This window comes from Paenibacillus silvestris, assembly GCF_009882985.1.
GTDB classification, from domain to species: domain Bacteria; phylum Bacillota; class Bacilli; order Paenibacillales; family NBRC-103111; genus Paenibacillus_E; species Paenibacillus_E silvestris.
Map to the genome: position 1 here is coordinate 5792 of NZ_WTUZ01000007.1, position 89784 is coordinate 95575.

Annotated in this window: 81 protein-coding genes and 4 pseudogenes; 24 read left to right on the top strand and 61 right to left on the bottom strand. The window is 44.3% G+C overall.

Going from position 1 to position 89784, the window contains the following annotated elements:
• A pseudogene (locus GQF01_RS02540) lies at window positions 1-204 on the bottom strand (cupin domain-containing protein); the annotation flags it as partial.
• 298 nt (window positions 205-502) lie between these two features.
• Between GQF01_RS02540 and GQF01_RS02545 the strand changes: the two are divergent.
• Both GQF01_RS02545 and GQF01_RS02550 read left to right on the top strand, forming a co-directional pair.
• Window positions 503-613 carry a YjcZ family sporulation protein gene (locus GQF01_RS02545; RefSeq protein ID WP_161405328.1) on the top strand — a complete coding sequence of 37 codons (111 nt, stop codon included), beginning with the start codon at window positions 503-505 and terminating at the stop codon, window positions 611-613.
• 217 nt (window positions 614-830) lie between these two features.
• A complete protein-coding gene (locus tag GQF01_RS02550; protein WP_127455728.1) occupies window positions 831-941 on the top strand; it encodes a YjcZ family sporulation protein in 111 nt (36 codons plus the stop codon).
• 77 nt (window positions 942-1018) lie between these two features.
• Here the strand turns inward: GQF01_RS02550 and GQF01_RS02555 are convergent, their stop codons facing one another.
• Window positions 1019-2647, bottom strand: coding sequence for a bacteriocin maturation protein (locus tag GQF01_RS02555; RefSeq protein WP_202556022.1), 1629 nt, complete (start codon window positions 2645-2647; stop codon window positions 1019-1021).
• Window positions 2648-2852: 205 nt separating this feature from the next.
• On the opposite strand from GQF01_RS02555, the gene GQF01_RS02560 reads away from it, so the two are divergent.
• The gene (locus GQF01_RS02560; protein ID WP_161405329.1) at window positions 2853-4751 is read left to right on the top strand and encodes a TOMM precursor leader peptide-binding protein; all 1899 of its coding nucleotides are present in this window, start codon (window positions 2853-2855) and stop codon (window positions 4749-4751) included.
• Window positions 4752-4866: 115 nt separating this feature from the next.
• Here GQF01_RS02560 and GQF01_RS02565 read toward each other — a convergent pair whose 3' ends face one another.
• Window positions 4867-4977 (bottom strand): YjcZ family sporulation protein, encoded by a 111-nt coding sequence (locus GQF01_RS02565; protein WP_127455728.1) that lies wholly within the window; start codon window positions 4975-4977, stop codon window positions 4867-4869.
• Window positions 4978-5449: 472 nt separating this feature from the next.
• On the opposite strand from GQF01_RS02565, the gene GQF01_RS02570 reads away from it, so the two are divergent.
• Window positions 5450-6085: a DUF1796 family putative cysteine peptidase gene (locus GQF01_RS02570; protein WP_161405330.1), complete on the top strand. Its 636-nt coding sequence runs from the start codon at window positions 5450-5452 to the stop codon at window positions 6083-6085.
• A gap of 153 nt (window positions 6086-6238) precedes the next feature.
• On the opposite strand, the gene GQF01_RS02575 is transcribed toward GQF01_RS02570, so the two are convergent.
• From GQF01_RS02575 to GQF01_RS02590, 4 genes are read right to left on the bottom strand one after another with little or no spacing between them, the layout of a single operon-like run.
• The gene (locus GQF01_RS02575; RefSeq protein WP_161405331.1) at window positions 6239-7387 is read right to left on the bottom strand and encodes a glycerate kinase; all 1149 of its coding nucleotides are present in this window, start codon (window positions 7385-7387) and stop codon (window positions 6239-6241) included.
• 33 nt (window positions 7388-7420) lie between these two features.
• Window positions 7421-8569 carry an NAD(P)-binding domain-containing protein gene (locus GQF01_RS02580; RefSeq protein WP_235958855.1) on the bottom strand — a complete coding sequence of 383 codons (1149 nt, stop codon included), beginning with the start codon at window positions 8567-8569 and terminating at the stop codon, window positions 7421-7423.
• 12 nt (window positions 8570-8581) lie between these two features.
• Window positions 8582-9634: a Gfo/Idh/MocA family protein gene (locus GQF01_RS02585; RefSeq protein WP_161405332.1), complete on the bottom strand. Its 1053-nt coding sequence runs from the start codon at window positions 9632-9634 to the stop codon at window positions 8582-8584.
• Between the two features lie 6 nt (window positions 9635-9640).
• Window positions 9641-10378, bottom strand: coding sequence for a ThuA domain-containing protein (locus GQF01_RS02590; protein ID WP_161405333.1), 738 nt, complete (start codon window positions 10376-10378; stop codon window positions 9641-9643).
• A 276-nt stretch (window positions 10379-10654) separates the two neighbouring features.
• Here GQF01_RS02590 and GQF01_RS02595 point away from each other — a divergent pair, with 276 nt between their 5' ends.
• The 3 genes from GQF01_RS02595 to GQF01_RS02605 all read left to right on the top strand — a co-directional run bounded on the left by GQF01_RS02595 (window position 10655) and on the right by GQF01_RS02605 (window position 15653).
• Window positions 10655-11446, top strand: a complete 792-nt coding sequence (locus tag GQF01_RS02595) for an AraC family transcriptional regulator (protein WP_161405334.1) — start codon at window positions 10655-10657, stop codon at window positions 11444-11446.
• Window positions 11447-11662: 216 nt separating this feature from the next.
• A complete protein-coding gene (locus GQF01_RS02600; RefSeq protein ID WP_161405335.1) occupies window positions 11663-13201 on the top strand; it encodes a type 2 periplasmic-binding domain-containing protein in 1539 nt (512 codons plus the stop codon).
• Window positions 13202-13538: 337 nt separating this feature from the next.
• Window positions 13539-15653: a helix-turn-helix domain-containing protein gene (locus tag GQF01_RS02605; protein WP_235958858.1), complete on the top strand. Its 2115-nt coding sequence runs from the start codon at window positions 13539-13541 to the stop codon at window positions 15651-15653.
• A gap of 77 nt (window positions 15654-15730) precedes the next feature.
• On the opposite strand, the gene GQF01_RS02610 is transcribed toward GQF01_RS02605, so the two are convergent.
• The 3 genes from GQF01_RS02610 to GQF01_RS02620 are packed head-to-tail and all read right to left on the bottom strand — an operon-like array spanning window position 15731 to window position 19635.
• On the bottom strand, window positions 15731-17755 hold the full coding sequence (locus tag GQF01_RS02610) for an alpha-amylase family protein (RefSeq protein WP_161405337.1): 2025 nt from the start codon (window positions 17753-17755) through the stop codon (window positions 15731-15733).
• Window positions 17756-17785: 30 nt separating this feature from the next.
• Window positions 17786-18661 carry a carbohydrate ABC transporter permease gene (locus GQF01_RS02615; RefSeq protein ID WP_161405338.1) on the bottom strand — a complete coding sequence of 292 codons (876 nt, stop codon included), beginning with the start codon at window positions 18659-18661 and terminating at the stop codon, window positions 17786-17788.
• A gap of 20 nt (window positions 18662-18681) precedes the next feature.
• Window positions 18682-19635: an ABC transporter permease gene (locus GQF01_RS02620; protein ID WP_235958861.1), complete on the bottom strand. Its 954-nt coding sequence runs from the start codon at window positions 19633-19635 to the stop codon at window positions 18682-18684.
• Window positions 19636-20212: 577 nt separating this feature from the next.
• On the opposite strand from GQF01_RS02620, the gene GQF01_RS02625 reads away from it, so the two are divergent.
• The 8 genes from GQF01_RS02625 (at window position 20213) to GQF01_RS02660 (ending at window position 27921) form a co-directional block, all read left to right on the top strand.
• Complete coding sequence (locus GQF01_RS02625; protein WP_161405339.1) at window positions 20213-20920, top strand: GntR family transcriptional regulator; 708 nt, start codon at window positions 20213-20215, stop codon at window positions 20918-20920.
• A 44-nt stretch (window positions 20921-20964) separates the two neighbouring features.
• On the top strand, window positions 20965-22437 hold the full coding sequence (locus GQF01_RS02630) for an ABC transporter substrate-binding protein (RefSeq protein WP_161405340.1): 1473 nt from the start codon (window positions 20965-20967) through the stop codon (window positions 22435-22437).
• A 106-nt stretch (window positions 22438-22543) separates the two neighbouring features.
• Complete coding sequence (locus GQF01_RS02635) at window positions 22544-23398, top strand: carbohydrate ABC transporter permease (protein WP_235958863.1); 855 nt, start codon at window positions 22544-22546, stop codon at window positions 23396-23398.
• 27 nt (window positions 23399-23425) lie between these two features.
• A complete protein-coding gene (locus tag GQF01_RS02640) occupies window positions 23426-24331 on the top strand; it encodes a carbohydrate ABC transporter permease (protein WP_161405342.1) in 906 nt (301 codons plus the stop codon).
• A gap of 13 nt (window positions 24332-24344) precedes the next feature.
• Window positions 24345-25511, top strand: a complete 1167-nt coding sequence (locus tag GQF01_RS02645; protein ID WP_161405343.1) for an ABC transporter ATP-binding protein — start codon at window positions 24345-24347, stop codon at window positions 25509-25511.
• Window positions 25483-26370, top strand: a complete 888-nt coding sequence (locus GQF01_RS02650; protein WP_161405344.1) for an HAD family hydrolase — start codon at window positions 25483-25485, stop codon at window positions 26368-26370. Before GQF01_RS02645 ends, GQF01_RS02650 begins: the two co-directional genes overlap by 29 nt.
• Before the next feature lie 22 nt (window positions 26371-26392).
• Window positions 26393-27088: a hypothetical protein gene (locus GQF01_RS02655; RefSeq protein ID WP_161405345.1), complete on the top strand. Its 696-nt coding sequence runs from the start codon at window positions 26393-26395 to the stop codon at window positions 27086-27088.
• 68 nt (window positions 27089-27156) lie between these two features.
• Window positions 27157-27921, top strand: coding sequence for a sugar phosphate isomerase/epimerase family protein (locus tag GQF01_RS02660; RefSeq protein ID WP_161405346.1), 765 nt, complete (start codon window positions 27157-27159; stop codon window positions 27919-27921).
• 112 nt (window positions 27922-28033) lie between these two features.
• On the opposite strand, the gene GQF01_RS02665 is transcribed toward GQF01_RS02660, so the two are convergent.
• From GQF01_RS02665 to GQF01_RS02690, 6 genes and pseudogenes are all read right to left on the bottom strand, one after another.
• A complete protein-coding gene (locus GQF01_RS02665; RefSeq protein WP_407945388.1) occupies window positions 28034-28288 on the bottom strand; it encodes a hypothetical protein in 255 nt (84 codons plus the stop codon).
• 496 nt (window positions 28289-28784) lie between these two features.
• Window positions 28785-28913: pseudogene (locus GQF01_RS02670) on the bottom strand (cyclase family protein); the annotation flags it as partial.
• A 167-nt stretch (window positions 28914-29080) separates the two neighbouring features.
• A complete protein-coding gene (locus tag GQF01_RS02675) occupies window positions 29081-30541 on the bottom strand; it encodes an MDR family MFS transporter (protein ID WP_235958865.1) in 1461 nt (486 codons plus the stop codon).
• Between the two features lie 53 nt (window positions 30542-30594).
• The gene (locus GQF01_RS02680; RefSeq protein ID WP_161405348.1) at window positions 30595-31083 is read right to left on the bottom strand and encodes a DUF1572 family protein; all 489 of its coding nucleotides are present in this window, start codon (window positions 31081-31083) and stop codon (window positions 30595-30597) included.
• Window positions 31084-31096: 13 nt separating this feature from the next.
• Window positions 31097-32098: an aldo/keto reductase gene (locus tag GQF01_RS02685; RefSeq protein WP_161405349.1), complete on the bottom strand. Its 1002-nt coding sequence runs from the start codon at window positions 32096-32098 to the stop codon at window positions 31097-31099.
• Window positions 32099-32178: 80 nt separating this feature from the next.
• The gene (locus tag GQF01_RS02690) at window positions 32179-33156 is read right to left on the bottom strand and encodes an oxidoreductase (RefSeq protein ID WP_161405350.1); all 978 of its coding nucleotides are present in this window, start codon (window positions 33154-33156) and stop codon (window positions 32179-32181) included.
• Between the two features lie 185 nt (window positions 33157-33341).
• Between GQF01_RS02690 and GQF01_RS02695 the strand changes: the two genes are divergently transcribed.
• Window positions 33342-34247 carry an AraC family transcriptional regulator gene (locus tag GQF01_RS02695; RefSeq protein WP_161405351.1) on the top strand — a complete coding sequence of 302 codons (906 nt, stop codon included), beginning with the start codon at window positions 33342-33344 and terminating at the stop codon, window positions 34245-34247.
• Window positions 34248-35353: 1106 nt separating this feature from the next.
• Here GQF01_RS02695 and GQF01_RS02700 read toward each other — a convergent pair.
• Complete coding sequence (locus tag GQF01_RS02700; RefSeq protein WP_161405352.1) at window positions 35354-35704, bottom strand: VOC family protein; 351 nt, start codon at window positions 35702-35704, stop codon at window positions 35354-35356.
• Window positions 35705-36390: 686 nt separating this feature from the next.
• Here GQF01_RS02700 and GQF01_RS02705 point away from each other — a divergent pair.
• From GQF01_RS02705 to GQF01_RS02715, 3 genes are all read left to right on the top strand, one after another.
• On the top strand, window positions 36391-36714 hold the full coding sequence (locus tag GQF01_RS02705; protein ID WP_161405353.1) for an NIPSNAP family protein: 324 nt from the start codon (window positions 36391-36393) through the stop codon (window positions 36712-36714).
• Window positions 36715-36994: 280 nt separating this feature from the next.
• Window positions 36995-37633, top strand: coding sequence for a nitroreductase family protein (locus GQF01_RS02710; RefSeq protein WP_161405354.1), 639 nt, complete (start codon window positions 36995-36997; stop codon window positions 37631-37633).
• Window positions 37634-37764: 131 nt separating this feature from the next.
• Complete coding sequence (locus GQF01_RS02715) at window positions 37765-38109, top strand: cupin domain-containing protein (protein WP_161405355.1); 345 nt, start codon at window positions 37765-37767, stop codon at window positions 38107-38109.
• A gap of 203 nt (window positions 38110-38312) precedes the next feature.
• On the opposite strand, the gene GQF01_RS02720 is transcribed toward GQF01_RS02715, so the two are convergent.
• From GQF01_RS02720 to GQF01_RS02770, 12 genes are all read right to left on the bottom strand, one after another.
• On the bottom strand, window positions 38313-38684 hold the full coding sequence (locus GQF01_RS02720; protein ID WP_161405356.1) for a hypothetical protein: 372 nt from the start codon (window positions 38682-38684) through the stop codon (window positions 38313-38315).
• Window positions 38685-38857: 173 nt separating this feature from the next.
• The gene (locus GQF01_RS02725) at window positions 38858-39289 is read right to left on the bottom strand and encodes a hypothetical protein (RefSeq protein ID WP_161405357.1); all 432 of its coding nucleotides are present in this window, start codon (window positions 39287-39289) and stop codon (window positions 38858-38860) included.
• A 129-nt stretch (window positions 39290-39418) separates the two neighbouring features.
• Window positions 39419-40207, bottom strand: a complete 789-nt coding sequence (locus GQF01_RS02730) for an alpha/beta hydrolase family protein (RefSeq protein WP_161405358.1) — start codon at window positions 40205-40207, stop codon at window positions 39419-39421.
• A 98-nt stretch (window positions 40208-40305) separates the two neighbouring features.
• A complete protein-coding gene (locus tag GQF01_RS02735) occupies window positions 40306-40752 on the bottom strand; it encodes a GNAT family N-acetyltransferase (RefSeq protein WP_161405359.1) in 447 nt (148 codons plus the stop codon).
• Between the two features lie 341 nt (window positions 40753-41093).
• A complete protein-coding gene (locus GQF01_RS02740) occupies window positions 41094-41819 on the bottom strand; it encodes a LutC/YkgG family protein (protein ID WP_161405360.1) in 726 nt (241 codons plus the stop codon).
• Window positions 41812-43329 carry a LutB/LldF family L-lactate oxidation iron-sulfur protein gene (locus GQF01_RS02745; protein WP_161405361.1) on the bottom strand — a complete coding sequence of 506 codons (1518 nt, stop codon included), beginning with the start codon at window positions 43327-43329 and terminating at the stop codon, window positions 41812-41814. The genes GQF01_RS02740 and GQF01_RS02745 overlap by 8 nt, the downstream gene beginning before the upstream one ends.
• Complete coding sequence (locus GQF01_RS02750) at window positions 43326-44054, bottom strand: (Fe-S)-binding protein (protein WP_161405362.1); 729 nt, start codon at window positions 44052-44054, stop codon at window positions 43326-43328. The genes GQF01_RS02745 and GQF01_RS02750 overlap by 4 nt, the downstream gene beginning before the upstream one ends.
• Window positions 44055-44151: 97 nt before the next feature.
• Entirely contained in the window at window positions 44152-45066 is a 915-nt protein-coding gene (locus tag GQF01_RS02755) for a fumarylacetoacetate hydrolase family protein (RefSeq protein ID WP_161405363.1), read from the bottom strand.
• A 30-nt stretch (window positions 45067-45096) separates the two neighbouring features.
• A complete protein-coding gene (locus GQF01_RS02760; RefSeq protein WP_161405364.1) occupies window positions 45097-45870 on the bottom strand; it encodes an SDR family NAD(P)-dependent oxidoreductase in 774 nt (257 codons plus the stop codon).
• A 15-nt stretch (window positions 45871-45885) separates the two neighbouring features.
• Window positions 45886-45990: an amidohydrolase gene (locus GQF01_RS36190; protein WP_235958867.1), complete on the bottom strand. Its 105-nt coding sequence runs from the start codon at window positions 45988-45990 to the stop codon at window positions 45886-45888.
• A complete protein-coding gene (locus GQF01_RS02765) occupies window positions 45983-46948 on the bottom strand; it encodes an aldo/keto reductase (RefSeq protein WP_161405365.1) in 966 nt (321 codons plus the stop codon). Before GQF01_RS02765 ends, GQF01_RS36190 begins: the two co-directional genes overlap by 8 nt.
• 32 nt (window positions 46949-46980) lie before the next feature.
• Window positions 46981-49680, bottom strand: coding sequence for a UxaA family hydrolase (locus tag GQF01_RS02770; protein ID WP_161405366.1), 2700 nt, complete (start codon window positions 49678-49680; stop codon window positions 46981-46983).
• A gap of 195 nt (window positions 49681-49875) precedes the next feature.
• Here GQF01_RS02770 and GQF01_RS02775 point away from each other — a divergent pair, with 195 nt between their 5' ends.
• Window positions 49876-50766, top strand: a complete 891-nt coding sequence (locus tag GQF01_RS02775; protein WP_161405367.1) for an AraC family transcriptional regulator — start codon at window positions 49876-49878, stop codon at window positions 50764-50766.
• An 84-nt stretch (window positions 50767-50850) separates the two neighbouring features.
• On the opposite strand, the gene GQF01_RS02780 is transcribed toward GQF01_RS02775, so the two are convergent.
• The 7 genes from GQF01_RS02780 to GQF01_RS02810 all read right to left on the bottom strand — a co-directional run bounded on the left by GQF01_RS02780 (window position 50851) and on the right by GQF01_RS02810 (window position 58538).
• The gene (locus GQF01_RS02780) at window positions 50851-51912 is read right to left on the bottom strand and encodes a Gfo/Idh/MocA family protein (RefSeq protein WP_161405368.1); all 1062 of its coding nucleotides are present in this window, start codon (window positions 51910-51912) and stop codon (window positions 50851-50853) included.
• A complete protein-coding gene (locus GQF01_RS02785) occupies window positions 51909-52736 on the bottom strand; it encodes a sugar phosphate isomerase/epimerase family protein (protein WP_161405369.1) in 828 nt (275 codons plus the stop codon). Before GQF01_RS02785 ends, GQF01_RS02780 begins: the two co-directional genes overlap by 4 nt.
• 100 nt (window positions 52737-52836) lie before the next feature.
• On the bottom strand, window positions 52837-53616 hold the full coding sequence (locus tag GQF01_RS02790) for a phytanoyl-CoA dioxygenase family protein (RefSeq protein ID WP_161405370.1): 780 nt from the start codon (window positions 53614-53616) through the stop codon (window positions 52837-52839).
• 38 nt (window positions 53617-53654) lie between these two features.
• Window positions 53655-54536, bottom strand: coding sequence for a carbohydrate ABC transporter permease (locus GQF01_RS02795; protein ID WP_161405371.1), 882 nt, complete (start codon window positions 54534-54536; stop codon window positions 53655-53657).
• A 12-nt stretch (window positions 54537-54548) separates the two neighbouring features.
• On the bottom strand, window positions 54549-55517 hold the full coding sequence (locus GQF01_RS02800; RefSeq protein ID WP_161405455.1) for an ABC transporter permease: 969 nt from the start codon (window positions 55515-55517) through the stop codon (window positions 54549-54551).
• Between the two features lie 133 nt (window positions 55518-55650).
• Complete coding sequence (locus GQF01_RS02805) at window positions 55651-57327, bottom strand: type 2 periplasmic-binding domain-containing protein (RefSeq protein ID WP_161405372.1); 1677 nt, start codon at window positions 57325-57327, stop codon at window positions 55651-55653.
• Between the two features lie 38 nt (window positions 57328-57365).
• The gene (locus GQF01_RS02810; protein WP_235958882.1) at window positions 57366-58538 is read right to left on the bottom strand and encodes a Gfo/Idh/MocA family protein; all 1173 of its coding nucleotides are present in this window, start codon (window positions 58536-58538) and stop codon (window positions 57366-57368) included.
• Window positions 58539-58956: 418 nt separating this feature from the next.
• On the opposite strand from GQF01_RS02810, the gene GQF01_RS02815 reads away from it, so the two are divergent.
• Together GQF01_RS02815 and GQF01_RS02820 are read left to right on the top strand one after the other, a co-directional pair.
• Window positions 58957-59805 (top strand): AraC family transcriptional regulator, encoded by an 849-nt coding sequence (locus GQF01_RS02815; RefSeq protein WP_161405374.1) that lies wholly within the window; start codon window positions 58957-58959, stop codon window positions 59803-59805.
• A 30-nt stretch (window positions 59806-59835) separates the two neighbouring features.
• Window positions 59836-60927 (top strand): DUF3626 domain-containing protein, encoded by a 1092-nt coding sequence (locus tag GQF01_RS02820; protein ID WP_161405375.1) that lies wholly within the window; start codon window positions 59836-59838, stop codon window positions 60925-60927.
• 481 nt (window positions 60928-61408) lie between these two features.
• Here GQF01_RS02820 and GQF01_RS02825 read toward each other — a convergent pair whose 3' ends face one another.
• From GQF01_RS02825 to GQF01_RS02840, 5 genes and pseudogenes are all read right to left on the bottom strand, one after another.
• Window positions 61409-62074 carry a CAP domain-containing protein gene (locus tag GQF01_RS02825; protein WP_235958873.1) on the bottom strand — a complete coding sequence of 222 codons (666 nt, stop codon included), beginning with the start codon at window positions 62072-62074 and terminating at the stop codon, window positions 61409-61411.
• A gap of 588 nt (window positions 62075-62662) precedes the next feature.
• A complete protein-coding gene (locus GQF01_RS02830) occupies window positions 62663-63745 on the bottom strand; it encodes an MraY family glycosyltransferase (protein WP_161405376.1) in 1083 nt (360 codons plus the stop codon).
• Window positions 63746-64133: 388 nt separating this feature from the next.
• Window positions 64134-64550: a hypothetical protein gene (locus GQF01_RS02835; protein WP_202556024.1), complete on the bottom strand. Its 417-nt coding sequence runs from the start codon at window positions 64548-64550 to the stop codon at window positions 64134-64136.
• Window positions 64551-64744: 194 nt separating this feature from the next.
• Window positions 64745-64858: pseudogene (locus GQF01_RS36195) on the bottom strand (GNAT family N-acetyltransferase); the annotation flags it as partial.
• 330 nt (window positions 64859-65188) lie between these two features.
• Window positions 65189-66181, bottom strand: a complete 993-nt coding sequence (locus GQF01_RS02840) for an aldo/keto reductase (protein WP_161405377.1) — start codon at window positions 66179-66181, stop codon at window positions 65189-65191.
• Between the two features lie 167 nt (window positions 66182-66348).
• Here GQF01_RS02840 and GQF01_RS02845 point away from each other — a divergent pair, with 167 nt between their 5' ends.
• Entirely contained in the window at window positions 66349-68190 is a 1842-nt protein-coding gene (locus tag GQF01_RS02845; RefSeq protein ID WP_161405378.1) for an ABC transporter substrate-binding protein, read from the top strand.
• A 130-nt stretch (window positions 68191-68320) separates the two neighbouring features.
• Here GQF01_RS02845 and GQF01_RS02850 read toward each other — a convergent pair whose 3' ends face one another.
• The 15 genes from GQF01_RS02850 to GQF01_RS02920 all read right to left on the bottom strand — a co-directional run bounded on the left by GQF01_RS02850 (window position 68321) and on the right by GQF01_RS02920 (window position 83026).
• Window positions 68321-68785, bottom strand: coding sequence for a phage tail protein (locus GQF01_RS02850; RefSeq protein WP_161405379.1), 465 nt, complete (start codon window positions 68783-68785; stop codon window positions 68321-68323).
• 41 nt (window positions 68786-68826) lie between these two features.
• Window positions 68827-69249 (bottom strand): DoxX family protein, encoded by a 423-nt coding sequence (locus GQF01_RS02855; RefSeq protein WP_161405380.1) that lies wholly within the window; start codon window positions 69247-69249, stop codon window positions 68827-68829.
• Between the two features lie 137 nt (window positions 69250-69386).
• A complete protein-coding gene (locus tag GQF01_RS02860) occupies window positions 69387-70847 on the bottom strand; it encodes a serine hydrolase domain-containing protein (protein WP_161405381.1) in 1461 nt (486 codons plus the stop codon).
• A gap of 57 nt (window positions 70848-70904) precedes the next feature.
• The gene (locus GQF01_RS02865; protein ID WP_161405382.1) at window positions 70905-72011 is read right to left on the bottom strand and encodes a HAMP domain-containing sensor histidine kinase; all 1107 of its coding nucleotides are present in this window, start codon (window positions 72009-72011) and stop codon (window positions 70905-70907) included.
• A complete protein-coding gene (locus GQF01_RS02870) occupies window positions 71999-72670 on the bottom strand; it encodes a response regulator transcription factor (RefSeq protein WP_161405383.1) in 672 nt (223 codons plus the stop codon). The genes GQF01_RS02865 and GQF01_RS02870 overlap by 13 nt, the downstream gene beginning before the upstream one ends.
• Window positions 72671-73125: 455 nt before the next feature.
• Window positions 73126-73728: a hypothetical protein gene (locus GQF01_RS02875; protein WP_161405384.1), complete on the bottom strand. Its 603-nt coding sequence runs from the start codon at window positions 73726-73728 to the stop codon at window positions 73126-73128.
• 229 nt (window positions 73729-73957) lie between these two features.
• Window positions 73958-74503, bottom strand: coding sequence for a GNAT family N-acetyltransferase (locus GQF01_RS02880; RefSeq protein WP_161405385.1), 546 nt, complete (start codon window positions 74501-74503; stop codon window positions 73958-73960).
• 190 nt (window positions 74504-74693) lie between these two features.
• Entirely contained in the window at window positions 74694-75233 is a 540-nt protein-coding gene (locus GQF01_RS02885; protein WP_161405386.1) for a hypothetical protein, read from the bottom strand.
• 202 nt (window positions 75234-75435) lie between these two features.
• Window positions 75436-76089: an anthrone oxygenase family protein gene (locus tag GQF01_RS02890; RefSeq protein WP_235958875.1), complete on the bottom strand. Its 654-nt coding sequence runs from the start codon at window positions 76087-76089 to the stop codon at window positions 75436-75438.
• Window positions 76090-77245: 1156 nt separating this feature from the next.
• The gene (locus GQF01_RS02895; protein WP_161405387.1) at window positions 77246-77755 is read right to left on the bottom strand and encodes a DinB family protein; all 510 of its coding nucleotides are present in this window, start codon (window positions 77753-77755) and stop codon (window positions 77246-77248) included.
• Window positions 77756-78061: 306 nt separating this feature from the next.
• Window positions 78062-78895, bottom strand: coding sequence for a DNA/RNA non-specific endonuclease (locus GQF01_RS02900; RefSeq protein WP_161405388.1), 834 nt, complete (start codon window positions 78893-78895; stop codon window positions 78062-78064).
• A gap of 720 nt (window positions 78896-79615) precedes the next feature.
• A complete protein-coding gene (locus GQF01_RS02905; RefSeq protein WP_161405389.1) occupies window positions 79616-80038 on the bottom strand; it encodes a hypothetical protein in 423 nt (140 codons plus the stop codon).
• Window positions 80039-80179: 141 nt separating this feature from the next.
• Window positions 80180-80812 (bottom strand): SMI1/KNR4 family protein, encoded by a 633-nt coding sequence (locus GQF01_RS02910; RefSeq protein ID WP_161405390.1) that lies wholly within the window; start codon window positions 80810-80812, stop codon window positions 80180-80182.
• 108 nt (window positions 80813-80920) lie between these two features.
• On the bottom strand, window positions 80921-81310 hold the full coding sequence (locus GQF01_RS02915) for a hypothetical protein (protein ID WP_161405391.1): 390 nt from the start codon (window positions 81308-81310) through the stop codon (window positions 80921-80923).
• An 801-nt stretch (window positions 81311-82111) separates the two neighbouring features.
• Window positions 82112-83026: an AraC family transcriptional regulator gene (locus GQF01_RS02920; protein ID WP_161405392.1), complete on the bottom strand. Its 915-nt coding sequence runs from the start codon at window positions 83024-83026 to the stop codon at window positions 82112-82114.
• Window positions 83027-83221: 195 nt separating this feature from the next.
• Between GQF01_RS02920 and GQF01_RS02925 the strand changes: the two genes are divergently transcribed.
• The gene (locus GQF01_RS02925) at window positions 83222-84235 is read left to right on the top strand and encodes an aldo/keto reductase (RefSeq protein ID WP_161405393.1); all 1014 of its coding nucleotides are present in this window, start codon (window positions 83222-83224) and stop codon (window positions 84233-84235) included.
• A gap of 569 nt (window positions 84236-84804) precedes the next feature.
• Here GQF01_RS02925 and GQF01_RS02930 read toward each other — a convergent pair.
• The 5 genes and pseudogenes from GQF01_RS02930 to GQF01_RS36205 form a co-directional block, all read right to left on the bottom strand.
• Window positions 84805-85896 carry a GerAB/ArcD/ProY family transporter gene (locus GQF01_RS02930; RefSeq protein WP_161405394.1) on the bottom strand — a complete coding sequence of 364 codons (1092 nt, stop codon included), beginning with the start codon at window positions 85894-85896 and terminating at the stop codon, window positions 84805-84807.
• Between the two features lie 250 nt (window positions 85897-86146).
• The gene (locus GQF01_RS02935) at window positions 86147-87328 is read right to left on the bottom strand and encodes a Ger(x)C family spore germination protein (RefSeq protein WP_161405395.1); all 1182 of its coding nucleotides are present in this window, start codon (window positions 87326-87328) and stop codon (window positions 86147-86149) included.
• A gap of 24 nt (window positions 87329-87352) precedes the next feature.
• Window positions 87353-88825: a spore germination protein gene (locus GQF01_RS02940; RefSeq protein WP_161405396.1), complete on the bottom strand. Its 1473-nt coding sequence runs from the start codon at window positions 88823-88825 to the stop codon at window positions 87353-87355.
• 647 nt (window positions 88826-89472) lie between these two features.
• Complete coding sequence (locus GQF01_RS02945) at window positions 89473-89613, bottom strand: hypothetical protein (protein WP_161405397.1); 141 nt, start codon at window positions 89611-89613, stop codon at window positions 89473-89475.
• Window positions 89603-89784 (bottom strand): annotated as a pseudogene (locus GQF01_RS36205) (tRNA-dihydrouridine synthase); the annotation flags it as partial. The pseudogene GQF01_RS36205 and the gene GQF01_RS02945, both read right to left, overlap by 11 nt.

The following is an 89784-nucleotide window of genomic DNA, read 5'->3' on the forward strand; positions in this document are numbered from 1 at the left end:
TAGAACGTAAAAAGATTCATCTTCTTTTTCATGCAAATGCAGTGGAGGTCCATCATCTTTCTTGACGGCACAATGCACGACGCAAAACTCTCCGTTCGTATCGTCCCCGCTTACCAATATTGAATTGACGTCACTAAGAAATAGGAATGTATTCTCTTTGTTATTATTTCTGTACATCACATCTGCTTTGCTTTGATTACTCATCTTTTACAGGCTCCTTCTTGGTGATAATTCTTGATGAATCATACTTACTGACCGGCCGGTAAGTTTAGTATAGTTGCTTCCTAAATCCATTTCAATAACTCTGACACGAATCATATAAAATCTTAATAATTATAATAGCCGTAGCGCCCACCAACCGAAATAGCGACCGAAGTAAAGCCTTATTAAAAAATCCCCAGTTATTTTAACAAGAAATTTGGGGCATACGTCCAATCAATTGCAATCCAATGGACATAATTTATACCGTAGTGACAAATTACCTTGGAGGGAATGAGTACACATGGGAGCAGTAGGTTGTGGTGCAAGTTGTGCAGGTTACGGTTCAAGCGCAGCAGCAATTTTGGTTCTTTTTATTCTTTTGGTAATCATCACATCAGCTTTTGTATGGTAATTTCTTAACCAACACTAAGAACAACAAGAAAAAACGGCCGTTATAACATGCGTGCCGTTTTTTTCTTGTTGGAACCAACCTGAATGAACCAATTGTATTCTTTATTATGAATGCGAACTATTCCAATACGCAATCTAGGGCATACGTCCAATCAATCGCTATTTAACGAACATATCTTATACCGTAGTGACAAATCACCAGAAGGGAATGAGTATACATGGGCGCAGTAGGTTATGGTGGTAGTTGTGCAGGTTATGGTAACAACGCAGCAGCTATTTTGGTTCTCTTTATTCTTTTGGTAATCATCACATCAGCATTTGTATGGTAATTNTAGTCCAAACACAATAAACAACATGAAAAAAACGGCCGCGAAATAAAATTCGGGGCCGTTTTTTTCCGTTATTCCTACAGATAGCGCTCATCCGGGGATTCCCCCTCTCGCAACAAAACGCCAAACACACCGGCCATTTCCTCTTTCAAAAACGGTTCTACTCCTAGATCCAAGACCAAGAGCCGCTTACGGTTGATTTCCAAAATCCGTAAAGCCGACTTCATAACTTCCGTTTGTAAAGTCTCATCACAGGAAGGGATTTCAATAATGAAAGGTAACTGTTCGGCTAGTTGGACAGACGATACCTCCCATACTTTCGTTGTGAAGCAAGCCTGTTGGTTTTGTGCCTCCATCAAAGTTTGCTGCAAGGCCCCCCGCAATGCCAAGGTCACATTCAAACCTACACAGCCATACCAACGATCACTTGCACCAACCCACACTACAGGGAATCCGAATACTTCTTCTCCTAAACCAACCATTGGCGTTCCCTTCATCATCGTCAAAGCCTGCAAATAAAACTCGCAGTGTTTATCTTCTATTGCAGACAACTGTACTCGAAAGACAGCTGGTAATTGATCTGCCTGTCGCTTGCCCAGTACCTCGGTCAAACTCCTTTGTAGCCCTCGGCCAATGCCTTCGGCAACAGTTTCTCCCGCTCCAACACCAATAAATTCTTGCTCACCTATCCTCATGCACTCTGGTTCCTGAGACGATAGAAGCTTCGAAACAAGCAGACCGGCCATTCGAGACACATAGGCTTCAATCCCGGTCAGCCCCGCTTCCCGCCTCGCCTCTTCATGCGTCAAATCGGCACAAATAATGTCTGTCAGAAGCCTAGCAGGCCCTTCCGATAGCGGATCGGCTGCCTGAACACGACATTGAGAGAGCGGCAGCTGCTTTAAGTCCCCCTCCTCCCACAGATGAAAAACCCCTGATTCCGCAGATGTCAATCGACTAAAAGAAACAAGTAATCCGTTCTCAATTTTGTCTGATCTCCGATCGAGCTGTAGATCGAAATCATCCATCCACTCAGCTGCGGTACGTCCAGTGACAAGTGGATGAGGCATGAACGAATGCCATTTCCCTTCCAATGTCTCCAGATTAAGCAGGAAGAATTGATTACTTTGTTCCCCATCACTCGGTCCCGTCATCTTGTTTAATAATTGAGACACGATCACATTCGCTAACATCGCTCCAGCTGTAGAAGAAAAGGTGTGCAGTTGAGGGTCCTTATCTATCGCAGATTCGTGAATACTGCGAAATGCTGACTCCCAGCATCCCGCACAGTCGGGATGGACAAGCGGACCCGCCAGCCCCACCTGCTGCAGACACACTGCGGGAAGATACACCTTCCTCTCCTCCCTGCAAATCGTGTGAAGAATTCGCAGCTGCTCGATATCACCTTCCTGAGACACAAACAAAATGGAATCAAATGGTCTCACTGCCTGTCGCCAACTGCTATCCCCTTCCTTATGCAAGGTAACTTCTTCAATGGTTACCTCAGGGTCTGTTTTACGGGCATCTGCCACCAGTTTTAACATCCGTTGCCGATCAGTCGGCTCTGAACCAGCGATTAGCACATGAATCTTGGGCATTCCGGATATAAGGAGCGCAGAAATGAGTGAAATCAAAAACGGACCAGCGCCAACCGCCAATACTTTGGCGTGACGATAGGATTTTGGATTATGGTTGGAATTTGTCATTTTATTCCTCCTTCGTCATTCCCGATCTTTCCCAACCCTTCACAAGTAATTTTATGTACAGCTATTTGTCCTCATGTTTTATACCGAGCAAAGAAACATTGTATGCACATTGTCCACTACGCGCATATATTTGTCTTCTCACAGATATAATGAAATCATCTTAAAGAAACGAGCGAGCACATGGCTGTGAGATGAGGTGAACGGCATGAATGCTATCCTATCAGCTGTCGGAGAAGGTGTATTGGCCGACTACGTATGCGGAGAACTATTGGACCGCTATGAGGTCGTTCGACAGACAGATTTCACTTCTGAAATACCGAAAGCAGCGAATTTGGTAGTGGTCCTGCACGATGACTGGCCTTCCTCAGGATACTTCGAGACTGAAGAGGTTCTACAGCAGGCTGGCATCCCTTGGTTGCGAGGCTTTTTTTTCATGGATGAGGGCATAGTTGGTCCGCTCGTTCGTCCGGGTACGCCAGGATGCTCCCAGTGTGCGGATAACCGACGTTTCACGGCGTCGCCTGGAGACCTGCAACACGTACAATCTTCGCCTTTAGGAATTTGGCATACAGCTCACTTGCTCATTGCAGAAATAGAGCGAGTGCTGCAAGGCAGCCGAACCCATACGGAGGAGCATATGTATATCGTTAATCTGAATTCTCTGAACAGCTCCCTCCATTTCATTCTGCCTGACCCGCTCTGTGAGGTGTGCGGCAGCTTGCCCGACGATTCATCAGCGGCGTCCAACATTTCGTTCAAGCCCAGACCGAAGATAAGCCCCGAGAGTTTCCGCTGCCGTCCAATAGACGACCTGAAACCACATTTGGCCAAGGATTATATGGATTCCCGGACAGGCGTTTTTAATGCCAAGGGGCTAGACCTTGTGTCGCCATTTGCCGGGGTGGGGGTCAATCTCCCGTCATTTCTATTGGGAGATGAGGTAACGGGAGGTCGCAGCTTTTCTTATGCGGAAAGCGAATTAACCGCGATCTTGGAAGGATTGGAGCGACACTGCGGTATAACCCCCCGAGGCAAACGAACTGTAATCTACGACAGCCTCAACCGTGTTGCGGATCAAGCGCTTGAGCCCTCCAAGGTTGGGTTATATTCGAAGAAACAGTATGCTCAGCCTGATTTCACGTTCGAACCGTTTGATCCCGACCTTCCGATCGATTGGGTATGGGGCTATTCACTAGTGCAGGAGAGCCCGCTCCTTGTTCCGGAAAGTCTCGCTTATTACAGCTCAGGATTCGGCAGCGGATTTGTCCAGGAAGGCTCCAACGGGTGCGCGTTAGGCGGAAGCTTGGAGGAAGCCATCTTACATGGGATGTTGGAAGTGACGGAACGCGACTCATTCCTGATGACCTGGTACGCGCAGTTACCAATCCCTAGGCTTGACCCCAATTCCGCTAATGACCAGGAACTGCTGCTCATGCTCCAAAGGCTGCGCGCAGTAGCTGGATATGATGTACATTTGTTTAACATGACGATGGAGAATGGGATTCCAAGTATTTGGGCACTCGCCAAAAGCGTCAGCCCCGGGAAGCTGAATCTTATCTGTGCGGCAGGAGCTCATTTGGATCCCGTACGGGCCGCGAAAAGCGCCATTCACGAATTGGCCGGCAGATTGATCTACCTGCAGGAGAGATTTGATGCGGGGCTGGAACATTTGAAGCAAATGCTCGACGATCCGTATCTCGTCTTGCAAATGGAAGATCACGCCCTGCTGTACGGTTTGCCGCAAGCAGAGGAACGACTGCAATTTTTGCTGGAGGGACAGCGTCCACTTAGAAGGTTTGACGAAGAGTTCAAGCGTAAGGCGAGTCATACGGATCTAACTGATGATCTGAAGGACACGATTGAGGTGTTTCGCCGCTTGAACCTCGATGTGATCGTGGTGGATCAGTCGTCACAGGAAACGCTGCGTAACGGGCTGCATTGCGTAAAAGTTCTGATTCCGGGAATGCTCCCGATGACGTTCGGACATCATATGCAACGCTTGACTGGGCTAAAGAGAGTACTTCAGGTGCCGGTGGAGCTTGGGTATGCGAAAAAGCCGTTGAAGATTGGGCAGCTCAATCCGCATCCGCATCCATTTCTATAGGATTTGCGGTTGATCATTTTTCATAATAAAATCATGATCAACGAGAAAAAACGGCCCATCATCGCATCTGTTTCGCGATTGGACCGTTTTTGTTTTTCTCAGTTAGATTGAGAAATTACCATACAAATGCTGATGTGATGATTACCAAAAGAATAAAGAGAACCAAAATAGCTGCTGCGTTGTTACCATAACCTGCACAACTACCACCATAACCTACTGCGCCCATGTATACTCATTNCTCTGGTGATTTGTCACTACGGTATAAAATATGTTGGTTAGGTAGTGATTGATTGGACGTATGTACCCTATTTCTTATTGAATAGCCGGTATTTATAATAAACATTTCGGACAATGAAATCGAACAGAACTGAGCACCCAGAAAAAATAGCTGCAAATTCCAGCTATGTGCCCACGCATTATTTTTTAACTTGAATCTTATATAGTAACCACCACAGCAACTCATCTTAGATTTGACCTTCATTTACCATAAAGGCCACCCTTAGATTAAGATAAGGGTGGCCTTTTTAGTGCCTAGTGCGTAAGCATTCACTTCACCATGTATGGATAAGACCAGTCAGTACCCAACTCACCCATCACCCACATTTGCCGTATATTTGCCCAAGCACAATTTGAATTTTTGCATATTTTAATTCTACTCGTCATTGTGGAGATCGTTTGTTGAAACGGGAGTGAAAATTATGAAATGGCGCGATTCCCTAGGTGGTTATAAGGCCTACGTGAGTCTGGGGTCCACATGTCAAACAGCCTATCAGCTTAGAAGACTGGGCTTACGAAAACATGCGGGTCCCTTAGATTGGTTTGTTTCCGATTCAATCGGGGGAGTGGTTCGTTTAATAGATCAACGTTTCAAAGGATTTATGGAACCTAACCAGCTTGAACTTATCGGTACAACCTATGAGTGTTTTGTTGTAAGAGATAACGCAACTGACATTATATCTTTCCATGATTTTCCCCTCTATCTTACTGCTGATCGATGGCGGGATGCTTATCCCGAGTTTAAACAAAAGCTCAATCGACGCGTAGATCGGTTTATGAGAACCATTCAAAGTCAACCCATTCTTTTTATTAGAACCAATTCTAATAGAAAGGAAGCGCAGGAGCTGCACGCAGCATTAAAAAGGCTTATGCCCGGAAAGTTCCACCTTCTGATCGTGAATAACCACCAGGAAGATCGCAAAGACGTGATTTACGAGGATTGGCGGCTAGGTGGCATTAGCTCGGTGCTCCTACCGAAAGGAGAAGACTGGCGAGGACTTAACCAAGCTTGGGATACGTGTATGAACGGCTTCAAATTGAAAGCTTCGACCCGTTAAAGCCATGTTTTCATTACAAAAATCACTATTTGATTGCAGCAGGTACTTCTTCAATTGTGATTTTTCCCATTAGAAAAAAGACTTGATTGCTCAAGCCTTTTAGAAATTCTTGTAGATCCCAATATATGATTGATGGATGCTTAGTCGTTTTATCTAAACCAGGTAAGAAGATACCTTAATTGATAGTGTTCGTATGATCTGCTCACTCGCTTGCTCTAACAACTCAGGTGCTTGCTTCATAGCTTCTTCTAATGGCATAGGACCGTTCATAATGCTATGAACACTATGAATACCAACATCGTACAACAGTTCGATCCCTTTGCCTACCGAACCAGCGAAGGCAATCGTAGGAACATTGAATTTGTGTGCCTCTTGAGCAATGCCCATCGGTGTCTTGCCAGATACCGTTTGGTTGTCAATCCGGCCTTCTCCTGTTATGACAAGATCTGCGTCTATTAGATGCTGACGCAATGAGGAATACTCGATAACAACATCAATCCCGCGTTGCAGCTTAGCAGGAAAGAAAGCAAGGAATGATCCACCAAGACCGCCTGCAGCACCAGCACCGGGCTTATCATGCAGATGCATGCCTGTATGTGCTTCGATAAGATCAGCCCAATGTGTCATATTTCGCTCAAGTTGATTCATCATTACAGGGGTAGCACCTTTTTGAGGACCAAAAACATGAACAGCGCCTTCGGGTCCGATCAAAGGATTCTGCACATCCGAAGCGATCAGAAATCGAGACTCGGCAATTCGTGGATCCCATCCACGATTATCGATGGTCACAATCTTGTCCAACGCCCCTCCTCCCCATGAAACATCTTCCCCATCTCCGTCTAGTAATCGCATACCCAACGCTTGCAGCATCCCTGCACCACCATCAAGCGTAGCACTCCCGCCAATTGCCAAAATGAATTCGCGATATCCGGCATCAAGTGCTTTGGAGATTAATTCACCCGTTCCATAAGTTGTTGTTAGTAGTGGATTTCTTTGATCTTCCGATAATAAACAGATACCTGATGCACAAGCCATCTCGATTACAGCGACCGAGCCTGACTTAATCGCACCGTAGTTGGCTTCTATCAGATTTCCTAATGGCCCAGTTACTATTGCCGAATTATACACGCCTCCGATACCTTCTATCAGGCAATCAATTGTCCCTTCTCCTCCATCGGCTACCGGAATGAGTACAGTTTGAACATTGGGCATATATCTCCTAAAGCCCTTGTCAATAGCTAGTGCTGCAGCGGCTGCACTCATGCTTCCTTTGAAGGAATCTGGCGCAATAATGATCTTCATTGTCTTCCCTACTTTCCAAATGAAAAAGGCCATCTATTCAGCAAGCACGATATCCCATTCATGAATCTCATAATTGCGGGCTCCCTCAATAATATAAGGATCCTCTTTCACCCATGCCTCGACTTCATCTAGGCTATTTCCTTTGTAGATAACCAATCCGCCAGCTCCATCTGTAAATCGTCCGTTTGCCAGCAGCTTGCCTTCTTCTCGCCGATTCGCTAGAAATTGTAAATGTTGTTCTCGAAACTTCACGCTTTTATCCGCATCTTTCATCGGTAGAAAAACGGCAAAATGCAGGAGCTCTTTATTCTCGTCCCGCTGAAGTTGAAAGCCCAGCATAGCGGACATATCCTGCCCTGCGAAACCGTTTCGGATCGCGCCTTTCAGCAAGCTTCTTACACGGTTGCCGACAGATAGATCTACACCGCTTTGCTTGGCCATTTCAATTGCGAGGTCAAGATCTTTTCCAAGAAGCTTAATTGCAAAACCAGGCTTGTAGTCTTCCTTAGCGATGTGATTACTATAGTGACGTTCAAGCATGCGGCTTCCTGCAAAGCTCGAACCTAAAATCTGCACAAGTTTCTCTTCTCCAACAGATGATTTCCTTCCAAGCGCCAAACCTTCACTAACCGCTTGCGTATGAATACCAACCATCAGTTGATTAATAAGTTTCACGACCGAGCCGCTTCCGCTGCTGCCAACGTAATCAACTTGCTTGCCGATTGCTTGAAGCACGGGGAGCGCTCGTTCAAAATCGTTTCTATCACCGCCGACCATAATGCTCAGTGTACCCGCTGCGGCACCTGTCGTACCACCGCTAACCGGCGCGTCGAGAAATGGAATGCCGCGCCCTGAAGCAGCTACGTATATTTTACGATTTAACTCCGGACTAACTGTACTGTTGTCAATCAGCATGAGACCCTCACGCCCATTGTTAATCAAACCGTTATCATCCAGATACACCTGTTCTATATCAGCAGGTAGCGGTAGACATGTCATAATCAAGTCCATGTGTGAGGCAAGATCCGCGATAGTGTGACCCGTATGTCCCCCTAATGCTTCAAGCTGCTCTTCAGCCGCTTTGCTTCTGTTTATCCCGTATACCTCATAGCCTGCTTGAATTAAATTTCGAGCCATTGGCAAACCCATATTGCCGAGACCAATAAATCCGATTTTCTTCAAAATAGTACCTCCTCATCTAATAACCGTATCTATGGATATGGGGATCTTCTCTCCCCGTTTGGCGCTCTCAATTGCAGCAAAAACCATAGCCATGCTCACCAAATTATCGGAACAATCCGTTTCTGCTTTTCGGCCTTCATGAAGCGATGCCATCATCTCATCGAAACAAGCGTCATGCCCTTCTTTTCCAGTCCAGATCTCGGAAGATCCAACTGTTTCAAACTCCTGCATGCGTGAATCAGCAGTCTCTTCTCCCCGCAACACGTTGCAATATGGATCATTGTCGCCATCCCATATGAGTGTGCCTTTAGAACCTACAACCCGCCAACTTGCCTGCCAAGATGTTGGTGCGCCATGTGCACACCATGATCCGTTGTATGAAAACACCGATCCATCCGACATCTCGAAGATACAGATTGCCGAAGCGTTTCCCTTATACCAAGAATACGGGGGATTGAACTCATGGCAATACACGGATATGGGATCAGCCTGAAGCAAATACCTTGCCTGATCGAACGTATGAATAGCCATATCCAATAATAAAGGATTATTCATGACATCACGAAATCCGCCGAAGTGCGGTCCCAAGAAGAAATCCGCTGTTGTTTGTCCGGGCTTTCCAATTCGATCTTGATCGATCATTCCTCGTGCTTCCCTGATCTGTTTGGAAAAGCGGCGATTCTGCATAACGGAATATGTCTTGCCATGCCGTCGTACAAAACCCTCCATCTCGATGGCATCTGCCATCGAAACGGCCATTGGCTTTTCGCCGATCACGTCGCAACCTAATTCTACCGCTTTCATTACAATTTGCTTATGAACCTCGGGAATCGTCACATCGAAGACTAAGTTCGAATCCGTTTGGCGTATGGCGTATTCCAAATCTTCGCTGCATAAGCAGTCAATCCCAAATTCCCTTGCCATTGCTTCAGCAGCCGATCTATTAATATCAACCAATGCGACGATTTCTATATCCGCACGAGACATCGCATACTTCACCCAGCGCTTAGCCATATTCCCACAACCGACTTGTGTAAGCCTATATGTTTTACTCACAGCAGACATGATGGACTATACCTCCTGCTGCGACTTAAGCTTTTCTAACGGCTTGCGGTTGCCGAAGCTAGGTGCCGGTCTTGTCGTCGGCGCTGCCCAATGCACAGTATTTCGAATAACAGCTCGGATTTGATCATTGTAATAGGTCGGATACGTTTCGTGCCCAGGTCGGAAGTAGAATATCTTTCCTTGCCCGCGCTGATACGTGCAGCCACTTCGGAACACTTCTCCGCCTTCGAACCAACTGACGAATATAAGCTCATCTGGCGTTGGGATTTCGAAGCTTTCGCCGTACATTTCCTCTTGTTCCAGTTCAATATATTCCCCAATGCCTTCTACAATTGGATGGCCAGGTGCCACGACCCACAGTCTTTCCTTCTCGTCGGCTTCTCGCCATTTCAGGTTGCAAGTTGTGCCCATCAGCTTTTTGAATATTTTAGAGAAATGCCCCGAGTGCAGAACAATCAGTCCCATCCCCGCTAATACGCGTTTATACACGCGCTCTACAATTTCGTCCATAACCTCGCGATGTGCTTTATGTCCCCACCAAATAAGTACGTCTGTTTCATTTAGCCTTTCTTCCGATAGTCCATGCTCTACTTCTTCCAAAGTCGCGTAACCAATCTCCAGTTCACTACCTAAACCTTCCCCAATAGCATGATGGATTCCCTTCGGATAGATTGCTTTCACTTTCTCGTTTATCTGCTCATGTCGGTATTCATTCCAGATCAAAACACGTTTTTTTTCGTTCATACGAATTCGCCTCCTAAATTTTCAATGTGCTAATATACCTCCGATTATAGACACCTCCACTAAACAAAAGATACGATCAAACCTGACCTCTTCTTCTCCAAAAATGACATCCGTGATATACTGATTCCGTAATTGCCTACAAAAGCGAGGTGCTCCTCATTGAAAATCTCTAGCCATGTACACGTGTCTCCCGTCAAAGAGGAAATTGTCGACTACTTCAACCCTTCTCTATACTTGAAAATATGGGAGATAGATCTTAAGCCCCTAAAACCCGATATGGAGATCACTGGAACCTGGCATTTCCATAAAGAAGTCGAGTTTCTGATCGTTACTGAAGGAAATATGGGTGTTCAAACAAAAGATGAGTATTACTCGCTTCAAAGCGGAGACACTGTCCTTCTAGGTTCCTCCGAGTTGCACAGAACGCATAGAACGAGCTTGTCTCCTTTAAAATTCATTGTTTTCCAAGTCGATATATTTCGGTATTTCGACCAAAGCGACCTTCCTTACCTGCATGGCTTCTCTGAAACAACTCGTGCGCTAAGTGAGCTTAATTATTTGCTACGTGAATCTCCAAAAGTGCGCCAGGAGACATTCTCTCTTATTCAATCCATATACGATGAATCTCAGCAAAGAGAGCGTGGTTACGAGTTGTTCATAGGCGCCGCCATTAAGCGTCTACTTTGGCTTCTCGTTCGTCACGATACCCGTGGTCTTCTTCAGAATAACGATTCCTACGATATTCAACGACTCCGACCTGTCTTCGACTATGTCGAGCGCAACCTGCATCATAAAATTACGATTGAAGATGCATGTACGCTCCTTAACTTCAGTTACCATTACTTTATCCGATATTTCCGTTCCGTCATGGGATGTTCATTCATAGAGTTTATTAACCATAAACGCATTAAAAACGTCGAGAGACTTCTTCTTACCCAAAATTTAAGTATTACTGAGATTGCCTATGCATCCGGTATACCAAGCACAGCGCAGTTCTACAAACTGTTCAATCGTTACAACAAATGTTCGCCTAAAGAATTCATAAAGAACATGAGTGGCAAGAGATAATTGGAACTATCTGCTTCGGACTTTTCTTACACTTTTCCAAGTTCCCAAGCCTTAAATCCCACATTCCACCGCATTCGCAAGGACAATTATTTTCTCAGAAGATCTATACAAGTAATGTCTCTATTCTGCCCTTTGAATGGAAATTATGATGAAGTTGAAGCTATGGCGCTCATCATCACGCTGCGCTTTAACACTATTTCGGGGAGGATACGAAAGATGAACGTAGTAAAACGATTACCGGTTTTAATCATGATTCTCACAACAATTACATGCATGACGGCATGCTCATCTAACGTGGGGAACACGCAAAGCAACTCGAAGGGTACTGAAAACGCTGTCAATTCAACAAAGGAGCCTCTCTCCATTCAAATGTTCGCGGGACTATATAATGAAGTCCCTGAAATGACTGATGCTTTTTGGACGGAATGGCAAAAGAGAACCAATACGAAGTTGAATATGGAATGGGTACCTTCTGGGGACTTGGACACGAAATTGGATCTCTTGCTTGCATCGGCACAATTGCCGGAGGTGCTGTCAGTTCCAGACTTCAAAAGGCCTTCATTGATCGGCGCAATTAAGAGCGGGGCTTTCTGGGATCTTACGCCTCTGCTTGGCGATTTTAGCAAATATCCCAATTTGAAAAACAATGTCAGCTTGAATGCATTCAAGTATAGAACGGTTAACGGAAAAATTTATTCTCTGCCTGGATCACGCTCTGCGATTGACCCAGGAATCAAGATTCGCCAAGACTGGCTCAAGAAGCTCAATATTCCCGTACCTACAACGCTTGACGAATACGCAGATGCACTAGTCAAAATCTCACAGGGCGATCCTGACGGAAACGGTCGCGCTGATACGCTCGGATTAATTGGCGGAGGCGTTATCATTAGCGATGGCGACGCTTCATTTGCTTCCGGCTTTGGAGCCATGAATCCAACCTACAACAACGAAGGAGGACTTATTTACACAAACCTAAATCCTCAATATACAGATACAATCGCCTATTTCAGAAAACTCTATCAGTCTGGTGCGCTATCTAAAGAGTTTGCTGTAACGAAACGTACCCAAGCGCAAGACCTATTCACAACTGGACGCGCTGCTTCCTATACAAGAAGTATCTGGTGGGATAAGGAATGGGAGGATTTGATTAAGAAGAACGGCCAACCGGAAGCAAAGATTCTCAATTTGACATTAAAAGGTCCGAAGGCTTATGCCGTTAACTTGACGATCGGCGGCACCGGAAGCTTCCTAATCTCCAAGAAAGTTCCAGAAGCCAAAGTCATACAACTGCTTGACTATTTCGAGAAAACGGCCTCTAATGAAATGACCGATTTAGCTTATTATGGAATTGAAGGCGTTCATCACACCGTAATAGACGGACAAAAGGTCCTCAATGAGAAAGGTGTTAAAGAAGTAAACACCACAAGCAAAAACGCTGGCGTACTTGCCACCATGAAATGGGGAAAAGTCATCAGCGCATCGGGAGATAAAGCTTATAATGATGCCAAAATAGCTGAAGTAAAAAACTTTGACGAAATCGGCAGCGTGGATCCGTTCAACTATCTCAATTCAGACACATGGAATGAACTATGGGCTAAGCGCCAAGATGAGTGGAAATCCATGGTTACCAAAGCAATCGTTGGTCAAATTACGATGGAAGAATACCAAAAATATGTAGACACTATTAACAACTTGCCAGAGGCTAAAAAAGCATATGCGGAATTCGCGACCCAATATAAAGCGATAAAACCGTGATTTATATCCGTACGCATTGATATACAGGAAGGAAGGTAATCAGAACTCATTCTGATTACCTTCCTTGTCTATTTATTTCTAGCTCTTGTAGATCCACGGAGAGAGAGGGAATGCCATCATGAATTGGCTAAGAAAAATTCAACACCTATTTCAATACGCAATACCTCGAACTAATTACTTTAAACGCCTCGTATGGTTGGGGTGTATTTCCGTATCTCTGCCTCTTATCATACTCGGTTCCGCCTATTATCAAATTTCCGTTGAGAAGCTTAAGCATCAATTTCAAGAAGATAGCCTTACTTCTCTTACTCAATTAAAAGATAGAACGGAAAGCGCAATGACAAGCGTAGAATATCAATCTTTACAGTTGCTTAACAACCCTTCTCTTCGTTCCGCGCTTGGACAGCCCACATTCTCTGAACAGTTTGTTACGCAGTTGGAGCTCCTCGACTATATGCAGGTTCAGAAAAATGCAAGTCCTCTGATCCAGGACATCGTATTCTACAGCAGCATGTCCGATACAGTACTTACTAATTTCTATGGAAAGTCTACGCTTGAAAATTCACCACAGCAGAGTAGCATCCAAGCTGCTATGAGTTTGACTAAAAGCGAGGGATGGACTTATTTTCCTGGCTATCGCCAAAACGGATATATCTCCTATGTTCGTCAACTTCCTGTCATGAGAACTGGCCCTTTGCAAGGCTTGCTTATCTTTCAGGTCAAAGCCAGCGAAATTGAAAAACTTATCTTTCAATCCGTCACTGACAAGCTATCAGAATCTCTTATCGTAATCGATTCGGACAATACTATACTGCTCCATTCAACCGATTCATCCTTACTAGGAAAATCGACGAATGAATTGCCTCTGTACAAGAGCATTTTGACTTACGATGGCAAAAATCAATCCTTTATCACAACAAACGAATCCGGTGAGAAATTTCTAACCGCAATCAACAAATCTTCGTTGGGAAGAACCTATATCTCGCTCTGGCCGGAACAAGAACTAACAAAACAATTAAATTGGTTACGCCTGCTTATTGTGAGCTCCGTCATTATTATTCTCATATTTGGTATTATCCTTACGATCGCCTCTTCAAAGTTCGCTTACAGTCCAATCGATCAACTGATTCGGTATGGAGGACAGTTGCGAAACGGTGCTCTAGGGCGTGTCTCAGGTTCTGGAAATGAGTTGGATTATATCCGTTCAAGTTTGGCCTATTTAAATGAGCAGGCCAGTTCTCTCCAAAACTATGTTCAGAAAATCCAACCAGCCTTACGCGATCAATTTATGATGAAACTTCTGCTTTCAAGTAATGTCGTAAAGCTCGCTGAAGTCGAAGATGGTTGCCAGTCGTTTCAACTGCCTATGAGTGGTCGTTTTGCCGTGCTCATTGTGAGACCGGAAAACTTGTTTAAGGAAAAGCGTTTTTTTCCCAATGAGGGGCCTGTTATTGCATTTGCTGTGAAAAACGTCATGCATGAGTTGATTGATCATGAACACATATCTGAAGGATTCGTTCTAGGCGAGGATGGAAGGGAATCCATTGCCGTCATACATTTCAAGGATTCAGCCAATGAGACAGATAGGAATCAGGCTCTTCTTGCTTATGCAACAAAAATTCGCGAAATTCTTCGAACGCATCTTTCCTTCGATGTTTCAATTGGAATTGGTGGTTTGCGTTCAGAAATCGCTCTTATTTCCGAATCCTACAAAGAGGCATCACGCGCTTTGCAACAACGGTTATTCGATGATAACCGGACCATTTTTCTATTTGAAAGTAAAACAGCTACAGCAGAGAGATTATCCCTATTTAATTACCCCAAGGATATTGAATTATCAATTACAGAGTACCTTCTTCAAGGCGATCATCTGATGGCGAAACAATCGCTACAGCTTTTTTACGAACGAATACGTATCTCCGATTCTTATAATACAGCCATCTACTGCTACCATATACTTCTGTCCTCCATCATTCAATCGCTTGAAGAAATGGGCTATGGCGTGCTCGACAATCTTGGGGATAATCTATTCGTACAGCTTAAGGCTAGACAAACCTACAGCGAGGTTCAGGAATGGTTCATCGAAGTTCTCTTCCCCATTCATAAACAAATTGCCGAACAAAGCCGTACGAATTCAACGCGCAAAGCCGTACAACTTGTCTGTCAACACATTGAAGCCAACCAAGGCATGCCTTCTCTAATTGAATGCGCAGAACTCGTCCAAATTAGTCCTTCCTATTTAAGTCGATTATTCAAGCAAGAAGCTGGAATGACCTTTATTGAGTATTTAATGAAATACAAAGTCGAACGAGCAAAAAAATTACTGGAAGAGACTAACTATAGCATAACTGAGATTGCTGAAATCATTGGCTACTCTGAAAGGAATCTGAATCGGGCGTTTCAACGACATGTCATGATGTCCCCCAACCAATATCGTTTATCATTAAGGTAGGAGATCCATGTTGGCAAAAAAAGCCCACACATTTTAGGATGCAGGCTTTTCTAATGTTGCTATATCAAATTGTACCACTATTGAAATTCAATTAGCAGGCATTCCCAAATATCCAGCTTTGGCAGTCTAAGGACTAGATGATTCCCCTTTACATCATACGCAATGGATTCGCCGGATATCAACGGCCGTACATCGGCTATTTTCCGGCCTCTAAGCGCTATCTTTATTTCAATGTTATGAAGTGGAATGTTCGTTGCGAGCGGCCTTCTTCCGACTCCGTTAACCAGATGGACAAGCCACTGGCCGCTTTTCTCGAACATCGACATCTGCAAGCCATGATATTTGGTAACCTCGACCATTTTATCCTCGCCAAGTGCTATGTTAATTATATTGGATACTAATTCATAATGCTCACCCAACTTATACTCATTAATGAGGGCACTCAATGAAAAGGTGAGATATACAGAACCTCCGAGCCCCGATACATGATGAATGCAAAGTGGAATATCGGTATGGCTGACTGGTAATGATGCTCTTTCGGGCGGAGCACCGACGCTTTCTAACGGAGAGAACGGCGGAACCAACGTTGCCAGCACGCTCGATTTCGCGTTTGTCGGCCTAGTATAATGAACCTTTCCACGATGCGGAATTAGCTCCGTATCCTCCATTCCAATCTGAAGCGGATTGTTAGCTCCTTCAAAACGTAGATATGCGGCCGTTAGGTATTCGCTGACAGATGAACCACCTACTATTCCTAACAATTTCCGCAACTCCAGCTGATCCGAGATTTCTCCCTCGCTAATTAGATGTCCACCTTCTTCTACAAACTTTCTCAGGACAGCAGTGAAATCATCGGTTACGTTCATACCTTCAGGCAAAATAAGTGCCTTATATCGCGTCAGCCGTTCCGAAGTAGCCTGTTCTTGCAATAACACGTCAAACGGTATTTGACAGTTGATCAATCCATCTGCCCAACCCTCTGCTGCTGCATCAGCTGTCCACATTAACCCTACCTGCGCTAACGTTTGCGCCTTATCCATATACATCTCTACTTTACTGACATTTCGATTAAATTCGGCTACCGTTTCAATAATTCGTTTATCCGTGATCGTATCGGGAATGCCAGTCAGAGAATGCCATATGCTTCCTCCATGAGAAGTAATTTGAGCCAACCAGAAGCGATATTCCGCCGGCGGTAAGCCCGTATGCCTCCACTCCATGCCAGGGCTTGAGTGAACGATTCCAAGCGGCGGAGGGTTGTCTGGAATCGAACGTCCAAGCTTTATGCTAAGCGCAGGCTTCCAGAACTCCGGAATACGATGATGCCCTTCTGACAAAATATCTTGCGGTTCCGTACATAATATATCCGTAGTTTCCATACGAGCATACAGATTATCTTTGTACAGATTATAATATAGAATCATGGGTACTTCTGGAGATTTTCTCTTAATAAACTTGTACATTTTGTCCATATTATCTCGTATACAGGAAGATGACCAATCTACAGCAAATAAGTTTCGGTCAAGTGGAATTTCAACCCCATAGCGATTACGATATTTATCCTTGCACACTTCGCAGTAACAAGGCACATAATGCGGCGCATTAAAAAATATGCCATCTACATCGTAATTACTTAGCACTTCTTCGAGCACAGGTATCGCCACGTCTTCATTTCGATAGCCGCTATTTAAACACGTACTCATAAGTAGTGACCAATTGCCAGGGCGCTCAGCGCCAATAATTTCCGGCAATCCTGTAGGTTGTCTTACAAACCAATGTGGCTTCCTAAGGTAAACAACATCATCTGTCTTGCTGAAATCCACTCTTGCTATGAAGCGAATATCTTGTTCATGACAAGCCTCAATAACTTCCTTCAGTAGATCAGAGTCCTGAGGAAGGTACTCATTTACTTTATGCCCGTCTATCTTAGATGGATACCACGCATAGATGCCGCCGACATTAAATACGAGCGCCGTAGCACCCATTTCTTTCATTTGCGACGCCAATTTACGAGGATTAATTAAGTGGGTATCCCTAATCTGCAAGTTGGTCTGTATAATACGTTGAGGCTTATCTAACCAATTTATATAATTTCCTACCATTTTCATCTCTCCTTCATATAAATTCTTGAGTTAGCCTTTAACCGAACCAAGCATTACTCCTTTAGCAAAGTGCTTCTGGAGAAACGGATAGACAACAAGAATAGGTAACATGGCTAGCACGATAGAAGCCATCCGTATCGTTTCTTGTGGAATGGATTTCTCATCTCCGCTAGCTCCTGCCATTCCCGCATTATCTGAGTCGATGACCAACGACTTTACCAACACCTGCAGCGTCCACTTTTTCGAGTCCGATAAGTAAATGACAGCGTTGAAATACGTGTTCCAATGAGATACCGCAAAAAATAAAGTGAATGTAGCAATTGCAGGCATGGATAACGGGATTACGATGCGCAAGAAAACACCAATATCTGAACAACCATCAATTTTGGCTGCATCCTCAAGCTCAGAAGGCATGGATTCAAGAAAACTCTTAATAATAATCAAGCTCCATGCACTTGTTAAGACGGGCCAAATCAGTGCCCAATATGAATTTAACAACCCAAGTTGCTTGACTAATAAATAACTCGGAACGATGCCCGCATTAAATACAAGCGTGAAAATAATAAATCCCATCATCGCGTTACGGCCTGGCATTGCCTTTTTTGTTAATGCGTATGCCATCGAGAACGATACGATCAAATTTAATGCCGTACCTACAACCGTGATGAACGTTGTGCTCTTCAGAGCATTGATGAAACTACCCGTAGATAGGATATAGGAGTACGCCGACAGCGACCATTTTTGTGGAAATAAATTAAATTGCAACGGGATATACACATCCGGGTCCGTAAAGGATACGCTGAATACATAGAGAAACGGAGCCAGACAAATTAATGAAATTAGGCTTAGTAGACCATAGTTAATCCAATCAAATATGGATATTTTTTTACGTGTAGCTACACTCATTTTTCTTCCACCCCTTTTCATTAATAAATTCCTTCATGACCTAACTTTCTGACTATATAATTAGAGGTCATGACCAGAATGAAACCGACAACACCCTTGAACATGCCGATCGTAATACCCGCGCTGATCTGACCTCTCAAAATCCCTTGTGTATACGCATACGTATCGAATACTTGAGCCACTTGCATAACAAGGGGATTCATCATTAGCAGCATTTGCTCGAAACCGACGTCAGTTATTTGACCTATTCGCAAGATTAATAGAATAATGATTGTCGAACGAATGGCAGGTAAAGTGATATGCCAAATTTGGCGAAATCGATTAGCTCCATCCACAACAGCAGCCTCATATCTTTGTGGGTCGACCCCAGCCATCGCTGCAAGAAAAATGATTGTACTCCAACCTACCTCCTTCCACATGGTCTGAGCAGTGATTAATCCCCAAAAGTACTTCGGCTCTGATAAAAAAGAGATGGTTTCAAAGCCCGCAGCGCTGATCAGCTTATTCACAAGCCCCACATCCGTCGATAGCACGAAGAAGGTCATACTCGAAACAACAACCCAAGACAAAAAATGGGGCAAATATACAATAGATTGATTGAATCGCTTGAATACCTCATGACGAACTTCATTTAACATCAGCGAGAGTAAGATAGGTAATGGAAACATAAAAATGATACCGAACACATTAATGGCTAATGTATTTCGCAGCATGATGTAGAAATTTTGATCCGCAAACAAATCACTAAAATGTTTAAAACCTACCCATTCGCTACCTGTAAAACCTAAATAGGGACTGTAGTTTTTAAATGCGAGTAAAAGCCCAAATAATGGAACAAATTTGAATACAATAAAAAACACGATGCCGGGCAGAGCAAGCAAATATATCAATTTATGTTGTATCATTCGCTTGCTCAATTGCTTCCAATATCCATTAGACGTAAAAACTTGATCGGCTCTTTCGATCTTCAACATAGGTCGCACCTCTCCTTCATGACTGTTAACCAGATTATGCTTATTATTGTACGGCCACGGGAATGAGCAAAATAGGGACATAAATTGAAAATGACCAATACGGAGTATCGGTCCAATTGAGATGAAAGTTATGTCTGCTTCTTAATAGCCTTATAGCGTACGGGCCACCATATTTCCTGTACGATTCACAACTTAGCCTTGCAAGTAGAAAGAAATGTCTATCCAACAAGCCACTCCTCCCTCCTTCCTTTCTTCCCTAACGTCACAATAATCAAAGCTCCTTGTTCGAACGAAAGTCATCATTTTCCCCTCACATGATCCGCCATCCAATAAATTGTTCTAGACAAATTACGTTCCATAATTGCCCAATACGATCAACAAAATCGCTAATCCCCTGTGAAAATAGGCTTTTTCTCCAAGATTTCTCGAAATTCATCTAGACCAATTTACGGAAGCTTAACCTGCCGTTAGCATTCTTTGCGTGCTGGTTTATTCCTTACTAACATTCGGACCTTATGCTGAATACAGGTTGATCATCCTTGGTTGTGGCCACGGCAAAGGAGCGAATGTAGCTGTTATGGTAAATCGATATTCAGATATTTGCACCATTCTCATCAATGAAATTGATCAGGGGCTCTTCCTTGAAGGAGAGAGGCTGCCGACGGAGAGAGAACTGTGCGGTCGCTTCGAAGTCAGCCGGGAAACGATCCGCAGGTCGCTGAAACACTTGATCGAGCTCGGCCGAATCCATGGCATACAGGGCTCGGGCTACTATGTACGTCGTCAAGGTCAGCATATGAAAAGCACCATTAACCGCTTCTCCAGCATTACCGAGCTTATACGCAATGCCAATCTCACTGAAGGTGATTTGGAAGTTCAGATTTTCAAACGAAAGCCCAACGCGCAGGAAATTCAACTGCTCGATCTCAGCAGCCAGGATGTTGTCTTCGTCATCGACCGGATTCGAACGGCCAACCGCGAGCCGGTGGTTTACTCCAAGAACATCCTGCCCCAAAGCATTGTAGGGGCCGATTTTCCGGAGAAGTTCGAGCCTGGCTCCCTCACGAAATGCCTCAGTCAGAAATACGGCATTACGATCGCGGAAGCGCTGATGGAAATTTGCGCAGTGACGGACGAGGACATGCTTCCGTACCGACTGAAGATGAGCAACTCCCCCTTGCTCAAGTTCATTCAAGTTCATTATGACCCCAAGGGGGCGCCGGTCTTTCTCTCGTACGACTTTATGCGCAACGATATGATCCGCTTTTTTGTCCGTCGCACCTAATTCGATTTTCGTCCAAAATCCATTTTGTCTAAGGAGAATGCTACTTGAAAACCAAGCCTACGTTTCAATGGAAGTACACTGCCGCCGGTATTGCCGCACTGACACTGCTCCTTTCCGGTTGTGCTCAAGCTGCTCAGAATACAGCGAGCAACAATGCAGTCACGCAGGTAGACGCCAACCAGAATCCTAATGCGGCAACGGACATCGATACGGGCGGCACGAAGGTTAATGTCGTTTCGGCAGCAGGCGATGTAGAAGTCGTTCCAATCGAGGTCATGACGCCTGACTCCTCCGCTCCTGCCCGGGCAAACAACTTCGTTAAGGCTGCCGATAAGCTCAACGCTCAGCTTGAGAAGGAAAACGCCAAGCAGCGGGTGAAGGTCAACGCCATTGTGAAGCCGCTGGCGGACGAGGACTTTAAGCAGAACTTTATCTTCGCCTCCAAATCCGGCAATGCCTCCGATATCTATGCTACGACCTTCTCCAACATCGGGTGGATGGCAGACGGCGATTACCTGCTGAATCTGAACGGCATCGAGAAGGATCCGGTCTTCCAAAACCAAATCCCCGGCTACTGGGATGCGGTGACGTGGAATAAGAACATCTGGGGCGTCATTCAGGATACAGAAGCCCGCCCGGTCTATTACTGGAAGCCTGCGCTGAAGAAGCTTGGCTGGACGGACGAGCAGATCACATCTCTCCCGGGCAAAGTCGAGAAGGGCGAATTCACGATCGACGATATGGGCAAGATCGCCAAGGATGCCGTCGATAAGAAGATCGTACAGAACGGTTTCGTACCGACCACCGGTCAAAGCGACTTGGCCCTCCTTTTCTACAGCCACGGTGTGGAAATGTACGACAAGGATAAGGCCGAATACGTGTTCGATAAAGCACATATCACAGATACACTAAAATGGTTAAAAGGACTGCTCGACGACAAGGTTTTAACGGCATCCGCACTCGGGGCGCCGAAGGACGATAACCTGAAGGCGATGATCAACGGCGAGACGATGTTCATGACCGCCGGTGTCTGGGATGAAGCAAAGTGGAGAACGCGAGGCATGGAGAAGACGCAAGGGAACGTTTCGACAGACTACATCATGCAGAATGTCGGCGTCATGCTGATGCCTCCTACCGAGAAAGGCGGCAAGCCCGTCACCGTATCCGGTCCATGGACGTACGTCGTCAGTAAGCAAACGAAGCATTCGGAGCTGGCAAAACGCCTGCTGACCTATGTCAGCGCACCTGAGCTGCAGAAGGAGCATGACGTACAAAGCTCGCATCTTCCATTTACGAAGGAAGGCCAGGAGCTGATCAAGGACGACCCATGGCTGAGTGCTAACAGCTACTTAATTAACTACTCCAAATTTATCCCGAATGACCCCGATCAGCCTAAGTTTGGAAAAATTTATACAGATGCCATTAAGAACATCTCCGGCGGCAAAAGCCCTGAAGAAACAGTGTCGTTAATGGAAGAACAAATGAAACTCAATCTCGACAAATTTACGGTAAAGTGACGTGGACCGCATGAACGTGATGCATAACGATACCCAACCGCCATTCCCCCAGCAGAAAGCTGGGGGTATACGGGGCAAGCTGAGAGAACATGGAGCCTCGGGCTTGATGCTAAGCCCTTTCTTATTTAATCAATTCGTCCTGTTTGCCTTTACTGCCATCATTGTCATCCTGATCGCCTTTACCTCTATGGACGCCGCGCTGCATTGGGATTTCAGCGGATTGAAGAATTTCCGCAAGGCCTTGATCGACCCCAAGGTCGGGCTCATCGTGGCCAATACGGTCCTGTTCGTCGTATCGACGCTGGTGATTCAGATCGTCTGGGGCTTCGTCATTGCGGTGACGACGACCCACTATATTCGCAATCAAACGGTTGGCTCCGTGTTCAGAACGATCTGGCTGCTCCCCCGCGTATCGCCGGGCGTAGTCGAGGCGCTCCTCTGGACCTGGATTTTGAGCCCGAGTAAATATGGCGTACTGAATACGCTCATGCATGCGTGGTACGGCGCAGAGCCTGTAGCCTGGCTCGATAAATATCCGCTTCTGATCAACATTCTACTGTCCGGGGTCATGGGATCCACGCTGTCCATGATCGTCTTCTCCTCCGCGCTGCAGGCCGTAGACAAATCTTATTTCTACGTTGCCCGCGTGGATGGCGCGACCGAATGGAGCATGCTGTGGAAGCTGATCATCCCGTTCCTTCGGTGGCCGTTGACCTTTCTGGCCGTATGGCAAGGACTTGGTCTGCTGACCAGCTATGAATCCATCCTGCTGCTGACTGACGGCGGACCGGACTACCAGTCGGAAACCTGGGCACTGTATGCGTTCCACACGGCATTCTTCACGCTGGATTTCGGCTATGGCTCGGCCATCTCGCTGTTTATTCTGCCGATCATCGTCATTGCTATGGTGGTGTCGTACCGGTTGTTCGGCTTCCGCAAACTAATGGGAGGCGCCCGTTGACGGGCGACGAAGGGAGGCTTGTGCATCATGCTTAGTAAAACAGTTGAAGCCGATACGCTGCCGGTTCGTCCGGTTCGATCAGCGAGCTTTACGCCGCCGGCGCGCATCGGCCGCCTCAAGGGATTGCCCAATCTAATATCGATCGTACTCTTGACCCTTATAACCTTGCCGCTGCTGTTTATTTATGTCTGGCTCATTCTGATCTCTTTCGGCGACGAGATGGTCAACGGCATCCTGCCGCATGGCTTCACCTTCCAGAATTGGAGCTTCCTCTGGTCAGAGCTTAAGATCAACGGCATGGTCTACCCTAGCATCTGGGGCATATTCGCCAATACGCTTATCATTGCCGTCGGCTCCTCCGTGCTGGAGGTATCCGCAGGTTTAATGGCGGGCTATGTCATATCCCGCAGCAATTTTCCAGGAAAGAACGGGCTTCTTCACTCTACGATGCTCACCCATGCTTTCCCTGCCGTGACATCTCTCATCGCATCCTTCTACATCCTCAACGAGCTGGGGCTCATTAATACGCTCGGCGGCATCATTCTGCTGAAGGGCTTTGCCGGTCTCGGCATGTCGACTTGGATTATCAAGGGCTTCTTCGACGAGGTGCCCAAAGAGCTCGAATGGGCCTCCAGTGTGGACGGCAGCAGCCGGATTAAAACATTCATTGCGGTCTATCTGCCGCTGGTCTGGCCGGGCATCGTGGCGGTCTCACTATTCGCTTTCCTGAGCGGCTGGAGCGAGTATATCATGGTTTCGGTTTTCCTCTTCGACGACAATATCAATACACTCTCGCTTATCGTCCGGAGCTTGTTCTCTGAGACGTCCACGGAAAGCTTTGGCGTCGTGATGGCGGTGGGCAGCTTCTATATGCTGCCATGTCTAATTCTGTACTTCTTCTCCCAGCGCGCGCTGATGAGAATGAAAATGTAAAGGAGGCTTCTTCATGCGCATTGAACTGCAGCATGTGTCCAAACGCTACGATGCGGAAGCGCCATCCGTCCAAGATTTGAGCCTATCGGTTCAGGACGGCGAGCTGATGACGATTCTCGGCCCGAGCGGCTGCGGCAAATCAACCACGCTGCTTATGATCGCAGGCATCTTCCCGCCTTCGCAGGGAGATATCCTGTTCGACGGGCACCGCGTAAACAACGTGCTGCCGAAAGATCGGCGAATTGGCATGGTGTTCCAGAATTCCGCGCTCTATCCGAATTTGAATGTTTCCAAAAATATTCAGTTTCCTCTGAAAAATATGGGTGTTGGCCGCAAGGAGCGGATTCAGCGCTCTGAAGAAGCGGCGCGAATGGTGCAGATGAGCGAATATTTGCGCCGCAAGCCAAGCCAGCTTTCCGGCGGACAGCGCCAGCGCGTGGCCATTGCCCGTGCGGTCGTGAAACAACCGGGGCTGCTCCTGCTCGACGAGCCGCTATCCAGCCTGGACGCTAACCTGCGCGGAAATATGCGCGAGGAAATCAGACGGCTGCAGAAGGAGTTGGGCATTACGACCATCATGGTGACCCATGATCAAGAAGAAGCGCTCTCCATGTCCGACAAGATCGCCGTGATGAACGCCGGCCAATTGCAGCAGATCGGAACACCACTTCAGCTGTACAATGCACCGGCCAATTGGTTCGTCGCCAATTTCCTCGGCATGCCTGCGATGAATGACTTGGCGTGTACTTGGCGCACCGATGGCTGTCTGCTCGTAACAGAGACCGGTCAGGCGATTCCCGTGAACGGCGGCTCCGGCTTGAGCGCTCTGCGCCAGGATCAACCGATGCGGCTTGCCTTCCGCCCTCACCAGGTTTCATTGATTACGTCCGCCGACCAGTATCGGGACACGGATGTAAGAGGCCGAGTTGCTTCGGTTGAATTTACCGGAAGAGAGCGGCTCGTTCATATCCGAGTCGGCCATACGGCCATCAAGGTATATGCCGATATGACTGAAGCGCTCGACGAACAACAAGAAATCGCCCTTCGGCTGAACGTCGATTATTATCTGTTCGACCGGGAAACAGGCGAGAACCTCCGGCTTCCAGTCGTGAGCAGTCAACCGAAAATAAGTGAAATAGGAGATATGTCCTTTGTTAAACAAGCAGCCTATTCCCTCTAATCAGTCAAACATCCCGATCCGCTGGATCGTCTCCGATCTGGACGGAACGCTGCTGAATTCCGAACAACAAATCCCTCCCGAGCTCGTTCGGCGCATCGCTCGTTTCACGGAATCAGGCGGACGCTTCACGTTTGCAACGGGACGAACCTTAAGCGCGGCTCAGCCGTTCATCACGCTCCTTCAAATTACTTCGCCCGTCATCTTGTTTAACGGCGCCCGCATCTACGATCCGGTCATGGGAGCGTATCTGACCGAGCATTACCTCGATTCTGTCTCGGTCCGCCATGTGATGCGCATGTATAAGGAGGCTGAAAAAGCACAGCAGCTTGATCTGCTGCTATTTCATGAAGAAGGCATCTTCAGTTTCAGCGCGGTGCTTTCGGAGCAAGTGAAGAAGCAAATGCACAAGGACGGCGTCGTGATCGAGACGGCTTCACCGCAGTGGATGGACGGCTTCGCCGGCAAAGTAACCAAGCTCATGCTGATTGGACCCGAAGCGGACCTCATTCGTTTTCAGCAAGCCGCCGCTGCGATTCCACTGAACACCGTGCGGTCTGAAAGCCAGCTGCTAGAGGTGCTGCCTCATGGAATCAACAAGAGCACCGCGTTATCGGCGATGATCCGGCTGCTTGGTGCAGAAGATGACGACTTCGCCGTCGTCGGCGATAACTTGAACGATCTGGAGATGATCGGCTCGGTGCGCAACGGCTTCGCCGTCGCGAATGCCAATCCGGTCGTCAAAGCCGCCGCCGCTCATGTGCTTGCCCGCAGCAACGAGAAATCGGCGCTGCTCGATGTAATCGATTTTGTAGAGTCCACATGGCCGCTGGGACACGGATGGTCAAGCACGGAATCCTAACATACAAGGAGATGCGACAACGATGATTAATAAAGCTGATGCTACGATTTTGTCCGACTATATGCTGCCACCGGGGACGATTTTCCCCAGCTCTGCCCCGCGCTACCCCAATATCTGGGTGCTGGTCCACGAGTCGCTAGCCCCTAACTACCGGGCCGCGATTACACTTGTGATGCAGGAGCTTGAAGCATGCACCGACATGTACAACGACTTCGGCTATGCGCATTCAGCCGAGGGCTGCGACGCCTTCGCCCGCAGACGCGGCCTTCAGCCGGTGCGCCTCGGTCCGAACGGTTCCAGAAGCCACGACCATTGCGTGCATCTGCGGTTTTATTACGCCCCGCTTCACGCCGGCAATCCGGTCGAAACCGCAGAGGGCCGCTATTTCCAAGTGGCCGCCAGCGTGCATTACGAGGTCGATCGCCCTAAGCAGTTCCATCCGTATATCGACGAATGCCCGTATTGCGGATGCACAGGTGAATATGAAGCCTACATGGGCGGCAGCATCCGGGATAAGAACGAGAAGGTTCACGATCCACTTGGCGTAGAACTGATTCTGCATGGCACGATCCGAGGCGAATCTATCATCGCTTTTGACGGGCTGAACAGCCTGACTGACAAGTATGACGTCCGCATGAACGAATTCGTACCGGGTCCGGATCGGAACGACATTACGACGGCCAAGGTTGGCGTTGTTTTTCTAAAACCGCAGCGATAATCGTTCTGCCTGCCCGATCAAGCGAAGTCCTCTTTTCAACCAAAACAAGCTTAGGAGTGTTTGCCCTTATGAAAAAAAACCAAATCGCTGCGCAGCTCTACACCGTGCGCAGCTTTACGAAAACCGCCGAGGATCTGGATGCAGCGCTGCAGAAGATCAAAGCGATCGGTTATGATGCGGTCCAAGTGTCGGGCATAGGTCCTATCGCACCAGAGGCTGTGCTGGAGATGTGCCAGCGACGTGGGCTGACGATTTGCGCGACGCATGTTCCGTTTGAGTGGCTATTGCAGGATTTGGATAACGTAATTAAGGTTCACAAGGCCTGGAATTGTCGTTATGTCGGCATCGGGTCGATGCCTCCGGCTTATCGTACCGGCTTAAGCGGTTATCAAGAGATGGCCCGGACGCTGTCCGAGATCGGCGCAAAGCTGTCGGAGGCAGGTCTAGGGCTGATCTATCATAATCATAAGTTTGAATTCGAAAAAATAGCGGGCAAAACCGGTCTCGAATGGCTGCTCGAAGAATCGGATGCCGCGCATGTCGGCTTTGAACTTGATATGTACTGGGTTCAAGCTGGCGGCGCCAATCCAGTGAACTGGGTTCTCAAGGTCGACGGACGGATGAAGGTCGTTCATTTGAAGGATATGGCGATCGTAAATGACACGCAGACTTTTGCCGAGATCGGCGAGGGAAATATGGACTGGCCGGCTGTTCTTGATGCCTGCCGCGCTACTGGCGTTGAGTGGTACGTGGTGGAGCAGGATGTCTGTCCGGGGGATCCGTTCGAAAGTCTAGCGCTCAGCTATCATACACTCAGTGGCTGGGCTGAATAATTCATAAACATGAAGAGTCGATGGCATCATGCCTTCGCCTTTTATTTTTATATTCATGGCAATACCTGACACCATTATGTTGGATAATAGTACCGTCTCTAATGGTTAACCATTAGCGAGCAGTGTGCAGCCGGTATAGGATTGCAGCCTGTTTTAAATTTAATAACCCCATATCAACTGATGTTTCTATGTAACCCACAATCTGATCAAACACAAAGACATTGAGTGTCTGATTAACTACTTCATTTCCATACTCCATATCTCCTAGGACATAAGGAACAAACCCTTCGACATCTTTGGACTTAACCTCTTGTAAATCAATGATTGTTGGAGTGTAATATAACGTCTTTCTCCAGTAATTTTCCATTTAATAATCCGATTCATTTTTAATTGCAACAGCATCTGGAGCAATGCTTCCAAGTAAAAATGGCGTTCTATCTTCTATCGACAGACGCATTGCAATTCTATTTGCAATAATTAAATGCATTATCCTTGAACCCACACTATCGCCACCATTATTCAATGAATAAACTATATTGCCGCTATTTTCCTAACAGTGGCACTACCGAATCTAGCTGCGTTAAACTCTCGTTAAAATGCAAATAGGGAGCAGCTGTGGCAAGCAGTCTAGCAGAATTCCTGTGTTATCGTATTAAACAATTGAAAATAATTGCTGAATGTTACTTATCACTTCCGTATACACGCCATACAGCTCTACTTTCGTTTAGTTTTTTTAAGTTCCCTATCTTGAAATAAAGTAAAAAAACAATTCGGATCAAATCCCGAATTGCTTTTTTACTCTAGAGTTATTTATGCTATCAGTTCTACTATCATGCGATCTATGATTATTCTATTCATTAAACCTACTCTTGGATGAATGCAACAGGTCTTGACCAGCCGGCACTACCTTTTTCCACCTTGATAGGAAAACAACATACTTTGAAACCGAATGGTTTTGGAATTTGATCCAAATTGGCGAGTTTCTCGATTTGGGCGAGCGCCCCCTTAAGGTCTTCCTCCGTGCTCTCATACCCCGGGGGCTTCTCCCTGAAGTTCAGCAATACCCGCGAATCCGCGGACTGATAGCTACACTTAAGTCGATAAGTTTCATCAAGTATTACCTCTTTTCTCATAAATGTAGCGTAGATCTCTCGCCTACTTAATCTGTTTTCGACTCTATCTTTGGCAACATTAGCGTTCCAATCAGAGTTATAACAGCGAGCACAAACACGCCCCAATAAACCTGATGAAGGGAGATCGTCAAACCGCGTTGAACAATGTGCAGCTGTTCTGCCGGGAGTGGATGCGAGCCGGATGAATTCAAAACCTGATTAATGGAATTCATGGATATGACATCGCCTAACGGATTTTCATTGCTTGATATAAACCGTTTGAACCTCAAGTTCAGGACGCCTCCAAGCAATGCTGCTCCTACCGAGCTTCCCAGCAGCCGCATGAACATATTTGACGCGGTCGCGACGCCGCGCATTTGCCACGGAACACTGTTTTGAATCGAGATCAAAAAGGCGGAGTTAGAGAATCCCATTCCAATTCCGATAATAAACGATCCGGCGCCTGCCCACATTGGACCTTTTGAGGGATCCAGCGTGACAAAAAACAGCGAGCCGATGAAAATGGCGATGCCGCCTATCACGGCTGTGGGTCTGATTCCGATTTTAATGATCGTAAACCCTGCCAGCCACGCTGCGATTGGCCACCCTACCGTCATTACGGTAAGCGTAAAACCGGCAATAAACGCGGAGCCGCCCATGACGCCTTGAATATATGTGGGAAGAAAGCTCGACAGTCCGATAACGATAGCACCCGATGTAAGTGTCGCCGTATTGCCTATGGCAATAAATCGGTTTCTCCATATGTGCAGCGGCATCATCGGTTCAGAAGCTCGTCCTTCTTGTTTCAAAAACAATGCGGCCCCCAATACAAATGCTAGAAGCAAAGCAAGAATTTGAGGTGATGTCCATCTCCAGGCACCCCCACCTTGAATCAATACGACCATAAGGGATGTAATGGATACAAAAAACAACCCCGAGCCGGCATAATCGATGGAACGCTTTTTTTTCTCTACGCCTTCGTGTAAAAAGAAAATGGCACCTGCAGCCGCCAATAACCCGAGAGGCACGTTCATCCAAAATATCCAAGACCAGTGCGAATAATGAACAATAATACCTCCGACAAGCGGTCCGATAACGGAAGAAATACCGAATACGCTGGAAAAATAACCTTGCACTTTAGCACGTTCTTCTACCGTATACATATCCCCGATAATCGTCATGGCAATGGGTTGGACAGCACCTGCTCCGAAGCCTTGAATTACCCGAAATATCACAAGCATGAACATGGATGTCGAAAATCCACATAATATGGAACCGGAGAGAAAAATGACGATACCGATCATAAAGATGGGTTTTCGCCCGAACAAGTCAGAAAGCTTGCCATATATCGGCGTCGTTACGGCCTGCATTAACGTGAATGCCGAAAATACCCAACTGTACAACGAAAACCCGCCTAATTCCCCAACGATGCTGGGCATCGCGGTTGATATGATCGTCATTTCGATTGCCGACATAAACATCGCAAGCACGAGTGCTGCCAAAACCATAGGGCGGTGAGTTTTTCTAACAATAGCTTTCCTTTTAACGATGACCGACTGACTCATAATTTTGGTTTCTGCTTCGGTACGATCGTCGTGACGTAATCTTCATCCTTTAGCATCTTGGCGATGTAGAAGATCTGTCCCGTATGCTCCGAAATGTGCGTAGCGGTTTGTATGAATATCTCTAAATTCGTCAGATCGCGATTATCCGGGATTTTAGTGTCCGAAAATCGTTTTTCCGACATTGCCATCAACGTATCTTTGACCTCGTGAAGCGAAATCAGAATCATCTCGATTAGCTCGTCCTTGGTTTTAAATTGCTCCCCGAACTCTTCATCGCGATTTCTGAAATAAGGTTTTTCGTTCATGCCTTTGCCAATACGTTCGTTTATGTTCCCGCTCATGTGAACTATCAAATTAGCTATGCTGTTGCTCGATTCGTTAGGACGCCAATTTACTTGCTGATTATCTAGTTGATTCAGTACCAATTCGATTCTCTTTTCGATCGAATCGAACCTAATTTTCAATATGCCTTCCAGCTCGTTCATGCTTGTTTTCACCTCACTTATTTACGTACGCCATATTGGCTTGGGTATATCGCTCGCCTGCCGCGATGCCTATAGGTGCAACTTCGTCAAGCTCTGCCAACTCCTCTTGCGTCAAAACGATATCTGCGGCAGCGATATTTTCTTTCAAGAAGGAGATGCGTCGAGTGCCGGGAATCGGGACGCATCCCTGAGCTATCGTCCAGGCCAAAGCGAGCTGAGAAGGTTCGACTCCCTTTCTTTCGGCAATCCCGCTTATCGCCTCGACGATGCGCGCATTGGCTAGCAAATTTTCTCCGCTAAGCCGAGGATCGGTTTTGCGGAAGTCCGTTTCGTGCAATGCGTCCGTCTTTAAGCGGCCGGTCAAGAACCCTCGACCGAGCGGTGAGTAAGGCACAAATCCTATTCCTAATTCATGGACTGTATCAAGAACCCCGTTAGCCTCGACGCCACGTTCGAATAACGAATATTCTGTTTGTACGGCAGTAATCGGATGCACGGAATGCGCACGGCGAATGGTGTCTGCCGCGGCTTCGGACAAGCCGATATGGCCAATCTTACCTTCGGCGACCAGTTTACTCATCGCTCCTATCGTCTCTTCTATGGGAACGGTTGGATCGATGCGGTGCAGGTAAATTAGGTCGATGTAGTCCATCTGCAACCGACGAAGTGAGCCTTCGATGGCTCGGACGACATGCTCCGGCTTACCGTCCACAACGCGCTTCCCATCGACAACCTTGATCTTGCCGTCGTCCGTGAAACCGAATCCGACTTTGGTGGCAACGATCACGCGCTCGCGTATGCCGGTAAACGCGCGTCCAAGCAATTGTTCGTTGTGACCCATACCGTAAGTCTCCGCGGTGTCGAAGAACGTAACGCCAAGCTCGGTTGCAAGGCGAAGAGTAGACAAACTTTGTTCGTCGTCGCTTGGACCGTAAATGTAAGTGCTCATGCCCATGCAGCCCAGTCCAACTTGACTTACCTTCAAGCCCTGTGATCCCAATTCAACGCTTTTCATTACGCTTCATGCCTCTCGTTTATAGTTTATTGTTTATTGTTTATAGTTTTTTTAAAATGCTGGTTGGTTTCCGTCATGTTTCAATCGGTGAGCTTCGTTCCGGTGAGCTGCTCGCTTAACTGCCATAGTCTGCCTGCGGCAACGGGATCGAACGCACGAGGCCGCACGCCATGCATTTCGGTCGACTCATCGCTCGGCAGCGCTAATGCGATATCGCAATCCGCGCAATAGACACCACCTAAGAAATCAAGCTTTGGACTTGTCGCGCACCACACACTTGTTGCAGCTCCTTGCTGAGGCGTTTTCCGGTTATTGTCGGGATCGATAATCGGCTTTCCGGACTTATCGATAATGTCAAGGCTATCAATTTCGGACTTTGTCAAATGGCGCTGCAGATCTGTTGCAATGCCGCCTGGATGGACGGAGAATGCACGCACGCCGTATGGCTCCCCGATCGAATCAAGTGCAACTGCGAACAATGCATTTGCTGTCTTCGATTGGCCATAAGCCGCCCATGGATTATATTCGCGTTGTTCGAAATTCAGATCGTGGAAGTCAATCCCTGCGCGCCGATGAGCATAAGACGAGAGAGCCACGACACGCGCTCCCTCCGCTCGAACGAGAGCCGGCCATAGACGACAAACGAGCTGGAAATGGCCAAGGTGGTTGGCCGCGAACTGGGATTCATACCCCCGTTCGTCCCGTTCTAACGGAGTTGCCATGATGCCTGCATTATTGACGAGGATATGAAGCATATCGAACCGGCTAAGGAATCTATCGGCAAAGGCATCGATCGACGATGGATCCAGTAGATCCATCGTGTCCAACAGGACATCCGGCATGTCGGATAGACTCGCCTTTGCTTTCGCGATATCCCGAGCAGGCACTATGACCCGGGCGCCGGCAGAGCGAAACGCTCGAACCGTTTCCAAACCAATCCCAGAATACCCGCCGGTTACAATTACGTTCTTGCCAGTTAAATCAATCCCTCTAATGACTTCAGCTGCTGTTGTATATGCTCCGAAACCGGAGCCGATTGGTGCTTGTGGTGTTCTCATCTATGTCTCCTCCATCATTCCATAATTATTATTGCTCCTCTCGAGCCTCTTCATTATGCAACAGATGAATCCGCAAGGGATATCACGATTGCCTCAAATGATTGCCTAATCCTATCACGTCCACTTGCGAACGACCTTTGCATATACTATGATAGGTCTCAAATGACCCCCTATAGGAGATTACAATGACCCTTAAAATACATGAATATCGCGATACGCTTGCTCGGAGTATCGAACGACTGACAAATTACGAAAATGGTATTCACCCAACTCCTATTCCATCACTTTTTTTATTTCGCGAAAATCAGGTGACAGAACCTAAGCATGGCGTTCATAGTCGTTCCATTTGTTTTGTATTTCAAGGACAGAAAGAAGTGCTGCTTTCTCAAGAGCGATACAGGTACAGCACAGCCGAATATTTGGTGGCCTCGGTTCAATTGCCAGTCATTAGCCAAATCACTGAAGCCTCACCAGAGGCTCCCTATTTGGCTTTGAAGCTTGAATTCACGCCGGAACAGGTACTGGAGGTCATTAAGGAGTCCAAAATTCAAGTCGCTTCCCTGGAGCAAGTGAGACGGGGATTATTCATTAGCGAGGTGGATGTGCCGCTATTGGATGCCGTGATGCGTCTAGTGCAGTTGCTGGATAATCCAGCAGATATCCCGCTGTTTGCATCTATGATAATCAAAGAAATTCTATATCGTGTACTTCAAGGGAAACAAGGCGGGATGCTGACACAAATTGCCGTCGAAGGCGGCGGGGCTTTTCGAATCAAAGCGGTTATTGACTATATTAAGGAGTATTACAAACAACCGGTTCGTATCGAGGAGCTTGCGGAGCAAGCAAATATGAGTATACCCACGCTACATCGGCATTTTAAAGAGGTTACCGCGATGACGCCAATCCAATTCCAAAAGCAGCTGAGGCTTCAGGCAGCTCGGCAAATATTGTTATCCGAATCATCCAATGCCGCAGATGTCGCATTTCAAGTTGGCTACGAAAGCCCATCCCAATTTAGCCGTGAATATTCCAGAATGTTCGGACTTTCGCCGATTCAAGATATCAAACGATTAAGATTACTGGAGGGTTAATGCTCCGGAACGTATTTTCCGTGCACGGTTAAATTCCGATGCGCAATCATATAATATACGTGAGAATGTAATTCTACACGGGTCTCTGCGATTTAATGCCAACAATAAAAAAGGCTTTCTTCTTCGTTTCGTAGCTGGACGTTAAATAGTTTGACCCCTCTTTGCTATAAATAAAAGCAGCCCCTATAGTATTCGAGACTGACTCCCGATTGTGAGACAGGGATCAAAACACCACTCAAGTTATGCAGCAGTCGTCGGAAATCAATCGGCGACTGGTTATTTAATTATATTTGGATACGATTGATTTATAGTAAAGAATGTGCTCTCGAACGGTCTGCTCCACAATTGCCGTCGTTGTACAGGTTATACCTTCGAGATAGAATCAATGGGGGCATTATCAGCGGAGGTGACCTTACACGACACCACGCCCTCCCTGTTAAACAAGTCCAAAATGCTCGATAGATATAATGTTTTTCCGCCAAACGGCAAATAGGTTATATCAGTTACTAGCCGTTGCATCGGTTCAATGCTTGGAATCGACGGTTTAACTGATGTTCAACGATATGTACTGGCTGCCCTACAGCCTTGCTTTTCTTCATTTTGACCCGACACTGTAGTCTCTCATATTGCATGATCCGCTGCACACATTTGTAATTGACGTGTTGATTCTCTTCAAAACAACGCAGTTAACTCCAATTAGGGCACTACGGCCTCTGGCGACACCTCCTTTTGTTGCCATAGAAACCATTCTCCGCCTTACCGACTGGCTGCTCAAGCCGATGAAGTTGCCCATTACGTTACCAAGACATCCACGTTATAAACTGCTGATTCCGAGCTCATCCATGACCAATTTCATAGGATTACCTTACTAATCTCATCTTAATTGCCTTCATTTGAGGTAGCTAACTCTTGTGCCAGAGCAAAAACACCTCCAAGTTGTCCCCCACATCTTACGACATGGAACCTTTCACTTGAAGGTGTTTTAATTTGTCTCACGTTAAGGGCTAGTCCATTCATCGGTTGTGACGCCAAGGTGTTTCTTCAATGTCCACTATAAGGTGTGCACTTCATTCATGACCGGTTGTCTCATGAATGTATAATTTCTGTTATTTATACTGGATAAGACCAAATCGTATGCCCTGTGGATCGAACAAGTAGGCAAGATAAAAATCACCAAAGTCCATTTTGTCCGTATCCGGCTTTGCACCGTTTTCCACGGCTTTAGCAACGGTAGCGTCGATGGAATCTACTTGAATTGTGATTTGTACGCGTTGAGCAATTCCCTTCGGGGATCTTGTAATGCCTCCGTCGATACCTTGTGAATCAGTTGATCCTGTTGTTACAGGCCAGTAATCCCAATTGGGAGACCCTATGTTCCAATCAAACACATTGGAATAAAACCGAGTTGCCCCTTCCGGATCCTGAGAGCCTATATCAAACAAAATGACGCGATTCATTTGCTCACTCCTCAATAAATTAGTTAGATAATGCACTTCATTAGTATAGAACATTCGTTCTATTTTGTAAATATTTACATTTCCCTTTGCTTTCATGTAATACTGTTCGCTACTACTTCTTACGGGCTGCATTCGGTTGGATGACACTTTCGTGTCAACTTGTTAGTTAAACATAAATCTTCTTACAATTGGATCAAGAATAAATCTGTCCCTCTTTGCGCCTTTCGCGAGGGACAAATGACATATCAAACCAGTAAATGAAGGTCTCGACAAGACTGACATCCAGGTAGAAGTGAAAGTTAAAATAAAGAGTTGCGGAACCGGTTAACGGTTTCATTTGAAGTTTCCGGGTAGTCTGATGAGTGTACAACGGTCATACCGAAAAATCCGTAATAGGTGTGATAAGATCAGGCAAACATTTGAGAATATTGTTATAACTATTGCTGTGTGTTCTATTGCACAATGAAGAGACTAAACCAATATTTCATATCATCACGAATATAAACGGAGGAGATCATAGCTGAAGTTACTTTCAAGGTCGGTTATGAAACCCTTCACAATTCAGTTTCAGTCGTGAATATACAAGAATGTTCGGTTTATCGCCTATTCGTTTGAATAGGTATGCAATGGTTTTGGTACTTGTAAATGGTATAAGTATCATTTTACCAAATAGAGGAGGTGAAGAAATGTTGTACGAGCTGCGAGTGTGCCACGTGAATCCTGGCAAGATGCAGGCATTACAAGATAGGTTCAAAGATCATGGTATTGAGTTCTTTATGAAGCATGGTATGAAAGTGATTCAATTTTGGGTAGATATTGATGAGGCTAGTAATCGTCTTTATTTCATTGTCGAGCATGCCAATTTGGAAATGCGCAACTTCAACTATGATCGTTTCCACAACGATCCTGAATGGATTGAAATAAAACGAATCACAGAACTTGACGGACCTCTAGCAAGCAAAATAGAGGGGTTTTTAATGAAAGATGTATCATTTTTCCAAAATAAGTAATTTAAAGTGCGCTTTCTATATGAATTGCGTAAATCGAAGCTGCCTACCAAGATCCACAGACAGACAGCTAGCGATTCCGCATTCAGCAATAATGAACAGTAACTAATTCGTCTAATCACTTTAAATTAATCAAAATAGCTGTTGTCACGATGCGGAATTCCTTGCATACATGCCATTGATAATTTCCATTTTTTACTTACTCTATCAAACTCTCAGATATGATGCAATTGGCTTTGAAAGCTTGCAAACACAAATAATCTTTCCTTGGAGGCAAACACATATGAGCACACAAGTCACACAAGTACAAACATCTGTATTAAATTTACTGGAAGAACGTCATTCTGTTCGCGATTACGAAGTTGGACACAAATTTCCGAAAGCTGATCTCGAGAAATTATTAACCACAGCAGCTACTGCACCATCGGCTTGGAACTTGCAACACTGGAAACTTCTCGTAATCGAAGACGAAGCACAAAAAGAAAAACTGCTTCCAATCGCTTATGGTCAACAGCAAATTACACAAAGCTCTGTCGTCATTGCAGTGCTTGGTGATCTCGAAGCGAACAAAAACGCTGAGATCGTACACGGCGCAGCAGTTGCGGCCGGTATGATGCCACAAGAATTAAAAGACGGCATGGCTGCGCAAATCGAAGCCGCCTACCAAGATCCGCAGACAGCTCGCGACTCCGCAGACAGCAATGCTGGCCTAATTTCCATGCAGCTGATGATCACTGCAAAAGCGATAGGCTATGATACATGCCCAATGGGTGGCTTCGATAAAACACAATTTGTTGAAACATTCAATGTTCCAGCACGTTATGCACCAGTGATGTTAATAACCGTTGGACTTGCAACTAAGCCTGGGCACCCATCCAACCGACTTGCTTTGGATCAATTTACAGTATCCAATTCGTTTTAATAGCAATAAATAAACCTCAAAGTAATAAGATTAGGCAATCATTTGAGATGATCGCTATAACCATCAATGCGTCATCTATTGCATAATGAGGAGGCTCTTCTAAATTTAGTATAAAGATAGGAGAATTAACTATGCAAAGACATCAAGATTTGGAACGCCATGGTATTCATCATAGTCATCAAGAGATGGAGTGGTTTGACGTACTCCCGGGAGAACAAGTCGCTTATCGCGTTCACGGTAAAGATGTGAACAACGAATACTCTTTGTTCGATCTTCGCATGGCTGCAAAGCAAGGAAATGGACCGATCGCAATACACCATAAAGCGGATGAAATATTCCGTATTATCGAAGGCGAAGCTCGCTTTCATATTGGTGGGAAGAAATTCAATGCAGGCGCAGGTGATGTCATTGTCGTTCCAAGAGGCACGCCCCACGCATTTGCATATGTCGATAATGTTTACTCCTCCGGGAGATGAGCTTATATTTAAGGAAGTTCATGGGAGGTCCATGGACGAAATTATCGAACTGGCGAAAACATATGAAGTAAGCGTCGTAGGACCACCTATTGTTTATAACATGTAAAATACTTTAAATTGCAAAGAAATCCAGCGTCTGTGTCAAGACGTTGGATTTCTTGTTTTGCATTTATTAAATGATTAAGGTATCGTCTCCCGTTAGTTCAATCCTCAATCTCCTTATAGTAAGATAATGGAAATATCCATGGAACACCGAAATCATCCTCATATTCATCATATAGACCCATAACCACACTGGGTTCTAATAATTTATGATTATTTTCTTTTGTTAGTTTTATTTCAAGGGTTGGTCCTAATCCCTCCTCACCTAACTCAATTTGTAGTCCGTGTTCTTGTAAAACTCCTTTCATATTAATAGATAATGCCGTTCTCCCTAATAGATCTCGATTAACAGGTTTACTTCCTAAAATAGGATAAAAGTCAACTCTAACCTCGATATCATCTATCTTTTTTATTATTAATATATGTCCGACAAAGTCCATCCAACTTCCGATATAATTATCAATCACATCCATAAATCAACCCTGTTCCTATATATTAATATTTGAAATATTCGTTTAGATGATGAGACTCTCCTGCCAGTTACTTTAACGAGGCTGCCGATTCATGCCGCCAGCCTCGTCTTGATTTCTTATTGAACAAACGTTCTTCGTCCCTCAGTTCAACGCTGCTGAGGCTTCGCGAAACATTACCGTATCAAATGTTCTGAAATCCCCCAGAAATATTTGAATAGGAACATTAATATTATTATTTCGTTTATTGTCACTAGGATAACAATAATCAGTTGTTGTTGAGTATTAAAATATGTTCTCCATATTGTTGTTTGATTAGCTGCATCAATAGCATCTTTATATGCTGAATATCTCGGAGCAAATACAAATCCAACTATTAATATTAATAAAGGTATGAATGCAAATGGCAACAAAATAATGGTAAGTAAGCCTAACGCAAATAGAAAGCCTGATATCATTCCTACTAATTTGAATAGTATAGGAAAGAGTACAGTGAGAAGTATTTGAAGGCACGTAAGCTTAAGCCATTTCAAAATTTGACCATTATATAATTGACCAATTCCCGGTAAAATTAAGGAAAATATTGCAGGGGAATTCACATTTCTCATTATATTCTCCAGTGTTTTAAATTGTATTTCTAAGTCATCTTTTTAAATAAACCTTAATTGGACGATATGTGGCGAACTAACGTGTCCCTGCTAAAGTTTCTTGTTACTTCAACAGACAAAAGCAGCCGATCAATGCTGGCTGCCGTCATGTCGTGATTGAACTAACGTTCTTCCGTCCCTCAGTTGAGACAGCAAGGTCTTATCAAGGAACTCCTTCATCTTTTGCAGCATTCCTAATGTAATCTGATGATTAACTCTCGGGTACTCAATTAATTGGATATGATCTGCTGGTTTACCCTCTGTTGTTATTGCATTTATAAAGTATAATTGACTATCTATAGGAATTGAAGTGTCATCCTGGCAATGAAGCAGCAATAATGGCTTTTCTTGATTCATTCGAATATAGGAAAGTGGATCATTTTGTTGTAAAAGAGATTTGGCACTAGCCTCCATCGGATTCAATCCATTTTTTTCGCGATATAGTTCTTCAAATTGAACCCAAGCACAGGAACCATTTATAACAATTGCGGATTTAATCTGTTGATCTTTAGCGTATGTTCCAGCGCTAATAAATCCGCCTGTTGAGTGGCCAATCACTGCTATTGGACCATCACCATATTGTATGGCCTCCGCAACTATTGTCTCTGCTTCATGTACTCCTTGAAAAACAACAGGCCAGAAATTAGATTGTAACGTTTCTTTATCAAAATAATCAAGGCTTCCGCGCTCTCCATGGGAAGGTAGTTCAGGTATAATTACTCGATATCCCCAACTTGATATTAACGATGCAAAAAACTTGTAACTTTCTATCGTTGATCCCCATCCGTGGTACAGAATAATTTGTCCGAGCTGTTCAGATGAAGGATCTAGTATAATACATGGTACTCCACAAATATCTCGATATTCAATTTGTTCCATGAGGAGATCTCTCCTTCTTCGCTTGCTCTTTATAAGTGAGTAATTGAGCTTTTTCTTCAATAGATAAACAATGTATATAAGCAATACGCCGACATTATTTAATGAAGTTGAAGTAAACGTATTATTTCACCATCAATTATCTCTTCGCTTGCCTTTTTAAACCCCAAGGATTCATACATCTCTCCAGCAATTATGTTACTAGGTCTGTGACCGATCATAATTCTTTTGGCGTCCATTGACTCAAACAGTTCAATTAGTTGTTTCATTGCAGCCTTTCCGTAGCCCTTACCCTGGTGATTTTCATCAATCATTATTGCAGGTATCCAGTGGTTTCCATCCGAGTCTGGCTTCTTACAAAAAACAAGAAATCCGATTAAATTATCATCACAATAAATTACACGCAGCTCAAAATCATCAACATATTTCGATTCTGCAATCCAATAAACAATAGGTGCAGGAAAAACATTTAGTTGTTCTTTCTTAACTTTTAATTTGGTACAATCATACCAGTTTTCAATGGACACCTGCTTTAGTTCAATACCCATAAAGAATTCCTCCCAAAATTGACTTCTTAGTGGATTTTATCTCTTTATCACAATAATTGGACATCGTTCATTGTAACCACCACTTCACTTCTTTCAATTGGGAAATCACCCATTCATTTTACCACTAAGTTTTTCGTTTTAATTGGTACAAAACATCTATAAAAATTAAGTCTTGAGATCTGACTCTAAAGTTAATCATCCTTCACGCTCTACTACCGTTAGCTTAATCCCAAGGCCATAACAAAAAAAAGAAACCGGAACCCCAAAGGAGTCCCAGCCCTCATCCTACCAAACCTCATTCAAAAGCCCATCCCGAGTATCTCGTTCTCGATACAGTTTATTTACCCCACAATCAATGCGTACACAATACCGGGTCCGTGAACCCCAATGGTCAGATCATTCTCGATATCAGCCGAACGACTTGGTCCAGAGATGAAATGAATACCCGCAGGCAGATCCTCTCTTCCCGTACGATCGAAATGAACTAATGTTTCGCCTAAACGTGTTTTCAGTCTTTCTACCGGAATAATAGCCATCAATACGGTCGGGAGTAAACTAACAGATCTGCCTTTGTCCCGAGATGATAGCACCGTCATGGAGCCCGTATACGCTGTAGCGTAATCCGCCATCACAATCCCAAAATCCGCTTCAGCGGCGCGGGCTTTCCAGTGATTCTCCGGGGCACGGTTCCAAACCGATACACTAGTGTCTTTTAGCACTCCTTCCAAATCAAGAGCATCAAGCTCCGATTGGTTTTGCCGGATAATATATTTAGCGCTCATTTCCTGTGCTTTATTCACTATGAATTGTTTTACATCTTCCATGGAAGATAAACGAGCCACATATCCGCCAGCAGTTTGGAAATTTTCCGTAAATCTCTCAATTCTCTCTTCAAGAGGCCACTCGAATGTTTGCCAGAAATCAGGCGCTCCTCGGTAAGGCTGAGCCGGTTTCTCAATCACCCGTGCTCTTCCAAGCTTGCTAGCGATGCCATTCATAAATGCTTCCTGTTTCGCGCGTGACTCCGCTTCAAGCTGCTCTAACCATTCCTGATGCGTATCAGCCATGTTCATGCCCTCCTCCGGTTTTCCTTTCCTTGACAATGGCTTCCATTCGTTGGCGCACTTCAGGATCCAGCTCCTTCAGCCCTTGACGCAGTTCCGCCTCCAATGTCCCCCACCCCTCACGGAACGATTTGTCAGGCAAACTAGGCGTTACCCGATACGAATTCCAGCCTTTGAGCGGACCCAGCTTCGTACGGATCTCTCCGCTGCGGACGACAAGTTTTTGGCCGATCTTACCGAGCTTCAGCACACCTTGGAAACGGCCCGAATTGGCCATAACCGCCGAGAAACCTTTCATGCCAACCGCTTCAAGCTTGTTGCCATGACCGCTCTCCACCTTACGGCGCCGCAAAGAAACAAGCATATCGTGCAGAGGGATTTTGACGGGGCACGCTTCGTAGCAAGCCCCGCATAAGCTGGAGGCATTCGCAATATCGTCCCACTCGGCCACGTTTTTCTTTAACGCAGGAGTCAATACGGCGCCGATCGGGCCGCTGTACGTGCCCCCGTATGCATGTCCACCGATATGACGGTACACCGGACAAGCGTTCAAGCAAGCGCCGCAGCGGATACAATTCAGCAATTCTTGAAATTCAGGATCTCCCAGCTGCAAAGAACGTCCGTTATCGACGATGATTATGTGCATTTCCTCAGGACCATCAGCATCATGTTCTCTTCGCGGACCCGTAATCCCTGACATGTACACCGTCAGCTTCTGACCTGTCGCCGAACGCGGCAGAAGCGTTGCCATAACTTCCAAATCGGTCCAGGAAGGTATAATACGCTCCATACCCATTAGCGTAATTTGCGTCTTAGGAACCGTAGTTACCATCCGGGCGTTACCTTCGTTCTCGAACAGCACCATGGATCCGGTTTCGGCAATCGCGAAGTTGCACCCTGTCATCCCGATATCGGTTTCAAGAAACTTCTCCCTCAGCTTCTTACGAACAAAACCTGCTAGAATCGAAGTATCCGGCGGCAGCGTCTCCCCAGCTTCTTTGGAGAGCAAATCCGCAATTTGATATCTGTTCTTATGAATAGCCGGAATGATAATATGAGAAGGCGTTTCTCCTGCGAGTTGAATAATGTACTCACCTAAATCCGACTCGATGGCTTCTATCCCTATAGATTCAAGCGCGTGATTTAGATGAAGCTCTTCGGTTACCATTGACTTTGATTTTACAACCGACTTTGCAGATTTACGTTCCGCAATCGCCAGAGCAATTTTCACCGCATCAGCCGATGTATCAGCGAAATGGACATGAACACCATTAGCACGAGCGTTATCCGCAAACAAATTCAAATAATAATCCAGATGAGCAATCGTATGCAGCCGGATTTGTCGGCCTCTTTCTCTCCAACTATCCCAATTGCCTTGTTCTTCAGCAGCTTTCTTCTTACCTCCACGCAGTCGCTCCGTCGTGAAGCGCACGGCATTGCGCAAAAACTCATCGTTAAGCGCCAGATCCGCACGTTCTTTAACGCTTGAAGCAGCAGAATTAGTCCTACTCACGCCCGATTCACTCCTTCATACAGCAGCTCTGCCAAGTGCATCACCTTGACGGGTTCGTTTCGAAAGCGCAGGTTGCCAGCGATATTCATTAAGCAGGCCATATCGAGACCGACGAGAACTTCCGCTTCCGTTTCTTTCACATGATTCACTTTCTCTGAGACCATAGCTCCTGAAATGTCTGCCATTTTTACAGCAAAAGTCCCACCGAACCCGCAGCAATCTTCTGCAAAAGGAAGCGGAACAAATTGTAAACCTTGCACGTTTTCCAGTAATTCCAACGGCTCATCTTTGACACCAAGAAGCCTGCTTCCATGGCAGGATGGATGATAGGTGACTTTATGAGGAAACACCGCCCCTAGATCAGTGACCCCTAGTACCTGCACAAGGAACTGAGTAAACTCGTAAGTTTTTCTCTGAAGCTCTACCGCTTTCTCCAAGTTAATAGGATCATCTAGAAAGAGATTCGAATAGTGATGAATCATGTAGGTGCATGAACCCGAAGGAGAAATAACAAAATCGCTATCTTCAAATGCTTTGAGAATGGTTTTGGCTGTTATCCGCGCTTCATCCCAATATCCGCTGTTATATGCGGGTTGACCGCAGCAGGTTTGAACGTTTGGAAATTCCAACTGAATCCCATATTTGGCTAAAAGCCGCACCATCGCTTCTCCTACTCGGGGATAGATCGCATCGCTAAGACAAGTAATAAATAATGATACTTTCACGGTGCACCTCTCATCTATATGAATGATATACTTATCAAATTGTCAGATATGCAAAGCAAAAGAACCTCAACGATCGAGGTTCTTACTATTTATTCTACTATTTCTCAGCAACCATCGTATTTGTTAACGAACCTAATTTTTCAATCTCTATGGTTACAACGTCTCCCGGTTTTAAATAGATCTGCTTCTCCTTCGGATAGCCTAACACAACTCCCGCAGGCGTTCCTGTTAGGATAATATCACCTGGAACTAAGGTCATGTGTTGCGAGATGTAGCTGACAATCTCGTCGCAATGAAAAATCATATCGGATGTATGGGAATGCTGTCTAACCTCGCCGTTGACGATACAGCGAATGTCCAGATTGTTCGGATCTCCTACTTCATCTGCGGTAACGAGGAATGGACCTAACGGACTGAAGCTATCGCACGACTTACCAAGCAGCCATTGCTGCGTCCTCATTTGCAAATCTCGCGCGGACAAGTCATTCACATTGCAATAGCCGAATACGTGATCTAACGCATGCCCCTTCTCCACATATTTAGCTTTTTTACCAATCACAATCACAAGCTCTGCTTCGTAATCAACCTGCGACGACACTCTCTCCGGCAGTGGAACTTCAGCGCCATGTCCAGTTAGCGTGTTCGAAAATTTATTAAAAAGAATCGGATACTCCGGAATCGGCGCATTGGTTTCTTCAGCATGCTTGCGATAGTTGAGCCCTACACAAATAATTTTGTTTGGGTTCGTCACACAGGGTCCATATTGAATATGAGTTTCATCCAGCCAATAAGCTTCTCCCTCTGAGCCTGTTTCAAGCACGATGTTCACAAGACGCTGGAGTTGTGCAACCGCCGCTGTTCCGCCTTCTATGACAGCATGTAGCGTGGTCGACAAGCTAATCGTTTGGTCCAAATTCATTCCATTGATTGCTGCAGCGACATCCAAAATGCCCTTCTCCGTTTTAATACCAAGCTTAAATTGGCCGTTGTCGTTAAATGTCAGTAGTTTCATTTGTACATATTCTCCTCCATCTAGCTATTGTTAGGCGTTCTTGCCGAAAACAACACCACCGTCAATGTAGAGCGGAGAACCCATCATAAACTTGGAATCATCAGATGCCAAGAACAAGGCCGCATTCGCAACATCCTCTGACTTGCCCAGTTCACCGCTGAGCTGGCGCTGTTTTAAGGATTCGATGGCAGCTGTAGGATCGTCATAGGAAGTCTTCAAATAGTTCTCTACAAACGGTGTAAAGATCGTACCCGGCAGAAGGGCATTCACCCGGATGTTGTAGGGAGCATAATCAACCTGCATCGATTTGGTTAAGGCGAGTACGGCTCCCTTCGTTGCAGCATAAGAAACTCTGCGCGCGAGTCCAATTTCCGCTACGCACGACGACATGTTGATTATCGAACCTGTTTTACGCTCCATCATATAGGGCAATACATATTTCGAAGGCAGGAACACGCCTTTTACGTTAATGCTCATAATCCGGTCCCAAGCTTCCGGCTCAATTTCATGCACGGCTCCGACACCACTGATTCCGGCATTGTTAAACAGAACGTCGATGCGACCAAATTCAGCAATAGCCGCTTCTACCATCGTCTTGACGTGCTCAGGATTTGTTACATCCGCGTGGAGAAATAGCGCTTCGCCACCCTTGTTCCTAATTTCGCTCACGGTTTCTCTGCCCTTGATTTCATCCAAGTCGTTCACGATAACTGTCGCGCCTTCTTGTGCAAAAAGCAATGCCGTGCTTTTCCCGATGCCTGATCCAGCTCCGGTGATCAAAGCTACCTTATCTTGTAATCGCATATTTCCACTCCTCTATTATCCAGCTTGAATGCCATAAAACTTCGCCGCTGTTCCGCCTAATATGGCAGCTCTTTCATCTTCCGAATAATCGGCAATTATCTTGCTCGGTACTCTAAGCAAAACGATTCTCTTCGGGATCTTCCATATCAAAGCCAAAGGCATCAAGCGCCGGCCATAGCTCAGAGGCAATCGGGTAATTCGCGAGTTCCAGCGTTTGGGCTATCCGTTCCGGTTTACTCATGCCAACGACCGTACTAGCGATTCGCGGGTCGCGAAGCGAAAATTGAAGTGCGGCGGCGGCAAGCGGAACATCGTATTCCAAGCAAACCTTGGCGAACATACGCGCTCTCTCCAATAATTGTGGCGGAGCTTCGCTATAGGCATAACGTGCGTATGCTTCCGGACCTTTAGCGAGTATGCCGCTGCCATAAGGAGCTGCGTTAATAACCGCAACGCCCATACGGCTCGCGACATCAAGCAAAGGTTCGGCCGCCCGATTGAGCAGCGTATAGCGATTGTGGGTTTCAACGCTGCTAAACGCTCCCGTTTCGACATACCGAATGAGCATATCAATCGGTCCGCCGGATATGCCGATGTGATCGATGACCCCTTGCTCTTGAAACTTTCGCAGTACTTCTAACGGTCCGCCGGATCCCATCACATTTTCGAAAGTGGTATGTTCAGGATCGTGGATGTAAACGTATTGCAGACGATCAAGTCCTAATCGTTCGAGACTTCCTTCGATGGAACGTTTAATCTGTTCGCCGCTAAAGTCGCCGGTCTTAAGGTCGCGGTCGGCTTTAGTAGCCAACACGTAACCTGCGGGAAGACCACCATACGCATGAATGGCCTTACCGATTCGCCGTTCGCTCTCGCCTTCGCCGTAAGCTGCAGCCGTATCCAGAAAGTTGATTGGGCTTTCGAAGGCGGTGCGCAGCGTCACCAATGCTTGTTCCTCCGACGTGCTGTATTGAAAGGTTTCCGGCATATCCCCCAGCGGAGCGGCTCCAAAACATAGCGGTGATATGAGTAGGCCCGTACTGCCAAGCGGTCTTTTGGATAATAATGCGTTCGTCATGGCGTGTTCCTCGCTTCCTGATATTGTCTGTATTATAACGACACACCCAAAAAGCCCCGTGTCATTTGAAAATCGATATTACCTTGCTGATAGAGACGCGGTACATACGTATGTTCCAGAATTTCTTTGCTGCGTTCAAGAATTTGATTCATCCAGAGGCTCGGGTTGCCCTCGAGTACCAAATCGACATCTTGCTTATGGTTATGCAGATCAGCCTGTTCCGACGTCACTTGCAGCATCGGGACGAAAGGATGCGCCTGCATCGGACGATCACCGATCAGCGCGATGATTAACTCCACACCTGTGGCAGCGAGTCCTGTGATCGTCTCTACGCCATGCGTTGTTGGTGTCTCCATCACGTGAAAGCCGTTTCGGCGGACGTGTTCCCCATAGGCAATGGACGGCCGAACTTGGGACGAGCCAAATAAAGGCTGACTGAACCCATCCTCGGCAAGCAATCCGCTGTTCGCGGGAACAACGACCAAGCCTCCGGCCCCGACAATCATCTTGGTTAGCAGCCCCAGCTGTTCGCCAGCATCTTTGTGAATGGCACCCACGCTTACGATTCCGATGCGCAGCCCTTCCAAACCGACCGTCACCTTCTCTGCAGGTTCGGCGGCAGCCAATCGATCCGCGAACCAGGCCTCAACCTTCTCGCTCACCTTGGCAATTCCCCCATCGAGCTGGATGCTGGCATAACCAAGACGGCTCACATCGACACCCATCACGTCCATCTGATGGCGCATGTAGTCGTTATGTGTTTTCTCGCAGCCATGTTCCAGCAGCAAACAATGCTCCACCATCGGATGCGTAATATAGCCGATCATCGTGCGGGAAAACAGGGATTCAGCTGGTCCCCCCGAGGTGCCGCAGCCTTCTGTGTGCGCCAAGGTGACAAAGCGCGAGAGTTCGGGCTTCCCTGCTCCTTGTTCGTTCAAACTCCGTGTGATCATACCCGCTACTTGACCGGCACAAAGACTGGTCGGCACGATTAAGCCGATATTATCACTGGACTGCCGATTGCGATGCCGAGTAAAGGAAAATTGGATCGAGTGAGCCATCGTTACAGCATCTTCAATTGCTATCGGAGCTCCTGTCGGCACAGGAGTGTGAAGCAGCGTCTCCAGCTGACTCGCATCGTTCTGCTGCCAGTTGCGCCAAATTTGCACTTGGGCATGGCCCGCCTTCTCGCCGACGCTTTGCTGACCAGAGGCAATTTGGAGCGACAACTCGAATACCTCTTGACCCAGCTCATCCATTGACTTGCCTTCCAGATACTGCCCCGCGTTCACATCCATATCGTTCGACAGCAATTGGAAGCGGCGAGTTGTCGTGACCACCTTGACCGTAGGTACATACGGAAAGTTAGTGATTGAACCATTTCCTGTTGTAAAAAAGATCATGTTGCAGCCTGCGGCTATTTGTCCGGCGATGCTCTCCAGGTCATTGCCAGGGCTATCCATGAAATAGTAGCCGCCATCCTTCATGAGCTCTCCGTACTCCGTTGCATAGTCGATCCGCGTTGTCGGGTCTTTCTTCATCGCAGCGCCTATAGATTTGAGATAGATATTGTACAAGCCGCGATACATGTTGCCGCCTGACGGGTTACCTTCTGCACTGGTGCCATGCCAGGACGTACGCTCCTTAAATCGGTTCACAAGTTCCAGAAATTTGCGGGCGGTTTCCAAGTTGCGTACTTTCGACAAGATATAGGGCTCTGCACCAATCAATTCGTCCGTTTCGGCTAGACTAGCCGCACCGCCGTAGCGCACCAACTGTTCCGATACCCAGCCGAGCAGCGGATTCGCGGATACTCCAGAAAATGCGTCCGAACCGCCGCACTGCAAGCCGATTCGCAAGTGGCTGATGGATTCAGGCGTCCGCTGCATCGAGCTAACCGCCTCTAGCCAATCCCGTACGATCGCTTCACCTTTAACCAGCTCCTCTTCGAAGCTGCCCGTGAGCGACACGAACTTATGCAGCACTTCATCGATTGGATAGCTATGCTCGCGTGCATAAGCCTCCACCATCTTGTTCGTGACCGATTCATTACCATAATCGACAACCAACACGGCTCCGACGTTCGGGTTGACCATGAAACCTGCGAGCGTCCGCAGCAGCAAGTCCACATTATTCGGTTTCTCTGTGCCGCCCTCCGTGTGTGCGACGGGAACGATCCCGTCTATATTCGAATCTTTCTGCCATCCGCCTTGCAGACGCGTGGCAAGCTCAGTCACGTAGCTCCCCGTATGCGAGGTGGTGCCAAGCAGTACGATGTAGTTCCGGGTGCCCACTCCGCGATCTTCATGGCGGCGATATCCCATGAACGTACGCGTATCATTAAAAACAGGCGATGCCTGAGCCGGCTGGAAGCTCTCCTCATCAAAGATATAAGGAGAAATTTGATCAGCGAAATTGGGTTCCGCCGGCACCGCGAATGTCAATTGGCGCACACTGAGCGCTTCCCGTACGGTTTCGTTGATCACATAGTGACCGGGATGAATCGGCTGAATCGCAACCCCGAAAGGCAAATGCCACGAAAGCAGATCTTCACCAGGAGCAATCGCTTTCACCGCGAATCGATGGCCTTCCATAACCGTGTAATCCAAGACGAGCAATTGGCCTTCATACTGAATGACCGTACCGGAGTTCAATTGGTGAATCGCAACGGCGCAGTTATCCCCGGGCAAGGGAAGTCTCGCTACTTCTTCAAATTGATAAACGACGTCCATCGATGACTGGCTCCTTTAATGAGATTTTCCGAACTTATAGTTAAATTGAGTTTCTTCAAGGTTAGTGCTGCTCACTAATATTGTATCAAGAATATGGTATTTGTTAATTCTTTACCTTTGCAAAAACATACTCTATTTTGATATTCTATACATAAGAAAAATAACGAAGTGAGATGATCTGGGGAGGTTCGGAATATGCAAAAACCGCTTATAAAGAACTTTATTAACGACCACCTCTTACCACTCAACCTTGTATTTAAGGACAAAAAGACACCAAATCGCGAACTACCAGAGCATCTTCATGATCGCTTTGAATTGGTTTATATTTACAGTGGAAAAGGTACGTTTTTCTTAAACCAAATGCTCTATGAGATGAATGAAGGAGACCTCTTCATCATTCCTGGAAATACCATTCATCAGGCATTGCCAGATTCTGAATTTCCAATTACTGCTACTGCCATCTATTTTGATCCGCAACTGATCGGACACTATTCAGCCGGTGATTCATTTACGAATAGGCAAGTTTTTGAGCGAGCCCGAAAATATAAGAGCTATAAACTTGTTATCCCAGCAGCCATGCGCCTTCATCTTGAAGAAAAACTCAAACAAATGCATGAAGAATTGGAGCAACACGAAGCTGGTTTTAGATACGCAGTTCAACTACATTTAAATAGCCTTCTCATCACTATTAATCGTTTGATATTAAAAGAATCCCATCATCAACTGGCCGCGTCCGATATCGGCCCCCCCTGGTTACTAAACATACTTCAACACTTAGATCAGGTTCACACTGAACAAATTGCTGGACTTTCGTATTTGGCTAAACACACTTCCGTCTCAGCCGCTCATTTATCTAGGGTGTTTAAGCAACTAACCGGGATGAATATCACCGACTATGTGAATGCCAAGCGAATTTCAACTGCAAAGGAGCTGCTCTTAACTACCGACTTAGGTATTGATACGATCGCCCACAATTGCGGTTATGAGAGCTTACCTTATTTCCATAAGTTATTTAAGAAGTTTACTGGGGTTACCCCAGGCGTATATCGAAGAAAAGTAATGAATGAAATAATTATTGAAATATGACTCACCGAAGCTAATTGCGAAAAGCCTGCTTATAAGAACAGCAGGCTTTTCGCATCCAGAGGTAATTCTGAACATATTTACTAATTACAACGAATTTTGCCGGTGGCATTCTTCCATAACGGCAATTTGCTGGCGCACTTGTTGCGGTGTAACTTCGAGCGCCTTCCCATTTACGATCGTATTATAAATCATATGATAAAAACTTTGGGCCATATAATGGAAGATATCTTTTCCTTGTTCAGTTGGGACGTCCCAGCTCTCTTCATACCACTTCAGTTGTTCACGGCAATAAGCCGGTTCATTTTTTTCGTTTACCAAAGGTGTTGTCACTAATTTCAGTTCTCCCGCTTCCTCCTGTTTGAAATATTTCCAATCCAGATGTTTTGTGCTCCCATTGATTCCTCCTCTAGTCCCTTGAACATTATATGTAAAACTCGGATACGCGCAGCAGGAGGAAATTTCTACATCAATGACAGGACGCCCGTGGCCATGCAGGATGACCTTTACGTAGTCCTCGGCATCTCCAGCTGTGTTTGCGCGATCCATTATCGAAGTGATATGCGGCATTTCCTCGCTTCCAAAAAATTGGAGGGCTTGATCTATGGGATGTGGTCCCGTATTTAAGAGATTTCCTCCATCATTCGCTCGTAGTGTCTGCCAATCCCATCTTCTTGCAAAATTGTTGTAGGCAATACTGACCTGAACCACTCTTCCGATCACGCCAGATTTGATAATTTCTTGCACTTGGCGATAAGCGGGTGCGTACCTGGACTGCTGATAGATAGCAAGTAATTTACCTGTTTTCTTCGCTGTGTCAATTAAAATATCAACCTCATCTGCCGTTCGGGCAAGTGGTTTCTCAGACAGTACATGAAATCCATTCTCCATAATCTCTTTTGAAATTGCAAAATGATAATGGCTAGGCGACGCATTTATGATTAAATCTAGATCATTTCTCTTAAACAGATCTTGGTAATCACGGTACACATCACAATTCAGCTCTTTTTTGGCTCTTTCCAGCCGCTCTTCCAACATGTCAGCTACGGCAACAATTTCATATTGCTCCTTCATTTGACTTAAGGAGTTGGCATGTATATCACGACCGCTGCGCCCTTGTCCTATTATGGCAACTCTAATCTTCTTCATATCGTTACCTCCGATATGAATTTGCGCATGTACTGTACATACTGGGGAAATGCAATTTCCGGGTTTTCCAGTTCAGGATGCCATTTTTTCTCCCATTCTAACGTGAAATAGCCTTGATAACCTTCACGAATTAATAACATGTAGATTTCTTTCAGCGGTATATCTCCTTCTCCGGTTAAACAGTATTGGAAGTCTTTCCCTCCGTCTTCTCCGGTACGTGAATCTTTCACATGTGTGTACTCGATCCATTGCCCAAGTGTCTTCCAGGTTTCCTCAGGTTGCTCTCCTACCATGCGGTAAGGATGGTGCACATCCCACAGTACCCCGACAGCTTCTGTATCCACCTTCTCCAACACCTTTTTCATATTAACGCATGAAATCCAATCATCATGTGTTTCAATTAGAAGCTTCACACCGTGTGCCTTTGCGATTTTTGCCATTTCACTTACATGCTGAGCGACCTTCTCAACAGCCATCTCCCGGCTAGCATCTTCGCTAATTTTACCCCCAAACACACGAATGTAGCGTGTTCCGAAAATACGGCAAAGCTTTGAGAATTCGGTAATCTCCTGCATATTCTTCTCCAAGTTTTCAGATGAGAATAAATGGACGGAGCTGGAAAAGCAAGATACATGCAGACCGGCATCAGTGATTTTACGAAGTGTTTGTTCAACCTGCTCGGAAAACTCCGGAAGCTTGTAAATATTCATTTCACCGGTCAAACCTCTAAAATCAATTGCATCAAATCCATATTCGGTCGCGTTGGAAATAATTTTGTCTAAGGGCCACTCGGGACATCCTAACGTGGTAAAAGATAATTTCATACAGGTTCACTCCCATTTGTTAAAATATTTTAGAATGATTTACCCCTCGTATGCTGGGATACGTTATCCTTCTTGCTTCTAAGGAGCATGTTGTCAGCTATCAAACTTCCAGTAATGTTCCTTCATACTTATAGTTTCTGAATCTGGGATTGATGCCGTGAAGCATCAACCCCTGTCCCCAGTTTACATGTTTATCATTCGTCGGCTGATCCTCGGGATCACGAACCTGGACAAGTATATTTCTACGCGTCCGGTCGCTGCGGTTTATCGGTGAGCCATGAATCGTTAAATAGTTAAAAAATAATACGTCCCCGGATTCAGCGATACAAGGAATTCCGCTCTCAATTGGATATTCTTTATGATTCAAATAGTAGCTTCCTACATGAGGTAAGGGCCCTTGTTTATGGGATCCCGGAATGACATGCAAACAACCGTTTTCCTCATTCGTATGATCCAAATGGATGCTGGCGAGCATCATACTGTGCTTGCTGTGCGGGAAATACGGATAATCCTGATGCATGGGGAAAGCCGCTCCCTTCTCCGGAGGTTTGACCATCATCTTGGTATGATGCAGTTGAACATTATCGCCAATCAATTGAGTGAAAATCGCAATCAAATTCCTTTGCGTAATCATGCGCATGAACTGGGCGTCATGATATTGAACATCATGGAAGCCCTTAAGCACCAGCTTCTTTAATTCTTCCGGCGGCAGGTAATCTCCAGCCCAAGCATGGCTCCTGTCAAATTTGGATGCTGCCGCCCTCTTCAGGAATGTTTCTACCGATTCACGGAACGTTTCAACTTCCTCTGCGTCATATACACCTTTTACAAGTAAGTAACCATTCTCATGATAAAACTTCACTTGATCCTCAGAGATCATGCCAATCCCTCGTTTCAACTATAATTTGGCCTATATGCTCAACCCTTCACAGCGCCTACTAAAACCCCTTTGGTAAAATATTTTTGCAAGAAAGGATACACAGCAATGATAGGTAATGTGGCGATAATGATCGTACAATATTTAATAATTTCGCTAACTGCTTCTTTATCGCTCCCGCCGGACCCGGTAATCATACTGTCGGTACTGCTGTTTATCAAAATCTCACGCAAGAAGAGCTGTAAAGGATAAGCATCTCGATCTCGCAAATAAATCATAGCGCTGAACCACGAATTCCAGTGGGCCACAGCGTAAAACAGAATCATAACGGCGATCACGGCCTGTGATAACGGCAGCACGATTCGAAACAAGATCGTAAGATCATTGGCTCCGTCAATACGTGCGGATTCTTCCAAACTATCCGGGATCGCTGCAAACGAGGTTCTCATGATAATCAAATTATAGGTGCTGATCGCTCCCGGTAGAATGAGTGCCCACATTGTGTCAAACATGCCGAGACTCTTCACAAGCAAATAGTTTGGAATCAAGCCACCGCTAAAAAACATCGTGAACACAATCATCATCATGATCGAATCCCGCAGCATAACACCTTTTCTCGATAATACATAAGCTCCGAGCGAGGTAATAAGTACATTGATGCTTGTTCCTACTACAACATAAATTAACGTATTGGTGTAACCCGTGATAATATTGGGATTTTTAAAAACACTGATGTAACCGTCTACATTAAAACCCAAAGGCCAAAGCAACAAACCGGAATGACTCGCTAAACTAGAGGGGTTGCTTAAGGACGCCATCGTAACATATAGAAATGGATAAAGTGTAATTAAAGCTAGAAACAGCAAGAAGCATATATTAAAAAAACCGAAAATAGCTTCGGCTTTGCTTCGCTTTATATTCATCGTCATCCCTCCCTACCAAAGACTGGTTTCATTGACTTTTTTACTGATTTTGTTGGTAGCTACCAAGAGCGCAAAGTTGATTACCGAGTTAAATAATCCAACGGCTGCGCTGAAGCTGTAGTTTGCTTCCAGAATCCCTTTGCGGTATACATAGGTTGAAATCACATCCGAAGTTTCGTAAGTAACCGGATTGTATAGCAGGAAAATTTTATCGAATCCGACGTTCATCATACTTCCCATTCTTAAAATAAACAAAATGATAATGGTAGGCATAATCCCCGGCAGTGTGACATGCTGCATTTGCTTGAAACGTCCCGCCCCGTCAATCGTCGCCGCTTCATATAAGTCCTGATCGATGCCGGCTAAAGCAGCCAAATAGATAATCGAGCCCCACCCCACTTCCTGCCAAATATTAGAGCTCACATAGATGGTTCGGAATAATCCAGGTTCAAGCAACATCGTAATTCTTTCCATTCCCATGAAGGCTAGTACATCATTAATAATCCCGTTTCTTGCCGTAAAATCTACAATTAAACCGCATAAAACCAGAACTGAAATAAAATGCGGCAAATACGTCACCGATTGCACAAACCTTTTAAAAACATCATTTTTTCGTACTTCGTTTAATAGGAGCGCCAAAATGATCGGTGCCGGAAAACCAAAAATAATGTTATATACACTAATTAAAAGGGTATTCGTAAGAATTCTTCCGAAATAAACATCGTTAAAAAAATCGGTAAAATGCTGCATTCCCACCCAAGTACTGCCCCAAATTCCCTTCATCGGGGAGAAATCTTTAAAAGCAATCGAGGCTCCATACATAGGAATATATTGAAAAATAATATAGTAAGCGACCACGGGTAAGGCCATGAAATAAATGATTCTGTTTTTATACAAGTCTCTTCGAAGTCTATGGACAAAGCCGTTTTGCTTCGTCGTCTGATAGACACTTCTGGCATGCGCCGCCTCACCAACCGTCATATTCTCCATCGTTCGTCCCCTTTGAGCGAAGAAATTCGCGCAGCAGGCATCCAGCATTGATCTTACCTTTAGGAGTCGATCAAGTGCTGGCGCTCTTGCTGCTAGCCAATCCAAATCTGGTCAACGTTAAGGCTTATTGCCTTGCCATGTATCTGTCGTATGCTGCTTGCTGAATTTTGATCGCATCTTCGATTCCCATAGCTTTTAATTTGCTCATATAATTATCAAACTCACTAAGAGGTACTTGTCCCATGATCATTTTAGAGAATATCTCATCCCTATACGTATTAACCGCAGAAGTGATGGAAGCCATCTTGGTTGATTCCTCAATGGTAGGTGTTACCCCGGGCGGCATGGTTCTGTCGTAGGAGCCTGCTTTCCATAAGCCAATAATTTGCTGCTGTTCAGGTAAAGCCATGCGTTGCTGCCAAATCTCAGGTGTCATGACAAAGGCTAGTCCGCCAGATCCTCTGGAGTATTTCGATAACGCCTCATCAATCGACAAGCCCTTTGGATTATTCGTAATCTCTGGAAGCAGTTGAGGCGAACCGTTCACCATCTTGTAGCTCTCGCCTTCAATACCGAAGGTATTGAGCAGTGATCCTTCCGGACTGTAGCCATAGTCGAGCCACATCGCAGCTTCCTTCGCATATTTACTTTTTGCGGAAATCGCAACACCGCCGCCACTAGCAACCTTGATTTCATCAACATTGAAATTGTAGGATTTCGTGCCTGTAACGTAAGGTGGAACCGTTCCTGATAATTTTACCGACGGATCTTTCGCTTTCATCAATTGAACAAATCTTCCGAATGTTCCTGATGTTGATCCTGTCCATGAGCCTGCACGGTTACCCATAACTTTGGTATCGAATTGTTTGGCATCCGTAATTCCAAAATCAGGATCGATCAAGCCTTCTTTATACCATTTTGCCAAGGTTGTTAGCGCTTCTTTGTACTCCGGGGTGTAAGGTCCATATTTGACTTTATCGCCGTCATGATAAAACCCGTAGTTGATCCCCCATGCTCTGACCCAGTTCTGCAGGTCCCCCGCTCCTTTAGGTGCCAAAGGAATTTCGTCGTTTTTACCGCTGCCGCTAGGATTTTTCGTTTTGAACGCTTTTAGTACTTCATACCAATCGTCAATCGTTTCAGGTGATTTTAAATTCAGTTTTTCCAACCAGTCCTGCCGGATCTGCCATCCAAAAGTCTGGAAAGCAGGATTCGGATTAGGGTTTACTTTCGCATACTGATTCGGCGATTGAGCCTCGGGATAAACATAGATCGTACCATCGTCTGTACGCAGCTGTTTATTCGCTTTAGGATCGGAGTTCATAAACGCTTTAAGGTTGGGTGAATACTTATCTACCAAATCATTCAGCGGCAAAATAACGCCATCCTTGATCGCTTTATTGGGCCCGCCATTAAAATCGCCAATCCAGTTATAATAAATCAGATCAGGTAAATCTCCAGACGCGACCATCAGGTTGAACTGTTCTTTGATCGCTGCCCCATCCATAGATGCAGGATGAATGAACTCAATATGGATCCCTGTCCTTTTTTCCAATTCTTTAAACACTGCGATTTCATTATAGTTTTTCATGGTTGCCGCTACTTTGGCATCCATGGGCACAAACATTTTTAAGGTGATCGGCTTATTAACGATAGGCAGCGGGATTGAAGATAAACTTGCTTCATTTTTTTCTGACGTACTTGTTTGCTTCGTAGCATTAGAGGTGCACCCCGTTAATACACTTGCGAGTAATACAACAGAAAGAGATAAAGCTGAAACCATGCCGAGTTTACCCTTCATTGGTAGTTCCCCCTAGACATTTTGTAAGTTGATAAGACCTAACCCTGGGAATAGCTGATATCCATAACGACATCCTGTCTCACTGTCTTCTTGTATTTGGAGCTTTGGATCAGTTCCCCCAGCTTCTTTTCATATTCATCGGCATCCATGGGCAGCTTGATGGTTTGATCGTTGAATGAAGAAAGCATAATCGCGTTTGCAAGGGTTAGTCCGTTGATTCCCTCAGTGCCATGTGCGATAAGCGTTCCGCCGCCATTTTGTATGGCCTCGATAAATTTCTCTGTCACGACTTGATGCCCTGTAGGCACATTCACGTTCACAGGAATTTCCGTGTACCAATTTTCAACATTGCCCATCCTGCTTTGCGATTCTTTGATAAAACGAAGCATCGACTCACGGGTTCGATAAAAAACAATTTGATTATCCTCATAAACCAATTTTCCGTACTCTCCCACGATCTCCATCCGGTTGGATCCAGGTGTTTCAGCGGTAGTCACAATAAAATGGCCAACCATCCCGTTCTCGTGTTCAAAGTAAGCCGTCACTTCGTCTTCAACTTCGATATCATGATATTTGCCAATATGCGCAAAACCGTTGATCCGTGACGGAAGACCAAATAACCACTGGTAGAGATCCAAATTATGCGGACATTGGTTGGTCAAAATACCTCCGCCTTCTCCAGCCCACGTTGCACGCCATTCGCCGCTATCGTAGTAAAGTTGAGATCGGAACCATTTGGTATTAATCCAGGTCGCTCTAATTAATTTCCCTAACTCTCCGCCATCAAGAATGTCTTTTATTTTTTTATGGTGCGGATAAGTCCTTTCTTGAAACATAAGACCAAACATCAGATTGGGATGGTGTTCCTTGGCACTTTCATAGGCATCTATCGTTTTTTGAGCATCATTGACATGCACTGCAATAGGTTTCTCACAAAGAACATGGATTCCCTTACGGAAGGCATCAATCGAAATAGGCGTATGATCGTAATGGGGAACCGCTATTAATACAGCCTCTATGCCCGATTTGTCAAAAAGCTCCTTATGGCTGTAATAGGCCTTGGTATGATATAGAGCTGCTGCTTTGTCAGCCTTTTCATTTACAACATCACAAACGGCTACGACTTCAACTGTCTCCATCTGTGTCAAATACTTGAGATGGCTGCTTCCCATTCCACCTAGACCAATTACACCTAATTTCACTTTACTCATTGAACTCAACCCATAACCCTCCCTGTATATGAAAGTGTAGTTTAAGCCTGACCACAGTAAGAAGAACAAAGTATAAAAGCGCTTTCTTTTGCTATTCTAAAATATTACTCGAGATAATTCATAGTTTTTTGTGATTAAAATATTGTTTTTTGTGCAATTATTAATCGATGAGGCCAAGGTAACCCCATGTGGATTTATGTCGCTCAATGCCTACTTGATTCCCTTCACGGGAGTCTGTAAAATAGTTTTGTGTAAACTTCTTTAAAATGGAAGTATAGGTAAGGTTGGGGAGTTACGGAGTTGATAGAACATCAGATTGATTGCGGTCATTATTCACCGACTGTCGTTGGATTCTATCCAGCATCAGTACCACTACAATTCACCTGAACCTTCAGGTATTTAAAGTGAGGTAATATGGATGAGCTTAGCTTATGAAAGTATAGACGAATGCATCCGATATGAACGTAGACTCTATAATCCTAATAAATGTAATGTTAACTTTCATTTGCACGAAGAGTTTGAGATCTACTTTTTAATCTCAGGTGATGTGAACTACTTCGTTGAAAAGAACATGTATCCAATTAAATATGGCGATGTCATGATTACAAATAATCAAGAAATCCATAAACCTTCCTTCCAAAACGATAATGTATACGAACGAATAACGTTACAGTTTGCACCACATATCGTCCGCAAATTTAATTCTCCAAGTCTCGATCTTCTAAGCTGCTTTCTAAACAAACCTAAAGGCCAACATAATAAAATTACGCTTCAACCCAGCCAGATTAATGAATTTCTACGTCTTTTTAATCAAATTGAGAATCTTAAACCCCATGCCGGCTATAAGATTTTAAAGTTGAATTATCTCATTGAAGTGCTAGTGTTGATCAATATTATATTCAAAGACGTTAATCGTTCAGAAAACCTTTCTTCTATGCCAGAATTATTAACTTCTCTATTAGATTATATTGAAATGAATTTGGAAAAGGATCTCTCGCTTGAATCTCTTTCTACTAAGTTTTATGTGGATCGATTCTATATGGGAAGAGTTTTCAAGAAATATATCGGTAGTAACATCCATGAATATATTCTTTTCAAACGGATATCCAAAGCTAAACAGATTCTCTCGGAAGGCTATAGCGTCACAGATACCTGCGAATTGTGTGGATTTAATGATTATTCTAATTTTTTGAAAATGTTTAAACGAACCGTTGGTATCTCTCCCGGAAAATATAAGGGTAATTTAGGTAATATGGACATTGACTAATCGGTTCGAAGAGGAGCGACTACTCTATCCATGAAATTATCAAGTTCACAATTATTGGCTTTAGAGCATATTACAACGTACGCGAGGAGCCACAAAGATGAAGCAGAGCGGGCACTGAAGGAAATTATTCAAATGTCTAATATCACGTCTAAATCATTTGAAGAAACTGTCGCCAAATTAAAGGCGCACGCAAAAATTGCCCTGCATTTTCATCCAGATAGACCGGATTCGACTATGAAAAGCGTTGCCGAAGCACTGCTTGAGCAAGGAGTTTATAAGAGCCAGTTTGAAACTTTATTATCTAATGGTAGCGTATCAGCTTATCCTGGCGGTGAACGCGACCTTTGGGAAAAGAAGATGTTTGGAGGAGCCTATCAACAAATGGGCTCAACCAATAGCCAGCGTCCCAAGTATGGAGCGCTGGACTTGATGTTACATCCAGATGGTCCAGCTCCACGTTTTGGATCTTGCTATTTCCTTCTATCCCCGAAGGTCTCACATCGTTGTACATTCACTTATTTAGATTCTCATCAAGACCCGAAGGAAAAGGGTACTTATGAGGAGTTCGATATGATTGTGGCTGCTCTCATGAAGGAGGCATTCTTACGAGATTTTGCTATCGGGGAAAAAAATCTGACACCACGGAAATTAATCAATCGTGTGCTGGTTAATTTGGAGAAGCCATTCTCTGACCCCGGAATCAAAGAGCCTGGCCGTAATCTTAACCACTATATTGAGGCCCAGGTACATGGGAATATTTCACTTAAGGAAGACGTAGAAGTGCTCGTGGCAGATCCTTCATTTAAAGGTACTCATACAGGCCGGACCCTGGAGCAAATATGCCTCAAGTATTCAATTGATATCTATTGGCACATGGGCTTTGCACTTTTGGCAAACGATGTTCCCTCAGATTTTAGAGGTCCCTCGATGCCTTCCTTAGCCAAACGCATTGCACGAAATGATCTTATCGATGTGAGCATGATTGGATCGGCTGTAATGGACTTGAAACGGGATCCCGCTTCTTGGAGCGATCGCGGAACCTATAAAGAAGTGCTTCAAGAGTTAAAACTTATGTGGCATGTTCTAGTGAGATATGGAAAGCCACTTCGAAACTTTACATGAATTATATGCGAGGATTGAAATTATGCAGGGGTGTGTCCCTCCCTGTTCAAACAACAAACCGGATCCCCAACGGAGTCCCGGCCCTCAACCTATCCAACCTCATCACTCAAACGCCCATCCCGAAAATACACAACACGCTGCTGCTGTCCGCCCGAAAACTCATGTTATGACATTGTGGACACGAAGCAACGTAATTTAAACCCAACTTTGAATATAAAAAAGAAAGAGCTACCTCTTAGCAGCTCTTTGGAATTAACTATAGTTCTTACGTTTAGATTAATAGCAAAAAGAAACCCTCAGCAGGAATACCACATGAAAATAAGATTTCAATTTCGTTACAGTTACTTGACTCTCATTCCTCGTTTATTAAGGCCACCTAATCTCGCAAAAAAATCTAAAGAGTGTGAAATAGTCCGTCCCGCCTTCATCGCCGGAACCGATAGACGATGAGATAAACGGGTATCTCTTAGTCCTTGACCTACTAGCCTATAAATTCCTGAACCCATTCGCCATTATAGTAAGCTATCCCTATTTGGGTGTAGCTGCTATTCAGGATGTTGGCACGATGACCAGGACTGTTCATCCACTGGTTCATCACTTCCGACGGGCTCGTCTGGCCTTTGGCGATGTTTTCCCCTGCAGAGTTATAGGTGACCCCGAATGCAGTCATCATATCAAACGGGGATCCATAAGTCGGAGACTGATGATCAAAATAATTATTGTTGTACATATCCTGAGCCTTAGCCATCGCTACTTTCGAGAGACTGCTGTTCAAGCTAAGGGAATTCAAGCCTGCTTTCGTTCTTTCTTGATTCACCAGATCCAGCACTTGCTGCGCAGATTGGGATGGATTTACGGACTGTTGCGGGTTTACGGACTGTTGCGGATTTGCGGGCTGTTGCGGGTTTACGGACTGTTGCGGATTGGCAGACTGTTGCGGATTTACAACTTGATTCGGTGGACTTTCTGGCGGAGCATAGTTGCTTTGGAACCAATCCAGCCAATTCGAAGCGTCATTGGGTGCTTGTTTAATCGTAATCTGTGATTTCCCTGCACCCGCAGTAGAAATGGATGATGCTTGAGTTAAGGTTGACGTTGAAGCAGCATTAGGAGCATGAGTTTCAAGCTTCGTTTGTTTAGCATTCATTTGATTGTTTGTCGAATTATTACTCGAACAACCTGTAACGAGTAGTAATGCTGCTACTATGACAAATGATTTTATAACAATCCCTCCTGAACCGTCAAAGTATTAAGGTTATCAAATAAAGGTTTTGTAAAGTTCCCTTGTTTTATTCAGACCTCAATTAAATTAATACTTCCAAAAAGAAATGGGTTCCTTCCCGAGTCACTGCTCCCGCACAAAAATCCTATACTTGCAAAGTTCCAAGCACCATGAAAAAATTCTTTGTTTTCTGCATTTAGATACATGATAAGTTGTTCCGAGATCCAATTTGGAATAACCTAAACAGCAAAAAACCACCATTTATGGTGGCTACTCTTTAAATATGCTTGTTCTTGTCACGCTTAACTCCCTTTACTTTAATAACCAAAAGAGGAGCTGCCGCGAAGCAAGCCCCTCAGCTATCTTTCCTCGTCGTAATGATCTACGACTTGTCAACTTCTTAACTATAACAATAGGAATGGTACAATTTCTATAGCGATTATCCTGAAGCAAGCGATAGCTGCCTGATGCATAAATGGAATAGCCAGCTACATTTGTTCAGCAACGAACAATTCAATTCTCATCACGAACACGGCGTAATTTTCGGAGCAGTTGATAAAAAGGACGATTCCCTTTAAATATGCCTACTAATTCGGCACCAGCTAAAGTTAACAGAGCTATCATTAATAACAACATAACGAAGGTGATAGCAGATGTGGATGCTTTTGTCAGTATAATGGCACACATACCAAGGAATGATGAAATGCCGTATAAAGTGTACACCGTGCTACGACGACTAATCCCGATGTCTGTCAGTCTGTGATGAACATGTCCACGATCTGCCTCATACAGTGGACGACCTTGAATACCTCGACGCGTCATCGCAAGGATGGTATCTAATAGTGGAACACCTAAAATTAATAATGGAATGATAAAAGATACGAATACAGCTTGTTTGAAACCAAGTATTGAAATGACTGCCAGTACAAATCCCAGAAATGCAGATCCTGATTCACCCATAAAAATCGAAGCAGGTTCAGAATTGAAAATATAGAAACCTGCTAAGCTTCCAAGCAAGGTTGCACTTAATACCAGAACCATGATATTTCCAGTCATCCCTGCAATAATACAAAGAGTAATACATGAAATTCCCGCGATCCCAGTGGCCAGACCGTCTAAACCATCTATCCAATTAAGGGCATTGATTAAGCCGACAATCCATAAAACTGTTAATAATATTGAAAACCATCCTGGGAAATAAATATCTTGAGCAAATGGAATATGTACTTGGTCAACTGTGAACCCCGATAAGGCTACTATCACTGCAGATAAAATTTGCCCAAGCAATTTCCACTTAGCCGACAAAGTGTATACATCATCAAGGATACCTACTGTTTCAATAATAAACGCTGAGACTAGTAACCCCCAGTAAGCGGGAAGTGATGGAATTATTTTGGGATACATAATAGCAACGGATGACATAAAGGAAATGAATATAGCTAGTCCCCCAAGTCGAGGCATAATTGTACTATGCATTGTACGATGATTCGGAATAGCTACAGCACCTATTGCAATTGAAATCTTCCGTATTAAAGGGATTATTAGTACTAATATTATTCCTGAAATAATAAAACCGATTAGTGGTGCAACTAACATGTAATACCATCTCCTATAATTAAATTAATATTTAATTCGGAACTAACATTCACCGACTAAGCCCGAACACTTAAAGGGGTTTCTGGTATGTTCTTTCGACGGATAGAAATATTTTCCTTCTTTCCTCTGTTTATTTCTTAGTTTAACCACAAAAAACCTGTCATATCGACAGGCTGATAATATATCAGTTGCTAAAAAGTGCCAGGAACATTTCATTTCTGTTAAAGAAGCACAGGAGGGGCTACTCGCTGGTTTCAAACCCATTATAAGCATTCGTTTTGCCGACCTTTTTAAAGCCCAACGTAACAATGATGGTATTTAACTAACGTCCTACGTTAGGCTCAATCCGAAAATACCTCGGGCGGATCGTAGATAAACTTTCAAAGACTTAATCATGTAATGATCTATAATACTTTGCTTGTTCATCAATCTTTTTGTCTTCACTACATCTTTCGATGATGTGATTAAGAACATTCAAATATTGTTGTTTTTGTTCGTTTTCAGATCCATTTATTATTCTGTTTAACATCCAAAGAGTATGATTCGTGGGGTTTCTGTATAGTGAAGCTATAAGTTTTTCTTCATACCCCTTTTTGTAATACTTTTCAACGAAATGAACAATCGGTCCAGGTGAACCGAAATCTACGTCTGGATTATCTTCAAGTAGTTTAAGCAATGGTTCTATTGCATCAAATCCATCTTTTCTCATTTCAAGTTTTTCTGTCACATAATAGGACTTTTCAATGATGTCCTCGTGAAGTGCATTTTTTAATCTATTAATAAGAGAAATAACTTCATTGTTCATAAACATTAGCTCCCTTTTAAAATTCAGCAAATTCGCCAGCTCTATGGATTCGCGAAGAGACTAGGTTATCCTCAGTTACTTGAGAAGACGCAACCAATCAATCTGGACCGGCTGCCTCTTTATATTGTTATTAAGCTATAGTTTCATCAAATGAAAAAACATCCCTGGATCTCGCACAAATTGTTTACCCCTTATCTATCGCCTATGTGCTGGATCCAAGAAGGATCGTTCAGTAGCTCAAGGATAAAAACCGCATCCTCTAATGATTGTTGACGAAGAATCAGCCGTTCTGTTTCTAGTATTTTCAAATGTAGCTTCCCCCAGACGATTAGATAGGCTATGTATAATTATAACAAAAAAGATCGATCCCGTACCCCAAGAAGGTTCCTTATGATATTCAAAAAACAAGTTCAACCACCTCCCCAGTTCGATGCTTTCCAATTCCATTAAATAACGTCCTACTATTGTCTCAAATGACGAAGAATTTTTATTTTTATTACAATATAAAAAAAGCCCGCGAGATCTCGCTGGCTATATACCTTGCTAACCTTTTACCCTCCTACAAGTGTAGACGAACTGCATCTTCCCAATGTAATATTTTGTCAAGGTGCAGCATGCCAAAAATCGTCTCAAACTCCCTACAATTTACGTCTAAACCTCTCCTGCATTCGAAGCGGATACTCGCTTGGCAGACTGCTGACGTCATTCAAATACTTCCACTGATCTGGAGTAAGCGACCAGCCGATCGCGCCCATGTTATCTTCGAACTGAGTGTAGCTACTGGCACCAATGATCGGTGCTGTGATCCCCTTTTTACCCAGCAGCCAATTCAGTGCAACTTGAGAAGGCTTCTTACCAGTTTGCTCTGAGATTTCTTTAACCGCATTTACTATCTCAAAGTTTTTCGACGTGAACTTGTAGTCATAATCAAACTCTCCTTTTAGTCCCAAGGAGAATCGGCCGAAGTCTGGCCTTTCCATTGAGTCGTACTTGCCCGATAATAAGCCTCCTCCAAGCGGTCCCCAAGGGATAATACCTATCGTCTCCTCCTGACATAACGACATATGTTCGCGATCCATATCGCGGCTGACCAAGCTGTACTGCTGTTGAATCGCGACAATGCGGGCATAGTCCTTAGCGTCGCTATAAGCTAAGGATTTCATTAACTGCCAAGCGAGAAAATTGCAGCATCCGATATATCTTACTTTTCCGGATGAAACAAGGTCATCCATCGCTTTCAAAGTTTCTTCGATCGGCGTCAAATGATCCCATATATGCAGATAGTACAAATCGATATAGTCCGTATTCAAACGGCGAAGGCTTGCGTCGACACTATCCATAATATGTTTGCGGGAGCTGCCCCTATCATTCGGATGAGGACCGACGCTTATACCAGTCTTTGTTGCAACAACGACCTCAGATCTGCACGCTCCAATGGCTTTACCGATAATTTCCTCGGACACCCCTTCTGTGTAAATATCTGCCGTATCGATGAAATTCCCACCGGTATCCAAGAACTGTTGCACCATCCGTGTCGATTCCGCCTCATCTGTCGAACTCCCAAACAACATCGTTCCAAGACACAGCTCAGATACGAGAAGCCCACTGTTTCCTAATTTCCTGTATTCCATGTTCATTTCCTCCCTAAAATGTAAAGTTGAATAGTTAATACGGATGATGGAACAGCGCTCTCCATTCCCCACTGCTATAGCTCTATTTTATCTTGTAAAAGTAGAAGAAAAAGAGTAATATCAAAACCAAAACTTCACCTTTTATGAAAGGGAGGCCAGAAAGAGCTATGAGGTCCACCCAGCATTATCTGAACATCCTGTTGTCGCTCCCACCTCATTTGAACAAAGGAGAAACCGTTTCTATTACGACCAGGGAGTTGACGAAAGTTCTATGCTGTACCCCCCGTAATGTCAAGCTGATTTTGCGTAAGCTCTTGGAAGAGGGATTTATGAAATGGCAGGCTGGGATTGGCCGAGGCAACTCGTCCCGAATGACTCTCCTGAGGGATCTAGGCGATGTGGCAGAGGAATACTTTCAGCACCAACTCACAAATGACAAGATCAAAGAAGCTATGGACCTGCTCTGTCATAAAAACTTGCCCCCCTCGCTATGCAATAAGCTTCGAGCTCAGCTCGGCGCCCGGTTCGGTTTTCAGGTGGAACAGACAAAATCCTCCATCGTGGATGTTCTGCGGGTAACCATGAACCGGAGGCTCACTTCTCTTGATCCCGCTTTTGTGTCGACTTCGACCGAAGCTTTTTTCCTTCAGCAATTTAGTGATACGTTGGTTGCTTTCGATCCCAAGACTAAGACCTACCTTCCGGCCCTTGCCCACAACTGGGAAAGCAATGAGGACGGGAGCAGGTGGACTTTTTATTTGAGAAAAGGAGTCCGGTTTCATCACGGAGGGCTATTTACGGCAAAAGATGTGCTATTTACACTGCAGCGACTTGAGACTGTCCATTCTCCATCACGTTGGCAGTATGAAGAGATCGATCATGCCGAAATCGTGTCTGACCATATCATCACCTTTTATCTGAAGCAGCCTAATCGGTTATTTCTGCACTTTTTCGGCTCTTTCTATATGTCCATCCTTCCCTATGACACCCCATTTTCGGAAAAAAAGATGATCGGAATAGGACCGTTTCGCATGGCCCAGTTCACAGATCAGGTGCTGATATTGGAGGCTTTCGAAGACTTTTACCGGGAGAGACCGCTCTTGGATCGGGTTGAACTGTGGTTCATTCCGGATGACATCCAGAACAGTCAGTACCAACTCCCTAATTGGAACGATGCAAGGCAAGAGAAGGATAGCCCTACAATGGATATAGAAACGTTGGACGGCTGCCAGTATGTAGCTTTTAATTTTAGAAAAAAAGGCATTCATCATCAACCTTCCTTCCGCAAGGCGATGAGGATTCTGTACGACCGCACCGCGATCATTCGGGAGTTGAAGGGGAACCGCATGGCTCCGGCCAGCAGCTTTTTGCCTGATAAGAGCAAGCATGTCTACGATGGGGAGCGGAACCTTAAAGAAGCTCAGGCTTATCTTCGGGAAAGCGGGTACTCCGGGGAAACGTTAACACTTTATTACTGGGACAAAAAAGAGTTTTTGGAGGATGCCCAGTGGCTGCAGCTGCGTTGCCATTCTATCGGATTGCCTATCAACCTTCATCCGATCCCCGTTACTGACTACTATTCGACGGATGCGGACCAACAGGCGGATATGCTGCTCATCTGCGAATTGCTCGAGAACGATACGGAGTGGGGATACCTACGATTATTTCAGGATGAATCGAGCTTTGTGCACCGTTTTTTCAATCAAGAGCAACTTGCATGGCTGGACGGGCACTTCCGCAGGTACGTGCAACTTCCTGCACCGGAAGAGCGTGGTGAAATCATCGATAAGATCGAGCAGAGAATGAGGGAAGAGTACTGGATCATGTTTGGTTATCACCTTAATAAGGCATCCAAGTTTCATTCAGCGCTCAAAGGAGCCTCGCTGGAATCCTTCGGCTGGGTCGATTTCTCGAAATTATGGATCAAACAAGAATTTACGTCAACATTTCCGCGTTATAAGGATACGGTTCATCGTGTTAGATCTTCAACTATCTTCCCGATAGATTAATGAGGCTACCACTCGTTTTCAGCGGTAGCCTCAATTTGTAGTTTGTTTAAGTCATCTAACTTGTTTGTTGAATAAAATGTGCCATCTCGCTAAAATCATTCCACATCGTGGTCCCGCTACACTTTATTGCTTAATATTGTCCTTTAATTACAAAGAACGTGCCCCGAATTGTTCCAGCTAGTTTAGACTTCTGTCTGGCAAACTTAAACTTCTTCTCTTCTAGCTCCTTTGGTACCTCCATCCCTTCAGAAAGCTTAAAACCAACAGCTCGTTTCTTAGGGTCATCAACCGTATACATGACATTGATCCCTAGACCATCCTCATAAAAGACGTAGGTAAATTGGATATTTTCTACTTGAAAACGTGACGTTTCTAAAGGCTTGGCCGCAAATGCAAGATCGCGTTCTTTCAAAATGCGGTTCACATACGCAATGTCCTCCTGGCTTTCACTAGCGGGTACGACCGTAAATTCATGTTTGTATTTGTTCATAAAGTAACGAGCTTCATTAGCACGTAAACCAGTGAGAGCTTCTGCAACAGGTGAAGACTCTAAACCAACCGAAGAAAGATTTTTGAAATCAACAATATATGACATTATCAACACTCCTTTTTATGAATAGATCAAATCAATACCCATTAAAGCTTGCGGCTTTTCGGACGAAGCCACCAGGAGGCCATGCCAAGCGCAGCATAGAAAAGTGGAAGAATAATATGAAAACCGTAATCACCGTAATCGTTAGCGAACGCATGAGATAGGGCCGCCCCCGTCATTAGAAAAAAGATACCACTATAGGCCCACTCCTTAAGCCGAGGAAAACCTGGAATTATGATTGCAATGACGCCAAGCAATTTCCATCCTCCAAGAATGTTCGTGATATAAAGCGGGAAACCAATTGTAGTAACTAGATCGACATTCCCCCCATATCGCATCAATTGTCCGATACCGCTTAATGCAATTGAAAATGCGAGTATACTGGTAACCGTCCAATAAGCGACCATCCTTCCGATAGGACGGTTTTCTACTTCCACGATTTTTTCATTACTGATGATCGTAGTCATTTCATTCCTCCAATGATCTCGTTTACTTTTTACCAACTAGAACCTTTTCACTTGATATGTTTATACTAAATATAAAATGTATCAAAATGTGATACTGTTTAGCGGCCCCTTGGAAAAATTTGTACGGATTATCGTCATCATGTTGTCCTCTTTGAAGCATGGTCATGCAATCTGAAGCGGTATACCCAATTCGTTATATTCGCAAGCGTTAGTACAGCCAGCCATATCAACAGTGATGGCATGGTGGTCCATAACCCGAACCAAGGTACAACCCGCCCACCGCCAATAAATGTTGTTAGTGGTGACAAAAACAGAAGAATCAAAATAGGGAACAAAGTCCCGAACGATGAAAGAATTAATTTTCTCGTCGTGATGCCCTTTCTGCTCCTACTGATGCGAAAATGCATATATACTCCCCTAAGAATCGTCGCAATCACCAGCAGAATAATAAACGCCTCCATGTTTCTGGTGTTGAAAATAGTAATTCCCGCCTTTTCACCATTCATAATCCCCGCAATGCCGTCGACAAAAGCTGAATAATCGACAAAAGTGTTTATACCGGAGTTAAACATCATCGTGATGCCTAGCTGCTGATCCAAATATATCGTTTCTTCCGCCTTATACGTCCAGAAAATTCCGCTATGTGAAATCGTCCAGCCTGCATATCCTTCCTCTTCTACAAGCCAACCCATGCCATACGGGCCTCTCTGCCCTGCTGTATGGTATTGTTCCATTAGCTCTGGGGCAAGAAGATTGCCCTTATATTGAGCTAGCATCCATTTTGCCATGTCTTCTGCAGTTGAAATAATACCGGCGGGACCGTCAATAAACCATAAGGGCTCGGCTTTTCTTATCGGCTTTCCTAATAACAGATAGTGCCCCTGAGGAATGGCATTGTTTTCAATAATTTGCTGCGTGGTACTGATGTCATAGGTGTCTTTCATCCCAACTGGCGTAAAGATATGATCATGGAGATACTCAGAAAAACGTTGCCCGCTTATCTGCTCAACAAGAAGTGCCAAGAATTGATAGTTGGGATTATGATAGTAGTATGTCGATCCAGGATCAGCGGCAAGCTTTACCGTATTCATAGAGTCGTTGATCTCTTGTAACGTTCGGAATTGAACGGACTTCGTCATGTCGGGATTCACTTTATCGTTAAGACCACTTGTCTGATTGAGTAAGTTCCGGATCGTGATGTGGTTGACACGTTCGTCCGTGGGAGAGATGTTTGAAAAGTATGAGACATACGGAGCGTCAAGATCAATAAGTCCTTTATCTGCAAGCTGCAGTACAGCCAATGCTGTTATAGATTTGCTCAAAGAGGCAATCGGAAAAATTGTCTTATTGGTTATTTTTCTTCCATCGGCATATTCACCGTAGCCTTGTGTGTAGAACACATCTTCCCCATACGCAATTGAAAGTGATGCACCAGATATATGGTTAACTTTCATGGTTTTCTTTACATAATTATCAATTTCATCCACGATTGCTGCTTTACCTTGAGATTCAACAGCTGCTGCAGGCAATATTGAAATAAACGCCGCAAGAAACATACAAATTAAACAAGCAAAGATACTTTTATACACGATAGTCATTTTATTGATCAGCACTCCTTATATTGAGATAAGGAAATGCTAACCCTTAAATATCAACTATTTATCAACTCGGCATAAAAAGCTTGCGGTTATTTTGCCGCCACCCGTGGAACTGTTTGCAACCTCTAAGCCTCCTTGATGCTTTTCGCACAGTGTTTTACAAGTGTACAGCCCTAACCCATGATGTTCATTGGCTTCCAGCGACTCTCCCCGATAAAAAGGGAGTACGGCTTTCAGCAACCCTTCGTTGGTAAAACCTGGGCCATCATCAGTGACTGTTATGGAAAAATAGCCGTTCTGAGTAAGGAAATCGACTTTCACTTGACTGAAAGCATATCGAACTCCATTTGCTATTATATTTTCAAAAACCTGCATAACAAGATCCAGATCGACAAACAAAATAGACGAATCCGTATTCCTGTAAGAGTCGTTGGTTATACCTTTTAAGTCTGCAATCCGGCAGGCGCCCTCATCCAGCAAGGCGAGGAGTGTGTTGATTTCAATCTCCTGTTTATGTATCGGTATATCATCCAGCTTCTGAATCGAGCTCATGGCCTCTACATAACGTTGCATCCGCCATATATGAGATTCCATCGTTTTCATCGTGTCCAGAAGTTTCTCCTCGGATATTTTTTTTTGCGGCAGATAGCTGTTTAAAAACTCGAAATATCCTTTCATAATTGACAGCGGCGTTCTCAAATCATGAGCAAATATGGCACTTATCTGATTGCGTTCCTCGACCGAGCGCCAGAGGACTTTAAAATTGCTTTCCAGTTGGCTGCGCATCTTTTCAAAAGCGCGGCATAGGTCGCTCATTTCATCCCTGCTGTCATAGGAAACTTGAAATCCCAAATCATTCGCCGAGATTTTCTCCGATGCGCTCATTAAGATTTCCAAAGGTTTTTTCAATTTCAGGTTATAAAACAGGCTGGCCATCAAGACTAATCCGACTCCGATCGTCAACAACATCGCGATAATCTGAAAAGATAAAACCCAATCGTTTCCGGAAGGATGATCGGCAAAGCGTCGTCGAATCCGATCGGCCCATTCGAATTCGATCACAGTGGCCGTTAAAACAGCGACTAAATACACGCAATTTAATGCGATGAAGGATTGCAGTATGGTCATATTTTTCAATCGAAGATAGTTTATTATTTTCGCCATTTATATCCCACACCCCAAACGGTTTCTACCTTGTTTTCGCAACCATGCTCTTTCATTTTAGAACGAATGCGCCTGACATGCTCAGCGATCACGGAGCTGTCACCTTCTTCGCCCGCTCCCCATACTCGTTCATAAATGCGTTCTTTATCAAATACCATGCCAGGATGTGTGGATAAAAGCGCTATGATAGCAAACTCTTTTTTTGCTAAAGATATTGGTATGTCGTTACAGTAAAGCGTTCGCTCTGAATAATCTATGACCACATCGTCGCTAAATTTAACCGAAGATTTCTTTTGATTGCGAACTTCTCTTCGTAAATGAGCTTCCACTCTCGCGCCTAATTCATGGATGCTGAACGGTTTTTGAATATAATCATCTCCTCCAGCCTGAAAACCGAATATTTTATCTGCATCTTCTATACGTGCGGTAAGAAATAAAATGGGGCAGGATACAAACCCACGGATCTTCCTGCATACGTCAAGACCGTTAATTTCAGGCATGTTAATATCCAGCAAAATAACGTCCGGCTGCTTTTCAACTTGCTGCAACGCCTCATTGCCGTCCTTTGCCGTCAAAACCAAATACCCGTTTACTTCAAAATAATCCTTTAGTAGTTTTCGAAGATCAGCTTCATCATCTATGATCAATATCTTTTTCATTTGCCTTTTCCTTCTTCCCCTATATTTACTCCCAATATTATACTACCAAGCTCAGAGCAGAACGACTCCCTGACTTCATCACGTCCAGCGATGCACTCTCCTAATCGAGTTAAGCCTCCTTTAGTCCACTAAATTGCCCTTTAAGTTCAACGAAAAAGCAGCCGATCATTCAGGCCGGCTGCCACGTTATTCATATTCAACTAAAATTCGAATGCAACTCCGAATCGCAATCCATTTAACATCTACCTCTAGTGACTACACGGAAGTGACATTTTGAAAGAAGACAGCACTGTTTGGAACATTGATGAATATAGCCCAAGAGGATCGAAAAGGTCTTTATACGACTCAAACTGGTTTACCGCACCAGTTCAACTCGAATATAAGTGAATAGGGGCGGGGCCAGCTGCCAATCGCGGCGATCTGCTATTTGTTTTTAACCATCGTTCTGTGTTAGTTCAGCTTTTAAATGGATACCATCTTAAAGTTTTTGTGTCTGTTACATTTTCCTGAGCAAAACGGTATTCATAAAGCACCTTACCTTCAGATGAAAGCGCCACTGGTTTTAGAGTTGACCCAGGAAATGTTTTTGGCCACCATATTAATAATGGTTCATTGGGTTCTATTTTCTTTTTTACACGATCGACACCAACACCGGCTTCGATATATGCAACTTGTGAATCATTTGAAATAACCGCTATTAGTGCTGCCGATTCTGAAGGGGTAACTCCCGAGTATTGATAATTTAGCCAACCTATAGTTCTTAAAGGATCGGAATCATTTGTGTTATCGAAAGTGGTTACTGAATTACAAAACCAAAATGGCCCTTTTTTACGAACAACAGCCGTACGTTCTCCACTCGGAGTATCTACCAGGTACACCTTTCCCCAAGGTAAGTCTACCTGATCAAATACAGTTATATCTGAACCTACAGAAATCTGTGCTTTCATTGCGCTTATTGGAGTAAAACGAGTCCCCCCGATAAAGCTGATGTAGGAGTACCCACCAATTATACAAACGATAGTGACAATGGAGAGAAATATTTTATTATTTCGTGTCATGCTTTCATGCCTCCTCCTTTCTAAAAACTAATAATCTGCTATTCAAGCCATTCCATTTTGTTGAAGGTATTTTCTAACAAATAATCCCATATGTAAAGACGTTGCAAATGCAACACAAAGTTGCGCATAACTGCACTTTAGCTTAATGACAAAAAGAGCAGCTGCCGCCGGGCAAACTGCTCCATAATGGGTGGAACTACGTTCTTACTCTAATTGAATAAAGGACTGGCTATCTATTGTTCCATTCTTCTGCCAAAACTCCATAAACAATGTGGTCTACATAATGGTCATTTAACCATTCTGCTTGCCTAATGCATCCTTCATTTACAAAATTTAATCTTTCGGGAACACTCCTACTTTTCTTATTTCCTACCGCAGCCCTAATTTCAACTTTATTTAGATTTAACTCACTAATTGCATAATCGGTCAATGCATTAGCCACCCTGGTCATGATTCCATTCCCTTGAAATTCTTCTCCAAGCCAATATCCTATATATGCGGTTTTGTTTGACCAATTTATACTATTGTAACCTGCAACTCCAACAGTTTTTCCTTTGTATAATATAACTGTATTCAAGCTCTTATTTTCAGCGAAACTTTTTAGACATATTTTGATATACTCTATTGTATCTTCAAGTTGTATTGTAGTATCAAGCCAAGGAAGCCATTCTCTTAGATAACCTCTTGAATTATTTGTTAATTCAAATAACCTCTCTCCATCCCTTAATTCTATAAGTTTTAAAGATAAGTCCTCATCAATTTTATGTATAAACATTGAACCCTCCTACTTTATATTTATTACATTTATGTGAGCTAACCACGTTACTTCAATGTAACAAAGAACAGCATAGAGCCTTGTAAATTCTCTTCTCAGTCACATGCACACCCTCCCTTTGCCAAATTCTGCTCTCGTTTTTCGTTAGCGTCATGAAAAAGGAAATAATGCTCCCCTGAATGCAATAAAATTATGCCAAGCTTTTAGCTTTTAATAAATGCAACTTTTCTAGTGGGATGCTTTTGATTAAATCACCACCATTTAAGTCGATAGCTTCCCATTCCGAATATAAGACAAAATCATTAGTCACAGGAATAATCTCGCTCCAGTCAAAGCTGTTTAATTGATACGCAACCTCAAATCTAACTTGTTGACAATCCTCCCAAGTTTTATCCCAATCATCTTCCTCCGTTACTTCCATAAATAGTTGCTGTTTATCGGCAAATGAAGGTATAACTTGTTCCAACCCAATCTGATAATTAGCTGGCATTTCCGCAGAATTCCACAAGTATCCTAACCTATCATATTCACTAACCTCTTCTTTAATCATTTTATCCCGATAAGATCTGATACCTAGCGTAATTAAACCAAGGACGGGTTCATTGTCAGACCCGAAGAGGGAGATGTAACAAACTTCATCGGAATCACGGAGTTTTATTTCTTTTACTGCATTTTTAATTTCTTTGAGCATATCCTGCTTCATTTCATTAAGAAGCTGTTCTTTTACCATTCTGACACCCCTTAGAATATTCTTTATATGATATTTCCCCAAAAATCTTCATTATCCTTTTAAATTCAAGGTAGGCACCACGCAATCCTGTCCCCTTTACTTGAATGAAAAAAGAGGAGATTCCGCGATGCAGTCTCCTCCACTATAGTTCGCCGTTAGTTCAACCAACATCAGCTTTGCTCTACCGAGCGCCTCATTACCGCTAGAATTCCCAACTGCGAATAGCCATGATAAAGAAAATCAGTGCCCCGATAGAAGCAATCGTCCGTACATGATTCCACGGCATCCAACTATCCAAATATTCCATCCACGCTTGTGCCCCCTCCGAGCTCCCGGGGGTTGCGGCGGCTAAAGTATCGTTAAGCGGTACATTGAATAAAACTGTCACCAGGAACACTCCGACAAAGATGAGCAGGCTCCCAGCAATCACGTATATCGCGCTGATTTTGCTCAATTTGATAAATGAAGCGATCCCCAAAACGACACTCAAGGCTGTTGTGCCCATGAAGATCACCATAAAGGATGATTGCAGAATCGTTGTATTGATGCTCTGCATAGCAGATATGCCTTGTTCCGTAGGAAGCTTCGCAAGCGCTTGCATGACGAAGAACGAGAAAGCGAAAAATACACCGGCAAGCAAGCCAGCCCCCAACGAGGATGCAAAAGTTAAATAATAGAGAAGCTTCAACATCATTATTTCCTCCAATACCCATAAATTATTGTACAAGCGAATTTCTTGCGAATGAAAAACCGAATCCAAGATCATTCGGTAGTTCGGCACCGAGCCCCTTGAAGCTCCAGTTATTATGTAAACGTGGTTTGGCATGGTATCGTCTCCATTTAGTGAGATTGCCATCCTAAATTCTACCATAATTTACGCTACCTTTCGTCAATGAAAGTTAGAAAGAGCCGCTTTAATGCAGCTCTAAACTAAAGTTCTTTCGTTAGCTGAATGCTATAATTGGAATTTATTCAACAAATTCCAATTATAGCAAATAGAAAAGGAGCTGATAAGTCAAGCTCCTTTATCGAAAAGTCCTTTTTTATTTTTTAAAAATGATGAACATGGCGCCTAATACAAAGATAGAAACATTGATAATGTTGCTTTTATCTTTTGTATCAATCAACCTTACAAGGAAAATCATTGCAATTAGCAAGAAAAACCAAGAAAAGTTAATCTCTCTGCTTCCAGTTGAAGAAACAATTACAAATATAACAGTAAATAAGGATATAAGGAGCTCTAAACTAAGAAGAACGCGGTTCCTATTTTTATATGGATTTATAAAGATAAAAGCATCTCCTCTGCAGTTTATATAGCATTAATTTAAGATAATATAATATCACCCTTCATTATTTTACCATATTTGGCCTTTTATAAGGATAGTCAGTTTTATTTCCCTGTTTATTAAGAATGCTGCCCGTTACTTCAATAAAAAAGGGAGCAAGCTGCCGTCCCCGCGGCAAACTGCTCCCTTTTCTATTGTTTATGATTTCTGAAGATAACATATCCTAAAACGACACTAATCATTCCAATTATTAATACTTTTAACCATGATATATTTGCAATAGTAACATCAGAACCAATGTGCTCAAACTCGAATATTGACCACCATTCATCAGATTTGTGGAGGAATAACGAGAAGGTAAACCAAAAAATGAACACTACTATTATTGCGAATACGAATATGTATAATTCCACTTTTTTCAATACCCCACCTCCTGCATTTATACCTATATGTTAGAAGGCTAATATATATACTTGCTGCTGATAATAACCGTTTTTTAATAATTGAAAAAGGCAGCTGAATGTGCTTAGCTGCCTTAATGTCGTGATTAAACTATAGTTTCCTGTTAGCTGAATGACTTTTTCTTGTTTGAGATTATTATTTGCTATTCATTTTTAGACAAACTCCAGTCAGCAACCAATCGCTGCTGTTTTTTTTAACCCGTCTTGTCCTCTCTTCATTTCAGTCTTTGAACGGGGCGGGAAGGGTGCCATAAAGTAAGGATGACTAACTCAAGTAACGATTTCGGATGACCCCCATGTGATGAAGCTCGTGTCCTGCGATGCCGTAAGCGAGGGCGCGCGCCGTAATGCTTACATTGTTGGCTGTGCCCTTGCGGGACCACGCCTCCGTCGGTAACCCGCGCAGCAGTGTGATCGTCGATTGCCGTACGGCCCGGTAGTCTTCGGCCAATTGCGCGGTTGTCCAGCTTCCGAAAGGAGGAATGAACAATTCCTGGTCAAAACCGGGCAGTGGCGTCTGATCCCCTCTTGCAAATCGGAGCAGGCGGTAGGTCATGACGCGTTCACTGTCTGCGATGTGGCCCACGACTTCTTTCAGCGTCCATTTTCCTTCCGCATACCGATAGGCGCTCTGGCTTTCGGTCAACGATGCCAGCAGCCCGGTCATTTGCTTTTCCTGGGCGTGCAGAATGTCGATGATGTTGCCTTCCGGCACCAACCGGATATATTCGCCGGCGTCCCCGGCGTATTCTTCTTCTGACGGTCTTTGGTTCATGCGTAATCACCTTTCTATGAAGATATAGAAAACTAAAATGCTCTTTCCAATGATCTACCGCGATTTTTTTGCGAAATTCGTAACTTCGGCATGTCTAATGAATTCGCGAAAGTGTAGAACTTTCCTTCCAAATAATTGAGAGTAAGCTACCACCTAGTTGATTGGCCGCCACGCTAAACTGCCCTTTAGCTTAACGAGGCTACCGTAAATATTCACGGCAGCCTCAATAACTTCCTTTATTTTACTATCGCACCCGTTACTTCAACAGCTATTTATGCGCCGCTGGGTCGCTAGCGCGGCAGGCGCTTATTGCGAAATGCTGGTATCTGCGCCGTTGTTGTAGTTGATAGTATGCCCTTCCGCGTCGTTGATGACGATAATCTCGAAATTGAGTGAGCCATCAGACGACTTCACATCGACGATGGAGCCGCGCGGTATAGTCTCGTTACCGGAATACAGCGGGGTCGTTTCATATTCAATCGTCACGCTGGTATTGACATGGCTACTCCAGAAACGTTCTACCTTCTCTTCTGTCGCTCGCATACCGCCATTCTGATCCGCGCCGACGTTTTGACTGCGCGTGCCTGTCGTAAAATTATAGGGCGAAGTGTAAGAGCCCTTGCCAAGCAGACTATCCGCAATCGAATGACTGCGATTATAGAGATAACCATGATAGGTCTTGCCGGTCAAAGAATAACCAATTGCCACTTTGGGATTGTGCGCAGGCCAAGCAGGTGGATCGAGTGGCGTACCTTGTCGTTCGCCTTTCGAAGCCTTGAACTCCGCATAGGTCAGAACCGCCCGAGCAGTGGCCGAGCGCCCCTGACTGTCCGATGTGAAGTGATAGTCACCTGCCTTCATGGCATCGAATCCCGACAAGCGGGCAGCCCCGTTCTCCCAGTAATAGTCCTTCGTGGGGCCTGGCGACTGTGCATTGGTATAGGTCATGAGCTTGGCCAGAATCTCGGACTCCGAACTAGTGGAGCTGCTTGCCGACGAAGCGGACTGGGTAGAACTACTTGAACTAATCGGCTGAGTCGTCGTCGAGTTCTTTGTAACTGCGGCCTTTTGCGTTGGTGCGCTACACCCAATGAGGGATAGGGCCAAGGCAGTTACGAAAATATTGGATAGCTTTTTCATTGGTGAGTTTCTCCTATGTGTAACCTTGATGACCTTAATTATATTGGATGTATAACGGGGCGGCAAAGACAAATGAATCCTTCCAATTATAGATATCTGCCTGTTAGTTGAGAACAGTCATTAGTAGATTTGATTTCCTGATCGTTACTTCGTTAAGAACAGGGGATATATTTGTATTGTAGAAGAAAGGTAAGTAGAATCAAGATATCGAAGATTTCTGAAGAGATTGGGGTAGGTGACAGATATGGATGGCAAACCAGACTTAGTGTACAATGCGTTCTAATATCTATTCAATTGCGATGTATCTGATGCAATCTTTCATATCTCTTACTCTTTTTATGGTCGCATACAGTGTGGCTGTACTTCTTGCTTTGGTTTCCATCGGCCTTTTAATATTACCATTTATTATATTTTTGCACGTGGCAATTCAGCGCAGGCTGTGGGATACTTTCATACGACCTTTACCGAACAAATGGTTTAATCGTATAATCTTAATTATTTCAATCCTATTTCTTGGTTTGTTAAATTATAAACTTAACTATTTACTAACTTTAGACCAACATTAAGGTAACCTAGGGATGCTTATTAATTTTCTAGGATTGACTCATGGACCCTAATCTTTTCGTATTAATGATCTCCCGTTAGCTGAGCAAAGGGGCCACTTGGCAGCCCTTCACAGTTTAACTATAGTTTTTCGATAGTTTAATTCCCTAAGCTTCTTTACACTATTGTAGCTCTATATCCTGTATTCTTACCTTTTTCAACTGCCTCGATATAGCCATCGAAATAATATGGTATATCATCTTCTTTACCATTCCGAATTCTGCCTCTAACTTTATCGAATGCAAATATAGAAATTGAATATTCAGGCTCTCCAGTAACCAACACAGGTTGATCTCTCTCTTGTACCCAAATGTACTGTCCACCATAATTCCTTCTTGCCACTTCAAATATGTAACTTCCAGCCATTGAAGAAACAGAATCTATAGTATCATCATCTATTTGATACTCGCATAACTCTTCTAAAATGTCGTCAAGTTTTCGTAGACTTTGCACGCTATAATCAAAATTTCCTTTATCAGAAAAATTATTTGCGAAACTTTCTGCCGTTGTAATAATGTCTTGTTCTAATTTACTTTGCATAATGCTTACCCCCTTGAATAGTAAACCTACAATTAGAAATATTCATCTTTTAACTTTAACTATCCTCACGTTACTTTAACAAAACCAGGGAGCAGTTGCCCTGTGGCGAGCTGCTCCCTGGTTATTACGCTAGTTCTTTCGTTAGCGTAACGATCTAATGCTCCTAAACATAGGATTCTCAAGATCAATTCCATCCTCTGTACAACAAATTGACCAATCAAATACATCAGTAAAAGCAATTTGACTCCATAGATCTAGCAAATTCTCAAGGTTTTTTGCAATTGTTGTTCCATGGATATATGGTCCACCATCCATCACATCATGCTCTAAGAAAACAATAGATAAATTTCTTTTAACATCAATGCAAAAAGAATCTCCATTAGGGAAACTCATAATAGGTATCCAGTTCGGCCAATCCATAACTAAAGCCTGAAGTCCAACATTCGAACCAATCTCTGTGCTACATCTAGATTCCAGAACTATTTCAAGCATTTCGCGGTAAGTCACAATTATTTCTTCAGGTGAGAGGAAGTGTAGATAACCTCTTTTACAAGAATCACCAAACTTTTCTTTTGAAGCATTCCATTTGAAAATAAATCCACTGGTTTCCTCTACGTATATTTCTCTCAAAGTGTCAGGAAGAACAACACTAAGTTGGGTAACTAACTCTTCCCACTTACTCATATTTATTTTAGGGAGAAACCCTACAAGGTTAGCCTCTACGTCATGTTTTTGTAATAATGACTCTTTATCACGCACGGTCTTTAATAACAAGTACACACCCCCATTATATATATTTCGACTTACCTTCGTTCAACGCAGACTGCTGCGCACCAGTTTTTCTCTCCATGCTTGCAGATCCTTCGTTACTACCGGTTTGGTTTATATCATCTCCTTAACACATCTAATAAATGGAGTTATGGCAAAACAATCCTCTAAATCCTCACTTTCTAATGACCAATATATTAATGTATTTTTATGGATAGATATTTCATTTAATAGTAGCTCTTTTGTTTTACTCAATATTGATGCATCAACGTCACCTTTTTCAATAGCGTCATTGAGTGACCCAATAATTACTATCATCAAAGCAAATTTTTCTTCTTCATTCATACTTAAATTTTCATATGAAGAAAGAAATTCATTTATTCTTGTTTCATCTGACACTTCGTATTCCCAATCTTGGGTAAATGGTCCTGGTTTAGGTAAACTCAATTTATCAACAAGACTTTCTATGGCTTCCCTCGTTACATACTTTGGATAATTCCCCAATCATTTTCCTCCTACTGATAAAAATTGGTTTAGATATGAAAATACTCGGGCGGACAATAAGACACTCCATTGCTGGTTATTAGTACCAACATTATACTCCACTTTTTGTGCCAATCACCACGCTAAACTGCCCGTTACTTTAATAAACAAAAGAAGAGCTGCCGCGAAGCAAGCCCCTCAACTATCGTTTTTCGTTAGCGTAATGACCTGACCTATCGTCTATGGTACGGTTCACCGCGCTGTCTGTAACGGCAAGTTTTAAGGATCCTTTGCGGGATGGCCCTTCATGGTATTTTAAGCTTTCTTGCCAAAGATACATGCCTACTAGTCCTAACATGTCCGACTATTAAACACGTAAAAACATCATGTCTGCTGATAATTTACGCCCGCAATCAGACAAGCCCTTCATAGAAAAGTATAGAAAATCCCCTCACTTTCAGCTGCTTGTTCCATATCCATTTGTCCAATACATACCATAGTCTCTAAGCAGCATGGACATGTGGGATACTCCGCATCCTGAATCCAGGCTGGATGACCTCCGATCTGATAAAGAAGTAATCACTAATAATTAGGGTTGTTTCTTCATGTAGAGAGTAATAACAATTTACTGCATAAAAACACATAACAATATGTTGCATGACAAATAAATTTTGAAGTGCAAGAAGCCAGCAAACTCAAAGGTTTGCTGGCTTTTCTAATAAAAATGATTTACAAATTTAAGTTTTGAAACGGTGTTTTAAAGCACAAAAGTTGAATTACAAATAAGAACAAGACCTTCTATCTTTTACTATCATAAAAATCTTATTCTCCACGCAGTCGTTTGATATCGCTGATTGGGGGAAGGCCAAATAGACGGGTGTACTCACGACTGAATTGGGTGGGGCTTTCGTAGCCGACCTGAAAGGCGACGTCTGCGGCGTCCGCAGATTCTGACAATAAAATGCGGCGTGCTTCCTGCAGTTGTAATTGCTTCTGATATTGGAGTGGGCTCATAGTGGTGACCTTTTTGAAATGCCTGTGCAGAGAGGAAGGCGCCATGTTGGCGATCGAGGCGAGCTCTTCAATACGCAAAGGTGTGGTGTAATTCTGCTTAATCTGCTGTACAACGTTTGCAATTCGGTTTGAGCTACTGCCACTCATGGCGATTTGTTTAAGCGCATTTCCCTGTCCTCCGTTTAAGATCCGATATAAAATTTCTCGTATAATCAACGGGGACAGTACTGATACATCCTCCGGATTGTCTAATAACCGGACCAACCGGATAACGGCATCCAAGAGAGAAGTTTTCGTTTTGTCTACAAACAAAGCTCGCTGCGAATCTCCCTTGGCAGCGAGCGGCTGATCCGAAACGTTCATCAAGCTAAGAACATCTTTCGGATCAAATTTGAGTTGGATGCATAAATAAGGAGCATCCGGCGTTGCCTGAATTACTTGTGCGGAAACAGGTGAAACTAAGGACACGACTAAATAGCTGGAGGGGCCATACTTGTAGCACTCTTCCCCTAAAATAACTACTTTAGTGCCTTGTGCGACGATGCAAATACTCGGCTCATGGACGGAAAACGAAGGCAATGTCGTAACCGAGTCACGTATCATAGAAAGGGACGGAATCACTGTAGGGTGAACCCCATCCCCGTCTGTATTATTTTCGATAAGCTGGGCCAACTCTCTCTGATATGGAACCAAGGGATCTTGCTGGGCAGACGAAATCGGCATGATATTCCCTCCTTATCCTTTTTTGCCATTATATCCCCTTTTTGAGGTGGTATAAACCTAATTGAGAGGATTAGGCAATGATTTGCGGTCATTTGACTACCGTCCTGTACCTCAACTGACTCATAATTAAGTTGAGGGCAGATGGAATCTTCAAACACAGAAATTCCAACTGTTCAAAATAAGGAGGTCAAATATATGAAATACAGAATTCTCGGGGCAACCGGCATGTCGGTTAGCGAGTTCGCTCTTGGGACGATGATGTTCGGAGCAATGGGCAATAGCGACCATGAAGAATCTGTTCGCATGATCCACACTGCCATGGATGCCGGTATCAACTTTATTGACACAGCTGATGTATATTCAAAGGGCGAGTCCGAGGAGATTGTTGGCAAGGCGCTTAAGGGAAAACGTGATAAGGTGGTGCTGGCAACTAAATTTGGCTTACCGATGGCACAAGATGCCAACCAGAGCGGGGGGGCGAGGCGCTGGATCATCCGCGCAGTCGAAGATAGTTTACGTCGACTCGGCACCGACTACATCGATCTCTACCAGATGCATCGTCCTGATCCGAATACGGACATCGGTGAGACTCTCTCAGCACTCTCAGATCTAATTCGTTCAGGCAAGGTTCGTGCTATTGGTTCTTCCACTTTTCCGGCAGAACAGATCGTCGAGGCACAATGGGTTGCAGATAAGCACAATCATCACCGCTTCCTCACGGAGCAGCCAAGGTACTCAATACTCAATAGAACAAACGAATCGGCTGTGCTCCCCTCAACGCAGCGTTATCGAATGGGTGTCCTGTCCTACGGGCCTCTGAGTAGTGGCTGGTTGTCAGGAAGGGTGGATCCAACTGCGGGCAATCGCGCATCGCTGCAAACGCGTGCATTCGACCTTTCGATACAGGGGAATCAATTGAAAGTGGCGGCTGTCCAGCAGCTCACTCAACTTGCCACAGAGACGGGAATGCCATTAGCACATCTGGCAATCGCGTTTGTCTTGTCACATCCGGCTATATCGTCCGTCCTTATTGGCCCGAGGAAGCCAGAGCAACTCGAGAATCTTTTGGCTGGCGCGGATGTGGTATTGAACGAGGATATCCTTGATCGAATCGACGAAATCGTTCCTCCCGGCACCGATCTCAACGTAGCAGACAATACCTTCTTGATAAATCCATCTTTAGAAAATAAGCGTCTGCGCCGCAGATAAACGTGATAGCGATAGTTCGTATCATCGGCGGTTTTTATAATTAACATCTACCAACAAACAACATAAGATAGGTACTTACTCTGCATATTGTCTGCAGAAAATAAAACATTAAAATGGGTGTCTTTATTCCAACCGGATTCTCGATTGTAATTCCATCACACTTCATAATATAAGTTTTAGACAGACCTAAAGAAATTGAAACAGCGGCAGCCAAGGACGAGAAAATGAGGCCCTAGATTGTCGCAGTTTCATTGAATTCCTCGTTACTTGAATGATCAAAATAGGAGCTGCCGCGAGGCAACTCCTTCACTATCGTTTTCCGTTAGTTCAATTGTGGGGCCATACTTATTACTTAGAACTAAAGTTGTCTGGATAACAGTTAATTGAATATCGATAACCTCAACGTCGACGGATGACCGTAGAGGCCAAGCACCTGAATATTGAGAAGTCGCAAATAACCCCCCAACTGACGGAGATGTACAATTGGGCTTAATCTGAAGGTGCGAAGCGAGATCACCCATCGTTGGTGTAAAATGATATGGCCACCGTTTCGCAAGGTTATAAGGGTCTCATTTCTTCCCCGCAATTTTCTTGCGAATACTGGCAACAAGAAGGAGAAGTAACGGAATAAACAGTAGGTATAACGGGATATCGAACGGCGCTACCAATCTTCCTTGTAATCCTAGACTTAAATAATTCGGAAACCCCCACCAACTAAAAACCAAAACCAGCAAACCAACTGGAAATACGATCGGTCGAACATCCGAAAGCTTCATCCATTGTCCGATAGAATAAGTAGATACATAATAGAAAACCGCAATTTTCACAAAATTTCCGGCAACCCACATAGCAAGAAGCAAGGCCTCTAAATTTTCGAAGAAGTCGGCCACGCTAATATAACGAAAAGCAGTCAACACAGGAAACGTTTTGTTGCCTACATCCGGACCAAACAAGAGTAAGGTAATAAGATTAATATATAACATACTGACGATGATAGCAGCTAGTGAAAGCAATGCCCATTTCTTACCCTTTTGAGGATCCTTTAAGATGGGTAAAAAGAAGGACATTAGAAAGAGCTGAGATACCCAAGCCTGAGGTCCGAGGGCTCCCTTGAGGACAGGGGTAATTCCATGGGCCAGAATTGGAAATATGTTATTTAAGTGCAAGTCGGGAATTAGCAAAAGGAGAAAGAAAATCGGGAGTACAAATATAGGAGTTAAAATGACTGCGCTTCTTGCAACCATCTCCGCCCCGCCTAGAACGGCACCGGCTGCGAGAAGCAACATCAAGGATATGATTAACATAATCGGTGTATTGAATAGGAAGTTCCCTTTTACAAATTCAGCATATTGCCTGGCAATAACACCAGTGGAGTAAAGCAAATCAAAGGTGATTAACATTGCCACAAGTTTACCGAGGATCTTTCCGAGGATTTGCTCACTGTATTCTGCTACGGTTTTTTTAGGGTATAATCTGTGCAGCTGGACTGCACAAGTAATTGACAAATAACCGGACAAACAGGTAAAAAGCCCCGTCATCCAAATATCATTTTTGGCGTAATACGCCGAAGTGGCAGGCAGGATTAAAAAGCCCGTGGCCAGTACGGTCGGATAAAGTAATACAGCAAGTTGAAATGATGAAATTTGTCCTTTCTCAAGCATCCGTTGTCACCTTCCTCAATGATGTACTGCCCTTATTACTCTAGTAATAACCTAATAAGCGGTTTATAAAGGGCATGAAGCAGTTGTGGGGGACCGGGTGTGTGAGGCAGATCAAAGTAGAACATCACCCATGCCACAAGGAGTATTGCAACAAACGTGGCCCGATCTCTGAATGGTTTTTGTTTCAACTTCGGCCATTCTCGGCAAAAGATCAATATAACTGCTGCCGTAGCTCCATAGAAAACCCAATTCATTGCTCCACCTCTTCATTGGGTATTCCCCCTGGATAGTTGGTAAGACCAGGTCTTAATATATAAGCTTCAATTTCTGTACGTACTTCAACTTTAGGGAACAAGTCCTCCCATTGGTTTTTTACTTTTTCCCATTCCTTAGGATATTTCTTGTGAAACTCTGAGGCGAAGCCCAATACGTCCACCTTTATCTCTTGCTGCACAACTTGAATTGCAAGCAGGATCCGCTTGCGGACATCTTCATTGAATGCCCTTTCTATCGTTTTAAAAGCTTCAGGCTTCATCGGATTCAGCATGCTGCCGTTTTGTACGATGTCTCCTTCCGTCTTTACTTTCATGGTGATGATCCAATGATCCCCTTCAATTTTGGGTGTTAGCTTTACGCTTGCTTTAACCGGATTTAAAGACACCTTATCCTTTCCGTCACTCAGCTTAAAGGTACTTGTAAATTCCTCGATTTCATTCCTAATCCACATTACACCTCGAGTCTCTTTTTCTGAAATTTCCGCAACCATCTTATCTTTCTTGAAAATGGCGGATCCAAAAATGTAAGGAATCGTTTCATAGGATTTCACCTTATCTTCTGGCTGAAGAATTCTAATCAACGGAATGATGGCTGATTGAGAATCGCCTTTTAACATAATGGATACTTGTTCCATCGTTGTACCAATTCCTGTCTTGTTTTGGGCTAGTTTTCGCAGTGCTGTTGCTGAAGTGCGTTCAAGAGGAGGAAGCACCTTCAAGGTCTCAGATGCCATTCCTTCACTGACAAAAATAAAGGCGCGCTCTCTTGGCTGAGGGTGACGCACTAAAAAATCGAATTGCTCCCGGATTCCCTTCTTCGCGAAGTTTTCGCTGAATATGAATACCTTACATTGTCCCCAAAATAATTTTCGAGGAATTTTGGCTTGAAGCTTCGACAACGCATCGGCCGTATCTTCCCCTTTTTCAGTGCGCACAATGGTTTGTCGTTCGCCGCCGCCGCCACCGCTTTCACCAGACGAGCCTTTTAGACTCTTGGGTATGAAAAATTGTGCGCTAATTTGAACTTGATTATTGACAGCAGTATCAAAAGCTATTGCTGTCACCAGAGCCAAATCGTTAATTTCCGTACGGTCCCAGCAGCCACTACTTATACAACAAGTCAGGAAGGCGATCACTATGTTCAGTTTTGTTTTCATATGGTTCGGTTCCTTCTAAAGAAACTATCCCTCATCTTCCCTTCCTGGGGCCGGTTTTTGTTGTGGGGCTTGACGGTATTGATTAATCCCCTCGGTAAGGTGTGGACGTGTATCCATCAACCACAGAGGCGACCTGATGAGAGTGTCTCCAAGCTCTCTCATTCTAGGGGTAGACAGGGAAGATAGATATGGAACGCCGAAAGAGTGTAGTTGTAGCATATGAAGAATAATGGCGATGAAGCCCATCATGACACCTAGAAACCCTAGCGTTCCTGCCAGTATCATCATCGGAAAACGTAACATTCTGATGGCAATCCCCGTGATATATCTAGGTATCATGAATGAAGAGATGCCTCCGATGGCAACCACAATCACCATCGGTGCTGATATGAGCCCGGCCTGTACTGCCGCTTGACCGATGACGAGCGCACCAACGATACTGACAGCTGCACCAATTTGTTTGGGCAATCGTACCCCCGCCTCACGCAGCGCTTCAAAGAAAATCTCCATAATCAAGGCCTCAACAAGTGCCGGAAAGGGGATCGCTTCTCTGGAACTTGCCATGGAGAGGAGTAGGAATCCTGGGATCATCTCTTGATGAAAACTTAGAATTGCCACATACAACGACGGAAGAAAGAGAGAGAAAAAGGTAAATACGTAGCGCATCCACCGTGTAAAAGTACCAATCAAAAATCCTTGATAATAATCTTCTTGACTCTGCATGATGGAGGAAAAGGTAATGGGAGCGATTAAGACAAAAGGAGTCCCTTCCGTAATAATTGCTATTCTTCCTTCTAATAAATTGGCGCATGTTACATCAGGGCGTTCCGTGTTAAGCAATTGCGGAAAAGGAGTGTAAGGAAACTCCTGTAGCATCTCCTGAATATATCCGCTCTCCAAAATTCCGTCTATTTTAATGCTCTGGATCCGGTGCTTTATTTTGTTCACTACACTTATATCCGCGATCCCTTCGATATACGCGATCACAATATTGGTTTGCGTGTATTCTCCGATGATGATGGACTCCATTTTTAAATGAGGACTTTTGATAATCCGACGAATTTGAGATGTATTAACTCGTAAGGTTTCCGTAAACCCCTCTCGAGGTCCTCGGATCCCCGCCTCAGCTGAAGGCTCCTCAATAGCGCGCTTTTCCCATTTGGTTAACCCTAATGCGAGCCCGCGAGTCTCGTTATCCATCAACAGGATCGGAAAGCCGTTTGAAAGATATTCGATGCATTTGGGGAAGGTGTTGAATTCTTTCACTTGAGTTACGGCCAAGCGCTGTACGACGGCTTTCAGCATGTCGGTACGTTCCCCAAGTTCCTCCTCACGTATGAGAGGTGTAAAAACATACTCCTCTATCCCCACTGCATCAGATAAACCTTCAACATAAATTAGAATTGCTTTCGTATTTTTACCAATGTTAAAGGAACGGAAAACCACATCCGAACACTTGGCATAAATCGAGTAAAGAATATCTTGATTTTGCTCCAAATTAGGGTATAGCTCCTGTAGATTTGGATTTTAGCTTTGTGGTTCATGATCAAGATTCATAGTTGGTTTCGTTCCTGATTTTTTTAAAAGGGATTTAATAAAACCAAGCTTCCTCATCGCGGTCTAATCCCTCCAATTAAATCCTTTATTTTTTTTTAGTGCGCTCTTTCTTCCTTATTTATGCAAAAACGAGTACGGCAAGTAAGGAGCCATTTTTTCGAATTACCGCACGCTGTCGGTTAATTTTTTTTGGCTTATTTTAACACAAATTTGGTACTAAACTCCCGTTAGCTGAGAACAGGTATTTAATCCAATCCAATAGCCAGATGCCGTCGAAATACATCCGTCGGGAATGGGATCAAGTTCTTGTCATTGGGTTTTGACACGAACTTGATCCCATAAAATAAAAAAGCCGCGATTTACGCGGCAATTAATGAGATAATGTTCTTGTCACCATTGTTGGTGTTGTTGTCGGTTGACAACTCTTAAAGAAGATCGGTATTTAAACATTCAGTAACGCATTCTTTTAATTCTTCGTACACAACGAGAAGTCGAAGCCGACCAGCGGACCCGTTGTTCATATCGAAAAAAGGTGCAACACCCTCAATTTTTTTGAGTTTGCTACACCCTTTTCTATTTAACGTTTTTCAGTGGCCTCCCCCGCCTGTGGGCTTTTTGCCTATTCCCGGCAGCCCAACAGTTGTTGATGCCGCAAGCCAACGAGCATATTCGAGAATTTTTTCATATTTTTGGTTCTCATGGTGGACCCTTACCCATCTAATTTTCATGTTCCTCAGCCCCATCGTGCTCTTTGTTTCCAAATTTATCCAATAATACATGCACTTCACTTTTTGATTTGGCGTTCATCAAGCTGGTTCTGAGTTCACTTGCCCCTCGAAACCCACGGACATAGATTTTGAAGAAACGGGTAAGCGCACTAAACGAACGTGGTTCCTCTG

Bases quoted from the DNA above. Each gene is read 5' to 3' on its own strand.
- GQF01_RS02545 (WP_161405328.1), top strand. From the start codon at position 503: ATGGGAGCAGTAGGTTGTGGTGCAAGTTGTGCAGGTTACGGTTCAAGC.
- GQF01_RS02550 (WP_127455728.1), top strand. From the start codon at position 831: ATGGGCGCAGTAGGTTATGGTGGTAGTTGTGCAGGTTATGGTAACAAC.
- GQF01_RS02555 (WP_202556022.1), bottom strand. From the start codon at position 2,647: ATGACAAATTCCAACCATAATCCAAAATCCTATCGTCACGCCAAAGTA.
- GQF01_RS02560 (WP_161405329.1), top strand. From the start codon at position 2,853: ATGAATGCTATCCTATCAGCTGTCGGAGAAGGTGTATTGGCCGACTAC.
- GQF01_RS02565 (WP_127455728.1), bottom strand. From the start codon at position 4,977: ATGGGCGCAGTAGGTTATGGTGGTAGTTGTGCAGGTTATGGTAACAAC.
- GQF01_RS02570 (WP_161405330.1), top strand. From the start codon at position 5,450: ATGAAATGGCGCGATTCCCTAGGTGGTTATAAGGCCTACGTGAGTCTG.
- GQF01_RS02575 (WP_161405331.1), bottom strand. From the start codon at position 7,387: ATGAAGATCATTATTGCGCCAGATTCCTTCAAAGGAAGCATGAGTGCA.
- GQF01_RS02585 (WP_161405332.1), bottom strand. From the start codon at position 9,634: ATGTCTGCTGTGAGTAAAACATATAGGCTTACACAAGTCGGTTGTGGG.
- GQF01_RS02590 (WP_161405333.1), bottom strand. From the start codon at position 10,378: ATGAACGAAAAAAAACGTGTTTTGATCTGGAATGAATACCGACATGAG.
- GQF01_RS02595 (WP_161405334.1), top strand. From the start codon at position 10,655: ATGGAGATCACTGGAACCTGGCATTTCCATAAAGAAGTCGAGTTTCTG.
- GQF01_RS02600 (WP_161405335.1), top strand. From the start codon at position 11,663: ATGAACGTAGTAAAACGATTACCGGTTTTAATCATGATTCTCACAACA.
- GQF01_RS02605 (WP_235958858.1), top strand. From the start codon at position 13,539: ATGACAAGCGTAGAATATCAATCTTTACAGTTGCTTAACAACCCTTCT.
- GQF01_RS02610 (WP_161405337.1), bottom strand. From the start codon at position 17,755: ATGGTAGGAAATTATATAAATTGGTTAGATAAGCCTCAACGTATTATA.
- GQF01_RS02615 (WP_161405338.1), bottom strand. From the start codon at position 18,661: ATGAGTGTAGCTACACGTAAAAAAATATCCATATTTGATTGGATTAAC.
- GQF01_RS02620 (WP_235958861.1), bottom strand. From the start codon at position 19,635: ATGTTGAAGATCGAAAGAGCCGATCAAGTTTTTACGTCTAATGGATAT.
- GQF01_RS02625 (WP_161405339.1), top strand. From the start codon at position 20,213: ATGGTAAATCGATATTCAGATATTTGCACCATTCTCATCAATGAAATT.
- GQF01_RS02635 (WP_235958863.1), top strand. From the start codon at position 22,544: ATGCTAAGCCCTTTCTTATTTAATCAATTCGTCCTGTTTGCCTTTACT.
- GQF01_RS02640 (WP_161405342.1), top strand. From the start codon at position 23,426: ATGCTTAGTAAAACAGTTGAAGCCGATACGCTGCCGGTTCGTCCGGTT.
- GQF01_RS02645 (WP_161405343.1), top strand. From the start codon at position 24,345: ATGCGCATTGAACTGCAGCATGTGTCCAAACGCTACGATGCGGAAGCG.
- GQF01_RS02655 (WP_161405345.1), top strand. From the start codon at position 26,393: ATGATTAATAAAGCTGATGCTACGATTTTGTCCGACTATATGCTGCCA.
- GQF01_RS02660 (WP_161405346.1), top strand. From the start codon at position 27,157: ATGAAAAAAAACCAAATCGCTGCGCAGCTCTACACCGTGCGCAGCTTT.
- GQF01_RS02665 (WP_407945388.1), bottom strand. From the start codon at position 28,288: ATGGAAAATTACTGGAGAAAGACGTTATATTACACTCCAACAATCATT.
- GQF01_RS02675 (WP_235958865.1), bottom strand. From the start codon at position 30,541: ATGGTTTTGGCAGCACTCGTGCTTGCGATGTTTATGTCGGCAATCGAA.
- GQF01_RS02680 (WP_161405348.1), bottom strand. From the start codon at position 31,083: ATGAACGAGCTGGAAGGCATATTGAAAATTAGGTTCGATTCGATCGAA.
- GQF01_RS02685 (WP_161405349.1), bottom strand. From the start codon at position 32,098: ATGAAAAGCGTTGAATTGGGATCACAGGGCTTGAAGGTAAGTCAAGTT.
- GQF01_RS02690 (WP_161405350.1), bottom strand. From the start codon at position 33,156: ATGAGAACACCACAAGCACCAATCGGCTCCGGTTTCGGAGCATATACA.
- GQF01_RS02695 (WP_161405351.1), top strand. From the start codon at position 33,342: ATGACCCTTAAAATACATGAATATCGCGATACGCTTGCTCGGAGTATC.
- GQF01_RS02700 (WP_161405352.1), bottom strand. From the start codon at position 35,704: ATGAATCGCGTCATTTTGTTTGATATAGGCTCTCAGGATCCGGAAGGG.
- GQF01_RS02705 (WP_161405353.1), top strand. From the start codon at position 36,391: ATGTTGTACGAGCTGCGAGTGTGCCACGTGAATCCTGGCAAGATGCAG.
- GQF01_RS02710 (WP_161405354.1), top strand. From the start codon at position 36,995: ATGAGCACACAAGTCACACAAGTACAAACATCTGTATTAAATTTACTG.
- GQF01_RS02715 (WP_161405355.1), top strand. From the start codon at position 37,765: ATGCAAAGACATCAAGATTTGGAACGCCATGGTATTCATCATAGTCAT.
- GQF01_RS02720 (WP_161405356.1), bottom strand. From the start codon at position 38,684: ATGGATGTGATTGATAATTATATCGGAAGTTGGATGGACTTTGTCGGA.
- GQF01_RS02725 (WP_161405357.1), bottom strand. From the start codon at position 39,289: ATGAGAAATGTGAATTCCCCTGCAATATTTTCCTTAATTTTACCGGGA.
- GQF01_RS02730 (WP_161405358.1), bottom strand. From the start codon at position 40,207: ATGGAACAAATTGAATATCGAGATATTTGTGGAGTACCATGTATTATA.
- GQF01_RS02735 (WP_161405359.1), bottom strand. From the start codon at position 40,752: ATGGGTATTGAACTAAAGCAGGTGTCCATTGAAAACTGGTATGATTGT.
- GQF01_RS02740 (WP_161405360.1), bottom strand. From the start codon at position 41,819: ATGGCTGATACGCATCAGGAATGGTTAGAGCAGCTTGAAGCGGAGTCA.
- GQF01_RS02755 (WP_161405363.1), bottom strand. From the start codon at position 45,066: ATGAAACTACTGACATTTAACGACAACGGCCAATTTAAGCTTGGTATT.
- GQF01_RS02760 (WP_161405364.1), bottom strand. From the start codon at position 45,870: ATGCGATTACAAGATAAGGTAGCTTTGATCACCGGAGCTGGATCAGGC.
- GQF01_RS02765 (WP_161405365.1), bottom strand. From the start codon at position 46,948: ATGACGAACGCATTATTATCCAAAAGACCGCTTGGCAGTACGGGCCTA.
- GQF01_RS02770 (WP_161405366.1), bottom strand. From the start codon at position 49,680: ATGGACGTCGTTTATCAATTTGAAGAAGTAGCGAGACTTCCCTTGCCC.
- GQF01_RS02775 (WP_161405367.1), top strand. From the start codon at position 49,876: ATGCAAAAACCGCTTATAAAGAACTTTATTAACGACCACCTCTTACCA.
- GQF01_RS02780 (WP_161405368.1), bottom strand. From the start codon at position 51,912: ATGAAGAAGATTAGAGTTGCCATAATAGGACAAGGGCGCAGCGGTCGT.
- GQF01_RS02785 (WP_161405369.1), bottom strand. From the start codon at position 52,736: ATGAAATTATCTTTTACCACGTTAGGATGTCCCGAGTGGCCCTTAGAC.
- GQF01_RS02790 (WP_161405370.1), bottom strand. From the start codon at position 53,616: ATGATCTCTGAGGATCAAGTGAAGTTTTATCATGAGAATGGTTACTTA.
- GQF01_RS02795 (WP_161405371.1), bottom strand. From the start codon at position 54,536: ATGAATATAAAGCGAAGCAAAGCCGAAGCTATTTTCGGTTTTTTTAAT.
- GQF01_RS02800 (WP_161405455.1), bottom strand. From the start codon at position 55,517: ATGACGGTTGGTGAGGCGGCGCATGCCAGAAGTGTCTATCAGACGACG.
- GQF01_RS02805 (WP_161405372.1), bottom strand. From the start codon at position 57,327: ATGAAGGGTAAACTCGGCATGGTTTCAGCTTTATCTCTTTCTGTTGTA.
- GQF01_RS02810 (WP_235958882.1), bottom strand. From the start codon at position 58,538: ATGAGTAAAGTGAAATTAGGTGTAATTGGTCTAGGTGGAATGGGAAGC.
- GQF01_RS02815 (WP_161405374.1), top strand. From the start codon at position 58,957: ATGAGCTTAGCTTATGAAAGTATAGACGAATGCATCCGATATGAACGT.
- GQF01_RS02820 (WP_161405375.1), top strand. From the start codon at position 59,836: ATGAAATTATCAAGTTCACAATTATTGGCTTTAGAGCATATTACAACG.
- GQF01_RS02825 (WP_235958873.1), bottom strand. From the start codon at position 62,074: ATGAATGCTAAACAAACGAAGCTTGAAACTCATGCTCCTAATGCTGCT.
- GQF01_RS02830 (WP_161405376.1), bottom strand. From the start codon at position 63,745: ATGTTAGTTGCACCACTAATCGGTTTTATTATTTCAGGAATAATATTA.
- GQF01_RS02835 (WP_202556024.1), bottom strand. From the start codon at position 64,550: ATGAACAATGAAGTTATTTCTCTTATTAATAGATTAAAAAATGCACTT.
- GQF01_RS02840 (WP_161405377.1), bottom strand. From the start codon at position 66,181: ATGGAATACAGGAAATTAGGAAACAGTGGGCTTCTCGTATCTGAGCTG.
- GQF01_RS02845 (WP_161405378.1), top strand. From the start codon at position 66,349: ATGAGGTCCACCCAGCATTATCTGAACATCCTGTTGTCGCTCCCACCT.
- GQF01_RS02850 (WP_161405379.1), bottom strand. From the start codon at position 68,785: ATGTCATATATTGTTGATTTCAAAAATCTTTCTTCGGTTGGTTTAGAG.
- GQF01_RS02855 (WP_161405380.1), bottom strand. From the start codon at position 69,249: ATGACTACGATCATCAGTAATGAAAAAATCGTGGAAGTAGAAAACCGT.
- GQF01_RS02860 (WP_161405381.1), bottom strand. From the start codon at position 70,847: ATGACTATCGTGTATAAAAGTATCTTTGCTTGTTTAATTTGTATGTTT.
- GQF01_RS02865 (WP_161405382.1), bottom strand. From the start codon at position 72,011: ATGGCGAAAATAATAAACTATCTTCGATTGAAAAATATGACCATACTG.
- GQF01_RS02870 (WP_161405383.1), bottom strand. From the start codon at position 72,670: ATGAAAAAGATATTGATCATAGATGATGAAGCTGATCTTCGAAAACTA.
- GQF01_RS02875 (WP_161405384.1), bottom strand. From the start codon at position 73,728: ATGACACGAAATAATAAAATATTTCTCTCCATTGTCACTATCGTTTGT.
- GQF01_RS02880 (WP_161405385.1), bottom strand. From the start codon at position 74,503: ATGTTTATACATAAAATTGATGAGGACTTATCTTTAAAACTTATAGAA.
- GQF01_RS02885 (WP_161405386.1), bottom strand. From the start codon at position 75,233: ATGGTAAAAGAACAGCTTCTTAATGAAATGAAGCAGGATATGCTCAAA.
- GQF01_RS02890 (WP_235958875.1), bottom strand. From the start codon at position 76,089: ATGGCAATCTCACTAAATGGAGACGATACCATGCCAAACCACGTTTAC.
- GQF01_RS02895 (WP_161405387.1), bottom strand. From the start codon at position 77,755: ATGAACCAAAGACCGTCAGAAGAAGAATACGCCGGGGACGCCGGCGAA.
- GQF01_RS02900 (WP_161405388.1), bottom strand. From the start codon at position 78,895: ATGAAAAAGCTATCCAATATTTTCGTAACTGCCTTGGCCCTATCCCTC.
- GQF01_RS02905 (WP_161405389.1), bottom strand. From the start codon at position 80,038: ATGCAAAGTAAATTAGAACAAGACATTATTACAACGGCAGAAAGTTTC.
- GQF01_RS02920 (WP_161405392.1), bottom strand. From the start codon at position 83,026: ATGCCGATTTCGTCTGCCCAGCAAGATCCCTTGGTTCCATATCAGAGA.
- GQF01_RS02925 (WP_161405393.1), top strand. From the start codon at position 83,222: ATGAAATACAGAATTCTCGGGGCAACCGGCATGTCGGTTAGCGAGTTC.
- GQF01_RS02930 (WP_161405394.1), bottom strand. From the start codon at position 85,896: ATGCTTGAGAAAGGACAAATTTCATCATTTCAACTTGCTGTATTACTT.
- GQF01_RS02935 (WP_161405395.1), bottom strand. From the start codon at position 87,328: ATGAAAACAAAACTGAACATAGTGATCGCCTTCCTGACTTGTTGTATA.
- GQF01_RS02945 (WP_161405397.1), bottom strand. From the start codon at position 89,613: ATGAAAATTAGATGGGTAAGGGTCCACCATGAGAACCAAAAATATGAA.